Annotated in this window: 99 protein-coding genes, 1 tRNA gene, 2 rRNA genes and 3 pseudogenes (2 of these 105 running past the window's edge); 39 read left to right on the top strand and 66 right to left on the bottom strand. The window is 67.7% G+C overall.

Translation table 11 applies throughout. From position 1 onward, the window contains the following. Both ABH915_RS08825 and glnA read right to left on the bottom strand, forming a co-directional pair. On the bottom strand, positions 1-2645 hold the 5' portion of the coding sequence (locus ABH915_RS08825; protein WP_370120014.1) for a bifunctional [glutamine synthetase] adenylyltransferase/[glutamine synthetase]-adenylyl-L-tyrosine phosphorylase. It extends 367 nt beyond the left edge of the window; 2645 of the gene's 3012 nt are visible here — the first part of the coding sequence; its start codon is at positions 2643-2645; its stop codon lies beyond the left edge, outside the window. 9 nt (positions 2646-2654) lie between these two features. After that, positions 2655-3995 (bottom strand): type I glutamate--ammonia ligase, encoded by a 1341-nt coding sequence (gene glnA / locus ABH915_RS08820; RefSeq protein ID WP_018772372.1) that lies wholly within the window; start codon positions 3993-3995, stop codon positions 2655-2657. Between the two features lie 262 nt (positions 3996-4257). Here glnA and panB point away from each other — a divergent pair, with 262 nt between their 5' ends. From panB to ABH915_RS08805, 3 genes are all read left to right on the top strand, one after another. Then, entirely contained in the window at positions 4258-5211 is a 954-nt protein-coding gene (gene panB, locus ABH915_RS08815; protein WP_370120011.1) for a 3-methyl-2-oxobutanoate hydroxymethyltransferase, read from the top strand. A 205-nt stretch (positions 5212-5416) separates the two neighbouring features. Beyond that, positions 5417-5806, top strand: a complete 390-nt coding sequence (locus ABH915_RS08810) for an SHOCT domain-containing protein (RefSeq protein WP_018772370.1) — start codon at positions 5417-5419, stop codon at positions 5804-5806. A 15-nt stretch (positions 5807-5821) separates the two neighbouring features. Beyond that, positions 5822-6589 (top strand): MBL fold metallo-hydrolase, encoded by a 768-nt coding sequence (locus ABH915_RS08805; RefSeq protein WP_370120008.1) that lies wholly within the window; start codon positions 5822-5824, stop codon positions 6587-6589. A gap of 49 nt (positions 6590-6638) precedes the next feature. Here the strand turns inward: ABH915_RS08805 and ABH915_RS08800 are convergent, their stop codons facing one another. After that, positions 6639-8672: an alkaline phosphatase family protein gene (locus ABH915_RS08800; protein ID WP_370120005.1), complete on the bottom strand. Its 2034-nt coding sequence runs from the start codon at positions 8670-8672 to the stop codon at positions 6639-6641. Between the two features lie 145 nt (positions 8673-8817). Then, on the bottom strand, positions 8818-8982 hold the full coding sequence (locus ABH915_RS08795; RefSeq protein ID WP_018772367.1) for an SPOR domain-containing protein: 165 nt from the start codon (positions 8980-8982) through the stop codon (positions 8818-8820). Positions 8983-9146: 164 nt separating this feature from the next. Between ABH915_RS08795 and map the strand changes: the two genes are divergently transcribed. Continuing rightward, entirely contained in the window at positions 9147-10025 is an 879-nt protein-coding gene (gene map / locus ABH915_RS08790; protein ID WP_370120002.1) for a type I methionyl aminopeptidase, read from the top strand. Positions 10026-10122: 97 nt separating this feature from the next. Beyond that, on the top strand, positions 10123-10926 hold the full coding sequence (ppgK, locus tag ABH915_RS08785) for a polyphosphate--glucose phosphotransferase (RefSeq protein WP_026538815.1): 804 nt from the start codon (positions 10123-10125) through the stop codon (positions 10924-10926). Between the two features lie 212 nt (positions 10927-11138). Here ppgK and nrdR read toward each other — a convergent pair whose 3' ends face one another. The 3 genes from nrdR to ABH915_RS08770 all read right to left on the bottom strand — a co-directional run bounded on the left by nrdR (position 11139) and on the right by ABH915_RS08770 (position 13746). Next, positions 11139-11642: a transcriptional regulator NrdR gene (nrdR, locus tag ABH915_RS08780; protein ID WP_018772364.1), complete on the bottom strand. Its 504-nt coding sequence runs from the start codon at positions 11640-11642 to the stop codon at positions 11139-11141. A gap of 146 nt (positions 11643-11788) precedes the next feature. After that, positions 11789-13141, bottom strand: a complete 1353-nt coding sequence (hisD, locus tag ABH915_RS08775; protein WP_370124976.1) for a histidinol dehydrogenase — start codon at positions 13139-13141, stop codon at positions 11789-11791. A 29-nt stretch (positions 13142-13170) separates the two neighbouring features. Then, positions 13171-13746: a hypothetical protein gene (locus tag ABH915_RS08770; protein WP_370119997.1), complete on the bottom strand. Its 576-nt coding sequence runs from the start codon at positions 13744-13746 to the stop codon at positions 13171-13173. A 195-nt stretch (positions 13747-13941) separates the two neighbouring features. Between ABH915_RS08770 and ABH915_RS08765 the strand changes: the two genes are divergently transcribed. The 4 genes from ABH915_RS08765 (at position 13942) to ABH915_RS08750 (ending at position 16844) form a co-directional block, all read left to right on the top strand. Further along, positions 13942-14400 carry a flavin reductase family protein gene (locus ABH915_RS08765; RefSeq protein WP_018772361.1) on the top strand — a complete coding sequence of 153 codons (459 nt, stop codon included), beginning with the start codon at positions 13942-13944 and terminating at the stop codon, positions 14398-14400. A 125-nt stretch (positions 14401-14525) separates the two neighbouring features. Then, entirely contained in the window at positions 14526-15236 is a 711-nt protein-coding gene (locus tag ABH915_RS08760; RefSeq protein ID WP_370119994.1) for a DUF4397 domain-containing protein, read from the top strand. A 182-nt stretch (positions 15237-15418) separates the two neighbouring features. After that, positions 15419-15991 (top strand): RNA polymerase sigma factor, encoded by a 573-nt coding sequence (locus ABH915_RS08755; protein WP_223916643.1) that lies wholly within the window; start codon positions 15419-15421, stop codon positions 15989-15991. Further along, a complete protein-coding gene (locus ABH915_RS08750; protein ID WP_370119990.1) occupies positions 15978-16844 on the top strand; it encodes a hypothetical protein in 867 nt (288 codons plus the stop codon). The genes ABH915_RS08755 and ABH915_RS08750 overlap by 14 nt, the downstream gene beginning before the upstream one ends. Positions 16845-16939: 95 nt before the next feature. On the opposite strand, the gene dnaE is transcribed toward ABH915_RS08750, so the two are convergent. The 23 genes from dnaE to dinB form a co-directional block, all read right to left on the bottom strand. Further along, the gene (gene dnaE / locus ABH915_RS08745; RefSeq protein ID WP_018772357.1) at positions 16940-20497 is read right to left on the bottom strand and encodes a DNA polymerase III subunit alpha; all 3558 of its coding nucleotides are present in this window, start codon (positions 20495-20497) and stop codon (positions 16940-16942) included. Positions 20498-20630: 133 nt separating this feature from the next. Beyond that, complete coding sequence (locus tag ABH915_RS08740) at positions 20631-21599, bottom strand: RluA family pseudouridine synthase (protein ID WP_370124975.1); 969 nt, start codon at positions 21597-21599, stop codon at positions 20631-20633. Positions 21600-21624: 25 nt separating this feature from the next. Further along, complete coding sequence (lspA, locus tag ABH915_RS08735; RefSeq protein WP_026266244.1) at positions 21625-22203, bottom strand: signal peptidase II; 579 nt, start codon at positions 22201-22203, stop codon at positions 21625-21627. 152 nt (positions 22204-22355) lie between these two features. Continuing rightward, entirely contained in the window at positions 22356-23051 is a 696-nt protein-coding gene (locus ABH915_RS08730; RefSeq protein WP_018772354.1) for a DivIVA domain-containing protein, read from the bottom strand. A gap of 172 nt (positions 23052-23223) precedes the next feature. Then, positions 23224-23532, bottom strand: a complete 309-nt coding sequence (locus tag ABH915_RS08725; RefSeq protein WP_018772353.1) for a YggT family protein — start codon at positions 23530-23532, stop codon at positions 23224-23226. Positions 23533-23669: 137 nt separating this feature from the next. Further along, positions 23670-24200: a cell division protein SepF gene (locus ABH915_RS08720; protein WP_230008814.1), complete on the bottom strand. Its 531-nt coding sequence runs from the start codon at positions 24198-24200 to the stop codon at positions 23670-23672. An 87-nt stretch (positions 24201-24287) separates the two neighbouring features. Then, positions 24288-25094, bottom strand: a complete 807-nt coding sequence (locus tag ABH915_RS08715; protein WP_370119984.1) for a YggS family pyridoxal phosphate-dependent enzyme — start codon at positions 25092-25094, stop codon at positions 24288-24290. Then, on the bottom strand, positions 25087-25845 hold the full coding sequence (locus tag ABH915_RS08710) for a polyphenol oxidase family protein (protein WP_370119981.1): 759 nt from the start codon (positions 25843-25845) through the stop codon (positions 25087-25089). Before ABH915_RS08710 ends, ABH915_RS08715 begins: the two co-directional genes overlap by 8 nt. A 125-nt stretch (positions 25846-25970) precedes the next feature. Beyond that, the gene (gene ftsZ, locus ABH915_RS08705) at positions 25971-27188 is read right to left on the bottom strand and encodes a cell division protein FtsZ (protein WP_026266241.1); all 1218 of its coding nucleotides are present in this window, start codon (positions 27186-27188) and stop codon (positions 25971-25973) included. Between the two features lie 254 nt (positions 27189-27442). Further along, positions 27443-28369 carry a cell division protein FtsQ/DivIB gene (locus tag ABH915_RS08700; protein ID WP_370119977.1) on the bottom strand — a complete coding sequence of 309 codons (927 nt, stop codon included), beginning with the start codon at positions 28367-28369 and terminating at the stop codon, positions 27443-27445. Beyond that, positions 28362-29762: a UDP-N-acetylmuramate--L-alanine ligase gene (gene murC / locus ABH915_RS08695; RefSeq protein ID WP_370119974.1), complete on the bottom strand. Its 1401-nt coding sequence runs from the start codon at positions 29760-29762 to the stop codon at positions 28362-28364. Before murC ends, ABH915_RS08700 begins: the two co-directional genes overlap by 8 nt. A 4-nt stretch (positions 29763-29766) precedes the next feature. Next, entirely contained in the window at positions 29767-30924 is a 1158-nt protein-coding gene (gene murG / locus ABH915_RS08690; protein ID WP_370119971.1) for an undecaprenyldiphospho-muramoylpentapeptide beta-N-acetylglucosaminyltransferase, read from the bottom strand. A 10-nt stretch (positions 30925-30934) separates the two neighbouring features. After that, positions 30935-32464, bottom strand: coding sequence for a putative lipid II flippase FtsW (ftsW, locus tag ABH915_RS08685; RefSeq protein WP_370119968.1), 1530 nt, complete (start codon positions 32462-32464; stop codon positions 30935-30937). Between the two features lie 2 nt (positions 32465-32466). Next, positions 32467-34068 (bottom strand): UDP-N-acetylmuramoyl-L-alanine--D-glutamate ligase, encoded by a 1602-nt coding sequence (gene murD, locus ABH915_RS08680; protein WP_370119965.1) that lies wholly within the window; start codon positions 34066-34068, stop codon positions 32467-32469. Next, positions 34050-35159: a phospho-N-acetylmuramoyl-pentapeptide-transferase gene (gene mraY, locus ABH915_RS08675; protein ID WP_018772343.1), complete on the bottom strand. Its 1110-nt coding sequence runs from the start codon at positions 35157-35159 to the stop codon at positions 34050-34052. Before mraY ends, murD begins: the two co-directional genes overlap by 19 nt. Continuing rightward, positions 35156-36724: a UDP-N-acetylmuramoyl-tripeptide--D-alanyl-D-alanine ligase gene (gene murF / locus ABH915_RS08670; protein WP_370119961.1), complete on the bottom strand. Its 1569-nt coding sequence runs from the start codon at positions 36722-36724 to the stop codon at positions 35156-35158. Before murF ends, mraY begins: the two co-directional genes overlap by 4 nt. A gap of 6 nt (positions 36725-36730) precedes the next feature. Then, on the bottom strand, positions 36731-38404 hold the full coding sequence (locus tag ABH915_RS08665; RefSeq protein WP_370119958.1) for a UDP-N-acetylmuramoyl-L-alanyl-D-glutamate--2,6-diaminopimelate ligase: 1674 nt from the start codon (positions 38402-38404) through the stop codon (positions 36731-36733). A gap of 196 nt (positions 38405-38600) precedes the next feature. Further along, positions 38601-40406 carry a peptidoglycan D,D-transpeptidase FtsI family protein gene (locus ABH915_RS08660; RefSeq protein WP_370119955.1) on the bottom strand — a complete coding sequence of 602 codons (1806 nt, stop codon included), beginning with the start codon at positions 40404-40406 and terminating at the stop codon, positions 38601-38603. Positions 40407-40447: 41 nt separating this feature from the next. Next, positions 40448-41119 (bottom strand): hypothetical protein, encoded by a 672-nt coding sequence (locus ABH915_RS08655; RefSeq protein ID WP_370119952.1) that lies wholly within the window; start codon positions 41117-41119, stop codon positions 40448-40450. Next, positions 41116-42114, bottom strand: coding sequence for a 16S rRNA (cytosine(1402)-N(4))-methyltransferase RsmH (rsmH, locus tag ABH915_RS08650; protein ID WP_370119950.1), 999 nt, complete (start codon positions 42112-42114; stop codon positions 41116-41118). Before rsmH ends, ABH915_RS08655 begins: the two co-directional genes overlap by 4 nt. 224 nt (positions 42115-42338) lie before the next feature. Continuing rightward, positions 42339-42767 carry a division/cell wall cluster transcriptional repressor MraZ gene (gene mraZ / locus ABH915_RS08645; protein WP_026266240.1) on the bottom strand — a complete coding sequence of 143 codons (429 nt, stop codon included), beginning with the start codon at positions 42765-42767 and terminating at the stop codon, positions 42339-42341. A gap of 436 nt (positions 42768-43203) precedes the next feature. Then, complete coding sequence (locus tag ABH915_RS08640) at positions 43204-43575, bottom strand: DUF3040 domain-containing protein (RefSeq protein WP_026266239.1); 372 nt, start codon at positions 43573-43575, stop codon at positions 43204-43206. A gap of 293 nt (positions 43576-43868) precedes the next feature. Then, complete coding sequence (dinB, locus tag ABH915_RS08635) at positions 43869-45029, bottom strand: DNA polymerase IV (protein ID WP_370124974.1); 1161 nt, start codon at positions 45027-45029, stop codon at positions 43869-43871. A 211-nt stretch (positions 45030-45240) separates the two neighbouring features. On the opposite strand from dinB, the gene ABH915_RS08630 reads away from it, so the two are divergent. Further along, positions 45241-45768, top strand: a complete 528-nt coding sequence (locus ABH915_RS08630) for a hypothetical protein (protein ID WP_370119948.1) — start codon at positions 45241-45243, stop codon at positions 45766-45768. Further along, positions 45765-46859 (top strand): polyprenyl synthetase family protein, encoded by a 1095-nt coding sequence (locus ABH915_RS08625; RefSeq protein ID WP_018772333.1) that lies wholly within the window; start codon positions 45765-45767, stop codon positions 46857-46859. The genes ABH915_RS08630 and ABH915_RS08625 overlap by 4 nt, the downstream gene beginning before the upstream one ends. A gap of 123 nt (positions 46860-46982) precedes the next feature. On the opposite strand, the gene ABH915_RS08620 is transcribed toward ABH915_RS08625, so the two are convergent. Further along, the gene (locus ABH915_RS08620) at positions 46983-47336 is read right to left on the bottom strand and encodes an Rv2175c family DNA-binding protein (protein ID WP_026266238.1); all 354 of its coding nucleotides are present in this window, start codon (positions 47334-47336) and stop codon (positions 46983-46985) included. 307 nt (positions 47337-47643) lie between these two features. Between ABH915_RS08620 and ABH915_RS08615 the strand changes: the two genes are divergently transcribed. Then, positions 47644-49041: a LysM peptidoglycan-binding domain-containing protein gene (locus tag ABH915_RS08615; protein ID WP_370119944.1), complete on the top strand. Its 1398-nt coding sequence runs from the start codon at positions 47644-47646 to the stop codon at positions 49039-49041. A 116-nt stretch (positions 49042-49157) separates the two neighbouring features. Further along, entirely contained in the window at positions 49158-51320 is a 2163-nt protein-coding gene (locus ABH915_RS08610) for a PASTA domain-containing protein (protein ID WP_370119941.1), read from the top strand. A gap of 91 nt (positions 51321-51411) precedes the next feature. On the opposite strand, the gene ABH915_RS08605 is transcribed toward ABH915_RS08610, so the two are convergent. Both ABH915_RS08605 and ABH915_RS08600 read right to left on the bottom strand, forming a co-directional pair. Continuing rightward, a complete protein-coding gene (locus tag ABH915_RS08605) occupies positions 51412-52806 on the bottom strand; it encodes a class II 3-deoxy-7-phosphoheptulonate synthase (protein WP_370124973.1) in 1395 nt (464 codons plus the stop codon). Between the two features lie 84 nt (positions 52807-52890). Continuing rightward, a complete protein-coding gene (locus tag ABH915_RS08600) occupies positions 52891-53757 on the bottom strand; it encodes a lysophospholipid acyltransferase family protein (RefSeq protein WP_370119938.1) in 867 nt (288 codons plus the stop codon). A gap of 112 nt (positions 53758-53869) precedes the next feature. Between ABH915_RS08600 and ABH915_RS08595 the strand changes: the two genes are divergently transcribed. From ABH915_RS08595 to ABH915_RS08585, 3 genes are read left to right on the top strand one after another with little or no spacing between them, the layout of a single operon-like run. Further along, a complete protein-coding gene (locus ABH915_RS08595) occupies positions 53870-54670 on the top strand; it encodes an alpha/beta hydrolase (RefSeq protein WP_370119936.1) in 801 nt (266 codons plus the stop codon). Further along, complete coding sequence (locus ABH915_RS08590) at positions 54667-55470, top strand: alpha/beta hydrolase (RefSeq protein WP_370119933.1); 804 nt, start codon at positions 54667-54669, stop codon at positions 55468-55470. Before ABH915_RS08595 ends, ABH915_RS08590 begins: the two co-directional genes overlap by 4 nt. Continuing rightward, positions 55463-56179, top strand: coding sequence for a hypothetical protein (locus ABH915_RS08585; protein WP_370119930.1), 717 nt, complete (start codon positions 55463-55465; stop codon positions 56177-56179). Before ABH915_RS08590 ends, ABH915_RS08585 begins: the two co-directional genes overlap by 8 nt. 58 nt (positions 56180-56237) lie before the next feature. Here the strand turns inward: ABH915_RS08585 and ABH915_RS08580 are convergent. Then, positions 56238-57333 (bottom strand): annotated as a pseudogene (locus ABH915_RS08580) (ROK family glucokinase). 210 nt (positions 57334-57543) lie between these two features. Between ABH915_RS08580 and ABH915_RS08575 the strand changes: the two are divergent. Beyond that, complete coding sequence (locus tag ABH915_RS08575; protein WP_370119928.1) at positions 57544-59364, top strand: long-chain fatty acid--CoA ligase; 1821 nt, start codon at positions 57544-57546, stop codon at positions 59362-59364. Between the two features lie 101 nt (positions 59365-59465). Here ABH915_RS08575 and ABH915_RS08570 read toward each other — a convergent pair whose 3' ends face one another. Then, positions 59466-62861, bottom strand: a complete 3396-nt coding sequence (locus ABH915_RS08570) for a pyruvate carboxylase (protein WP_370119925.1) — start codon at positions 62859-62861, stop codon at positions 59466-59468. Positions 62862-63178: 317 nt separating this feature from the next. Between ABH915_RS08570 and ABH915_RS08565 the strand changes: the two genes are divergently transcribed. Next, entirely contained in the window at positions 63179-64048 is an 870-nt protein-coding gene (locus tag ABH915_RS08565) for a ParA family protein (protein WP_370119922.1), read from the top strand. A gap of 114 nt (positions 64049-64162) precedes the next feature. Here ABH915_RS08565 and ABH915_RS08560 read toward each other — a convergent pair whose 3' ends face one another. The 5 genes from ABH915_RS08560 to gcvH form a co-directional block, all read right to left on the bottom strand. Then, positions 64163-64759 carry a MerR family transcriptional regulator gene (locus ABH915_RS08560; protein ID WP_018772320.1) on the bottom strand — a complete coding sequence of 199 codons (597 nt, stop codon included), beginning with the start codon at positions 64757-64759 and terminating at the stop codon, positions 64163-64165. A 351-nt stretch (positions 64760-65110) separates the two neighbouring features. Continuing rightward, positions 65111-65614 (bottom strand): bifunctional nuclease family protein, encoded by a 504-nt coding sequence (locus ABH915_RS08555; protein ID WP_018772319.1) that lies wholly within the window; start codon positions 65612-65614, stop codon positions 65111-65113. Next, positions 65614-66249, bottom strand: coding sequence for a MerR family transcriptional regulator (locus tag ABH915_RS08550; RefSeq protein WP_370119917.1), 636 nt, complete (start codon positions 66247-66249; stop codon positions 65614-65616). Before ABH915_RS08550 ends, ABH915_RS08555 begins: the two co-directional genes overlap by 1 nt. Before the next feature lie 104 nt (positions 66250-66353). Next, a complete protein-coding gene (locus ABH915_RS08545; protein WP_018772317.1) occupies positions 66354-66830 on the bottom strand; it encodes an FHA domain-containing protein in 477 nt (158 codons plus the stop codon). Between the two features lie 160 nt (positions 66831-66990). Then, a complete protein-coding gene (gcvH, locus tag ABH915_RS08540) occupies positions 66991-67377 on the bottom strand; it encodes a glycine cleavage system protein GcvH (RefSeq protein WP_018772316.1) in 387 nt (128 codons plus the stop codon). 194 nt (positions 67378-67571) lie between these two features. Between gcvH and ABH915_RS08535 the strand changes: the two genes are divergently transcribed. Continuing rightward, positions 67572-68441: an Fpg/Nei family DNA glycosylase gene (locus ABH915_RS08535; protein ID WP_370119913.1), complete on the top strand. Its 870-nt coding sequence runs from the start codon at positions 67572-67574 to the stop codon at positions 68439-68441. Positions 68442-68549: 108 nt separating this feature from the next. Here ABH915_RS08535 and ABH915_RS08530 read toward each other — a convergent pair. The 9 genes from ABH915_RS08530 to ABH915_RS08490 form a co-directional block, all read right to left on the bottom strand. After that, positions 68550-68626 (bottom strand) — tRNA-Pro (locus tag ABH915_RS08530). A 148-nt stretch (positions 68627-68774) separates the two neighbouring features. After that, a complete protein-coding gene (gene der / locus ABH915_RS08525; protein ID WP_370119910.1) occupies positions 68775-70325 on the bottom strand; it encodes a ribosome biogenesis GTPase Der in 1551 nt (516 codons plus the stop codon). After that, entirely contained in the window at positions 70322-71002 is a 681-nt protein-coding gene (locus ABH915_RS08520) for a 1-acyl-sn-glycerol-3-phosphate acyltransferase (protein WP_018772313.1), read from the bottom strand. The genes der and ABH915_RS08520 overlap by 4 nt, the downstream gene beginning before the upstream one ends. A gap of 73 nt (positions 71003-71075) precedes the next feature. Further along, positions 71076-71819, bottom strand: a complete 744-nt coding sequence (gene cmk / locus ABH915_RS08515) for a (d)CMP kinase (RefSeq protein ID WP_043423204.1) — start codon at positions 71817-71819, stop codon at positions 71076-71078. Next, positions 71819-72928 carry a prephenate dehydrogenase gene (locus tag ABH915_RS08510; RefSeq protein WP_018772311.1) on the bottom strand — a complete coding sequence of 370 codons (1110 nt, stop codon included), beginning with the start codon at positions 72926-72928 and terminating at the stop codon, positions 71819-71821. Before ABH915_RS08510 ends, cmk begins: the two co-directional genes overlap by 1 nt. Positions 72929-72930: 2 nt before the next feature. Beyond that, positions 72931-74190, bottom strand: a complete 1260-nt coding sequence (locus ABH915_RS08505) for a pseudouridine synthase (RefSeq protein WP_370119906.1) — start codon at positions 74188-74190, stop codon at positions 72931-72933. Positions 74191-74319: 129 nt separating this feature from the next. Then, positions 74320-74901 (bottom strand): SMC-Scp complex subunit ScpB, encoded by a 582-nt coding sequence (locus ABH915_RS08500; RefSeq protein WP_370124972.1) that lies wholly within the window; start codon positions 74899-74901, stop codon positions 74320-74322. A 113-nt stretch (positions 74902-75014) separates the two neighbouring features. Then, positions 75015-75911 (bottom strand): ScpA family protein, encoded by an 897-nt coding sequence (locus ABH915_RS08495; protein ID WP_370119903.1) that lies wholly within the window; start codon positions 75909-75911, stop codon positions 75015-75017. A gap of 44 nt (positions 75912-75955) precedes the next feature. Further along, a complete protein-coding gene (locus ABH915_RS08490; protein ID WP_018772307.1) occupies positions 75956-76855 on the bottom strand; it encodes a ParA family protein in 900 nt (299 codons plus the stop codon). A gap of 345 nt (positions 76856-77200) precedes the next feature. Here ABH915_RS08490 and ABH915_RS08485 point away from each other — a divergent pair, with 345 nt between their 5' ends. The 10 genes from ABH915_RS08485 (at position 77201) to ABH915_RS08440 (ending at position 86343) form a co-directional block, all read left to right on the top strand. After that, positions 77201-77530: a hydrogenase maturation nickel metallochaperone HypA gene (locus ABH915_RS08485; RefSeq protein ID WP_370119900.1), complete on the top strand. Its 330-nt coding sequence runs from the start codon at positions 77201-77203 to the stop codon at positions 77528-77530. A gap of 2 nt (positions 77531-77532) precedes the next feature. Beyond that, positions 77533-78501: a hydrogenase nickel incorporation protein HypB gene (gene hypB, locus ABH915_RS08480; protein WP_370119897.1), complete on the top strand. Its 969-nt coding sequence runs from the start codon at positions 77533-77535 to the stop codon at positions 78499-78501. A gap of 56 nt (positions 78502-78557) precedes the next feature. Next, the gene (locus tag ABH915_RS08475; protein WP_026538777.1) at positions 78558-79616 is read left to right on the top strand and encodes a hydrogenase expression protein HypE; all 1059 of its coding nucleotides are present in this window, start codon (positions 78558-78560) and stop codon (positions 79614-79616) included. Positions 79617-79641: 25 nt separating this feature from the next. Continuing rightward, positions 79642-81435: a nickel-dependent hydrogenase large subunit gene (locus ABH915_RS08470; RefSeq protein WP_370119894.1), complete on the top strand. Its 1794-nt coding sequence runs from the start codon at positions 79642-79644 to the stop codon at positions 81433-81435. Positions 81436-81441: 6 nt separating this feature from the next. Then, the gene (locus tag ABH915_RS08465) at positions 81442-82416 is read left to right on the top strand and encodes a NifU family protein (RefSeq protein ID WP_370119891.1); all 975 of its coding nucleotides are present in this window, start codon (positions 81442-81444) and stop codon (positions 82414-82416) included. A gap of 43 nt (positions 82417-82459) precedes the next feature. Further along, positions 82460-83182, top strand: coding sequence for a DUF5947 family protein (locus ABH915_RS08460; RefSeq protein WP_370119889.1), 723 nt, complete (start codon positions 82460-82462; stop codon positions 83180-83182). Beyond that, complete coding sequence (locus ABH915_RS08455) at positions 83175-83816, top strand: DUF6084 family protein (protein ID WP_370119886.1); 642 nt, start codon at positions 83175-83177, stop codon at positions 83814-83816. The genes ABH915_RS08460 and ABH915_RS08455 overlap by 8 nt, the downstream gene beginning before the upstream one ends. Further along, positions 83813-85375 carry a hypothetical protein gene (locus tag ABH915_RS08450; RefSeq protein WP_370119883.1) on the top strand — a complete coding sequence of 521 codons (1563 nt, stop codon included), beginning with the start codon at positions 83813-83815 and terminating at the stop codon, positions 85373-85375. Before ABH915_RS08455 ends, ABH915_RS08450 begins: the two co-directional genes overlap by 4 nt. A 124-nt stretch (positions 85376-85499) precedes the next feature. Then, entirely contained in the window at positions 85500-86072 is a 573-nt protein-coding gene (locus ABH915_RS08445; protein WP_370119880.1) for a hydrogenase maturation protease, read from the top strand. 13 nt (positions 86073-86085) lie between these two features. After that, the gene (locus ABH915_RS08440; protein WP_370119877.1) at positions 86086-86343 is read left to right on the top strand and encodes a HypC/HybG/HupF family hydrogenase formation chaperone; all 258 of its coding nucleotides are present in this window, start codon (positions 86086-86088) and stop codon (positions 86341-86343) included. Between the two features lie 48 nt (positions 86344-86391). Here the strand turns inward: ABH915_RS08440 and ABH915_RS08435 are convergent, their stop codons facing one another. After that, complete coding sequence (locus ABH915_RS08435) at positions 86392-87162, bottom strand: DUF6390 family protein (protein WP_370119874.1); 771 nt, start codon at positions 87160-87162, stop codon at positions 86392-86394. 194 nt (positions 87163-87356) lie between these two features. Here ABH915_RS08435 and ABH915_RS08430 point away from each other — a divergent pair, with 194 nt between their 5' ends. Genes ABH915_RS08430 through ABH915_RS08420 form a run of 3 tightly spaced genes read left to right on the top strand, consistent with a single transcriptional unit; the run spans position 87357 to position 90352 of the window. Beyond that, positions 87357-88544 (top strand): ABC transporter substrate-binding protein, encoded by a 1188-nt coding sequence (locus ABH915_RS08430; protein ID WP_370119872.1) that lies wholly within the window; start codon positions 87357-87359, stop codon positions 88542-88544. After that, positions 88504-89610, top strand: coding sequence for a FecCD family ABC transporter permease (locus ABH915_RS08425; RefSeq protein ID WP_370119869.1), 1107 nt, complete (start codon positions 88504-88506; stop codon positions 89608-89610). The genes ABH915_RS08430 and ABH915_RS08425 overlap by 41 nt, the downstream gene beginning before the upstream one ends. Beyond that, the gene (locus ABH915_RS08420; RefSeq protein WP_370119867.1) at positions 89603-90352 is read left to right on the top strand and encodes an ABC transporter ATP-binding protein; all 750 of its coding nucleotides are present in this window, start codon (positions 89603-89605) and stop codon (positions 90350-90352) included. Before ABH915_RS08425 ends, ABH915_RS08420 begins: the two co-directional genes overlap by 8 nt. Before the next feature lie 122 nt (positions 90353-90474). On the opposite strand, the gene ABH915_RS08415 is transcribed toward ABH915_RS08420, so the two are convergent. Then, positions 90475-91851: a cation:dicarboxylate symporter family transporter gene (locus ABH915_RS08415; protein WP_370119865.1), complete on the bottom strand. Its 1377-nt coding sequence runs from the start codon at positions 91849-91851 to the stop codon at positions 90475-90477. Positions 91852-91988: 137 nt separating this feature from the next. Between ABH915_RS08415 and ABH915_RS08410 the strand changes: the two are divergent. From ABH915_RS08410 to ABH915_RS08400, 3 genes and pseudogenes are all read left to right on the top strand, one after another. Beyond that, positions 91989-93699 (top strand): annotated as a pseudogene (locus ABH915_RS08410) (ATP-binding protein). Continuing rightward, the gene (locus ABH915_RS08405; protein ID WP_018772289.1) at positions 93696-94415 is read left to right on the top strand and encodes a response regulator; all 720 of its coding nucleotides are present in this window, start codon (positions 93696-93698) and stop codon (positions 94413-94415) included. Before ABH915_RS08410 ends, ABH915_RS08405 begins: the two are co-directional and overlap by 4 nt. Before the next feature lie 347 nt (positions 94416-94762). Next, a complete protein-coding gene (locus tag ABH915_RS08400; protein ID WP_370119861.1) occupies positions 94763-95287 on the top strand; it encodes a hypothetical protein in 525 nt (174 codons plus the stop codon). 16 nt (positions 95288-95303) lie between these two features. Here the strand turns inward: ABH915_RS08400 and ABH915_RS08395 are convergent, their stop codons facing one another. After that, the gene (locus tag ABH915_RS08395) at positions 95304-97214 is read right to left on the bottom strand and encodes an AMP-binding protein (RefSeq protein ID WP_370124971.1); all 1911 of its coding nucleotides are present in this window, start codon (positions 97212-97214) and stop codon (positions 95304-95306) included. Positions 97215-97401: 187 nt separating this feature from the next. Here ABH915_RS08395 and ABH915_RS08390 point away from each other — a divergent pair, with 187 nt between their 5' ends. The 4 genes from ABH915_RS08390 to ABH915_RS08375 all read left to right on the top strand — a co-directional run bounded on the left by ABH915_RS08390 (position 97402) and on the right by ABH915_RS08375 (position 101679). After that, positions 97402-98061 (top strand): GntR family transcriptional regulator, encoded by a 660-nt coding sequence (locus ABH915_RS08390; protein ID WP_370124970.1) that lies wholly within the window; start codon positions 97402-97404, stop codon positions 98059-98061. Then, positions 98054-99574 (top strand): MmgE/PrpD family protein, encoded by a 1521-nt coding sequence (locus ABH915_RS08385; protein WP_370119858.1) that lies wholly within the window; start codon positions 98054-98056, stop codon positions 99572-99574. Before ABH915_RS08390 ends, ABH915_RS08385 begins: the two co-directional genes overlap by 8 nt. After that, entirely contained in the window at positions 99575-100477 is a 903-nt protein-coding gene (gene prpB, locus ABH915_RS08380; RefSeq protein ID WP_370119855.1) for a methylisocitrate lyase, read from the top strand. It begins immediately after the preceding gene. A 62-nt stretch (positions 100478-100539) separates the two neighbouring features. Further along, positions 100540-101679 (top strand): bifunctional 2-methylcitrate synthase/citrate synthase, encoded by a 1140-nt coding sequence (locus ABH915_RS08375; protein WP_370119852.1) that lies wholly within the window; start codon positions 100540-100542, stop codon positions 101677-101679. 95 nt (positions 101680-101774) lie between these two features. Here the strand turns inward: ABH915_RS08375 and ABH915_RS08370 are convergent, their stop codons facing one another. The 14 genes and pseudogenes from ABH915_RS08370 to ABH915_RS08305 all read right to left on the bottom strand — a co-directional run. Then, entirely contained in the window at positions 101775-102257 is a 483-nt protein-coding gene (locus ABH915_RS08370; RefSeq protein WP_018772283.1) for an 8-oxo-dGTP diphosphatase, read from the bottom strand. A gap of 35 nt (positions 102258-102292) precedes the next feature. Continuing rightward, positions 102293-102706 carry a hypothetical protein gene (locus ABH915_RS08365; protein ID WP_370119849.1) on the bottom strand — a complete coding sequence of 138 codons (414 nt, stop codon included), beginning with the start codon at positions 102704-102706 and terminating at the stop codon, positions 102293-102295. Positions 102707-103074: 368 nt separating this feature from the next. Next, entirely contained in the window at positions 103075-103596 is a 522-nt protein-coding gene (locus ABH915_RS08360; RefSeq protein ID WP_370119846.1) for an RNA polymerase sigma factor, read from the bottom strand. 112 nt (positions 103597-103708) lie between these two features. Continuing rightward, complete coding sequence (xerD, locus tag ABH915_RS08355) at positions 103709-104659, bottom strand: site-specific tyrosine recombinase XerD (RefSeq protein WP_370119843.1); 951 nt, start codon at positions 104657-104659, stop codon at positions 103709-103711. A gap of 89 nt (positions 104660-104748) precedes the next feature. Further along, a complete protein-coding gene (locus ABH915_RS08350; RefSeq protein WP_370119840.1) occupies positions 104749-105414 on the bottom strand; it encodes an NUDIX domain-containing protein in 666 nt (221 codons plus the stop codon). Positions 105415-105441: 27 nt separating this feature from the next. Next, a complete protein-coding gene (locus tag ABH915_RS08345; protein WP_370119837.1) occupies positions 105442-107235 on the bottom strand; it encodes a CTP synthase in 1794 nt (597 codons plus the stop codon). 99 nt (positions 107236-107334) lie between these two features. Further along, entirely contained in the window at positions 107335-109071 is a 1737-nt protein-coding gene (gene recN / locus ABH915_RS08340; protein ID WP_370119835.1) for a DNA repair protein RecN, read from the bottom strand. Between the two features lie 3 nt (positions 109072-109074). After that, entirely contained in the window at positions 109075-110100 is a 1026-nt protein-coding gene (locus ABH915_RS08335) for an NAD kinase (protein ID WP_026538753.1), read from the bottom strand. A gap of 22 nt (positions 110101-110122) precedes the next feature. Beyond that, positions 110123-110936, bottom strand: a pseudogene (locus tag ABH915_RS08330) (TlyA family RNA methyltransferase). Further along, entirely contained in the window at positions 110933-111316 is a 384-nt protein-coding gene (locus ABH915_RS08325) for a hypothetical protein (RefSeq protein ID WP_370119832.1), read from the bottom strand. Before ABH915_RS08325 ends, ABH915_RS08330 begins: the two are co-directional and overlap by 4 nt. A gap of 9 nt (positions 111317-111325) precedes the next feature. Then, positions 111326-112315, bottom strand: coding sequence for an HAD-IIA family hydrolase (locus ABH915_RS08320; RefSeq protein ID WP_370119829.1), 990 nt, complete (start codon positions 112313-112315; stop codon positions 111326-111328). 4 nt (positions 112316-112319) lie between these two features. After that, entirely contained in the window at positions 112320-114413 is a 2094-nt protein-coding gene (locus ABH915_RS08315) for a hypothetical protein (RefSeq protein ID WP_370119826.1), read from the bottom strand. Positions 114414-114776: 363 nt separating this feature from the next. After that, positions 114777-114893, bottom strand: a 5S ribosomal RNA gene (gene rrf, locus ABH915_RS08310). A gap of 228 nt (positions 114894-115121) precedes the next feature. After that, positions 115122-115343 (bottom strand): 23S ribosomal RNA (locus ABH915_RS08305) (it continues 2924 nt past the right edge of the window).

Here is a 115343-nt window from a genome sequence, read left to right as displayed (position 1 = left end):
CGGCCAAGCTTCAGGTGACGGGCGGGATCGGCGCCGCGCGGCAGGCGCTCCGCCTCGACCCTGGCCTTGACCCGCCGCACCTCCCGCACGTCCTGGTCAGACAAAGACTCCGGGTATCGGATGGTGTCGATCAGCGCCACGAAGTCCTCGGCCAGGGCATCGTCGCCGGCCATGGGGCGCGCCCGCAGCAACGCCTGGGCCTCCCAGACGAGGGACCACCGGCGGTAGTACTCGGCATAGGACTCCAGCGACCGCACCATGGGCCCGCTCTTGCCCTCGGGGCGCAGGTCCGCGTCCACCGCGAGCACCCGCTCGGCCAGGATCGCCGGTTTGAGCGGCTGGGTCAGCAGGCTGGAGAGCTTGCCCACGATCTGCAGGGCCTGAGCCTGTGCCTCCTCTTCCGGCACGCCGGGGAGTCCGCGGTGGACGTACATGACGTCGGCGTCCGAGCCGTAGCCAATCTCCCGGCCGCCCTGACGGCCCATCGCGACCACCAGCACGTGGGTCTTCAGCGGTTCCTCGGCGGTGATGATTGTCTCCGCCACGCGCAGCGCCCCCAGGACGGCGGCCCGGTCGGTGTCGGCGAGGGCTTCCCCCACCTGGTCTTGGTCCAGCAGCCCGGCGCTGTCCGCGATGGCGACCCGGAGGATTTCCCGGCGCCGGATCAGCCGGATCAGCCGCATGGCGCTCTCCGGGTCCGCGTGCCGGGACATCTTCGAGGTGATTTCGAGCCATTGGGATTCGAAGCTGAGCGGCACCAGTTCCTTGTCAGTGCCCAGCCACGCCACTGATTCGGGCGAAACCTCCAGCAGGTCCGCGATCAGCCGGGAGTTGGCGAGCACGTGGCAGAGCCGTTCGGCCGCGGCCGTCGAATCCCGGAGCATGCCCAGGTACCAGTGTGTTGTGCCGAGGGCCTCGCTGACCCGCCGGAAGGCGAGCAGCCCGGCGTCGGGGTCAACGCCGTCGGCGAGCCAGTCCAGCAGGATGGGCAGGAGCTGGCGCTGGAGTGCGGCGCGCCGGCTTACGCCGGCGGTGAGGGCCTCGATGTGCCGCATGGCGCCGGGGGGATCGAGGTAGCCGAGGGCGGCGAGGCGGCCCTGGGCGGCTTCCGGGGTCAGGCGTGCCTCTTCGCTGCTCAGGGTGGCGACGGTATTGAGCAGGGGCCGGTAGAAGATTCGTTCGTGGAGTTCCCGGACGGAGCGCTTGGTTTTTCGCCACGCCGCGACCAGGGCGTCCGGCTTGGGCCGCTCGGCGGAGAACGGTCCCAGGACGGCCTTGGCCAGGGACCGCAATGACGCTTCGTTCACCGGCATGAGGTGCGTCCGGCGCAGCTGGAACAGCTGGATCCGGTGTTCGAGCAGCCGCAGGTACCGGTAGTCGCGGTCAAACTCCGCAGCGTCGGAGCGGCCGATGTACCCGCCGGCGGACAGCGCGGCGATGGCCGAGGTGGTGTCCCGGCGGCGCAACGATTCATCGGACTTGCCGTGCACGAGCTGCAGCAGCTGGACGGTGAATTCGACGTCGCGCAGTCCGCCGCGGCCCAGCTTGATCTGCCGCTGTTCCTCATCGGCTGGAATGTGCTCGGTGACGCGGCGGCGCATGGCGCGGACGGATTCGACAAAGCCCTCCCGCCCGGCCGAGGACCAGATCAGGGGCGTCAGGGCTGCTTCGTAGCGGGCTCCCAGGGCGGTGTCGCCGGCGATGGTCCGGGCCTTCAGCAGGGCCTGGAATTCCCAGCTCTCGGCCCAGCGCGCGTAATAGCTCTCATGCGAGGCGAGGGTCCGGACCAGCGGCCCCGACTTTCCCTCGGGCCGGAGGTTCGCATCCACTTCCCACAGTCCGGGTTCGCGGCTCGTGGACATGATCGCGCGTGAGATCCCGGAGGCGAGGACGGTGCCGATGGTTGTGGCCCGGGTCTCCTCCAGCGCGCCGGAATCGATCACGTAGATGACGTCGACGTCGGAAATGTAGTTCAGTTCGCGGGCACCGCATTTGCCCATGCCGATCACGGCGAGGCCGACGTCGGCCACCTCCGCGGCGTCGAACTTCTCCGCCGCCTCGGCCCGGGACACGGCGAGGGCCGCCTCGAGGGCGGCGCCGGCGAGATCCGCCAGTTCCGCACCCGCGGCGGGCATGAAGTCCAGCGGATCGGCCGCGCACAGATCCTTGATGGCCAGCTCCACGAGCCCGCGCCGGTAGGCGGTGCGCAGGGCTGCGTAGGCTTCCTGACCGCTCAGGGCGGCCACCGGCCGGGCCGACTTGGGATCGGCCCGCACCGACTGCAGCAGCCGGGTGCGCAGGGCCACGGTGTCGGCGGGCAGCGGTTCCGGGCTAACCCGGACGTCGAAGGCGTCGAGGTGTTCGGGGTGGCGGATGAGGAATTCGCCGAGCGCCTCGGAGGCCCCCAGGACCCGGTACAGCGGTTCGCTGCTTTCCGGGTCCGCGACGGCGAGCTTGCGCAGCTCCGGGTGCTTCTCGATCAGCCGGACCAGGGACTGCAGGGCCGTGTCCGGGTTGGCCGCCAGCTGCAGCCCCGCGAAAAGGGCATCCTGGTCGAGTCCCTCCAGTTCCCGGGCCGCCAGGAAACGCTCGCCCTTGTCCAGATCGCTGAAGCCGGCGGCAATGAGGCGTCGTGCCAGGCTCATCGGGGCAACCTACAGAATGCCGAGATTGCGCTGCAATTCGTAGGGCGTCACCTGGAGGCGGTAGTCCTGCCATTCTGCACGCTTGTTGCGCAGGAAGTGCTCGAACACCTGCTCGCCAAGGATCTGCGGCATGAGCTCGGAATCCTCCATGGTCCGGATGGCGTCGTGCAGGCTGGCCGGCAGCGGGTCGTGTCCCATGGCGCGGCGTTCCGCCGAGCTCAGCGACCAGATGTCGTCCTCGGCCGCGGCGGGGAGCTGGTAGCCCTCCTCGATGCCCTTGAGGCCGGCACCGAGGAGCACGGCGTAGGCCAGGTAGGGGTTGGCGGCGGAGTCGATGCCACGGTATTCAATCCGCGCGGATTGGCCCTTGCCGGGCTTGTACAGCGGGACGCGGACCAGGGCGGAGCGGTTGTTGTGGCCCCAGCTCAGGTAGCTCGGCGCCTCTCCCCCGCCCCAGAGCCGCTTGTAGGAGTTGACGAACTGGTTGGTCACGGCAGTGAATTCGGGGGCGTGCTTGAGGATGCCGGCAATGAACTGGCGCGCCGTCTCGGACAGCTGGAACTCTGAACCGGCCTCGTAGAAGGCGTTGGTGTCCCCTTCGAAGAGGGAGAAGTGGGTGTGCATGCCGGAACCCGGGTGGGCGGTGAAGGGCTTGGGCATGAAGGTGGCATACGTGCCCTGCTGCAGCGCGACTTCCTTGATGACCGTGCGGAACGTCATGATGTTGTCCGCGGTCTGCAGGGCGTCGGCGTAGCGCAGGTCGATTTCGTTCTGGCCCGGTCCGGCCTCGTGGTGGCTGAATTCGACGGAGATGCCGACCGATTCGAGCATGGTCACGGCGGTCCGGCGGAAGTCCTGGGCCACGCCGCCCGGGACGTGGTCGAAGTAGCCGCCCTCGTCCACGGGGACGGGTGATCCGTCGGGGCCGGGTTCCTGGGACTTGAGCAGGTAGAACTCGATCTCGGGGTGGGTGTAGCAGGTGAAGCCCATGTCCGCGGCCTTGGCCAGGGTCCGCTTGAGGACGTTGCGGGGGTCCGCGGCGGAAGGTTCGCCGTCGGGTGTCAGGATGTCGCAGAACATCCGCGATGTGGCCTCCGTCTCGCCGCGCCACGGCAGGATCTGGAACGTGGCCGGATCCGGCTGGGCCAGCATGTCGGATTCGAAGACACGGGCCAGGCCTTCGATCGAGGAACCGTCGAATCCGAGTCCTTCCTCGAAGGCGCCCTCCACCTCGGCCGGGGCCAGGGCCACGGACTTGAGCGATCCCACGACGTCGGTGAACCACAGGCGCACAAACCGCACGTCGCGCTCTTCGATCGTCCGCAGGACAAACTCTTGCTGGCGGTCCATACTGGCCTCTTTCCGGTTCTTCCATCCGCCCCAGGCCCGGCATTCATGGGCCCCGCGGCTGCTCACGGTTCACTTTACTAAGCATTGCCACCGATTACCGAAGCCGGACCCCCGCGTAACACACCGTTAACATACAGGCGGTCGAATTCGCGGCGTTCGGCGGCAGGGCGCCGTCGCACGGACCGCCCGCATGACGTGATTCACGGCACACGAAGGCGTCTCCCGGTAGCTGCGGCACTTCGTCTCGCACTACGCTCGTGGCATGGCCTCAAGTAACAGCTCAGATTCCAGCACGCCCGCAGAACTTGCGGCCCCCTACGGCAGCGGCCCGGCAGCGGCTTCGACGGCCGCCTCATCGGCCACGTCGGCCGGTGGCACCGGCGGGACCGCCGGCGGGGGTGCGGAGGCGGCCCGGAAACCGGCAGCCAGGATCCGCACGCACCATCTTTACCAGGCCAAGGTCAACGGTGAACGCTTCGCCATGCTCACCGCGTACGACCAGTACAGCGCAGAAATCTTTGACCAGGCAGGCATCGAGGTGCTCCTGGTGGGCGATTCGGCCTCCAACAACGTCTTCGGCAACGAGACCAGCCTTCCCGTGACGGTGGACGAGCTCCTTCCGCTGTGCCGGGCCGTCGCCCGCTCCGCGCGACGGGCCCTGGTGGTCGCTGACCTGCCGTTCGGCAGCTACGAGGTCTCCGCCCAGCAGGCGGTCGCCACCGGCGTCCGGTTCCTGAAAGAGGGCCTGGCCCACGCCGTCAAGATCGAAGGCGGAAAGTTCTACGCCGAGACCGTCCGCGCCATGGTCCAGGCCGGCATCCCCGTCATGGCGCACATCGGTTTCACCCCGCAGAGCGAGCACTCCCTCGGCGGCTACCGCGTCCAGGGCCGCGGCGATGACGCCCAGCGCTTGATCGACGACGCCGTCGCGCTGGCCGACGCCGGCGCGTTCAGCGTGCTCATGGAAATGGTCCCGGCCGCCACGGCGGCCGCCGTGGACGCCGCCGTCGACGTCCCCACGGTGGGCATCGGCGCCGGCAGCGCCACGACCGGACAGGTCCTGGTGTGGCAGGACATGGCCGGCCTGCGCGGCGGAAAGATGGCGAAATTCGTCAAACAGTACGCCGACCTGCGCACGTCGCTCAGCGATGCCGCAAAAGCCTACGGCGACGACGTGCGCTCGGGCCAGTTCCCCGGACCGGAACACTCCTTCTAGTTCCCCGCCTGCGGGCCCCGGACCTTCTTCATCAGGGGACGCTTCGGCAACACATCATCCTTCATGGGCGAGGCGTTGGGGCTCCAGTGCGGGCACACTGACCATTAAGGTCTGCATTAGGACCTCAAGATGTTCCGCCGGTCCGGACGGTTTCATGCGCTCCGCGTAAGGTCTGGCTCCGACGGACACGATTCGAGGAGTATCGATGGACACGAATAGCTTCTGGGACGTTCTGCTGTGGAGTTTCTGGTTCTTCATCTGGATCGCTGCGCTGATGGTGTGGTTCCGCTGCCTGATGGACTTGTTCAGCGACCACGAGCTCAGTGGCTGGGCCAAGGCCGGCTGGGTTATCCTGCTGATCTTCGTTCCCTGGCTCGGCGCCCTCATCTACCTGATCGCCCGGGGCCGCAGCATGGCCGATCGTCAAATGAAGATTGTGGCCCAGCAGCAGGCTGCCCAGCAGGAATACATCAAGCAGGCCGCAGGCTCGACGGCCAGCCCGGCCGCCCAGATCGCCGATGCCAGGGCGCTGCTTGATTCCGGAGCCATCAACCAGACCGAGTTTGATTCCCTTAAGGCCAAGGCCCTGGCCTGACACGAAAACGGGGCCATGCCCGACATGAGAATCACCTGGCTTGGTCACTCCTCGGTGGTTCTGGATCTCGACGGGGTTCGGGTCCTGACCGATCCGCTGCTTCGTTCCCATGCCGGGCTGCTCCGACGCCTGGCACCGCGGCCGGACCCGGCGTCGTGGGACCGACCGGACGTGGTGCTCCTCTCCCATCTGCACCACGACCACGCCGAGTTGCGCTCCCTGCGCCTGCTGCGCGGGGCGGTGCTGATGAGCGCGCCGGCGAACGTGGCCTGGCTGCGGCGCCGAAAGCTGGCGCACACAGCCTCCTTGGGTGACGGCTGGACCCCGGTAGGCAACGGGGTTCAGATCCGCCAGGTGCCGGCCGAGCATCGCAGCCGACCGATGCCGCACCGTCCCAACGACGCCAATGGCCAGCTCGTTCGTGGCCCGTCGGGCACGGTGTGGATCGCGGGTGACACGGGGTTGTTTCCGGAGATGGCCGCGCTCCCCGCCATGGCGGCAGGCCCGATCGATGTCGCACTGGTGCCGGTCTGGGGGTGGGGACCGAGGCTCTCGGCGGGCCACCTGACTCCAGAGACCGCCGCCCGGGCTGTCGCGATGAGCGGCGCGCGGTTTGCCCTGCCGGTGCACTGGGGGACGCTGCACCCTCCGTTCGTCACCAACTTTGCCCGGAGCTGGCTCGAGCGGCCCGGGCACCGGTTTGCCGACGCCGTGGCGAAGCAGGCTCCTGGCTGCACGGCAGTCGTCCTTGCTCCCGGCCAGTCATGGGCCGCCCCCGTGTAAGCCGAGGGCCTCGGACTGGCCCGGCCGCTGGGGATCCCCAAGCAGTCGCTTAGTCGCGGGACGCCGTCGTGGCGCGCTGGCCGCAGGACTCGAGCATCGCCACGAGTACCTGGTGGAGTTCGCCGGCCCCCTCGATCCGCTCGGGTAGCCCTGCCATGAGATCGGCCGGGCCCATCAGCATGGCGCGGTCCTGCCAACCGCCCAGGCCCCCGTGGGATCCCACGAGGCCTTCGAAGGCTGCGACGTCGCCGGTCACGGGATCCACCGTGCTGTTGACGTAGAGATCCGGCGCCTCGGGGTGCATCAGCGCGAGCTTCAGCACCCGCGCCGCATGCAGCCCGAAGCCGGCCAGCGGGTCGGTGCCCTCCACTGCCCCGCTGGTGATGTTGCGGCGCCCACCGCTTCCGATCGCCCACGCCCCGCCGTCGTCATCGATGCCGGCCACGAACCCGACGCCGGGATGGCCCGCCAGGCCAGGGACCAGGGCCGGCCACTGATGTTCGAGGGTCTGGAGACTCAGGCGCCGGTCACCCCGCAGGTACACCAGGCCCAGGTTGCCCGAGCCCAACACGACCACCGGGTCCTCTGCGGCGTCGCCCGGAGCCGGCGTCTCTTGTGCCTTGGTCAGCACCTCGTCGGCACGGCCGGCGAGCTTCCCGGACAATCCGCCAGAGGCGACGTCGCCGGCGATGGAGTCCGCGCGCCCGAGGCCCTCGACGGATGCGTCCACATTCTGAACGTGTTCCTGCATCAGTTCCGCGCACAGATCGCCAAGCGTCTGGTCATACTTGTCCGCGAACGGCGTGCCCTGGGACTGGCCGTGGTCCGAGAGCACCACCAGCCGGTAGCGGCGGGGAGCGGACCCGGCGAGTTCGGCCAAGGCACCGAGCGTGCGGTCCAAACCATCTAGGGCTGCAAGCGACTCCGGGCGGAACATGCCTGCGTGGTGGGCGATCTCGTCGTAGTCAACGTAGTCGACATAGATGCACTTCGTGCCGCGACGCAGCTCCTCCGCCACCAGGGCCGTGTTCAGGTCCCGCAGCAGACCGTTGGTGACAGCCCGCAGCAGGGCGAAGGTCCAGTCCCGCCGCACCCGCGGGTTGAGGTCACGTTTGATCTGTCTCCGGGCCTGCCAACGCTCCTTGAAGATCTCGCCGACGGTCCGCGTGAAGCTGCGCATGAAGCCATTCGGGGTGGCAAAAAACCAGGCGAACGCCCGGCGGGTCTGGGTGGAGCCGCGACGGACCTCCACCCGGCTCATCGTCAAGAACGAGCGGGGCGCGTCGCCGGTGAACAGGTTCGAGATGGAGACGCCGCCGTCGCAGAGCAGGCCCTGGCCGGTGCTGTGCCTTTCCTCGATCACCCGGGCGTCTGCCGGACGGTTGGCCACCAGGACGCGTTGGAGCTCACGGTCATACCACCGGAAGGCCGGGATCCCGTCGACCGTGCCGTGCAGAATGCCCATCTGGCTCGCCGGCGTGGTGCAGGGCAGCTGGGGTGTCCATTCACGAAACTGGTAATCCCCCGAGGCCAGCCAGCGCCGGAGATGGGGCACTCCCCCGGACTGGACCGCCCACTGCAGCACCGGGAAGGGGACCCCGTCGAGCTGGACGAACAGGACACCGTCCACCTCCGGATCGGTCACCGTTTCCTGCCGGCGTGCCCGTCCGGCCAGCGAGGTGATCAGGCCGTCATCGGTTCCGGCTGTGGTGGCCCAGGAGATGAGAGTGCCCACGACGGCACTGACCCAGGTAGCGGCGAGGGCTGTCAACGGCGTCGACTCGATGCCGGGCACCAGACGGATGGCGACGTACATGATCAGGGCCTGCCCCACCAGGGCGGTAAGAAGCACTGCCACCCAGCCCACCCTGGCCGAGATCTCCACCAGCACGGGGCGCAGGACCAGGCCGACGAGGCCGGCTGCCGCCGCCACGGCGGCATATGACCACCAACTGGCCGCAGAGAACCCCGGCAGCAGGGCGCCGGTGATAATGAGGGCTACCGTCGAGGCAGCCCAGGCAAGGGCGAGCCTGGCGAGGTCTGAGATTCGGGCGCCGCGGGTGCGGGCAACGCGCGTCGGCATTTTCCCAGTATGGCGGGCGACAACCGGCCGGCACTCACCCGCACAGGGTGAGAATCACGGTCTGGGAAATATCAGTCAGCGTGTGTGATGTCCGGTCCGCCGTCGCCGCGAGATTCCGCCGCGGGCGCAGCATGCCCGGAATGGGCTAGTCGTCCTCGTCCTTGTCCCACGCCTCGTTGCGCGCCTTGACTTTTTCCAGGGCGTGTTCGGCTTCCTCACGGGTCTTGTACGGTCCGATCAGCTGGCTCCAGTCGGACATCGCGTCTTCCTCGATCTCGTGGGTGTTGACGTTGTACCAGTATTCGGGCATCGGGGCTCCTTAATGGCCCGGAGCGTGTCCGGGGTTGGGTGTCCAAGCTGCAGTCCGGCCACTATTCCGGCCGCACTGCCCTGCTGTGGGGCGTTTGTATTTTCCGGGCTGTATTTTCCGGCTGTATTTTCCGGGGCGAGCCCGGCTACTTATATGATCAATCTATGCCTTCTCTAGCCTCAACTGCACCCATCGGCACGCTGGTCCCGGGGACAGTGAGCCCGCAGCTTCCCGTACCGCCGTCCATCCCGCGTCCGGAATATGTAGGCAAGCCGGCTCCTGCAAAGTTCACAGGGTCCGAGGTCAAGTCGGCGGAGACCATCGAGAAGATCCGGATCGCCTCAAAGATCGCCGCCCAGGCCATCGTGGAGGTCGGCAAGCACATCGAACCCGGTGTCACCACCGACCAGCTGGACCGGGTGGGCCATGAGTTCCTGCTGGACCACAACGCGTACCCCTCCACCCTCGGATACCGCGGCTTTCCGAAGTCCCTGTGTTCCTCGCTCAACGAGGTCATCTGCCACGGAATCCCGGACAGCACGGTGGTCCAGGACGGCGACATCCTCAACATCGACATCACGGCCTTCATCGGCGGCGTCCATGGCGACACCAACTACACCTTCCTGGTCGGCGACGTCGACGAGGAATCCCGCCTCCTCGTCGAGCGCACCCGGGAATCGCTGAACCGCGCCATCCGGGCCGTAGCACCCGGCCGCGAAATCAACGTGATCGGCCGGACCATCGAGTCCTACGCAAAACGCTTCGGCTACGGCGTGGTCCGCGACTTTACCGGGCACGGGGTTGGCGAAGCCTTCCACACCGGGCTGATCATTCCGCACTATGACGCGGCCCCCGCATACAACACCACCATGGAAACCGGTATGGTGTTCACGATCGAGCCGATGCTGACCCTGGGCACCGTTGACTGGGACATGTGGGCCGATGACTGGACCGTCGTGACCCGCGACCGCAAGCGCACCGCCCAGTTCGAGCACACCCTGCTCGTTACGGAGTCCGGCGCCGAGGTCCTCACGCTGCCCTGACCGTTTGCTCCACACGCTAGTTCCCGGAACCACCTGCTCTTTCACCGCCGGCCCCGCCCGGCCACTACAGCCCGCCCCTGCCACGAACGGAACGACATTGGCCAAGAAGGACGAAAAGTCGAAGAAGAACGCCCCCCTGATCGGCATTGACATCGGCGGGACCGGAATCAAGGGCGGGATCGTGGACCTGAAGAAGGGGAAGCTGATCGGCGACCGCGTGCGCTTCCCGACGCCGCAGCCCTCCACCCCTGAGTCCGTGGCCGAAGTCGTCGCGCAGGTTGTCGCCGAACTCTCTGCCCGTTCCGGTGCCCCCGACCCCAGCAGCCCGGTGGGGGTCACGTTCCCCGGCATCATTCAGCACGGCGTGGTCCACTCTGCCGCGAACGTGGACAAGTCGTGGCTGGAAGCAGACATCGATGCCATGCTCACGGCGCGTCTCGGCCGCCCCGTGGAGGTCATCAACGACGCCGACGCCGCCGGCCTCGCCGAGGCCCGCTTCGGTGCCGGCGAGGGGGTCGCCGGCACCGTGCTGGTGATCACCCTTGGCACCGGCATCGGTTCGGCGTTCATCTTCGACGGGAAACTGGTTCCCAACGCCGAACTCGGGCACCTGGAAATCGACGGCTTCGACGCAGAGACCAAGGCCTCGGCCGTGGCCCGTGAGCGGGACGGCCTCAGCTGGGAACAGTATAGCGTGCTGCTGCAGCGCTACTTCTCCCACGTGGAGTTCCTGTTCTCCCCCGAACTCTTCATTGTGGGCGGCGGCATCTCCAAGCGTGCGGACGAGTACCTGCCGCACATGAAGCTGCGCACACCGATCGTCCCGGCCGAACTGAAGAACGACGCCGGGATCGTGGGCGCGGCCATCGAGATTGCCCTCAAGCACAAGTTGGCCAAATAAAGGCCCGCCAGACAAAAAGCGGGTGAGCTGTAAAAGCCAATTGAGCTATCACTCCGGGTCGTTCTGAACGCTGGGAACGACCCGGAGTGATAGCTCAATTTTTTTTGTGGAGCGGTGAGGTGGAGCCGGTGGTGGCTGCGGCTTCCCCTCCGCTGCCACCACCGGAGTCTGTGGCGGATCCTAGGACGCAGTCACCAGGACAATCAGGAAATCTACGACGGCGCCTGAAGCGGCCGTTTGTCCGGGCTCTTACCGTCCCGGCCCTTGGTCTCGGCCTCATGGCGAAGCAGGGAAATCGCCGCCTCGAAGTCCTCCAGCGATTCGAAGGCCTGGTAGACGCTGGCGAACCGCAGGTAGGCGACCTCGTCGAGGCGCTGCAGCGGCTCCAGGATCGCCAGCCCGACTTCGTGGGCCTCGATTTCGGCGGCGCCGGAGCCCCGGATCGCCTCCTCGACTTCCTGCGCCAGCAGGGCGAGGTCGTCCTCGGTGACCGGGCGGCCCTGGCAGGCCTTGCGCACGCCGTTGATGACCTTGCTGCGGCTGAACGGCTCGCCGACCCCGGAGCGCTTGATGACGGTCAGGCTCGTGGTTTCCACGGTGGTGAACCGGCGGCCGCATTCGGGGCACTGCCGGCGGCGCCGGATGGCGGAGCCGTCGTCGGCGATCCGGCTGTCCACGACGCGCGAATCAGGGTTCCGGCAGAACGGGCAATACATGTCGGTTCCTCCCCTGTCGCAATCCGGCTGTCGCAATCCGACCGTCGCACTTGACGTGTCCGTGCTGTATCAGTGCCAGTTTACGACTAGATGTAGCTGAATAACAAGCCTGTAATTACTACATGTAGTGGTTTGGGGCGGCCCGGCTACCGGGCGGCGAACCGCACCGTGACGGCCTCGCCGTGCGCCGGCAGGTCCTCAGCGCCGGAGAGGCTGACGATGTGGCCGCTGACCTGCTCCAACGCGGCGCGGCTGTAGTTGATGACCTGGATGGCGCGCAGGAACGTGGTCACGTTCAGCCCGGACGAGAAGGCCGCGGTGCCGCTGGTGGGCAGCACGTGGTTGGAGCCGGCGCAGTAGTCGCCCAGGCTCACGGGGCTGTAGTCCCCCACGAAGATGGCACCGGCGCTGCGGATCCGGCCAGCCACTCGGGCGGCGTCGGCGGTCATGATTTCCAGGTGTTCCGCGGCGTACGCGTCGCAGGCGGCAATGCCCTGATCCAGGTCCTCGACCAGCACCACCCCGGACTGCGGGCCCGAAAGTGCCTCGCGGACCCGGCTGGAGTGCTTGGTGGCAGCTGCCTGCCGCTCAAGCTCCACGCGGACAGCGGCGGCTAGGGCCTCGGAGTCGGTGAACAGGACCGATGCGGCCTTGGGGTCGTGCTCCGCCTGGCTGATGAGGTCTGCGGCCACGAGGGCCGGGCTGGCGGTGGAGTCCGCGAGGATCGCGATCTCCGTGGTGCCGGCCTCGGAATCGATCCCGACAACCCCTTTGACCAGGCGCTTGGCGGTGGCAACGAAGATATTGCCCGGACCGGTGACGACATCCACGGGGTCGATCCCGGGGAGGTGGCCGCCGTCGGACGCGTCGGCCGGGACCCCGTAGGCGAAGGCAGCGATGGCCTGCGCCCCGCCGATCGCGTAGACCTCCTCGATGCCCAGCAGGCAGGCCGCAGCCAGGATCGTGGGGTGCGGGAGGCCGCCGAAGTTCTTTTGCGGCGGCGAGGCCAGGGCAATCGATTCGACGCCGGCGGCCAGGGCCGGGACCACGTTCATGATCACCGAGGACGGGTAGACCGCCAGGCCGCCGGGGACATAGAGCCCCACACGCGCCACCGGCACCCAGTTCTGGCTGACGACGGCGCCCTCGCCGAGTTCGACGTCGATGTTCGCCGGGCGCTGGGCGTCAGCGAAGGCGCGGGCCCGCTTGATGGATTCCTCCAGGGCCGCGCGCACGGCGGGATCCAGGTTCTCGAGGGCTGCACGCAGCGCCTCGGCCGGGACGCGGGGATGCGTCTGCTCGACGCCGTCGAAAGCCAGGGCCAGCTCCCGCAGTGCGCCGAAGCCCCGCGTGCGGACGGCGGAGATGATGTCCAGGACCTTGCCTTCGGCGTCGGCCATCGTCCCGGACTGTGCCCGGGGCACGGCTGCGCGGAGTCCGGCGAGGGACAGGTGGGCACCGCGCACGTCCACCGTGCGGAAGTTAAGGGCGGCGGTCATCGGGGTCACGGGGCTGTCAGGAGTTAGGCTCACCCGATCATTTTACGTGCCCCGCCGCGGCGGGGTTTGCCGCCGTTGCCCGGGAAGAGGCTGTTCAGGAAGATGGCCAGGGCGATCGCTGCCGGCCAGATGGCGAGGACCGCATAGGAGCGCAGGGAGAAGGCGACGCTGGCGCTGGCCGAGGTATCCGCCGGCGCTCCCCACCATTGGGCGCTGAGCACGCCGGTTCCCCAGGCGATGAGCGCACCGGCAGCACCGGCGAGGACCACCAGGATGACGGCGCCGGGGCCCGGCTGTTGGTGCTTGTTGCCGGCGACGAATGACCCGGCGATGCACCCTGCGAGCAGGCACAGCCCCGCCAGCACAAGGTCCCGGGGCAGCCAGGTGGCGGTGTTGGTGCCGGCGGCGAGGTCCGGGTTTCCGGTCAGGACATTCAGGCCTGACGGCGCCAGAAGCCACCAGAGCAGCCCCACCGGGACGCCGGCGGCCGCGATGACGGCGGCCTTCCGCCATGTCCCGCCGGGTCCGGGCTGCCGCTCGGAATGCGCAGGCTGTGCGGGTTCCCCGGCGTGGTGGACGGGGCCGTCTATCGCGGACTGTGTCATGCAACAAACGGTAACAAGGATTCCCGCGGCGCATGACGCCGGCCGGCAGCACATGACGGGAGACGTAAAGAAAATGCCGCACTCGATTCCCCTGCGCAATACGCTGGCAGAGTAGAAGTACAACACGCACGTGCAGCAGGGAGTTGGATCGCAGTGGCCACAGATGAAGGTATTTTCGAGGGAACATTCAGGGAAATGTTCCGCCGGCACGCGGCCGGCGTGGCCATCATCACGGCCAATCACAACGGTGTCCCGTTCGGATTCACGGCGACGTCCGTGGCCTCGCTGTCCGCCAAGCCCCCGCGCTTTACGTTCAACATGGCCAGGACCTCCAGCTCGTGGCCGGCCGTGGCGAACACGACCTACATTGGCGTGCACATGCTCGGGCTGGAAAACCAGGAGCTCGCCGACCGTTTCGCCCGGGCCGGCAACCGGTTCGACGGCGACCACTGGGAGCTCGGCCCCCACGAGGTGCCCGTGCTCAAGGGGGTCAGCGGCTGGCTGATCGGCAAGGTCCAGATGCGGCTCTCCTTCGAGAACAACGCCGTCGTGGTGGTCGAGGTGGTGGAGGGCCAGGTCGGTGACGACGGCGTTCCCCTGCTCTACCACTCGGGGGCCTACAGCCAGCCCGTTCCGCTCGACTACGAGATCTGACAGATGCCTCATCGGACCGCGCATTAAAACTTCCCCGGTGGTGCATCCGGCGACGGCCTTTGGCCGGTAGTAAGGGTGTAAGCACAACCACCGCCCCCAAGTGGGGCCCCGATGAGGAGTTGGAAATGCGCAAGACACTCTCTGCAGCCACCGGAGCAATGACGCTGCTGGCAGCAGTGGCCCTGGCCTCCCCGGCCCAGGCCGGGACCTGGCACCACAGCGACGAGGGAACGGCAAAACTCTCCGTCCTCCACGGCGTTCCGGGCCTGACCGTGGACGTCTGGGTCGACGGCAAACTCACCCTGGATAACTTCACACCGGGCACATTGGCCGGGCCGTTGAACGTCCCCGACGGAGACCACAAGGTCGCCATCACCGGTGCCGACGCCACCAGCGCCGACCACCCCGTGATAGGTCCGGTCACGGTGGACCTCGAAGCAGGTCGGGACTACACAGCAGTCGCGCATCTGGCCGCTGACGGGAAGCCCACGGCCACCCTTTTCACCAATAGCACCTCCGCCAGCCCGGATGGAAAGGGCAGGCTGACCGTCAGGCACGTCGCTGCGGCCCCCGCCGTCGATGTCCTGGCCGGTGGGAACGCGGTCATTGAGGGACTCACCAACCGGCATCAAAAGACCCTCACCCTCAAGGCCGGCACCGTCCCGGCCTCGGTCGCAGCCGAGGGAACCACTGACCCGCTGATCGGCCCGGCCGACGTCAAGGTCACTGCGGGGAAAAACACCATCGTCTACGCCTGGGGAAGCGTCGCCGACAACAACCTAGGGGTCGCCGTACAGGTAGTGGACTCGCGCGGACACAAAGGCCACGACGAGTAAGCCTTCCGGAGCTCCAGCAGGCATCCTGTTTTCTCGCCCGGTGGGGTCGCATCAACCGCGGCCCCACCGGCACGCGCACAGTGACAGCCCGGAGGGCTGACCCGGTTCGAGCATGGCGGAGTCCCCGCGGGAGCGGCATAATGTGGTCCAACAGGGGCCATTGCCGCTCAAAGGAGCACCTGATGGAGGCTGCCGCATCGCACGATTGGGACTCCGGTCTCGATCACGCATTTGCCGGCGGCGACGAACGCGTCCTCGCGGAGGCGTACCGCCGGTTCAGTCCGCTCGTCTACACGCTGGCGCTGAGATCCCTGGGAGAGCGTGCCGCTGCCGACGACGTCACCCAGGAGGTCTTCATTCGGGCCTGGAAATCACGGACCACTTTTCGCCCGGAGGCGGCGCGGCTGCCGGCATGGCTGATCGGGATCGCCCGCAATGCAATTTCCGACGCCTTGTCCGCCCGCTCCCGCCAGCGCCATCTCGAACAAGCGGCCGCTCTCTTGGTCGTTGACCCCGCTTCCCGCCCGGATGCCGGGGACGTCGAAGAGGTCGCCGACCGCCTGACGTTGGACGAAGAACTGGAGCACTTAGGGGATCCACAGCAAGCAATAATGCGGCTGGCGTTCTATGAAGACCTGACTCACGACCAGATCTCGTCGCGCCTCAACCTGCCGCTCGGTACTGTCAAAAGCCACATCCGGCGCAGCCTCACCCGCTTACGCACCCGCCTGGAGGTGGAACATGGAACACCTTGACGCCGAACTTCTCAGTCTGCTGGCCCTTGGCGAGCCCCTGGGCACGGACGCCGACGCCGACCACCTCGCCAGCTGCCCCATGTGCAGCGAAACCCTCCGAGGCCTGCAACATGCCGTGCACGTTGCCACCCTCGACACCGCAGGCATCGAACTCGAGCAACCCGGCAGCCAGAACTGGGCCGCCATCCATCAGGCCCTCGGCCTCTCGCCGGCCCTCGCCACGGATCCCCTGAGCCAGCCCAGCTCAGGGCCCCCTGCCCCGGAGACACCGGCCGCACCGGCCGCACCGGAGAACCCTGCCGCGGGGCAGGCGCGCCCGAACCACGGCGACGGCACAAAGCCGGCCCCGATCCCACTGCGGCCCAGCGCCAAAGATGGGCATGGCCGTCCCGGTCTGTGGATTATCGCGGCTGCGGCCGGAATCGTTCTTGGCACGGCCGCCGGATGGACCGCTGCCGGAGTTCTCGGACAAGCCGGCACTCCCGCACCCACCTCCACCCAGTCGGGTCCCGCTTCGACAGTCGTCGCCCAGACGCCCCTGACTCCGCTGCCGGCACATACCGGGAGCGGAGATGCCCGGGTGGAGCAACTCCCCGATGGAACCCGGCACCTGATCATCCGGCTCTCCAACGACCACATCACCGGATTCCGGGGAGTGTGGGTCGGCTCTGCCGACCTGTCCAGAATGGTCAGCCTGGGGGTCCTCGACAATGAATCCGGCAGCTTCACCATCCCGGACGGCATTGACCTGGCCCAATACCCCATCGTGGACGTCTCCAACCAGCCATACAACGGGAACCCGGCCCACTCCGCCGACAGCATCGCCCGGGGAACGCTCAACCCGCAAAGCTGATCCTCGGATACCATGCGCGAACCCTGGCGGGGCGGGAGGGACTCGGGGCGCCCTGGATCACTCAGCCTTGCCTGGCGGCCGGCAACCCCTGCCTGTCAGTTATCGAGGCAGGTCGGGCCGAGCAGCACCTTCAGATCGCCGAACAGTGACGGGCTCGGGTTGACGCGGAGGTGCACCGGCAGGCCCATGACCTCCACCCGGGTGTCGCCTTGCAGGTGCAGCCGGACCTCCGAATTTCCGCGGTGGGTGCGCAGCACATCGCCGAGCTCGGTGACCACGGCCTCGGTGGCCTTGTGCGTGGCCATGGTGATCACCACGGGCCCGTTCTGGCTGTCGCTGAGGTCCGGCACAGAGAGCTCCATGCAGTTCAGGGTGACGGCGCCGTCGTCGCGCCGCTGCAGGCGGCCCTTGACCACCACGATCAGGTCCTCCGCGAGCACCGAGGCGATCGGGCCGTAGACCTGGCCGAAGAACATGACCTCCATGGAACCGGCGAGGTCCTCGATTTCGGCGCGGGCGTAGGCGTTGCCGCTCGCCTTGGCGATCCTCCGGCTGAGCGAGGTGATCATGCCCGCGATGGTGACGATCGAGCCGTCCGGCGGCCCGTCTTCGGCGATGATCGAGGTAATCGACCGGTCGGCGTGCTGGCTCAGGAGCCCTTCCAGCCCTTGCAGCGGGTGATCGGAGACGTAGAGGCCGAGCATGTCGCGCTCGAACGCCAGTTTGTCCTTCTTCTCCCATTCCGGCAGGTCCGGGATCTCCGTGCTGAGCGACGCCTCGGGCTCCTGGTCCTCAAAGCCGGCGAAGAGGTCGAACTGGCCGATCGCCTCGTTGCGCTTGAGGGTGATGACGGAGTCGATCGCTTCTTCATGGATCATGGCCAGGGCACGCCGGGGGTGGCCCAGCGAGTCGAAGGCGCCGGCCTTGATCAGGGATTCGATGGTGCGCTTGTTGCAGACCACCGCCGGGACCTTCAGGAGGTAGTCCTTGAAGGAGGTATAGGCGCCTTCTTTTTCGCGCGCCGCCACCATGGCCTCGACGGCGTTCACGCCGACGTTGCGGATGGCGCCCATGCCGAAACGGATGTCGGTGCCCACAGGGGTGAAGTTGAGGGCTGACTCATTGACGTCGGGCGGCAGCACCGTGATGCCCATCCGCCGGCATTCGTTGAGGTAGATCGCCGACTTGTCCTTGTCGTCGCCCACCGAGGTCAGCAGGGCGGCCATGTACTCCGGCGCATAGTGCGCCTTCAGGTACGCGGTCCAGTAGGAGATCACGCCGTAGGCGGCCGAGTGCGCCTTGTTGAAGGCGTAGTCGGAGAACGGCAGCAGGATGTCCCAGAGGGTCTTGACCGCGGCCATGGAATAGCCGTTGTCCTGCATGCCCTGGGAGAAACCGGCGAACTGCTTGTCCAGCTCGGATTTCTTTTTCTTGCCCATGGCGCGGCGCAGGATATCGGCCTGGCCCAGGGTATAGCCGGCGAGCTTCTGCGCCACGGCCATGACCTGCTCCTGGTACACGATCAGCCCGTAGGTCCCGCCGAGGATTTCGGACAGCGGTTCCTCAAGCTCCGGGTGGATCGGGATGACTTCCTGGATCTTGTTCTTGCGCAGCGCGTAGTCGGTGTGCGCGTTGGCGCCCATGGGTCCGGGCCGGTAGAGGGCCAGCACGGCGGAGATGTCTTCGAAGTTGTCAGGCTTCATCAGCTTGAGCAGGGAGCGCATGGGGCCGCCGTCGAGCTGGAAGACGCCCAGCGTGTCTCCGCGGGCCAGCAGCTCGTAGGACGCCGTGTCATCCAGCTCGAGCGTTTCGAGGTCGAGGTCGATGCCGCGGTTCATTTTAATGTTTTCGAGGGCATCGGAAATGATCGTCAGGTTTCGCAGCCCGAGGAAGTCCATCTTGATCAGGCCAAGGCCTTCGGACGTCGGGTAGTCGAACTGGGTGATGACCTGGCCGTCCTGGAAGCGGCGCATGATCGGAATCACGTCAATGATGGGGTCCGAGGACATGATCACGCCGGCGGCGTGCACGCCCCATTGCCGCTTCAGGCCCTCGATGCCCAGCGCAGTCTCGAAGACCTTGGCGGCCTCCGGGTCGGTGCTGATCAGCTGGCGGAAGTCGCCGGCTTCGCTGTAGCGCTTGGACTGGGGGTTCTGGATGTCGGCCAGCGGGATGTCCTTGGCCATCACGGCCGGGGGCAGCGCCTTGGTCAGTGTTTCGCCCATGCTGAACGGGTAGCCGAGCACGCGCGAAGAGTCCTTGAGCGCCTGCTTGGTCTTGATGGTGCCGTAGGTGACGATCATCGCCACGCGTTCGTCGCCGTATTTGCGCGTGACGTAGTCGATCACTTCGGAGCGGCGCCGGTCATCGAAGTCAACGTCGAAGTCAGGCATGGAGACGCGGTCCGGGTTGAGGAAGCGCTCGAAGATCAGGCCGTGGTGCAGCGGGTCAAGGTCGGTGATGCGCATGGCGTAGGCCACCATGGAGCCGGCACCGGAGCCACGCCCGGGACCGACCCGGATGCCGTTGTTCTTGGCCCAGTTGATGAAGTCGGCCACCACCAGGAAGTAGCCCGGGAAGCCCATGGAAGTGATGACTTCGAGCTCATAGTCGGCCTGCTTGCGGACCTTGTCCGGGATGCCCTGGGGATAGCGGTAGTGGAGTCCCTTGTCGACTTCCTTGACCAGCCAGGACGTTTCGTCCTCCCCCTCCGGGCAGGGGAACCGGGGCATGTAGTTGGCGCCGGTGTTGAATGAGACTTCGCAGCGTTCGGCGATCAGGAGCGTGTTGTCGCACGCCTCCGGGTGGTCGCGGAACAGCTCGCGCATTTCCTGCGGTGACTTCAGGTAGTAGCCGCTGCCGGAGAAGGCGAAGCGCGAGCCGCCGTTGTCGTAGGTCGGCTCCAGGAGGGTGGAGCCGGACTGGATGGCCAGCAGGGCCTCATGGGCCTTCGCGTCGTGCTCGTGCGTGTAGTGCAGGTCGTTGGTGGCCACCAGTGGCAGGTTCAGGTCCTTGGCCAGGCGCAGCAGGTCGCCGGTGACCCGCCGTTCGATGTCCAGGCCGTGGTCCATGAGTTCGCAGAAGTAGTTCTCCGCACCAAAGATGTCGCGGAACTCGGCCGCGGCTTCCAGCGCCTCGCGGTACTGGCCGAGCCGCAGCCGGGTCTGGACCTCGCCGGACGGGCAGCCGGTGGTGGCGATGAGCCCTTCCGAGTACGTGTTCAACAGCTCACGGTCCAGCCGGGGCCATTTGCCGAAGACCGAGTCCAGCGAGGCGATCGAGGAGGCCCGGAAGAGGTTCCGCATGCCCACGTTGTTGTAGCTGAGCAGGGTCATGTGCGTGTACGAGCCACCGCCGGAAATGTCATCCTTGCGCTGGTGCTCCTCGCCCCAGCGCACACGGGTCTTGTCCGTGCGGGCGGTCCCGGGAGTCACATAGGCTTCGACGCCGATGATGGGCCTGATGCCCTGGTCGGTTGCGCGCTTCCAAAAGTCGAAGGCTCCGAACAGGTAGCCGTGGTCCGTCGTGGCGAGGGCCGGCATGCCGAGCCGCTCGGTTTCGTCGAACAGCTCACCGAGCCGGGCGGCACCGTCCAGCATCGAGTACTCGGTGTGGTTGTGGAGATGGACAAACGAGTCGTTGCTGGAAGTCACCGGACCATTCTAGTGCCGCGCCGCGACGGCGGCGTGCAGCCACGGCGGTGGGGACGGATCCTGCCGGCCGGGCCGGCAGGATCCGCCGGCCCGGCAGAATCCCTGTGGATTCAGGCCGCCCGTGCCGTGCGGCTCAGGCGTTTCCGGACTCCAGGACCGTCAGCGCGTACTGCAGGTCCTGCGGGTACTCGCTGGCGACGGTAACCCGCTCCCCTGTCCGCGGGTGGTCGAAGGACAGTTCCCTGGCGTGCAGCCACTGCCGGGTCAGCCCGAGGGTGGCGGCCAGCCGCGGGTCCGCGCCGTAGGTGAGGTCGCCGGCGCAGGGGTGGCGCAGGGCCGCGAAGTGCACGCGGATCTGGTGGGTGCGGCCCGTTTCGAGGTGCACCTCAACGAGTGAGGCCTTCCCGAAGGCTTCCAGGACCTCATAGTGCGTCACCGAGTCACGGCCGTCCTCAGTCACCGCGAACCGCCAGTCATGGCCCGGGTGCCGGCCGATGGGCGCGTCGATGGTGCCCGCCAGCGGATCGGGAAGGCCCTGGACGACGGCGTGGTAGACCTTGTCCACGGTGCGTTCCTTGAAGGCGCGCTTGAGCACGGTGTAGGCATTTTCGGTCTTGGCGACCACCATGACCCCGGAGGTCCCGACGTCGAGCCGGTGGACGATGCCGGCGCGCTCCGGGGCACCCGACGTCGAAATCCGGTAGCCGAGCCCGGCGAGGCCACCCACCACTGTGGGTCCCACCCAGCCGGGCGAGGGGTGGGCGGCCACGCCGACCGGTTTGTCGATGACGACAAATTCGTCATCGTCCAGCAGGATCAACAGGTCGTCCACTACTTCCTCCACGATTTCCAGGGGATCCCTGCGGTCCGGCACCACGACCTCGAGCACGGTGCCCAGGGTGAGCTTGAGGGATTTCCCGACCTTCCCTGCGTTGCTGGTGACGTTGCCTTCGGCGATCAGGACGGCGGCCTGGGAGCGGGAGATGTCCATCAGCCTGGCCAAGCCGGCGTCCACGCGGGAACCGGCGAGGTCCTCCGTGACGGTGAAGCGGTGGTGCCCGGCGGGTGCGGTGCCGCCTTCGCCGGCCATATCGGCCGCCATGTCAGCGGCGTTTCCAGCGGCAGTATCAGACATCGTTAGCCACCGTATCCTTCGTTTGGCGCGAGCCATCCAGGGAAATCCCGCGGAGCGTGAGCAGGCAGATGATCACGACGGCGGAGACGACCGCGGAGTCGGCAATGTTGAAGATCGCGAAGTTTGGCAGCTGGATGAAGTCCACCACATGGCCCATCGCGAAAGACGGCTCGCGGAACAGCCGGTCCGTCAGGTTGCCGAGTGCGCCGCCGAGCAGCAGCCCCAGCGCCAGCGCCCACCAGAGCGAGCCGAGCTTGCGCAGCTGCAGCAGGATCGCGACAGACACAGCCGCCATGATGATCGTGAACACCCAGGTGACGTTCTCGCCGATCGAGAACGCCGCCCCCGAGTTGCGGATGTAGAACCAGTGCAGCAGCGGCGGAAAGACGGGGATCCGCTCGCCCTCGGTCATGGTGGTCGTCACCCAGAGCTTGGTCAGCTGGTCGAACACGTAGGCGAAGACCGCGAAGGCAGCGAAGAGGACAAACAGCTTTGCCCGCCGCGGACGGGCGCGGACGGGCTCTGCGGCCTCGACGGGCTGCATGGCGTCTGGTGATGGTGCGTCAGTCATAGGGCTTTCGATCGGGAGCCAGTGCGGGGACCGGGTTCAGGTACCGGCCAGCGCCGGGCACCTGGTCCGGTGCCGGCACGTTGCGGGAAAAGGGAAAAGCCGGCGGCCGAGGAATCCTCAGCCACCGGCTTTCAGAATACTTGCTTTTTGCCCTAGCTGGCTTCGCCAACCTCGGGAGCCGCAACAGAGCCGCGGGCGTCCAGGTCGCGGAGCTGGCCTTCGATGTAGGCCTTCAGGCGTGAGCGGTAGTCGCGCTCGAAACCGCGAAGCTGCTCGACCTTGCGTTCCAGAACGGAGCGCTGCTGCTCGAGGGCACCGAGGATCTTGCGGGACTTTTCCTGCGCATCGTTGACGAGGCTGCTGGCCTCGATCTGGGCTTCAGCGATGATCTTGTCCCGCTGCTGCTCGCCGTCGGCGATGTGCTTGTCGTGCATCTGCTGCGCCATGGCGAGCAGGCCGGCAGCGGACTCCGACGCCGGGGTGGCCGCGCTGCGTGCCGGTTCGACAACCTGGGCGGCCTTGGCAGCCTGCTCGGCTTCCTTCTTCTTGGCGGCTTCTGCCGCCGCCTTTGCCTTGGCCTCAGCCTCGGCCTTGGCGGTGTCTTCCTTCTCGGCCTTGACGGGCGCCGGGACCTTTTCCACCACGGGTGCGGCGGCTGCGGAGCTGGCAGGCGTGCCGGCGCCGGATTCGGCGAGCTTCTTGCGCAGCTCGTCGTTCTCCTGGTTCAGGCGCCGAAGTTCGACGACGATCTCGTCCAGGAAGTCGTCAACCTCGTCCTGGTCGTAGCCTTCGCGGAACTTGGTCGGCTGAAAGCGCTTGTTGACAACGTCTTCTGGCGTCAAAGCCATCTGGTCACCTCGTTGGTCTAGTTAGTCAGTAGGCCTTCCGGCCGTCAAAACTACGGTACCTAAATATGGTCTGGTTCCTCTAATTCAACACCGCAGTGTCAAACCGGAGTTTTCTTTCAGTTTGGGCCTGGGCCCGGGCAGGTCGCTGACCGGCTGCTGCGGCGGCGGCGGCCTATGCTGCGATCGGCTGGGCGTACACCAGGCCCTTGACGACCCACATCGCCACGCTCACGGCCACGAACAGCAGCAGGAAGCCGATGTCCAGCGACATTCCGCCCAGCCGCAGCGGCGGAATGAGCCGGCGGAGCAGTTTGAGGGGCTTGTCCGTGACCGAATACACAGCATGCGCCGTCACGAGTGCCAAACCGCGCGGCCGCCAGCTTCGGGCAAACATCTGCACCCAGTCGTAGACCAGGCGGATGATCAATGCCACGAAAAATAGCAACAGAGCGATATAGACGAGCCCCAAAACAATTCCCATGAGCTAACTCATATCTCCATGTTCATTCCGGATACCGAAGTGTCCTAAGGAAAGTGTTACTTCTATTTCAACACGGATAATTCCGCACGGATGCCAGGCAGGTGTCCCCGCCTGGCATCAGTACCGAATATTCGGGCCTAGCTCTGGTTGAAGAAACTTGCCTGCGTCTCGCTGACCTTCTTGTCGTCGCCAATGACTTCGACGTACGACGGCGAGAGCAGGAAAACCTTGTTCGTCACCCGCTCGATGCTGCCGCGGAGGCCGAAAACAAGACCGGCGGAGAAATCCACGAGGCGCTTGGCGTCAGCCTCCCCCATGTCGGTGACGTTCATGATGACGGGGATGCCGTCGCGGAAGCTTTCGCCGATGAGCTTGGCGTCGTTGTACGACCGCGGATGGATGGTCGTGATCTGCCGGAGTCCGGTGGTCTCTTCGCGGCTCGATGCCGCACGCTTGATGGGTGTCACAGGTGCGCGATATTCCTCTTCAGCGGCGTGAGGCTCTTCCCGGGGGACCTCGCGGACGGGCGCCGGCGCACGTCGTTCCTCGCGGTCCTGCTCCATGGATTCGTCCTCATCCTTGTGCGGTGTGGGGTGCTCAGACTCGTAGTGTTCGTCGCCGTCGGCGAGCCCAAGATAGATCATTGTCTTGCGCAGAGCGCCAGCCATGGTCGACTCCTAATCTTGTCCGTAAGCGGGCCGCTTAGTGACTAGACAGCCTTGGAATCCCCGCCATTACCTTCCAATACGTCGAACTTACCGCAGGGCCGGACGCGGACCGAGAATATCGGAGCCAATGCGCAGGTGTGTCGCCCCGAAGCGGATGGCCTCTTCGAGGTCTTGGCTCATGCCGGCGGATATTCCCGTGGCGTGTGGAAATTGTTCTGCCAGCCGCCCGGAAATGCCTGCCAGCTTTTCGAAGGCAGCCGCCGGGTCCGCCCCGAGCGGGGCAACGGCCATGACGCCGGCGAGCCTGAGTCCGGGGGCGGCGGCCACCTGTTCGGCCAGTGCGGGGACGTCGCCGGGGGCTGCGCCGCCGCGGTGGGCCCCTTCGTCCTCGTCCAGGCTGACCTGGATGAAACAGTCCAGCGGCGGGCGGCCGGTGCGGTCGCTTTCGACGGCCATCGCCTTGGCCAGGGCGGAGGCCACAGCTTCCCGGTCCACGGAGTGCACGGACGCGGCGTACTTCACCACGGATTTGGCCTTCTTGCTTTGGAGCTGACCGATGAAGTGCCAGCTCAGGCCCAGGTCCTGGAGCTGCGCCGCCTTTTCCGCGGCCTCCTGGTCCCGGTTCTCCCCGACGTCGGTGACCCCCAGCGATGCCAGCCGCCGGACGTCCTGCGCTGGATGGAACTTGGTGACGACGATCAGGCGCGGTGGCGTCGCCTGCCGGCCCGCGGCGGCCACGGCGGCGTCGATCCGGCGGCGGACGGCCGCGAGGTTCGCCTCCAGCTGGGCCAGGCGGGGGCCTTCCAGCGCGTCCGTCCGGCTCTCATGATGCTCCCCAGGCGCCGTGGCGGGATTGACGGCGTTGGTGTCGGGGCCCTGCACCGGCTCAGTCATGGCCCTGCGCCCTGGCCCGGCGTGTCCCGTGCGCCCCGTCCGTCCAGGCCAGCCCGGCGAAGCGGCCGGTGTGGCTGTTGCGGCGGTAGGAGAAGAGCGAGTCGTCCTCGAGGGTGCATCCTCCGGAGTATTCGATCGCGACGCCGGCAGCTTCCAGCTGGCTCCGCACCCCGGCCGGCAGGTCCAGGCCAGGGGTGCCGGTGGAGGTGGTGCACCAGGTGGCGGGCACAGCCGCGGCAACGTCCGCCCGCAGCTTGTCGGGGACCTCGTAGCAGCGCCCGCAGACCGAGGGCCCCACCCAGGCGCTGATGCGGTCCGCGCCGAGCTCCCGGAGGCGGGCGACGGCGGCGGGCACCACTTCGGCGGCGACGCCGGGCCGTCCGGCGTGGACGACGCCCAGCACCGGCGCCCCGGCCGGGTCCTCGCCGACCAGGACCACCGGCACGCAGTCCGCCACCAGGACGGCCAGCGGCTCTGTCCGGGAGACCATGGCATCGGCCGTGGGCGCGGCCGGATCTTGGCCGGCGGTGTCCGCGGCCGTGGATCCAACGATGGTGGCGACGTCACTGCCGTGGACCTGGTTCATGTATCGGAAGGACCGACCGCCGAGCCCGGCGGCCGCTTCGAGCTCTGAGCGGCGGCGGCGGACCGCCACGGGGTCATCACCGACATGCAGTGCCAGGTTCCCGGCCCCGGCGTCGGTGAAAGCCACCCATACGCCCGGCCGGACTTCAGCCCGCCAGCAAAACAATCACAACACCGCCATCAACATGTCCGGAATACCTGCGTTCATACAATCCACCGTAACCCGCCGCAAAGCAGCATGGCACCGCCGGACGGCGGTGCCATGCTGAAGCCGAGCTAGTTACGAGCTATTTACTTGAGGAAGTCCGGGACATCCAGGTCATCGGAGTGCCGGCCGGACAGGTCCGGCTCCACGACGGCCGGAAGGTCGACGTCGAAGCCCGAATCCGCCGGCACGGCAGAGGGACGCTGCTGGCCCCAGCCGCCGTAGCCGGAAGCGCCGACAGTGGCGTGCAGCGGCTGGACCGGGGCGGAGGCAGGTGCCTGCGCCGGGGCGGGGGCGGCGGACGTGGGGCGCTGCGGCGCGGCCGGCAGGGACTGGTCCATGGACGGCGACGTGGCCTTGACGTCGTCGAAGCCGGCGGCGATGACGGTGACGCGCGCCTCGTCGCCAAGGGCGTCGTCGATCACGGCGCCGAAGATGATGTTCGCCTCCGGGTGGGCGACTTCCTGGACCAGGCGGGCGGCCTCATTGATTTCGAAGAGGCCAAGGTCCGAGCCGCCCTGGATGGACAGCAGCACACCGTGCGCGCCGTCGATCGATGCTTCCAGCAGCGGGGAGGCGATGGCCAGCTCCGCAGCCTTCACGGCACGGTCTTCGCCGCGGGCGGAACCGATGCCCATCAGCGCGGAACCGGCACCCTGCATGACCGACTTGACGTCGGCGAAGTCGAGGTTGATCAGGCCGGGGGTGGTGATGAGGTCCGTGATGCCCTGGACACCGGAGAGCAGGACCTGGTCGGCGGAACGGAACGCGTCCAGGACCGAGACATTGCGGTCACTGATGGAGAGCAGGCGGTCGTTCGGGATCACGATCAGGGTATCGACTTCATCGCGCAGGGCGTCAATGCCGGCCTCGGCGGAGCCGGCCCGGCGGCGGCCTTCGAACGTGAAGGGGCGCGTCACGACGCCGATGGTCAGGGCGCCAAGGGACCGGGCGATCCGGGCAACGACGGGCGCGCCGCCGGTGCCGGTTCCGCCGCCTTCGCCGGCGGTGACGAAGACCATGTCTGCGCCACGGATGACCTCTTCGATTTCATCAGCGTGGTCCTCCGCGGCCTGCCGGCCAACTTCAGGGTTCGCGCCAGCACCGAGTCCACGGGTCAGCTCACGCCCGACGTCGAGCTTGACGTCGGCATCGCTCATCAACAATGCCTGGGCATCGGTGTTGATGGCGATGAATTCGACGCCGCGAAGACCGACCTCGATCATGCGGTTGACTGCGTTCACGCCACCGCCGCCGATGCCGACGACCTTGATGACGGCCAAGTAATTCTGCGGAGCTGCCACGTTACGTGTCCCTTGTTCGTGTACTAATGCGAAAACTGATCGAGTCCTGCTTGAAGCTTTGAACCTTAACCTTCGACTTGAAGGTTATAGTTATGTCAAGTAACTCATGTCTGTGACGGTATTTCCTATGCAGGGGACATTCAATAACCGGCGCCGCGTGTCGCGCGAATACCGGGCAAATAGCCCCTGTAAGTAGTCCCGCGGGCAGCTGGACGTCCGCTGGACATCCGGCCCGCGGCGGATCCGATTGCCGGCTACCGCGTGACAGGGTGCCGGGGCACGCTGACATCGTAGACCTTCACCGGGTTTTTGGGGTCGGCCGGGACCTTCAGGAGCGCAGACAGGACCCGTGCCTTCAGCTCCTTCTCCCCCGCGTTGCCCCAGACGATTGTCTGCCCGTCGACGAGTTTGAGTTCGACGGCGTCGGCAGACGCGGCAGAGGCGTTGGAGAGCCGCGCCAGCACATCGGCCGGCAGGGCCCCAAGCACCGCCGTGATGGCCTGGAACAGGTCCTTCGGCAGCGTTCCGCTGCCGCCGTCGATCACCGGAAGCGATACCGACGCGGCATCGACGGTGGTGCTGAGCTGGACACCGTCGACGTCCACCAGCTGGAACGTTTTGCCCTGTTTGACCAGGGCCACGGGAATGCGCTCGGTGACGTGCACCTGCAACGTGGCGGGCGGCAGCGCCTTCGCCGTGACGCCCTTGACCTGGACCAGCGGCTTGAGCAGGGCCGTGACCTCCTCCTCGCTGATCTGCGGCAGCGGCTTGCCCTGCAGGGGCGCGAGGGCGGCCTGAACCTGGTCCGGGTGCAGCATTTTTGTGCCCTCCACCGTGACCGTCCGCAGGGCCAGCACGGGCGAGTAGACGGCGGCCGCGACGATGCCGGCCATCAGCACGGCCACGATCCCGATGGTGCTGAGCAGGATCCGCCGGCGGCGCTTGCCCTTGGGCTCGGGGAAGGAGAGGACCTTGCCGGGCCCGTTGTCCGGTGTGCCCTGCAGGTTTTGTGGATTGCGGGCCGGGCCGCCGGCGGTCTCCGCGGCGGTCTTGGACGCCGAAATGACATCCGTGCCCGGTCCGCCGGACGGCGGCCGGGAGCCGGTTCCCGCATTAGTGCCGGCGCCGGTTCCGCCGGTGCCGGATCCCCCGCGGTAGCTGGGGCGCCTGGCGCTAGGCACCGGCGGCCTCGGCCGTCAGGGCCTCGACAACCAGCGGCCCGTAGGCCGTGACGTCACCGGCGCCGGCGGTCAGCACGATGTCCCCCGGTCCGGCGGCCGCCAGCAGTGCCTGCACAGCCTCCCCGTCGGGTCCGACCAGGCGGCCGCCTGAGCCCAGGTGCTCGGCGATCAGGCCGCTGGTGACGCCTGGAATGGGATCCTCGCGGGCAGGATAGATGTCCAGGACCAGGGCCGTGTCCGCCGTGTTGAGCGCTTCGGCGAACTCGCGGGCAAATTCGCGGGTCCGGGAAAACAGGTGCGGCTGAAAGAGCACGTGCACCTTGTGCTCCCCGGCGACCGCCCGTGCCGCGGACAGCGCGGCCCGGACCTCCGTGGGGTGGTGGGCATAGTCGTCGTAGACGCGGACGCCGCGGCCTTCCCCCTTGAACTCGAAACGCCGCGAGGCTCCGGAGAAGTGGGCCAGTGCCGCCGCAGCGGTGTCCGGCGCGACGCCGAGTTCGATCGCCACGGCGAAGGCTGCGGCAGCGTTGAGCGCGTTGTGCCGGCCCGGAACCTGGAGTTCGACGCCGAACGTGCCCGCCGTCGTCGAGATCCCCATCCGGCCAGGTCCCGCGTCGTGCAGCCGGATGGCGGCGTCGTCGTCCGTTCCGTACAGGACCACGCGGGTGTTGCCGCGGGCCACGGTGCGCTCGGCCAGTGCCCTGGCTCCGGGGTCGTCCGCGCACGCCACCAGGACGCCGTCGGCCGGGAGCAGGGCCGTGAAGCTGTCAAAGGAGGCATAGACGGCCTCGGCGGTGCCGTAGAAGTCCAGGTGGTCCGGCTCGACGTTGGTCACCACGGCGATCGTGGGGCGGTAGTTCAGGAAGGAGCCGTCCGACTCGTCGGCCTCGGCGACGAAGATCCCCGCCGTGCCGTGTGCCGCGTTGACCCCGAGCGCCGGGACGTTGGCGCCGATCGCGAACGAGGGGTCCAGTCCGGCGCCTTGCAGCAGGACCGTGATCATGGAGGTCGTGGTGGACTTGCCGTGTGTTCCGGCGACTGCCACCACGGTGTCATCGGCCATCGTGGCGGCCAGCGCCTCGGAGCGGTGCAGCACAGGGAGTCCGGCGGCACGGGCCGCTGCGAGCTCGGGGTTGTCGGGCCGGATCGCAGAGCCGGCGACCACCGTCTGGGCGTCTCCCAGGTTGCCGGGAGCGTAGCCCACGGCGATCCGCGCCCCCGCGGCGGCGAGGTCCGCCATGACGGGCAGCGACTTGGCGTCGGAGCCGCTCACCGGGATGCCGCGGGCCACCATGATGCGGGCAACGGCGGACATGCCGACGCCGCCGATGCCGATGAAGTGAACGCGGCCGAGGGATTCCAGGACACGCGTGCCGTGTTGGGGCTGGGTCATTGCTCTACTGCTTCCTGCCGTGCTGGTTCGTGCGGTGTCGATTCCCGCTGTGCTTGTTCGAGGACGCGACTTCGAGGATGAGATCGGCCATGCGCCGGTCCGCGTTGCGGATGCCGAGCTGTTCGGAGCTGGCGGCCATCCGGGCCAGCCTGTCCGTGTCCTGCAGCAGGGGAATGATGTTGCCGTTGATCCAGTCAGCGGAGAAGGCCTTGTCGTCGACGATCAACGCGCCTCCTGCGGCGACAAGGCCCGCGGCGTTCAGGGCCTGCTCGCCGTTGCCGATGGGCAGGGGGACGAAGACGGCGGGCACACCCACGGCGGCCACCTCGCAGACCGTGGCGGCTCCGGCGCGGGCCAGCAGCAGGTCCGCCGCGGCATAGACGGTTTCCATGCCGTCCACGTACTCCACCTGCCGGTAGCCCGGCGCGGCGAGCGGCTTGCCGTCGGCGTCGTGGACGGACTTGCCGCGGCCGGTGATGTGCAGGGTCTGCACTCCGGCGTCGGCGAGGGCTCCCACGGCCGCGGCGAGGGACCGGTTGATGCTCTGGGCGCCCGAGGAGCCGCCCGTGACGATCAGCGTCGGCCGGTCAGCGTCCAGGCCGAGCGCCTGCCGTGCGCCGGCCCGGGCAGCCGCGCGGTCGAGGCCGGAAATTTCGGGGCGCATGGGCATGCCGACGTGCCGGGCGGCGCGGCCCAGCTTGGTCGCGGCGAAGGCCACTGCCACGTGGGCGCCGAGGGCTGCGCCGACGCGGTTTGCCAGGCCGGGACGGGTGTTGGCCTCGTGGACCACGATCGGGATTCTCCGGCGCCGGGCCGCGAGGTACATCGGCGTGCACACGTAGCCGCCGACCCCCACCAGGACGTCGGCGCCTGCCTCATCCAGGATGGAGCCCGCCTGCTTCACAGCACCGGCCATCCGGCCCGGCAGCCGCAGCAGGTCCGCGGACGGCTTGCGCGGGAGCGGGACACGGCTGATGGTGGCGAGGTCCAGGCCGGCCGCCGGGACGAGCCGCGCTTCCATTCCCCCGGGGGTCCCGACAGCCAGGAGCTGCACTCCGGGGCGGGACTGCCGGAGGGCGCCGGCGATTGCCAGCAGCGGGCTGATATGGCCGGCGGTTCCGCCGCCGGCAAGGACCACGGACAAGGGTGACTCGGTGCTCATGAAGGGCTGTTTACGCTTTCGTACGGTTCTTGGCGGCAGGGTTCTTGGCTGCGGGAGGCTTGGCGGGATTCTTGCCTGCGGGGGCCTTGGCGGGGTTCTTGCCTGCGGGGGCCTTGGGACGGGCTGCGGTGCGGGCGGCGGATCGGCTGGAGGCGGTGCTGGCGGCGGACCGGCTGGCGGCAGTCTTTGCGGCCCGGGCAGCGCGGGCCCTCCGCACGGAATTGGCGAAGGCGGCCGGGCCGAACTTGAGCATCTTCTTCGGCTGCATGCCGGGTTCCATCTGGGCCCGGGCCAGGGACAGGACGACGCCGATGGCACACAGCGACATCAGCAGGGCGGAGCCGCCGTAGGAGATGAAGGGCAACGGGACACCGATCACGGGTGCGAGCCCGGTGACCACGGCCATGTTGACGCTGGCCTGGCCCAGCAGCCAGACCATGATCGTGCCGGCCAGGACGCGGTGGAAGACATCGTGCTGGGCGACGACCACCCGGTAGATGGCAGTGCCGAGGATGGCGAACAGGACCAGGACGACGAGCGTGCCGACCAGTCCGAGTTCCTCGCCGATGATCGCGAAAATGAAGTCGTTGTGCGCTTCCGGGATCCAGCTGTACTTCTGCCGGCTCTGTCCCAGTCCGACGCCGAACCAGCCGCCGGACGCGAGCCCGTACAGGCCGTTGGTGGACTGGTAGTTCAGGTCCGAGCCGTCGGCGCAGGTCTGGCCCGTCCAGGACAGGATGCGGCACATCCGGTTCGGGCTCGTAACGGCGAGGATCGTCGCGCCAAGGGCCAGGACCGCCCCGGCGAAGCCGAAAAGGTAAAGCCGCACGCCGGCGAAGAACAGCGCGGCGGCCACGATGATCATCACGATCATGGCCGTCCCGAGGTCGTTTCCGGCCAGGATGAGGCCCAGGACCGCAATGGCGCCCGGGAGCACGACCGGAATGAGCGCGTGGCGCCATTCGTGGAGGAGCTTGGCTTTGCGGTCAAGCACCGTGGCCATCCAGAGCGCAAGGGCAAGCTTGGCGGCTTCGGAGGGCTGGAAGGTGAACGGTCCGACGTCGATCCAGTTCTGGTTGCCCAGGGCGCTGCGTCCCACGAGAAGGACCAGGCCCAGCAGGGCGATGGCCAGGAATATGAGCGGCCAGGCGAAGCGCCTGAGCCAGACGACGTTCACGCGTGAGAGGACAAACATCGCGAAGACGCCAATCGCGGCGAATCCGCCCTGTTTGAGGGCGGCGGAGTACGGCGACTCCCCCGCGGCGATCGCTTCCACGCTGGAGGCTGAGAGGACCATCATGATGCCGATCGCCGTCAGGGCCAGGGTGGAGCCAAGGATCAGGTAGTACGTGGATCCGTTGCGGGACTTGCCGGTGCCTTCCAGTGCGGACCAGAACCCGCGGTTCCAGGCACGCACCCGGGCCGCGGGCGTGACGGCGGGCCTGCCGGCCGTTGACGGGGCCGCCGAAGGCGTCTTAGTGCCGCTGGTGGCCCCGGCGGTGGCTCGTGCCGCCGTCGTACGTGTGGGCGTGCTGACCATTGTTACTCCTCGCTGGTCTGAGCCTGCCCTTCCACGAGCTCGCGGACAGCTTCGATGAAGGCATCGCCACGGTGAGCATAGGAAGAGAACTGGTCCATGGAAGCAGCCGCCGGGGCCAGCAGCACGGTGTCCCCGGAGGCGGCGAGCTGCGCCGCCGAGGCAACGGCCTGGGCCATCACAGTCTCGCCGAAAATCGGCGAAGGGCCTGCGTCGGCTTTGGCCGTACCGGCAGTCTGCACGTCTTCAGTCTCGCCCTTGCCCTGCCCGATCACGGGGACATCCGGCGCGTGTCGCTCCAGGGCGGCCTGCAGATCGCTGGAGTCCGCGCCGATCAGGACCACGGCCTTGAGCCGGCTGCCCTGTTCCTGGATCAGGGAGTCGTAATTCACACCCTTGGACAAGCCTCCCGCGATCCACACCACATTCTGGAACGCGGACAACGAGGCGGCGGCGGCATGCGGGTTAGTGGCCTTGGAATCGTTGATCCAGAGCACCCCCTCATGCCGGGCCACCAGCTGGATCCGGTGGTCTCCCGGGAGGTAGTTCAGCAGGCCCTGGCGCACAGCCGATGGCTCCACCCCGTAGGCCCTGACCAGGGCGGCGGCTGCCAGCGCGTTGGCCACCATGTGGCGCGGAGCCACCGGCCCCAGGTCGGCGATCGAGGCGAGTTCGGCCGCGCTGTCCTTGCGTTCTGCGATGAACGCCCGGTCCACCAGCAGCCCCTCCACGACGCCGAGCATGCTGATGGCCGGCGTCAGCGTGGTGAAGCCCACGGCCCGGCAGCCTTCCACCACGTCCGCGTCCTCGACCATGCGTTCGGTCTCGATCTGCTCGGCGTTGTAGATGCAGGCCTTCTGCGTGTTCGCGTAGACCTTGGCCTTGTCGGCCAGGTAGGAGGCGTAGGAGCCGTGCCAGTCCACGTGGTCTTCAGCGACGTTGAGGCACACGCTGGCCACCGGCGACACCGAGTGGCTCCAGTGCAGCTGGAAACTGGACAGTTCGACCGCGAAGGCGTCGTAGTCCACGGGGTCGCGCAGGGCGTCCAGGATCGGGGTGCCGACGTTGCCCACGGCGATCGCCTTCAGTCCGGCGGCCTGGAGCATGGACTCGGTCAGGCCCACCGTGGTGGTCTTGCCGTTGGTGCCGGTAATGGCCAGCCAGTCGGCGGTCTTGCGGCCCTCGCGTTCGCGGAGCCGCCAGGCGAGCTCGACGTCGCCCCACACCGGGATGTGCGCCCGCGCCGCGGCGGCGAGCAGGGCCTGGTCCGGGCGCCAGCCCGGGGACGTGACTACGAGGTCCGGCTTCTGCCCGTCGATCTTCGGGACGGACTCCACCGCTTCCTCGCCCAGCAGGACGTCCACCGCGCCGACGATCTTGAGTGTGTCGGCCTGGGCCAGCGCCTTGGCGCTGGTGGCGGCATCCACCACCACCACGCGGGCGCCGAGTTCAATGAGGGTATCGGCGGCGGCGAAGCCGGAGACGCCGATGCCGGTGACCACGACGCGCAGGCCGGACCAGTCGGAATCCCAGGTGGTGAGTCCCTGCAGCCGGGGCGAGGTGGTGAGCGGGGCGGGGATGGGACCGGTCACAGCAGCACCACCCATTCGGCGTAGAAGATGCCCAGGCCGGCGGCGACAAACAACCCGGACAGGATCCAGAACCGGACCACCACGGTGACTTCGGCCCAGCCCTTGAGCTCGAAGTGGTGCTGCAGCGGTGCCATCTTGAAGAACCGTTTGCCCTTGGTGAGTTTGAAGTAGCCCACCTGGATGATGACCGAGAGCGTGATGAGGACGAAGAGCCCGCCGATGAAGGCCAGCAGCAGTTCGGTGCGGGACAGGATGGCGAAGGCGGCGACGGCGCCGCCGATGGCAAGGGAGCCGGTGTCGCCCATGAAGATCTTCGCGGGCGAGGTGTTCCACCACAGGAACCCGACCATCGCCGCGCTCAGGATGGCGGCCAGCAGGGCCAGGTCCAGGGGGTCGCGGACCGAGTAGCAGCCGCTGCCTGCCTGCCGCGGGGATCCGCAGGCCTGGTTGCTTTGCCAGATGCCCATGAGCGTGTAGGCCCCGAACACCATGACGGAAGCGCCGGCGGCCAGGCCGTCGAGGCCGTCGGTGAGGTTCACGCCGTTGGTCGCGGCCGTGACGATCAGGTTGGACCACAGCACAAACAAGATGGCGCCGAGCACGGTTCCGGCGAACGCGAGGTTGAGCCACGGAATATCGCGCACCAGCGAGATCTGGGTGGAAGCGGGGGTCAGGCCCGCGGCATTCGGGAAGTTCAGCGCCAGCACGGCAAAGATGATGCCAACCGCGCCCTGGAGGATCAGCTTGGCCTTGGCGTCCAGGCCCAGGCTGCGCTGCTTGGAGATCTTGATGAAGTCATCCAGGAACCCGACCAGCCCCATGCCCACCATGAGGAACAGCAGGAGCAGCCCGGAGGCGCTTGGCCCCGGTGAGTGCGGGTTCATCATCCACATGATCAGGTGCGTGAGCCCATAGCTGACCAGGACCGCCACGACCACAACGGTGCCGCCCATCGTGGGCGTGCCCCGCTTGGTGTGGTGGGAGGTGGGTCCGTCGTCCCGGATGAATTGGCCGTAGCCCTTGCGGACCAGGAAGCGTATGAACAACGGGGTGCCCACAAACGCGAGGAGCAGCGCCATTCCGGCGCCCATCAGCAGTGCAATCACAGCTGTGCACTCCCTTCGTTGGCGGTTGCGGCAGTTCCCTCAGCAGGTCGCTCGGGAGAGTCTTGGGTGGCACGTGGGGGTAATGCTATCCGATCCCCCAAGTGGCGCAGCCCGATGCCGTTCGATGACTTGAACAGGACCAGGTCGCCGGGCTGGAGCTCGGCTTGGAGAAGATCGTAGGCCTCGTCCGCCGTCTCGGCGAAAACGCATTCGTCGCCCCAGGAGCCCTCGTTGACGGCTGAGACATACAGCGACCGCGCCTCCCGGCCCACCACGACGAGCCGGGAGATGTTCAGCCGCACCACCTGGGTGCCGACTGCCATGTGCTCGCGGATGGAATCCGGGCCCAGTTCCAGCATGGCGCCCAGGACCGCCCACGTGCGGCGGCCCTGGCCCAGCTCGGCCAGTGTCCGCAATGCTGCCCGCATGGACTCCGGGTTGGCGTTGTAGGCGTCGTTGATGACGGTCACGCCGTCGGGACGCTCCGTGCGCTCCATCCGCCAGCGGCTGGCGGCGGTCTGGGCGCTGAGCGAAGCCGCGATCTGCGCGCCGGGGATGCCGGCCGCGTGCGCCGCGGCCGCAGCCGCGAGGAGGTTGGCCATGTGATGGGCGCCGATCAGCTTGGCGGCGACGTGGTGCCGGGTTGCTTCCTGCTGCGCCGTGACGTCGGCAGGGAGGTAGAGCTCAAATTCCGGGTGCCCGTCCGCGTTCAGTTCCACATCCGCGGCCCTCACCACATCGGCCTGGGCCACATCGGCCTGGACGCTGTGGTCCTCGTCTGTGCCGGCCGCGCGTGAGGTGAAGCCGAGCACACGGGCCCGGGTCCGGGTGGCCATCGCGGCGACGCGGGAGTCGTCCAGGTTCAGCACGGCGGTGCCCCCGGCCGGGAGCGCCTCCACGAGTTCGCCCTTGGCGACTGCGATGTTGTCGACGCCGCCGAACTCCCCGGCGTGGGCGGAGCCGACGCCGAGGACGACGCCGATCTCCGGCCGGACCATGTCCGCGAGGTATTGGATGTGGCCGATGCCCGTGGCGCCCATCTCGATGACGAGGTAGCGGGTGTCGAAGTCGGCTTTGAAGACCGTGAGCGGCACGCCGATCTCGCCGTTGTAGGACCCTTGCGGCGCAACTGTGGCGCCGTCGGCGCCGGCGGCCGCGAAGATCCCGGCGAGCAGGTCCTTCGTGGTGGTCTTGCCCGCGGAGCCGGTGATGCCGACCACGGTGAACGCGGCGCCGGCCGCGGCGCGGCTGGCCCGGATCCGGCGGACGGCTTCGGCGGCCAGTGCGCCCATGGCCAGGACGGCGTCCTCAACGACGACGGCGGGATAGCCCGTGCCGGCGGCGTCGGCCACTTCGCGCTCCACGAGCGCCAACACGGCGCCCCGGTCAAAGGCGGCGCCGACGAAGTCATGTCCGTCGGCGTTCTCCCCCGGTTTGGCCACATAGAGGGAACCCGCCGTGGCCTCGCGGGAGTCGGTCACCACGGAGGCGGGGGTAATTCCCGGTTCCGCGGCGAGCCGGCCGTTGGTTATGTCGGCGATTTCCGCCGCTGTAAATGCAATCATCTCGGTTTAGGACTCTATCCGGTGGTCTTCGAGAACGGTGAATCCCCGTGCTGTCAAGGCGTTCCGAAGCTCCACCCGGTCATCCAGTGCCAGGTTGACTCCCTTAACTTCCTGCCACACCTCGTGCCCGCGCCCGGCCACGAGGATGGTGTCCCCGGCTCCGGCGAGCTCTACGGCTTTCAGGATGGCGGCGTCGCGCGGGAAGACCTCCAAGACTGTGCAGTCCAGGCCTTCGTCGTCCTTGGCCGCCAGGGCCCCGGCAAGGACGTCCGCGCGGATGGCTGCCGCGTCCTCGTCGTGGGGGTCGTCGTCGCTGACAATCACGGTGTCCGCCAGCCGGGCCGCGATGGCCCCCATGGCGGGGCGTTTGCCCTGGTCCCGCTGTCCGGTGGCGCCGAAAACGATGATCACCTTGGATCCGGGTTCCGGGGACCGGACGGCTTCGAGGGCACGGGCCAGGGCGTCGGGGTTGTGCGCGAAGTCCACCACGGCGGCCGGGGCGGTGGACACGAGCTGCATCCGGCCGGGCACCGCGACGGTGAAAGGGTCGGCGGCGTCGAGGGCGGCCTGCACGGCGGCCGGCTCGTGGCCGCCGGCGAGGACCATCACTGTGGCCAGTGCGGCGTTGGCGACGTTGAAGCCGCCCGGCAGGCCGGTGTGGACGCGCAGCTCGGCGCCGTCGCGGTGCCGGAGGACGAAGTCGGAGCCGAGGCCCCGCGGAACGGTCCGGACGACAGTCCAGTCCGCGGTCCGGTCGGCGGTGCCCTCGGCGTCCGCCGGCCCGGCGCCGTCGGTCCCGGCCGTGGCCAGGGTCGTGACCGGGATTTCGGCGGCGGCCGCGAGTTTCCGGCCCCAGTCATCGTCGATGGTGACCACGGCGGCGCGGGCGCGTTCCGGCGTGAACAGCCGGGCTTTGGTCTGGAAGTACTCCTCCATGGTCCCGTGCAGGTCCAGGTGGTCCTGGGTGAGGTTCGTGAAGCCGGCGACGTCGAACACCACCGCGTCGACGCGGTGGAAGGACACGGCGTGCGAGGAAACCTCCATGGAGGCGGCATCGAGCCCGCGTTCGCGCATGAGCGCCAGCAGGGCGTGCACATCCGTGGATTCGGGAGTGGTCAGCAGGCTCGGGATCGGCTCCCCGCCGGCCAGGATCTCAATCGTCCCGATCAGCCCGGTCCGCTTGCCCAGCGCCCGCAGCAGGGCATTGATGAAATAGGTGGTGGTGGTCTTGCCGTTGGTGCCTGTCACCCCGAAGAGGGCCGGTGCCCCGGCTCCGTCGGGCCTGCTCTGGTAGATGAGTGCGGACAGCCGGCCGACCACGCTGCGCGGCTCGCCGGCCAGCAGCACCGGGACGGCGATGTCGTGGCCCAGGGCCAGCAGGCGCGCCCCGGCGTCGTCTGTCAGGACCGCCACGGCGCCGGCGTCGACGGCCTGGGACACGAAGTCGGCCCCGTGCCGTGTGGCGCCCGGCAGGGCCACGTACAGGTCTCCCGGGCGGACCGACCGGGAGTTCAGGGAGATCCCGGTGACCGGGACGGAGCCGGACACCCCGGGTACGGCGACGCCGATCGCCGCGCCGATGGCTGCCAGCGGCACTGCGGCAACCGCAGTGGGCCGGAAGCCCGGGGTGGAGTCATGGCCGGACGGCGCGGAAGCATCGGGGTCGGTGAGCTCTGACAAGTGGATCTCCGTTGTGGTGCTAGTGGATCGGGCACTGAACTAATCGGGCACTGAATGAAATCTGGCACTGAATGAATCGGGCACTGAACTGATCGGGACCCGGTGGACCGGGCCCTCGCACGCAGACGTGTTTCCGGCGCGCAGGCAGTGGGTGTGGCGCCGGCTGGTGACTTCCGGGCGCCGGGTGGAACAGGCGCTACTTGGCGTACTGCGGCAGCCTCGCGGGTTCGCCGGTGGAGGGCTGGACGTTGAAAGTGCGCAGCGTCTGGCTCATCACCGAACGGAACACCGGTCCGTTGGTGATTCCGAAGATGCTTCCCTTGGGCCGTTGCAGGACCACCTCAACAATAAACCGCGGATCGTCCATGGGCGCCATTCCGATGATGGAGGCCGTATAGCCGCAGAACCCTGATTTGCCGTCGTCGCAGGGTGATTCGGATGTGCCCGTCTTGGCGCCCACCCGGTACCCGTCGATCGCGGCTTCCTTGATCTCGCCCTCGGTTACGGCGCTCTCAAGGATGTCGCGGACCTGTTTGGCGGTCTCCTTGGAGACAACCTGCTGCGGGGCCTTGGCCGGGACTTTTTCCTCGGCACCGTCGTCCGGGTTGATGTAGCTGTCGATCAGGCGCGGCTGGAGCATCACGCCGTCGTTGGCGATGCTCTGGTAGGCCCGGACAGTCTGGAGGGTGGTTTGGGCGACGCCCTGGCCGAAGAGCACGGTGTACTGCTGGCGTCCGTCCCACTGGTCGGCCGGGGTCAGGATGCCCTTGGATTCGGCCGGCAAACCGATGTCGGGGGCCTCGCCGATGCCGAACTTCCGCAGCCAGTCATAGCGCTGGTCCTTGCTTAGGCGCTGGCCCACCATGACTGTGCCGGTGTTCATGGAGTAGCCGACAATCCCCGCCAGCGTCCGTTGCTCGGTGCCGTGTTCGAACGCGTCGCTGAAGGTCTGTCCGTCCACGGTGTAGGTCGGTGGAATGGTGAACCTGTCCAGCGGGCTGGACTTCCCTTCCTGGATCGCAGCTGCGGCCGTGATCATCTTCTCCACCGAGCCGGGCTCGTAGGCGGCGGTGACGGCCCGGACCCCGCGGTCCTCGGCGGCAACCTTGCCGGGGTCGTTCGGATCCGGGGAGTCGGTATCGGCCATGGCCACGATGTTGCCGGTCTTGGCGTCTTGGACCACAATCACGCCCCACTCGGCGCTGAGCTTGTCCTTCTGGCTTTGGATCGCCTGCTGGGAAAAGTACTGCAGGTCCGAGTTCAGCGTGAGTTTGATGTCCTTGCCGTTCACCGCCGGCGTCAATTGGTCCACGCCCACGGGGATGCGCAGTCCGTCGGCGCCGATTTCAAACAGGCGCTTACCCGGTGTCCCTTTGAGGATCTCGTCCTGGGTCTGCTCGAGGCCCGCCTGTCCGGTGCTGCCGTCCTTGAGGAATCCGACAATTCCGCCGGCCACGGCGCCGTTGGGATAGACCCGCTTGCTGGTGCCTTCGGTGACGATACCGGGAATCTGCAGCTTGGACACCTTGTCCTCGATGTCCGGCTTCAGGTCCTTGGCCACGATGTAGTAGCGCTGGGTTCCGGTCAGGGCATCGCGCAGGATGCCGCGGTCCATGCCGAGCACGGCGGCGAGTTCGGAGATGCCCTGGTCCCGGGTGACCTTGACGAGCTCGTCCTTGCCGTTGATGGTCTCGAGCCGGCGGAAGGACTCGGTTTTGGTGTTGACCGTCTGGTCCACCACGACGTTGTAGCGGATGACGCTGCTGGCCAGGACCGTGCCGGAGGAATCGAGGATGCTGCCGCGCTCCGCAGGCAGCACGGTGGGCGTGAGCCGGTTGTTGAGGGCGGCCTCAGCCATGCCTCCGATGTCCAGGCCCTGGACCATGAACAGCTTGCCGCCGACCACCAGCAGGAGCGCCAGCATGATGCCGAGCCCCACGCGGAGCCGCCGGGTGGCGTTTGGGGCTTTCGCCTTGCTTGCCCTGCCGGAGTTCTTCGCCACGGTGAGTCCTTGCTGCTTGCCTTGCTGGTGGTCAGTGAACGTTACTGCCCCGGCGTCTTCTGTGCGGGGGCGGGCACCGATCCGCCGTGGAGCTCCACGGCAGGGGCGGCAGGTTTCGGTGCGGGGGCGGGCTTCGCAGCCGCCGGCGCCTTAACTGTGTCCGCCGGTTTGGTGTCCGCCGGCTTGCGCTGGGCGAGGGGCTCGTTCTCCGTGACCGGCGGGACCACCGTGAGCTGCCCGGCGACGGCCGGTGCGGCGATGACGGCGCCCGGGGCATCACCCTTGACCGCCGGTTTGGCCTTGCCGGTGACGCTGAGGGTCGAGAGATCGATCTGGCCCTTGGCGACGGAAGCCACCATGCCCAGTTCCGTTGCCTTGGCCGCGAGGTTCTGCGGCGCGTCGAAATTCTGGACCTGCTGGGTAAGGTCCTGGTTCTGCTTGGTCAGGGTGGTCTGCTCACTGCGGAGCTGGACCAGCTGGTACTGGGCAGAGGAGACGGAGATGTTCAGGACCAGCACGGCCATGAGGGCAATCGCCAGAAGTCCGAAGCAGAGGACCACGAATGGTGCGCGGCGCTTGCGCGGCACGGAGCGGACCACCGAAAGCGGGGTGCGTGCCTTGCGGGGCTGGTCAAGGCCGGGGCGGAGGCCGGGCAGGGCACGGGCAGTGGCGCCCTGGGCAACGGGGTAGCTGTTGACGGCGGCGGTGCTCATGCGGCTCTCCTGGCTTTGATGCGTTCGACGGCGCGCAGCCGGGCGGAAGCTGCGCGGGGGTTTTCGGCGATTTCAGCGGCGGTGGGTACCTCGGTGCCCTTCGTCAGGGTCTTGAGTTCGGCTTTGTGCTCTTCGAGCTCGACCGGGAAGCCGAGCGGTGCCGAGGACTTCGATCCGGCCTGGAAGAAGCCCTTGACAATCTTGTCTTCCAGGGAGTGGTAGGACATGACCACCACACGGCCGCCGAGGGCGATGGCCTCGATCGCTGCCGGGATGGCGCGCTCGAGGACGTCCAGTTCCTCGTTGACCTCGATCCGGAGCGCCTGGAAAGTGCGTTTCGCGGGGTGGCCGCCGGATTTGGCGGCACCGGCTGGCACCACGGCCTTGATCTGATCGACCAGTTCGCCGGTGGTGGTGAAGGGCTTTTCGGCGCGCGCGGCCACGATCCTGTTCGCGATGCGGCCGGCGAACTTCTCTTCGCCCCATTTCCGGATGATCCGGACGAGGTCTTCTTCGCTGTAATTATTGACGACGTCGGCGGCCGTCTGCCCGCGGCTGGTGTCCATCCGCATGTCCAGGGGCGCGTCGAAGGAGTAGGCGAACCCACGCTCCCGCTCGTCCAGCTGGAGCGATGAGACGCCAAGGTCCATGAGCACACCGTGGACTTCGGTGAAGCCCAGGTCCTCGAGGACGTCCGGGATTTCGTCGTAGACGGCGTGCACGAGGTCGGTCCGGTTCTCGAAGGGCGCCAGCCGGGCCCCCGCCAGCGCCAGGGCTTCCTCGTCGCGGTCGATGCCGATCAGGTGAAGGTCCGGGAAGCGCTGCAGGAGTGCCTCGGAGTGACCGCCCATGCCGAGCGTCGCGTCGATCACCACGGGGGTCTCGCCGCGGCTCCGGGCGGCCTCGATGCCGGGGGCCAACAAATTGATGCACCGGTCCTTGAGGACCGGTACATGGCGTTCGGACGTCGGCTTCGCCTGGTCGGGATCCGTCATGCCTTCATCCTTTCGTTGGCCTTGTTGGTTGCGCCTTGCGGGGTTGCGCTTTGCTGGTTGCGCGTTGCTTGGTACTGCTCTTACGCAACGTTCCTTGGTCCAGATCCCCATCCGCGCCTATCCTGCGCCGGCCTGGCTCCGGGGAAGTGAGCCAGGACAACAACCGGATGGGCGGCTGGAGATCTCGATCAAGGAACGTTGTTTGCTGGTGGATCAGTGGGGGTTCAGAGAATCCCCGGGATGGCGTCGTCTGTTTCCGAGAAGGCGGTTTCCTTTTCGGCCAGGTACTCATTCCAGGCCTGGGCGTCCCAGATCTCCGCGCGGGATCCTGCGCCAATGACGGCGAGTTCCCGGCCAAGACCTGCATACTCCCGGAGCGCCGGCGGAATCGTCACGCGCCCCTGCTTGTCAGGTACCTCGTCCGAGGCTCCAGAGAGGAAAACACGGATGTAGTCACGTGCCTGCTTGGAGGAAATTGGAGCCTCCCGCATCTGCTCGTGAACCCGGCCGAATTCCGCCTCACTGAAGACGTAGATGCAACGCTCCTGGCCTCTTGTGAGAACCAGCCCGCCGGCAAGTTCCTCTCGGAACTTCGCGGGGAGGATAATTCGACCTTTTTCATCCAGACGCGGCGAATGTGTGCCGAGAAACACGGCCCACCGCCTGTCTGTTTTAGGAAGTCCAACGTCCCCTGTGCTGCCACTACCCTCTTACGCCCTCCACATTACTCCACATCGCTCCACAGTCAACGACACGCCCGGGATGTTTGGACAAATCTGCGGATGTTTATTCCATTTCTTCCCAGCATTTGCAGGGAATCGGGACTGGTGGGGGAAAGTGGAGCGAATTTGCCTGCTTGCCTCACGCCGCGCACCGATTGGGGGCGCACACCGGCGTCGGAGCGGAATAGTTCGGCGCCGTCGTCCCGTTTTGCGGACCCACCGCCGCCAAATCCCAGCAAGGCTGCAGCAAACGCGTGGCAAATTGCCGCGTTAAATGGCGAAAGACCCGCCGAAGCGGGTCTCGCGCCGCTCCCCGGCGGGCCGGTGGCGGGAAGTGGAGGACTTTAGGGGGCCGTCACAGAGCGGCTCAGGACTCGCCCCCGTGCCGTTCGTCCCAGCGCTGCTCAAGGTTGCTCATGAACGAACTCCTGGGCTTGCCCTGCTTGCGGCCGCCCGTTGCCCGGGCCTTGCCGACCGCAGAACTGCGCATAGTGGCGAAATAGACTCCGGCGCCCATCACCACAAAGCCGAGGACCCCGACAAAGATGTTTTGCATCGACACCCCGACCAACAACAGCAGCACGCCCGCGAGAGTCGCGAGCACGCCGATGACCAGGTGGCGGGTGGACCATGAGCGCCCGGGGACCGATCCCATCGAGCTTGCAAACTTTGGGTCGTCCTCATGCAGCTGCTTCTCAAGTTGCTCCAGCAACTTCTGTTCGTGTTCCGAGAGCGGCATCACGACCTCCTCAAGTCTGCCAACGTCCGGGCATGACGTGGCCATTGCCCTAATTGCCTAACGCCCGGGATTCCGAAGTGGTTCCCCCGTCACCGCCATTGGTGAAAAGGGTCAATTCAGCTCTCCCGCGCCGGTCTCAGCTGGCTAGGTCGCCCGAACGGTCGATCCAGTAGTCCTAAACCTAGGTATTAATAAGGATAGATTGTCGCGGCCTGTTCTGAAAGACAGTCTTAAGGCCCTTTCGCCGCCGGAACCCTTGGGCACGGGCGCCCCCGCCAGAGGTCCTGTCGGGCTCACTCGGGGGTGCCCCCGGAATCCAGGAGCCGGGCCGGAAGAACGGACTTGTTGCCGAATTTCCGGGCGACAGCATCGAGGGCTTGTTCGGCGGCCCGCCAGTTGTCGTCCCGGCGGTCAAGGCTGAGCTGAAGCGGGGCGTCGGCGGCCTCTTCGAGCTGTTCGGCCCGGATGCCGACCAGCCGGACTGTCATGGGCCGCTCCCCCACCGATTCCAGGAGCTGCACCGCCACCGCGTAAAGGAGTTGGGCGCTGTCGATCGGTGTGCTCACGGTGCGGCTGCGGGTAATGGTGGAAAAGTCGGCGTAGCGCAGCTTGAGCGCCACGGTGCGGGCGTGCATGCCGGCGCTGCGGAGGCGCTCCGCTGTCCGGTGCGAAAGGCGCAGCAGCTCCCGGTGAAGCAGTGCGTCATCCGCGGTGTCCGTGGCGAATGTCTCCTCGGCTCCAATACTCTTTTCCAGGCGGACCGGCGTCACGGGCCGCGGATCGATGCCCCAGGAGAGCCGGTAGACGTGCTCCCCCGATGCGCCCAGCAGCTTGCGCAGCGAGGGCAGCGGCGACGCGGCGACGTCCGCCACCGTCCTGATACCCCGGCGGGCCAGCACCTCCACGGTCTTGCCGCCGACTCCCCAGAGCGCACTGACGGGAAGGCTGTGCAGGTAGGGGACGGTTTCCTCCGGCCTGATCAGCAGCAGGCCGTCCGGCTTGCAGCGGGTGGACGCGATCTTGGCCACAAACTTGCTGGCGGCTATGCCCACCGATGCCGTAATGCCCAGTTCCCGGAACACGCGCGCCCGGATGAGTTCGCCAATCTCCCGTGGCGGACCGAGCCGCCGGATAGCTCCCCCGACATCCAGGAACGCCTCGTCCACGCTGAGTGGCTCGACGAGGTCGGTGATGGAACCAAAGATTGCCATGATCTGGCCGGACACTTCGTAGTAGAGCTTGTGGCGGGGCTCGATGATGACAGCCGAGGGGCACATGCGCGCCGCCACCACCATGGGCATCGCAGATCTGACGCCGAATGCGCGGGCCTCATAGGACGCGGAGAGCACCACGGAGCGGTCCGCCGGATAGCCCACAATCACGGGCTTTCCCTTCAGCTCGGGCCGGCTGCGCAGCTCCACGGAGACAAAGAAGGCGTCCATGTCCACATGCATGATGCTGCTGCGCCGCAGTTCCACCAGGGAATCCCCGCCCGGGCTGCCGGGGGGCGGGACCGGGGGCTGCGCATTCGGGCGCACGTGGGGGTGCATATTCGTCTGCGTTCCCTGCTGATTCTCTGCGTCCGGCCCCACGTCTTCAATCCTATGCCCGGGGACTGACTAAACTGGAGGCTGATTCCGCTTCAACCCCAGGAGGAAAGTCCCTGTGAAGGTATTTGGACAGCGCAAACGTGCCGCAGCCGCCATCGCGGCGGCGGGCGCGCTATTGGCCTTGGCCGCATGCACGCCTGCCGGCACCGGGAGCCCGGCGTCGTCGCCGGCGTCGACCCCGGACGCCTCTGCGCAGTCCTCCACCACGGCTCCCCCCAGCCCTTCCGCAGAGCCCGGAACGTCAGCCACAGTGGGTGCCCTGGTGCCCGGGTTCCCGCAGAAACTCCTGCCGCTGATGCCCGGGGCGCAGGTGGTTTCGAGCAGCTTCGACAAAACCACCGTGCCGGCGACCGCGGCGCTGGTCGGCAGCACCACCGCCCCCGCCGCCGATGTCCTGGCTTTCTACACCAAGGGGCTCCAGGCGCAGGGCTTCAAGGCCGTGCCCGGCGAAACCGTCGGCGCCCTGCCTTCCAAAGACTTCCTGCGGGGGGACAACGAAACCGTGAACATCTCCGTCATGCAGACCACAGGGGTGTCCACGTTCACGATCGGCGCGAACGTCGCTGCCGAGTCCGTCAAGTGAGTCTCGCCGAACAGCTGCGGCTCGAGCAGGCGGATTTCGTGGCCGCCGTCGCCGGCAAGCTCACCGAGTTCCTGACCAGCCGCCAGGCCGTCATGTCCTCGATCTCCCAGGACATCGATCCGCTCATGGGCTCGATCTCGAATCTGGTCACGGGCGGCAAGCGCCTGCGGGCGCTCATGTGCTACTGGGGATGGCGCGGAGCCGGCGGGGAAGCCGGCGCCGCCGAGGTGGTCACCGCCGGCTCGGCCCTCGAGCTGTTCCAAGCCGCGGCCCTGATCCACGATGACATCATTGACCGCTCGGACACCCGCCGGGGCGGCCCCAGTGTCCACCGCAGGTTCATTGAACTGCACGAGGCCCAGGGCTGGGCGCTGGACAGCGAACGGTTCGGCCACGCGGCAGCGATCCTGACCGGGGATCTCTGCCTGTCCTTCAGCGAGGAATCGTTCACGGAGATCGGACACCGGGCCGCCTCCGGCAGCCCGGCACGGCTGATCTTCAACCTCATGCGCGCGGAAGTGATGGCCGGGCAGTACCTCGACATCCTGGAAGAGGTCGCCGGGCCCAGGCGGGACCGGGCCGGGGCCGTCAGCCGGGCCCAGTCCATCATCCGGTTCAAATCGGCCAAGTACTCCACCGAGCACCCGCTCGCCCTCGGCGGCGCCCTGGCCGGCGCCGGCGACGAGCTGCTGCGCGGCTATTCCGCCTTCGCCCTGCCGCTCGGCGAGGCGTTCCAGCTGCGGGACGATGTCCTTGGCGTCTTCGGTGACCCTGTCACCACCGGCAAACCTGCCGGGGACGATCTCCGCGAGGGCAAGCGCACAGTCCTGGTCGCCTTCGCCCTGGACCAGGCCGCGCCGGCCGAATCAGAGTTCATCGACGCCAAGCTGGGCAGCCCCGATCTCAGCGACGCGGACATCGAGGAGATCCGGCGGATCATCGTGGACTGCGGTGCACTCCAGGCCACGGAAGTACTCATCGAGGAGTTCGGCAAGGCCGCCTTCGCCGCCCTGGATCTCCTGCCGCTTCAGGAGCTGCCCAAGACCGCGCTCCGCAGGCTGGCAGAGGCCACGGTCAGCCGCGCCGCCTGATAGGGCCCCAAGGCAGGAACCGCCCGCGGAAACGCGGCGGGCCGTGCACGGCGGTTGCGCTGTGCACGGCCCTAATGGCACGTCCGGGGATGCTGCCGGCGCAGTGTTGCTGCCGGCGTGCTCTTACCAGGCCAGTGACTGCGCCCTGCGGCGGATTTCGGTCTTGCGCCCTTCCCGCAGGGCGTCAATGGGCCGGCCGCGGAGGGAGTCGTCCGGTGTAAAGAGCCAGTTGATCAGTTCCTCATCCGAGTACCCGGCGTCCGAGAGGACCACAATGGTGCCCTTCAGGCTCTCCACGGCATGCCCGTCCTGGATGAAAGCCGCAGGCACGGACCGAATGCGCCGGTCACCGATTCTCACGGCCGCCAGCGCACGCTCGTCCAGCAATGCATGGACCTTAGTGATAGATACGTTCAGAAGCTGTGCGACATCGGGCAGGGGCAGCCATTCGCCCACGAGGCTTTCTACATTACTCACGCATAAAGATTGCCACGCCCGGTGCCCCGCCGCCTAGTCGGCATCCGCAGAAATGACGCCGCGTCCATGACCCGTCCCCCCGCGCCGGAATGCCGCCCGGCTTCACCCGGGACGCCGCCGGAACGACTTTCGGGCGACACTCCACCGGAAACGGGATTGCGGAATGTCAAACGGTTCTTGTGCTAATTGCCAATTCATGAGACATTCACATAGATCACATTTGTAACAGAAATAACTTTTGTCACACTGGTAACACCAGTTCTACCGGCCTGACCGCAGCGTTGCCGCTGAGAAGAGGATCTTTCCAATGACAACCTCACGTTCGCCACAGCTCCGTCCGGGGCGCAGCCTGCCGCTTATTGCGGCGACGACGGCGGCGCTTCCCGCCGTCGTGCTTTCCTCCCTGGCGATCGCCCAGCCGGCCGCAGCCGAACCGCGTGTGCGTTCGGTCCCGGCAACCCTCGCGGCCGCCATGCGCGCCCAGGCAAAGGCTGACGCGGCGACATCCCTGAAGGCGGCAGTGATCCCGGCCGCCTCCGTCCCGGTGACGCTGCCGAGCGCCCTGCGGCCCGCGCAGCCGGCGGCACCGGCCGTCTACACGATCGCCCGCGGCGACACCATCAGTGCCATTGCCGGCCGCTACGGCCTGGACACCTTCGCCGTACTCAAGCTGAACAATCTGCAGGCGAACACCATCATCTACCCGGGGCAGAAGATCAAGCTCACGGGCTCGACGGCGGCCCCGGCGGCGCCCAAACCGTCCGCACCGGCGAAAACCGCCCCTGCGACGTCTGCTGTGACTTCCGCCTCGGGCGGGGGCCGCGTGTACGTTGTCAAGCCCGGCGACACCCTGAGCGCCATCGCCGCCCGCCACGGCGTTGGGCTTTCGGAGGTCTTCAAGTGGAACGGGCTCGGCATGAGCTCGGTGATCTATCCCGGCCAGAAGGTCAAGGTCGGCGGCGGTTCCAGCACGCCTGCCCCCTCCGCTCCCGCCGCACCCAAGCCGTCGGCACCCACGCCGGCCAGCGCCGGCTCCTACACCATCAAGGCCGGCGACACCCTCTCCGGCATCGCGGCCCGCAACGGTGTCAGGCTCTCGGACGTCCTGTCGGCCAACCGGCTGACGATGTCGAGCATCATCTACCCGGGCCAGAAGCTCGTCATCCCCGGCGCGTCGACCATCGCACCGGCGTCGAGCACGCCTGCCACCACCACGCCCCTCGTGCCCAGCACGTTCCTCGGGTTCAGCTACCCGGCCGCTGTGGTGAGCTCGGCCAACCAGAACAAGGCGCTGCTCAACGCCTCTCCGGTGCCCAGCCGTCAGCAGATGAAGTCGATCGTGGCGGACACGGCCCGGCGCATGGGCGTGGACGCCAGCCTCGCACTGGCCTTTGCCTTCCAGGAATCCGGCTTCGACCAGCGTGCGGTGTCACCGGCCAATGCGATCGGCACCATGCAGGTCATCCCGTCCTCCGGCGAATGGGCCTCCGATCTGGTGGGCCGCAAACTGAACCTGCTGGACCCGTATGACAACGCCACGGCAGGCATCGCGATCATCCGCCAGTTGGTCCGCACGAGCCCGGATGTGGACACTGCGATCGCCGGCTATTACCAGGGCCAGTACTCGGTGAGCCAGAACGGCATGTACGAGGACACCAAGGGCTACGTCGCCGCCATCAAGGCCAACCGGCAGCTGTTCCGCTAAATTGTTTGGCTAACTACAGATTCCAGCACAGGCTCCCTTACGGCGGAGCGTGACGCTACGGGCCCGGATCGCATGTTGATTCGGGCCCGTTTCTGTCCAGCGACTACGATTGTAAGGTGCAGGAATACGTGTCGGATGCTCTCGTAGGGAACCTGGTGGACAACCGCTACCAGGTTCAATCCAGGCTTGCCCGCGGCGGGATGTCCACCGTGTACCTCGCCACGGACCAGCGCCTTGAGCGTGATGTCGCACTGAAGGTGCTCCATCCCCACCTGGCCGACGACCCGCAGTTCCTCGACCGGCTGGGCCGCGAGGCCAAGGCTGCCGCCCGGCTCTCCCACCCCCACGTCGTGGGCGTCCTGGACCAGGGCGAGGACGGCCGGCTCGCCTATCTGGTCATGGAGTTCATCAAGGGCCACACGTTGCGAGACGTCCTCAATGACAAGGGCGCCCTGTCACCGCGGTTGGCCCTAGCGCTAATTGATCCGGTCGTCGAAGGCCTCGGCGCCGCGCACGCCGCAGGCATGATCCACCGGGACATCAAGCCCGAAAACGTCCTGATCGCCGACGACGGGCGGATCAAGCTCGGCGACTTCGGCCTGGCACGCGCTATCTCAACGTCCACAAGCACCGGCGCCCTGATCGGGACTGTCGCCTACCTCTCCCCCGAACTTGTCCTGGGGAAGCAGGCAGATGCCCGCAGCGACATCTATTCGGTCGGGATCATGCTCTACGAAATGATCACCGGCAGGCAGCCGTTCGACGGCGATGTGCCCATCCAGGTCGCCTACCAGCACGTCAATTCCACCGTGGGAGCGCCGTCGCTGGTGGTGCCCGGGCTGGCTGCGGAGATCGACGAACTTGTCCAGTGGTGCACCGACCGGGACCCGGACAAGCGCCCCGTCGACGGCAGCGCCCTGTTGTCCGAACTCCGGCATATCAGGACCAACCTCAGCGACGCCGAACTCGACCTCCAGCCGCCTGCGGCTGTCCGCAGCGCCCTTCCGGCCGTGGCAGCACCGCCAAACCGGCCGCCCGGCGGTGCCCGCCCGGCGTCGGACGGGCAGGACACGGCCCACGTGCTGCCCCCCACCGGTATGCCCACGGAACTGCAGACTGAGGTGTACGGCAGCCTCGCCCGGCCCACCGAGATGATCTCCCGTACCAGCGGCAACCCGACCACCGTCATGTCCGGCGCCCCGCGGCGTCCGGCCTACGGACCGCTGTCCACCCCGGACGAGGCACCCTACGACGGCGCCGCCGGGTACGACGATCCAGCAGAAGGTGCGGTTGCCCCCAGCAAACGCGCCCAGCGCAAGCTGGACCGGGACGAGGAGAAGGCGCGCCAGCGCGCCGCGGCCACGCCCACCAGGACCCTGCACGAGGGCAACCCCCGGCGCCGCGGCTTGCTGTGGATCGTCCTGCTCGTCATCGCGGCGCTGCTCGCCGCCGTCGCCGGCTGGTTCTTCGGCATGGGTCCGGGCTCACCGGGAACCATTCCCCCGGTGGCGAACAAGACCGTTGCCGAGGCCCAGGACCTGCTCCGCACCGCCGGCTTCCAATCCACCGTCAAGGATGTCTTCGACGACGACATCTCACCCGGCCTCGTGGTCGGCTCGGAGCCGACCGCCGGCGAGGTCATCCGCAAGTTCCAGCCCGTGGCCCTGGCCGTGTCCAAGGGCCCGGAACTGTTCCCGCTGCCGGAACTGACCGGCAAGACCCTGGACGAGGCCAAGACCACGCTCAACGGCGCCCAGATGGCTTTGGGCCCGATTACCGAGACCTTCGACGAGAAGGCGCCGGCCGGGACAGTCCTTGCCCAGGCTCCGCGCAGCGGCAACCCGGTCCGGCACGGGACGCCCGTGGGCCTCACCGTCTCCAAGGGCCCGCAGCCCATCCCGGTCCCTGATGTCCGCGGGCAGGCGCAGGACGCAGCCGTGAGTGCCCTGGAAGCCGCCGGACTGAAGGCCGTGGTCGCACCCGAGCCGGTCAACGACCGGAACGTCCCGAAGGGCGCGGTGCTGGCGCAGGACCCGGCCTCAGGCAACCTGACCAAGGGCGGAACCGTCACCCTGACCATCTCCAAGGGCCCGAAGCTCGTCGAGGTGCCCAGCTTTATCGGGAAGCAGGCCTCGGAGGCACAGGAAGCCCTTGAAAAACTCGGCTTCAAGGTCCAGGTCGATAACATCCTGGGCGGTTTCTTCGGCACGGTCCGCGCCCAGGATCCGGTGGACACGAAGGCCCCGGAGGGCTCGACCGTAACGCTCACCGTCGTCTGACGGCTCCCCGCTCCGACCACTCGCATCCCACAAAAAAGCACCGCCCGGCTGCATCAGCCGGGCGGAGCTTTTTGTGAGTCAGCGCAGCGCCTCAGCGCTTGGAGAGCGCACCGGCTACCAGGAACGCCATTTCGAGCGACTGCATGTGGTTCAGGCGCGGATCGCAGACCGACTCGTAGCGGTCCAGGAAGGCTTCCTGGTCGATCGGGTCGGCTCCGCCCAGGCATTCGGCGACGTCGTCGCCCGTCATCTCCACGTGCAGGCCACCGGGAACGGTGCCGAGCGCGTGGTGGACTTCGAAGAATCCGCGCACCTCGTCGATGACGTCGTCGAAATTGCGGGTCTTGTAGCCGTTGGGCGAGGTGACCGTGTTCCCGTGCATGGGGTCGGTGACCCAAAGGACCTGCGCCCCGGAGGCGGTGACGCGCTCGACGATCGCCGGCAGCTTCTCGCGGATGTTGCCCGCCCCCATGCGGGTGATGAAGGTGAGCCGGCCGGGCTCCCGGTTCGGATCCAGCTTGTCGATCAGGCGCAGGGCGTCGTCGCCGCTGGTCGAGGGGCCGAGCTTCACGCCGATCGGGTTGCGCACGCGGGAGAGGAAGTCAACGTGTGCGTGGTCCAGCTCGCGGGTCCGCTCCCCGATCCACAGGAAGTGCGCCGAGGTGTCGTAGGGCAGCCCGGTGCGCGAATCGATGCGGGTCAGGGCGCGCTCGTAGTCCAGCAGCAGGGCCTCGTGGCTCGCGTAGAATTCCACCCGCTTCAGGGCCTCGAAGTCGGCCCCGCAGGAGGACATGAACTTGATGGCGCGGTCGATGTCCCGGGCCAGGGACTCGTAGCGGGCGTGCGCCGGGTTTTCGGTGAAGCCCTTGTTCCATTGGTGCACCAGGCGCAGGTCCGCGAAACCGCCCTGGGTGAAGGCGCGGATCAGGTTCAGCGTCGAGGCGGAGGTGTGGTAGGCCTTCAGCATCCGGCTGGCGTCATGGGCACGGGACTCGGGTGTGAAGTCGTAGCCGTTGACGATGTCGCCGCGGTAGGCCGGCAGGGTGACGCCCTCGCGCGTTTCATCGTTGGAAGAGCGCGGCTTGGCGAACTGGCCGGCCATGCGGCCCATCTTGATGACGGGCATGGCCGCGCCGTAGGTGAGGACGACGGCCATCTGCAGAATGGTCCGGACGCGGGCGCTGATCTTGTCCGCCGTCGCCGCTTCGAAGGTCTCGGCGCAGTCGCCGCCCTGGAGCAGGAACGCCTTGCCCTGCGCCGCGGCGGCGAGCCGTCCGCGAAGGATGTCCACTTCACCGGCGAACACGAGGGGCGGGAGGACGGAAAGTTCCTTGACGGATGCCTCGAACACAGCCGGGTCCGACCAGGTGGGCTGCTGCGAGGCCGGGAGCTCCCGCCAGTTGTCCAGTCCGGGATAGTTGGCGGCTCCGCTCTGGGCGGTGCTGGTCAGCGGGGAAACTGGTTTCTCAGATAGCTCGGTCACTATCTAAGGATAGTTGCCCCGCCGCGGTTCGGGGGCCGCGCCTGTCATTGGCAGCTCCTTTGCCGTCACATGGCACCCGTGGCCCGCTTAAGCGGTGCCGGGAATCTCCGGACCGGCTTCCCCGGCGGCAGTTTCATTCGGGCTTTCGTTCGGGGTTTTGTTCGGGCTTTTGTTTGGGGTTTCGCTCTGGGTTTTGTTTGGGGTTTCTCCGGCGGCCGCATCCTGCACTTCGTCGGGGCCCGCAGGGGCTTTGTCCGGGGCCGCGTCCTGGGCTTTGCCCGCCAGGCGGAGCTTCACGGCGGCGGCGTACTCGTCCACGTACTCCTGGCCGGAGAGCCGCATGAGTTCATACATGATCTCGTCGGTCACCGAACGCTGGATCAGCCGGTCATCCTCCATCCCGTAGTAGCGGCTGAAGTCGAGCGGTTCGCCAAAGATCATGCCGATGCGGCGGATGTTAGGCACGCGCTTGCCGATCGGCTGGACTTTGTCTGTTCCGATCATTGCCACCGGGATGACCGGGACGCGGGCCTGCAGCGCAAGGCGGGCAACGCCCACCTTGCCGCGGTAGAGGCGCCCGTCGGGGCTGCGGGTCCCCTCGGGGTAGATGCCCAGGAGGGAGCCGTTCTTGAGCACGTCCATGCCGGCGTTGAGGGACTGCGCGGACGCGGCGCCCCCGGACCTGTCCATGGGGAGCTGGTTCGTGAGCCGGAAGAAGGCTGCGGTCAGCCGGCCCTTGATCCCGGTGCCGGTGAAGTATTCGGATTTGGCCAGGAACGCGACAGGCCGCGGCACCATGACCGGCATGAAAATGGAATCCGAGAAGGAGAGGTGGTTCGAGGCAAGGATCGCGGCGCCCTCGGCAGGGACGTTGTCGAGGCCCTTGACCCAGGGCCGGAACAGCAGCCTCAGCACCGGTCCCAGGACAAACGTCTTCGTGAACCAATAAAACACTCGGTGACCTCTCCGGAAGGCGTCTGGCCGGCCGCCCGAATCGGGTCCGGCCAGGCTTCAATGGACACCTTACTCTAGTGAGTTTTGGGGCCAAGGGTGACACGATGGGCTCATGACTGAAAGCAGCACTCCCTCTGCGCCCGCCGCTTTCAGCTACCCCGGCCACGGACCCAACGCCCGGACCGGCGTGGCCATCTGCCACGGCTTCACGGGCAGCCCGCTCAGCGTCCTGCCGTGGGCCCGTCACCTCGCCGCCCAGGGCTTCGCCGTATCGGTGCCCCTCCTGCCCGGGCACGGCACCCACTGGCGCGACCTCGCCCGGCAGGGCTGGCAGGACTGGTACAGCAGCTTCGAATCGGCGTACCTGGACCTGGCCGCCCGGACCGATGACTGCTACGTCGCCGGGCTGTCCATGGGCGGCACGATCGCCCTGCGTACCGCGGCCCGCCACAGCGTGGCCGGCGTGGCCGCCGTCAACCCCGGCCTGAGCTTCTATGACCGCAGGGTCCGGATCGTGGGACTGCTCAAGTACTTCCAGCGCACCACCACGCCCATTCAGGAGGAGAACTCCACGGCTACCCCCACCGATGACGGCGACTACTCCCTGACGCCGCTGGCCGCCGTCCACCAGCTGCGCCGGCTGTTCGGCGCGACCCTCCGGGACCTGCCGGCAGTCCGCGCCCCGGCGCTGGTCTTCAAGTCGGACACTGACGCCGTGGTCCCGCCGTCGTCCCTGGCGCTGCTGCGCAGGCGGCTCGGGTCCCGGGAACTCACAGTGGTTCCCCTCCCGCACAGCGGGCACGTTGCCACCCTGGACGCCGATGCGCCGCTACTCTTTGAAGAATCAGTGCGCTTCTTCCTCCAGCACACCCACGCCAATTCGCCGCCCCGCGCCCCCTCGGAGACCCCATGAGCATCCTCCCGGACCACTCGCCGTTCAGCAGCCCGTTCACGGGAACCATCCCCCGGACCGGCGTCGTGGTGTCCCACGGCTTCACCGGCAGCCCGCACGGTGTGCGGGACTGGGCGTCGTCCCTGGCCAGTGCCGGGTTCGCCGTCCGGCTGCCCCTGCTGCCGGGGCACGGAACGAGCTGGCAGGAGCTGGTCAAGACCCGCTGGCAGGACTGGCATGCCGCCCTGGACGCGGCCTACCTGGAGCTTGCGGAGGAATGCGACGTCGTAGTCGTGGCGGGGCTGTCCATGGGCGGCGCCCTGGCGTTGCGGATTGCGGCCACCCGCCCCGTGGCGGGGGTTGTGGTGGTCAACCCCGGCCTCGTCATCGATGATCCCCGCGCCCCGCTGGCCGGCGTCTTGAAGTTTGTCCTCAAGAGCACCCCGGCGATCGCCAATGACATCCTCAAACCGGGCATGGACGAGTACGCATACCCGCGCACTCCGGTGGCCGCCGCACACGAGCTCAACAAGATGTTCAAGGACACTGTGCGGCTGCTGCCCCGCGTCACGGCTCCGGTCCGGGTATACCGTTCCACGGTGGATCATGTGGTGTCCGAATCCAGCATGGAGGCCCTGCGCCGCGGGTTGACCAACGCCCCGCTGGAGGTGATCCGGCTGGAAAACAGCTACCACGTCGCTACCATGGACAACGACGCGCCCGAGATCTTCCGTGGCACGGCCGAATTCGTCCGGTCCGTTGCAGCCGCAGCCAGTCCGGGCGCCGCCCACGCCAGCCGGAAGGACACGGCCAATGACTAAACCGGACCCCGGAGTCCCGGACCCCGAAACCCCTCACCCCGACGACGCCGGGACGGCTGCGCCTGACGCTGACGCCGGCGCATCCGGCGTCCAGCGTCCGGGCGCCACCCCGCCCCCTGAGGCAGAGGACCCGGCCGCCCCGGACCCACAGTCCGTCGATGACGACGCTGTGTGGCTGGATCTGGTCGCCAGGCTGGAAGGAGTCGGGGCAGGCGAGGACCAGGCACCTGGCGGCCCGGCCGGCGGAACAGACAGCGCCGCCGGTGGCGCCGGCGCCGGTGCCGGATCCGGCGCCGGCTCATCAACGGCGAGGTCGTTCCGCGATTTTGACCCGCTGGGTCTCGCCGGCGTCGCACCGATCGAGCTTTCCGCCAGGGAGCGGCTCGCCCCCGCCCCGGGGAGTCCGGCTGTGGGCAGCAGCGAGGCACCGGACACCGCACCCGGCCCCCGGGACTATGAGGCCGACGACGACGGCGCGTTCATCCCGGAGGAGCCGCCCAGCCTGGCCGGTGCAGATCCAATGACCGTCCTTGCCTGGCTTGGCGCGGTGGGCGGCCCGATTGCGCTCGTGTTCTCGGCGATGTTCTGGCGGTCGGCCCCGACGCTGGCGATCGTGGGCATGGTGGCCGCGTTCGCAGCCTCGGTGGTGTTCCTGATCATGAAACTGCCCGGCGAGAAGGACGAGCACGACGACGGGGCGCGCATCTAGTCCACCCGGTCATGGCGCCAGCCACTGCGCTGGTGTTTCAGGGGCTTACTAAGGCACGCTACTGCGTGTGCATGCGGCTGCTGACCCGGGAGAGGTCGGCGGCGCCGATCAGTCCGGCATTGGGGCCCAGGGCCGCCAGTTCGATCTCCGCCGCGGGGCGGAAGCCGCGCCCGGTGAGGTTCCGCGCGAAGGCCTTCCGGGCCGGCGCTACGAGCAGCTCGCCGGCGTCGCACAGTCCGCCGCCGATCACGAACTTGCCGGGGTCCAGTGCCGCTGCGAGGTTCGCCAGGCCAAGGCCCAGCCATTCCCCGACGTCCTCGAGGAGTTCGCGGGAGGTCTGGTCCCCGGCCTTGGCCAGCTCCGTCACGATCACGCCCGTAATGCGGCCCACGTCGCCGTCCACGGCTTTGAGCAGTTCCTGGGCAACCGGAGAATTCGCGGCGGCCAGTTCCCGGGCCTCGCGGCCGAGCGCATTGCCCGAGGCGTATTGTTCCCAGCAGCCGCGGTTGCCGCACTCGCAGCGGTGCCCGCCCGGCATGATGATCTGGTGGCCGAACTCCCCCGCCACACCGAAGCGGCCGCGTTCGAGCCGTCCGTCCATGACCATGGCGCCGCCGATCCCGGTGCCCAGGGTGATGCAGACCAGACGGCTCTGTCCCTGCCCGGCGCCGAAGCGCCATTCCGCCCAGGCGGCGGCGTCGGCGTCGTTGGTCAGCAGGACAGGGCGGCGCAGCAGCCGCTGCAGGTTCTCGCGCAGCGGTTCATTGCGCCAGGCCAGGTGCGGGCTGAAAAGGACAGTGCCGCCGTCGAGGTCCATCCAGCCGGCGGCACCGATTCCGACCGACCAAATCCGGTGCCCGGCGCCCAGCTCTGCAACCAGTTCGACAATGACCTGTTCCACGGCGCGCGGGTCGTTGCCCGGCGTGGAACGTTTCGCCTGGCTGAGGATCCGACCCTCGGCATCGACCACGCCGGCGGCAACCTTGGTTCCCCCCGATGTCGACGCCGATCGCCAGGCCCTTGCGGCCCAGCCGCAGGTGTGAGCGGAGGTCGTGCCCGGCCGTGGCGGCCGCGGCTCCGGCCAGGGTCCGACTCCGCCAGGCGGCGGTCCGGCGGCGCAGGCCGGGCTGCCGGCCGGGTGATGGTGTCTGCATGGTGCCCCATTCTATTCGCCGGGGCCGCCGCAGCCGCGAAGGCCCGGCAGCATGACGCCGCGGCGGCGCCCGCAGCATCCCCGACTGGCGGAACCGCGGGGCCGGCCGTAAAGTTACTGGCCAGTAGGTGTCGCAGAACACACCTTCGGGGGACCGCATACTAGGCTTAGCGGTACCCGTTGCGGGCCTATGGATACCTAAGGAGCTGTCGTGCGAGAAATCATTGTCCCGCCCCTGGTGAATGTCGATCCGGACACCAACGTCACCGATCTCGTGGTGCGCCAGGCGGCCAAGGCCTCCAACCCTGCACTGTTCTCGCGGCTCGACGCAGCCGGCCAGTGGCAGGACGTCCGCGCCACGGATTTCCTGGCCGACGTCTCCGCCCTCGCCAAGGGCCTCATGGCCAGCGGTGTGGCAGCCGGCGACCGGGTGGGCATCATGTCCCGTACCCGGTATGAATGGGCCCTGATCGACTTCGCCATCTGGTTCGCCGGCGCCGTCTCGGTCCCGATCTATGAAACCTCCTCCCCCTCCCAGGTGGCTTGGAACCTTGGCGACTCCGGCGCCGTGGCCGCGTTCGGCGAATCGGCGCACCACGAGGACATCATCCGGCAGGCGGCCACCTCCGAGGGGCTCACCGCCCTGGCGCATGTCTGGCAGCTCGAGGGCGACAGCCTGGACGAGGTCCGTGCGGCCGGAGCCGGCATCAGCGATGCCGAGCTCGAAGCACGGCGCAGCCAGGCGTCCCTGAAGGATGTCGCCACGATCATCTACACCTCGGGCACCACCGGCCGGCCCAAGGGCTGCGAGCTGACGCACGGCAACTTCGTGGAACTGTCCGAGAACGCCCTGGTCACGTCGCTTGGCACGATCGTCCACGAGCAGGCCCGGACCATCATGTTCCTGCCCATGGCCCACGTCTTTGCACGCTTCATCTCCGTGCTGGCAGTCGCCGCCGGCGTCACGGTGGCACACACACCGGATATCAAGAACCTGCTGCCGGACCTGCAGAGCTACAAACCGACCTTCATCCTCGCTGTCCCGCGCGTTTTCGAGAAGGTCTATAACTCCGCGCTGACCAAGGCCGAGGACGGCGGCAAGGGTGCCATCTTCCACCGCGCCGCGGACACCGCCATCGAATTCTCCCGGGCCCGGCAGGCCGGCAAGGTGGGGCTCGTGCTGAAGCTCAAGCACGCCGTCTTCGACAAGCTCGTGTACAGCAAGCTCCGGGCCGCCATGGGCGGGAATGTCTCGCATGCCGTTTCCGGCGGCGGACCGCTCGGTGAACGGCTGGGCCACTTCTTCCAAGGCATCGGCATGCAGATCCTGGAAGGGTACGGGCTGACCGAAACCACGGCGCCGGTCACCGTGAACACCCCGGACCTGATCAAGATCGGCACCGTCGGCGCTCCGATTCCGGGGAACTCCGTCAGGATCGCGGACGACGGCGAGATTCTCGCCAAGGGCGTCTGCGTCATGCGCGGCTACTACAAGCGTGATGACCTGTCCGCCGCGACCTTCGAGGACGGCTGGTTCCGCACCGGCGACATCGGCCAGCTGGACGAGGCGGGGTTCCTGACCATCACCGGGCGGAAGAAGGAAATCATCGTCACTGCCGGCGGCAAGAACGTCGTCCCGGCCCTGCTGGAGGACCAGATCCGGGCGGACGCGCTTGTCTCGCAGGTGCTCGTGGTCGGTGACAACCGCCCGTTCATTGGTGCCCTGGTGACCCTGGATGAAGAAGCCCTGCCCGGCTGGCTGGGCCGACACGGGCTCCCGGCCTCGACCTCGCTCGCTGAGGCTGCCGTCAACCCCACAGTCAAGGCCGCGGTCCAGGAGCTCATCAACCACGCGAACCAGTCCGTGTCGCAGGCCGAAGCCATCAAGTCCTTCCGGATCGTGCCGGCCGACTTTACCGAGGCCTCCGGCCACCTGACGCCCTCCATGAAGGTCAAGCGGGCCCAGGTGCTCAAGGACTTCGAGAACGTGATCGAGGAAATGTACAGCGCCAAGCGTCCCACCCTCGCCTAGGCTGCAACCGCAACCGCCCCGCACCAGAGCAACGCGGGGTCAGATACGGCCCATCCGGCGCCCCCGGATGGGCCGTATCTGACCCCGCGTTGCTTTCGTTGCTATTCGACGACGAGCAGCAGATCCCCGCCCTGGACCTGTTCGATCCCGGCGACGGCGAGCCGCGCGACGGTGCCGGCCACCGGCGTCGTGATGGACGCCTCCATCTTCATGGCCTCGATCGTGGCCACCGTGTCGCCGGCTTTCACGGTGTCCCCGGCCTTGACGGTCAGCGTGACGGCACCGGCGAACGGCGAGGCCACCTGGCCCGGCTGGGAGGTGTCGGCGCGCTCGGCGGCCTTGACGTTGCTCACCACTGAACGGTCGCGGACCACCACGGGCCTGGACTGGCCGTTGAGCGTGCACATCACCGTGCGCATGCCCTTCTCGTCCGGCTCGGAGACGGCCTCGAGCGAGGCGATCAGGCGGACGCCCTTCTCGAGCTCGATCTCGTGCTCCGCGCCGCGCTGCAGCCCGAAGAGGTAGTCGCGAGTATCCAGCACCGACAGGTTGCCATAGGACTCCACGCTCTTCAGGTAGTCCTTGGTGGGACCGGCGAAGAGCAGGCGGTTGAGGGTGCCCCGCCGGGCCTTGGAATCGCCGCTGAGCGCAGCGCTGTCCTCGGCGCTGATCTCGACGTCGCGGACCTTGACGGTGCGGCCCTGCAGTGCCTTGGTCCGGAAGGGCTCGGGCCAGCCGCCGGGCGGGTCACCGAGCTCGCCGGAGAGGAAACCGATCACGGAATCGGGGACGTCGTACTTTTGCGGGTTCTCGTTGAAGTCCGCGGGATCGGCGTTGAGGCCCACCAGGTGCAGGGCGAGATCGCCCACCACCTTGGACGACGGGGTCACCTTCACCAGGCGGCCGAGGATCCGGTCCGCCGCGGTGTACATGTCCTCGATCGCCTCGAACCGCTCGCCCAGGCCCAGCGCCATCGCCTGCTGGCGCAGGTTGGACAGCTGGCCGCCCGGAATTTCGTGCTGGTAAACCCGGCCTGTGGGCCCCGGCAGTCCGGACTCGAACGGCGCGTAGACCCGGCGGACGGCCTCCCAGTAGGGCTCGAGGGCACAGACGTTCGCGAGGCTGAGGCCGGTGTCGCGCGGCGTGTGGGCAAGTGCGGCGACGAGGGCCGAGGCCGAAGGCTGGCTGGTGGTTCCGGCCAGGGAGGCCGAGGCCACGTCCACGGCGTCCACGCCGGCATCCACGGCCGCGAGGAGTGTGGCCAACTGGCCGCCTGCGGTGTCGTGGGTGTGCAGGTGGACGGGGAGGTCAAACCGCTCCCGCAGCGCCAAAACCAGGCGTGCCGCGGCAGCCGGACGCAGCAGTCCGGCCATGTCCTTGATCGCGAGGATGTGCGCCCCGGCGTCGACGATTTTCTGCGCCAGCTCCAGGTAGTAATCCAGGGTGTAGAGCGTTTCTTCCGGATCCAGCATGTCCGCGGTGTAGCAGAGGGCAACCTCGGCGACGGCGGTGCCGGTCTCGCGGACGGCCCGGATGGCCGGGGCCATCTGGTTGACGTCGTTGAGGGCGTCGAAGATCCGGAAGATGTCGATGCCCGTGGCGGCGGCCTCGTTGACGAACGCCACCGTGACCTCTTCCGGGTAGGGCGTGTACCCGACGGTGTTGCGGCCGCGGAGCAGCATCTGCAGGCACAGGTTCGGCATGGCCTTGCGCAGGGCGGCGAGCCGGTCCCAGGGGTCTTCGCCGAGGAAGCGCAGTGCGACGTCGTAGGTCGCCCCGCCCCAGGCCTCGACCGAGAGCAGTTCCGGGAGCAGCTTGGACTCCGCCGGACCGGCTGCCACGAGGTCGCGGGTGCGTACCCGGGTGGCGAGCAGGGACTGGTGCGCGTCGCGGAAGGTGGTGTCCGTGACGGCCACGGCGTCCTGGGCGCGCAGGGCACGGGCAAACCCTTCCGGGCCGAGTTCCAGGAGCCGCTGGCGGGATCCCGGCTGGGCCGCGGCGTCATCCAGGGCCGGAAGCTTGTCCGCCGGGTCCGTGTGGACCTTGAGTTCGCCGTTGGGCTTGTTGACCGTGACGTCGGCGAGCCAGGTCAGCAACTTGGTGCCGCGGTCTGCCGAGACCCGTGCCTTCAGCAGCTGGGGCCGTTCGTCAATGAACGAGGTGGCCACATCCCCGGCGACAAAGTCGGGATCGTCCAGGACGGCCTGCAGGAAGGAGATGTTGGTGGACACGCCGCGGATGCGGAATTCGGCGAGGGCGCGGCGGGCCCGGGCGACGGCGGCCGGGTAGTTGCGCCCGCGGCAGGTCAGCTTGACCAGCATGGAGTCGAAGTGCGGACTGATCTCCGCACCCGAGTAGACGGTGCCGCCGTCGAGCCGCACGCCGGCACCGCCGGCCGAGCGGTAGCCGGTGATCTTGCCGACGTCGGGCCGGAAGCCGTTGGCCGGATCCTCCGTGGTGATGCGGCACTGCAGGGCGGCGCCCTTGAGCTGGACGCTCTCCTGGGACAGGCCCAGGTCCGCAAGGCTCTCACCGGCGGCGATGCGCAGCTGCGCCTGGACGAGGTCGACGTCGGTGACTTCCTCGGTCACCGTGTGCTCGACCTGGATGCGCGGGTTCATTTCGATGAACACGTGCTGACCGGCGCGCTCACCCACCGTGTCGACAAGGAATTCGACAGTACCGGCGTTGACGTAGTTCAGCGCCTTGGCGAACTTCACAGCGTCGCGGTACAGCGCCTGCCGGATGCCTTCGTCGAGGTTCGGGGCCGGGGCGATTTCCACCACTTTCTGGTGGCGGCGCTGGATGGAGCAGTCACGCTCGAAGAGGTGCATGATGTTGCCCTGGGCGTCGGCCAGGATCTGGACCTCGATGTGGCGCGGGCGCAGGACGGCCTGTTCCAGGAACATGGTGGGGTCGCCGAACGCGGCGTCGGCTTCACGCATGGCGGCCTGCAGGGCCTCCGGGAGCGCCTCGCGGGTATCCACGCGGCGCATGCCGCGCCCGCCGCCGCCGGCGACCGCCTTGGCGAAGATGGGGAAGCCGATTTCATCGGCGGCGGCGATCAGTTCGTCCAGGTCCTTCGACGGCTGGCTGGACTTGAGCACCGGGACGCCGGCCTTGCGCGCGGCCTCGAGGGCGGCAACCTTATTGCCCGCGAGTTCCAGGACCTCCGCCGGCGGGCCGACGAAAGTGATGCCGGCCTCCTTCGCGGCCCGTGCCAGGCGCGGGTTCTCGGAGAGGAAACCGTAACCGGGGTAAATGGCGTCCGCCCCGGACTCCTTGGCGACGCGCACCACCTCATCAACGTCCAGGTACGCCCGGACCGGATGTCCCTCCTCGCCGATCAGATACGCCTCGTCGGCCTTCTGGCGGTGAATGGAGTTGCGGTCCTCGTGCGGAAACACAGCGACAGTCTTGGCACCCAGCTCGTAGCTCGCGCGGAAAGCGCGAATCGCGATTTCGCCGCGGTTGGCCACCAGAATCTTAGAAAACATACTTCTCCTGCTTCATCGCGGGCGTATCGGTAAGTGCTCACAGTGTCTAAGACCTGTGCGGGCAAACACAAATCATTGTGGCGACCGTCACAGCATTATCCGTCACGGACGCCCCGATGGGCAGGGCCCCGGCGTTGGAGCTCTCCCCGCCGGCCCGATTGGCGGGGTTCCGGCGCCCCACGCCGGATGAAACAGGTTTCGCCGGAGCATCAACATATGATGAGTGGGTGGGTGGCGCATGCACGCCCCGGCTCCGAAGAACGCAGGAGCCGGCACGACCCCGTCTCGGCAACCGGCGTTAGGTATTGGTTTTTCAAGTGCAAGTAGTGAGCATCAGCAGCCTCAAAGGCGGTGTCGGCAAGACATCCGTGACCACCGGACTGGCGTCGGCGGCATTGGCCGCCGGCATCCCCACCCTCGTCGTCGACCTTGACCCGCACGCTGACGCCAGCACCGCCCTGGGCGTGAGTCCGGACGACCAGCTCGATATCGGCAGGATGCTGAAGTCGCCGCGGCGGGCACATCTGGCGGACAACGTGGTTCCCAGCGGCTGGGTGGAACATGCCCGGCTCAACGGCCGCGGCAGCGCCGACGGCAGGAAACAGCCTGGCGCGGCAACCTCTGTCCTGGACGTGGCCGTCGGCTCTGCCTACACCGGCATCTACGACCGGCCCGACCTGGGCCGGCGCGACCTCCGCCGGCTCTCTGCTGTCCTGGCCGGTGCCGGGAACTATGAACTCGTCCTGGTCGATTGCCCGCCGTCATTGAACGGCCTGACCCGGATGGCGTGGTCCGCGAGCGACAAGGTGGCCCTGGTGGCCGAGCCCGGGCTCTTCTCGGTGGCCGGCACGGAACGCACCATGCGCGCCATCCAGCTGTTCCGGCAGGAATTCGCCCCCAAGCTGTCCCCCGCCGGCATTGTGGCCAACCGGGTGCGCAGCAGTTCGGCCGAGCACACGTTCCGGCTTGCGGAGATGGAGTCCATGTTCGGCCAGCTGCTGCTGAGCCCGCACATCCCGGAGCAGGCCAACTGGCAGCAGATCCAGGGCGCGGCCCACTCCATCCACCACTGGCCGGGAGACTCGGCCAAGAATGCGGCCGGGCTCTTCGATGCCCTGCTGCAGAACCTGCTGAATCAGGGCGGTGTGGCCCCGGCCGGCACTGTCCGCGACCGCAGCCTGCGGTAGCCAGGGCCTGCCGCATACAGCCCAACAGACTGAGGCCGCCTTCCCTGTCCGGGAGGCGGCCTCAGTCGTGTCTGTACTCCGTCGTGTCTGTACTCAGTCGTGTCGGTGGAAGCCCTAGCCGATCTTGCGGGCCGCCCGGCGTTTGCTCAGTTCGTCGTCGGGAAAGGACTGGTCCGCGGCGTGTTCGCTGGGAAGGGCTGCGAGGCTTCCTTCAACTTCGCGCCATACGCGGCCGACGGCGATGCCGAACACCCCCTGGCCGCCCTGGACGAGATCGATGACTTCATCGGCCGATGTGCACTCGTAGACGCTCGCACCGTCGCTCATGAGCGTGATCTGGGCGAGGTCTTCGACGCCGCGCTCCCGCAGGTGCTCCACGGCGGTGCGGATCTGCTGCAGGGACACGCCCGTGTCCAGGAGCCGCTTGACCACCTTGAGGACCAGGATGTCGCGGAAGCCGTAGAGCCGCTGCGAGCCGGAGCCGGCCGCGCCGCGGACGGCGGGCTCAACGAGTCCGGTGCGTGCCCAGTAGTCGAGTTGGCGGTAGGTGATGCCGGCCGCTTTGCAGGCGGTGGGTCCGCGGTAGCCCGCGTCCTCGTCCAGAACGGGAAGATCCTCGGTGAACAGCAGGCCTTGGGCACCGCTGGCGGGCACAGCAACGCCGGCCGTTGCGGCCTGCTTCAGCTCGCCTGCTTCGCCTTTCGGACTCACGTGGACCCTCCTTGTCGTGGGTTCCCCTGGGTAAGTTGCATCGGCAGCAATAGATGTGGACAGCTGCATGACACAAGATGAATACTTCATCCGTGTAATTCAGCCGGGGCTGCACTTTCCAGTGTGACTTGCGCGGCTACCGTATGCAATGGGAACTTGTACCTCCGACGTTAGGCCTGCCGGGGCCCAAGGTCAAAGACGTTGGGGCTATTCCGCGGGCGTGTCGAAAGTTTCATCCTCGACTTTAACGTTTGGCGCCGCCACAGCTGTCACGCACGTTTCAGAAACCTCACCAGTCACAGGCACGCCCGCAATCCTGGCAGCTTCCCTGGCGCGGTTGCCTGGCCAGGATCAGCCGCCGAAGTCTTCGGGTTCGACGTCGTCGAGGAACTCGCGGAAACGCCGCAGTTCGCCTTCTTCGTCGACGGCGGGTCCGGGGTGCGTGTCCTCGCCCTCGTCGTGTTCGGTGATCCGGACGCCGGCCTCATCCATAACGGCGTCGGCGCACCAGATCCGACACTTGGCGCGCAGGGCAAGCGCCAGGCCATCAGAGGCCCTGGAGCTCACGGTGGTTCCGTTCTCGAACTGCAGCTGCCCGTAGAAAATGTTGTCCTCCACCGCCACGATGTTGACACTGACGATCGTGTGGCCAAGGGCCTCGACAACGTCCACCAGGAGGTCGTGGGTCATCGGCCGGGGCGGGATGACTCCCTGCTGGGCCAGGGCGATGGCACTGGCCTCCGGGGTCCCGATCCAGATGGGGACGTGGCGCTCCCCATGGATTTCCTTGAGCAGGACAAGCGGCTGGTTGGACGGCAACTCAATCCGCACGCCGACAATCTCCACCTCAATCATCAGATGTCCATCCTTGAGATGCGGTCGTGGACCAGCGCCTGGTGCAAGGACAGGCAGAGGTCGCTGATTTCCCGGGCCGCCTCGGCGGCCCGGGCGTGGGAGGCTGCGTCCTTGCGGGAGGTCAGGGTGGCCACCGCACGCTCCACGAGCCCGAATTCGCGGTCGGCAGCCGCCTGGAACGGCCGCAGGTGGCGGGGTTCCAGACCGTGGCTCTCCAGCTGGACGCAGGCCCGCGCGACCTGCAGCGCGTGTTCGTCGAACTTGCCGTTGACGTGCCCGATCAGGCCGTAGCTCAGGAGGGATTCGAGCAGCGGGACGCTCGCCCCGGATTCGGCGCGGAGCTGCTCCTCGCTGAGCCGTCGCGCCCGGCTCTGCAGCTCGGAGGCGAGCTCCTCGGAGACAATCCGCGGGGACAACGTGACGCCTGCCGGCAGGTTCTCCGGCCGTTCGCCCCGGTCGATCGCATCAAGGTAGTCCTTGATGACCTTCAGCGGCAGATACTGGTCACGCTGGAGTGAGAGGACGAAGCGCAGCCGTTCGACGTCGTTCTCGGAATACTGACGGTAGCCGGCAGGGGTCCGCTGCGGGTTGATGAGTCCCTTTTCTTCAAGGAACCGGATTTTTGACGCAGTCATGCTGGGGAAGTCGTCGCTCAGTTGAGCCAGGACTTCCCCGATGTTCAGAACCTGGGGTCCGCGCCGATCCGCATGTGCCGTGGCCACAGGCAACTACCCCGGAATCAGACGTTGCCTGCTGCGCGGGCAGGGCTGAGGTAGAAGGTGAGGCGGAATTTGCCGATCTGGACCTCGTTGCCGGACTTCAGTTCCACCGAGTCCACTCGGTCATGGTTGACGTAGGTGCCATTCAGGCTCCCGGTGTCCACGACCTCAAAGCTGCGCGCCGTGCGGCGGAATTCAACGTGCCTGCGGGAGACGGTGACGTCGTCGAGGAAGATGTCGGCGTCCGGGTGGCGGCCCGCCGTCGTGACGTCGGAGTCCAGCAGGAACCGCGCACCGGCGTTGGGGCCGCTGTGCGCCACAAGCAGGGCCGATCCGGAGGGAAGGGCCTCGACCGCTGCCCGTTCCTCGGTCGAGAGCTTCGGCGTGAAATTGGGTTCGTCGCGCACCGGAGTGAGGTTGATCGACGTGGTCTCCGAAGCCTTCACTCCACCCGTGCCGTAACCGTCACCGGTGTCGTTCCGTTCGTGCCCAAACATTGAGTCCTCCTCATTCGTTGCAGGTGTCCCCCCTGCAAACAACGCATGCCGTCCGGAAAAGCCTCGCAGTCCCGGTAATGAGGCCCTTCGGCGGGGCGCGGCTTTGTTTTGTTATCCCAACAACACTCGCCGGCGGCCCCGGCCCGAATGACCTCTGTCTTTAGCCTACCTGTTGTTCATACTCGGATGCACTGAGCAGGGACTCGATCGCGTCGGCTTCCGCGAGCTTGATTTCGATCAGCCAGCCCTCACCGTACGGATCGGAGTTAATAAGCGCAGAATCGGTGTCCAGCGACTCGTTCCGGGCCACCACCTCGCCCGTCACCGGGGCGTAAATGTCGCTGACGCTCTTGGTGGATTCGACCTCTCCGACGACGTCGTTGGCCTTGATGGTGGTTCCGACCTCGGGCATCTGGGCGTAGACCACATCCCCGAGGGCGTCCTGGGCAAAATCGGTGATGCCCACGCGCACAACCCCGTCGGCATTGGGGGCCGAAACCCATTCGTGTTCTGCGGTGTAGGACAGGTCTTCGGGAATGATGCTCATGACGGGCCTTTCATCGGGTCAATCACCTGGGCGGCGGCAGTCGTTTGTTCTAGCCGCCGCTGAAAGTATAGGCATATCGGGCAGTGGCCGGGGAGGCATCTGAGAAGATGGTGCGATGGCAGAACATGCGCCGCTGAAGGTCGGGAATGTGAACAACCGGGGCGCCGGGACCGTCCGGGCACGCCAGGTAGCCCATGCCTGAGCTTCCGGAGGTTGCGGCCCTGACGGACTTTTTGGACGAGCACCTGCGCGGAGCAGTGGTGACGAAGATCCAGCCCGTCTCCTTCGCCGTGCTCAAGACGGCGGACCCTCCGTACTCCGACCTCCAGGGCAATACGGTCACCGCGGTGCGCAGGTTCGGCAAGTTCGTCAGCATGGAAGCGGACGGGCTGCATTTTGTCTTCCACTTGGCGCGGGCCGGCTGGGTCCGCTTCACTGACTCCCCCACAGACGCACAGCTGAAAATGGGCAAGGGTCACATCGCGCTGCGGCTGACGTTCTCGGGCGGTTCCGGCCCGATGGGCATGGACCTGACCGAGGCGGGCACGAAAAAGAGCCTAGCGGTCTACGTGGTCCGCGATCCGCACGACGTACCCGGCATCGCGGCGCTCGGACCGGATCCGTTCAGTCCGGACTTCGACGTCGAGGCCTTCGCTGGGATTCTCGGTTCCAGTTCCCAGCAGATCAAGGGCGTCCTGCGGAGCCAGGGCATCATCGCCGGGATTGGGAATGCGTACAGCGACGAGATCCTGCACGCCGCCAGGACCTCGCCGTTCGCGATCGCCAAGTCCCTGGACCGGACGGACGTGGAGCGCCTCTACGACGCCATCCACACCATTCTGGGAACGGCGGTGGCGGAAGCCAAGGGCAAGCCGCCCAACGAGCTCAAGGACGCCAAGCGGGGCCACATGCGGGTCCACGGCCGGACCGGCGAACCGTGTCCGGTGTGCGGGGACACGGTCCGGGAGGTTTCCTTTGCCGATTCCGCCCTGCAGTACTGCCCGACGTGCCAGACGAAGGGAAAGATCCTGGCCGACCGCCGGACCTCCCGGTTCCTCAAATAGCGGAAAAACGGCGCGGTTTCCTGAATCGCCGAACACCGCGCAGCCGACGTGTCCGGGAAACAGAAAACCCCGCCATTCCTTCATCAGGAATGGCGGGGTTTCAGCTGTTGGTCGGGCTGACAGGATTTGAACCTGCGACCCCTTGACCCCCAGTCAAGTGCGCTACCAAGCTGCGCTACAGCCCGCTGGTTCCACCGTTCTCCGCCCGGAAGCCCTCCCGGATTCACTCCAGGTTTTCTTCCAAGCAGTCCGGCCGAACCACCTCCAAAAGCTTACACGATCCGGGAGGGTGCCTGTGACAATTTCAGGCTGTCACGGCAAGGTGTGTCGGAATTAACGTTTCTTGCCGCGCTTTTCGCGCACACGCATGTTGACCTCGATCGGCGTGCCCTCGAAGCCGAAGGTCTCCCGGAGGCGTCGGGTGATGAAGCGGCGGTATCCCGGATCCAGGAATCCGGTGGTGAAGAGCACGAACTTCGGCGGCCGGCTTGAGGCCTGGGTGCCGAACAGGATGCGCGGCTGCTTGCCGCCGCGGACCGGGTGCGGGTGCGCTGCGACGAGTTCGCCCAGGAACGCGTTGAGGCGTCCGGTGGGGATGCGCTTGTCCCAGCTTTCCAGGGCAATGTCCAGGGCCGGAACGAGCCGGTCCTTGTGCCAGCCGGTCTTGGCCGAGATGTTCACGCGCGGGGCCCAGGCCACGTGGGCCAGGTCCTGCTCGATTTCGCGTTCCAGGTAGCGGCGGCGCTCGTCGTCGAGGAGGTCCCACTTGTTGAAGGCGAGCACCAGGGCGCGGCCGGATTCAACGGCGAGCTGCAGGATGCGGACATCCTGCTCGCTGAGCACTTCGTCCACGGCCAGGAGCACGACGGCGACCTCGGCCTTTTCGAGTGCGCTCTGCGTCCGCAGGGAGGCGTAGAAGTCCGCGCCCTGGGCCATGTGCTGGCGGCGCCGGATGCCGGCGGTGTCAACGAAGCGCCACGTGCGTCCGCCGAGTTCGATGAATTCGTCGACCGGGTCGCGGGTGGTGCCGGCGGTGTTGTCCACCACCACACGCTCGGAACCGGCGAGCTTGTTCAGCAGCGAGGACTTCCCGACGTTCGGGCGGCCGATCAGGGCGATACGGCGGGGTCCGCCGGAGCGTTCGAGGCCTTCAATCAGGGAGTACTCCGGGAGGGTGTCCATGACGTGGTCCAGGAGGTCGGCCACGCCGCGGCCGTGCAGGGCCGAGACCGGGTACGGTTCGCCGAAGCCCAGGCCCCACAGGGTGGCCGAGTCGGCTTCCTGGGCGAAGTCGTCCACCTTGTTGGCCACCATGATGACCGGCTTCTTCGACTTGCGCAGCATCTTCATGACGCCTTCATCGGTCGCGGTTGCGCCCACGGCGGAGTCGACGACGAACAGGACGGCGTCGGCAAGTTCCACGGCCATCTCGGCCTGCTCCGCCACGCGGGCGTGGATGCCGCGGGCATCGTGCTCCCAGCCGCCGGTGTCCACCACGGTGAAGTTGCGGCCGTTCCAGTTTGCCGAGTACATGACACGGTCGCGGGTGACGCCGGGGGTGTCCTCGACCACTGCCTCGCGGCGGCCCAGGATCCTGTTGACCAGGGTGGACTTGCCCACGTTGGGCCGGCCGATGATGGCCAGGACCGGGTCCAGTTTGACCGGGCCGTCAAAGTCCTCGTCGTCGAAGTGGCCGCTCAGCAGGGCGGCGTCGTCTTCGTCGAGCTCGTAGTCGTCCAGGCCGGCACGCAGCGAGGCCGCGCGGAGTTCCGCTTCGTCATCGTCCAGGGCGGCAAGGTTTTCAGCCACCTGGTCGGTGCCGGTGGGCGTGTATTCGTCTTCGCCGGCGCCAAAATTGCCGGAGGTTTGAGTCGTATCGCTCATTGCACTTTCCTTAGGTGGTGATCTGCCGGCGTCCCGGCTACTGCTTCATGACGTTCATGCGGGGATTCCGCGTGGGGCAGGGGCTGCCCGGTTCTTAGTACTGAGTCCTGGACATGGCGCGCTAATGCGGCCCGGATTTCGGTTCCCGCCCTGTCCATTGAAACACGCCCGGTCTCGCCGGGCCTGCGGCTGACGTTGATGGCCCCGCCGAAGCTGACATGCAGCCGCCGGCGCGGTGCGGGCACCGTGTCCAGGTGTTCGCCGCCGATTCGTGTGCCCAGGATGGCCACGGGCACCACTGTGGCGCGGGTGTTTAGCGCCAGCCAGGCGACGCCGTTGTTGATCGCGGCGGCCTCACCGCTCCCCCGTGTGCCTTCGGGAAGAATCCCGACACACCGTCCGGCGTCGAGCAGGCTCCGGGCCGTGGCCAGCGCCGCACGGCCGCCGCGGCGGTCGACGGGCAGCTGGCCCGACGCCGCCAGGACGCGGCCGAGAAGCCCGGTGAACATCTCCTGCTTGACGAGGATGTGCATGGGCCGGGGCGAGGCGCCGAACATGACGGGCCCGTCCAGGAAGCTGATGTGGTTTCCCGCGAAGATGACGGGACCGGCCGCCGGGACGTTGGAACGTCCGGTGACCGAGGTGCGGTAGACGAGGTGGTCCAGGATCCAGCCCACGGGCCGGCTCCACGCCGTCGTCCAGTGGCCGGGCAGGGAGTCGGGCGCTGTCTCCGGCAGTCCGGCACGCCCCTCAGTCACCGTGGACGGCCCGGAGCGGAACAGGAGAGTGGTTGACCACGGTGTCCACGATGTCGAGGGCGGCCTGGACCGTCCCGTCAAAGTCCAGTTCGGAGGAGTCCAGGGTCACGACGCCGTCGGCGGCCGTGGTGAAGTTCACTACGGTGGAGTCCTTGGCATCGCGGTGCGTGACCTGGGCTGCCAGCTGCTCGGCGTTCTGGCTGCCGCCCAACTGGATGCCGCGGCGGCGCAGCCGGGCTTCCTCGCTGGCGGTCAGCAGCATCCGCACCTCGGCATGGGGCGCGACGACGGTGGTGATGTCCCGGCCCTCCACCACCATGCGGCGGTGGTGCTTTTCGATCAGCTCGCGCTGCCGGCGGATCAGTTCCGTCCGCGCGCCCAGGGTGGTGGCGACGGCGCTGACTGCCGCGGAAATAGCGGGTTCACGGATGGCCAGGGTGACATCGTGGCCGCCGACGCGGACGTACTCTTCCTGCGGGCTCGTGCTGATTTCCAGCGGCAGCGTCTCGGCGGCTGTCTCGACGGCGGCCCCGTCGTCCAGATCCGTGCCGCTCTGCAGGCAGAACCACGTCAGGGCGCGGTACATCGCGCCGGTGTCGAGGTAGGCCAGTTTCAGCCGCCGGGCCACCTCCTTGCTCACGCTGGATTTGCCGGAGCCGGAAGGGCCATCGATGGCAACCACAAGGCTTTTTCCGGGACGGAGCACGTCCACTGTCTCGATGAGTTCCTGGGTCATTACTGGAGTACCCGCCATCCACGGTCGTTGAGGGCTTCTATCAAAAGGTCGTGCTTGTTGGGCAGGACGGAAATTTCCACCATGCCCACATTCTGCCCCGAAGAGTGGTCGAGGCGGAGGTCTTCGACGTTGACGCCGATCTCGCCGATTTCGGTCAGCAGCTTGGCGATCTGTCCGGGGGTGTCATCCACCAGCACCGTCAGCCACGAGTATGCCTGCGGGGGTCCGCCGTGCTTGCCTGGGATCCGGGACTGGCCGGCGTTGCCTTCGCTGATCAGTTGGGCAAGGTCCAGCCTGGCGCCGGGAGCGGTCGGTGCCTCCAGGGTGCCGATCAGCCGGTTGAGGTCCTCGCGGACTCCGTGCAGGATCTCCACCACCTTTTCCGCGTTCGCGCCCAGGATCTGGACCCAGAGCGTGGGATCGCTCGCGGCGATCCGGGTGACATCCCGCAGCCCGTTGCCGGCCAGGGACAGGGCGTGCAGGGGCGTGCCCTGCAGGCGGCTGGCCACGAGCGAGGACATCACCTGCGGCAGGTGTGAGACCAGCGCCACGGCTGCGTCGTGCTCGTCGGCGGCGAATTCGGACACGACTGCGCCGAGATCGCCGGCCAGCGCACGCGCCACCCGCAGCGACTCCGGCAGAGTCTCCTCCGCCGGGCACACGACCCACGGCATGGACGTGAACAGCTCGCCGCGGGCCGCGACCGGGCCGGATTTCTCGCGCCCGGCCATGGGGTGGGTGCCCACGTAGCGGCCCAGGTCCGCTCCGCGGCTGCGGAGATCGGCCAGGATCCCTGCCTTCACGCTCGCGATGTCCACCACGACGGCGTGCGGGTAGTCCTGGAGCGCCTTGGCAACGACGTCCGCCGTGACATCCGGCGGTGCGGCCACGACGACGAGCTCGGGCGCCTCCCCCTCGAGACGCGCCAGCGGCAGGCCGGCGCCGATATCGACGGCGACGGCCTGGTTGGTCGGCGAGGGGTCTGAGAGGAATACAGCCACACCCCGCCCCCGCAGCCCCAGCCCGATGCTGGTGCCCAGAAGCCCGGAGCCCAGGACGAGCACCGGGCCGTTCAGGTGGCCGCGGCCGTGCGTGCGGAAGGCGGACATGCTTACAGCCCCACGGAGGCCAGCAGGTGGCCGACTTCCTGCTTGCCGAGGTTGCGGATGCTGCCCTGGCGCTGGTCGCCGAGCCCGATGGGGCCGACCTTGACGCGCACCAGGCGCAGCACGGGGAAGCCGACGGCGTCGAACATGCGCCGGACGATCCGGTTCTTGCCCGAGTGCAGCACGACCTCGATCAGCACGTGGCCGGGAGTCGAGTCGACGAGCTTGAAGGAGTCCACCGAGGCGATGCCGTCCTCGAGTTCGACGCCGCCTTTGAGTTCGGCCCCCACGCCCTGCGGGAACGGCCCGCGGACCTGCACGAGGTAGGTCTTGGGCACTTCGTAGGACGGGTGCGTCAGGCGGTTGGCGAGCTCGCCGTCGTTGGTCAGGAGCAGCAGCCCTTCCGTGGCGACGTCGAGCCGGCCCACGTGGAAGAGGCGTTCGCCGTGGTGGTTGCGGACAAAGTCGCTGATGCACGGGCGGCCGTCCGGGTCCTCCATGGTGGAGACAACGCCCTTGGGCTTGTTGAAGACCATGTAGACCATGTTCTCGTCCAGCTGGATGCGCAGTCCGTCGACGTGGATCACTGCCGTCTTCGGGTCGACACGCACGCCGAGTTCGGTGACTACCTGGCCGTCGACCTCGACGCGGCCCTCGGCGATCATTTCCTCGCAGACGCGCCGTGAGGCGACGCCGGCGGAGGCCATGACCTTCTGGAGGCGGGTGCCGTCGGCGTCGTGCAGCTCAGACTGCGGCACCTCGCGGCGCGGTCCGCGGTTGCGGGCGGGTTTGCGCACCGGTCCGAGGTTCTGGCCGAAGCGTTCGCTGCCGAAGGCGCGGGGACCGGCGAACTTGGCGGCGCCGGTGCGCGGCTTGGGCTTGAGGGCCCCGGGGGTGCCGGGGGCCTTGCCGAAGCCGGGCTTGCGGGCGGCTGCCTTGCGGGCCGCTTCCTTGCCGGAAGGCGCTTTCGACTTCCAGTCAGCGGAAGCCGGACGGGCAGCCGACGGCGCGCCGTCCGGGCCCTGCAGGTCCGGATCGATGAAGGCCTCTTCGCGAGGCTTGGGGTGCTTGAAGGGGCGGTCTCCGCCGCCCTTGTAGCCGGCTCCGCCGCTACGGCCGGCGCCGCCCTGGGAGCTGCGGCCCGCGCCGCCCTGTGCGCCGCGGCCTGAACCGCCTTGCGCCGGCTTTTGGCCGGAATAGCTTTGTCCGGCACTGTTGCGTCCCGAACTGTTACGTGGTGAACCCTGGCGTCCCGCCTGTGTCATGACCCGTCCTTACGTTGGTGGCCTGCGGCCGCTGTCTCCCGACAACACCCGCCGGCCGGGCAATTTGTTCTGCCCGGTGGATACTCTCGTGCAGACGTTGTGCCTGCACAGATTCTGCTGAGGTACTGCTTACATTCTTCCTGCATCGTAAAACTCCTCGATGCCTTCCAGTCCAGGAAGGTGGGGGGAAAGCTGTGGCAATTCAGCCACGGAGCCGATTCCCATCCGCTCAAGGAAATACGATGTCGTGCGGTACAGGATTGCTCCGGACTCGGGATCGGTTCCCGAATCCTCAATCAGCCCCCGCTGCGTCAGCGTCCGCACGACAGAGTCAACGTTGACTCCTCGAATTGCAGACACCCGCGCCCTTGATACGGGCTGGCGGTATGCGATGACGGCGAGCGTTTCGAGCGCCGCCTGCGTCAGCCTGGCTGTTTGGCCTTCCAGCACGAATCCGCCAACGATCTCGGCGAACTCCGCGCGGGAATAGATCCGCCAGCCTCCGGCGATATTCCGCAATTCAAAACCCCGGGGGGCGGCATTGTCGCCGACACTAATACTGCTATGGCTGGCGACATCCGCATCCGGGGCATTAACAGTATAGCCGTTATACTCCCGCTGCAGTTCAGCCAGCAGGGTCTCGACGACGTCGACCGTCAAGTTCAGTCCGGCTGCCAGGGCCGGGGCGGTGGCGGGTTCGTCGATCACCATCAGGACGGCCTCGAGGGCCGCGCGGGCGCCCCCTGGCAGGCTCGCGACGTCCGGACCGGCGTCTGTCCCGGCTTCCGTCCCGGCCTCGCGGGCAGCGTCAGGGAGTCGTTCGTTCACGGTTGGTCCTCGTATTCTTCGCTCAGGTTTTCGCTGCTCCACCCCTGGGTATCGGCGGTCCAGTGCACCGTCAGTTCCCCCAGCGGCAGCAGCTGGTCAAAGCCCACCGCGCGGTCGCGGAACAGCTCCAGCAGCGCCAGGAACCGCGCCACCACCACCAGCGTGGATTCGGCGTCGGCGATCAGCGCCCGGAAGCTCAGCGGCGTGCCCAGCCGTAACCGGTTCCCCAGCAGCTCGGCCTGTTCCTTGACGCTGACGGGCGCGCCGTGCAGGTGCGCGAGGCCCACTTCGGTGGGGGCTGCCTCCTTGGGTTTGAGGGCCGCCTCGGCCAGGGAAGCGAACTGCGCCGGGGTGTGCCGCCACAGAAGTTCCGGAAGCAGGGCAGCGAAGTGTCCCTCCAGGGCGACCTGCCGGGGATACCGCCGGGCCTCGAGCTCGAGCGTGGAGCCGATCATGCCGGCCACCTGTTTGAAGGCCTTGTACTGCAGCAGCCGGGCGAACAGGAGGTCCCGGGCCTCCAGCAGGGCGATGTCCTCATCGTCCTCGACCTCGCCCGCGGGCAGCAGCCGGGCGGCTTTGAGGTCCAGGAGGGTGGCAGCAATCACCAGGAATTCGCTGGCCTCATCCAGGGCCCATTCCTCCCCCAGCTGCTGCAGGCCCCTGATGTACTTGATGAATTCGTCAGTGACCGTGGACAGCGCCACCTCGGTGATGTCCAGCTGATGCTTGGAGATCAGGCCGAGCAGGAGGTCGAACGGGCCGGTGAAGTTGGCCAGCCTCACTTCGAATCCGGGCTTTTTCCCGGGCTGTTCTGCACTGACGGGCGGTGCTGCACTGACACCCGGTGCTGCGGGTGGCGCGGAGTCCGCGCGCGTGTCGAGCTCCGCCGGCATATCGAGATTCGCTGGCGGAGAAAAGGCGCCTGCCACGATCCTGGCTAGGGCGCGCCGCCGCGCGAGATCAGCTCTTTGGCCAGGCGGCGGTAGGCGTCGGCACCGACGTGGTTGCCCGCGTAGGTTGTGATGGGCTCGGCCGCGACCGTGGCGTCGGCAAATTTGATTGAGCGCTTGATGACCGTTTCGAAGACCTTGTCGCCGAAGGCCTCCACCAGGCGGGCGATCACCTCGCGGCCGTGCAGGGTCCGGGCGTCGTACATCGTGGCGAGCACGCCGTCGACCTGCAGGCGCGGATTGAGGCGGTCCTGGACCTTGTCGATGGTTTCCACGAGCAGCGCCACGGCGCGCAGGGCGAAGAACTCACAGATCAGCGGGATGATGACGCCGTGGGCGGCGGTGAGCGCGTTGACGGTGAGCAGGCCGAGTGAGGGCTGGCAATCGATCAGGACGACGTCGTAGTCGTCCTCGACCTTTTTCAATGCCCGGTCCAGGACCTGTTCGCGGGCCACTTCGTTGACCAGCTGCACCTCGGCGGCAGAGAGGTCGATGTTGGCCGGGAGCAGGTCCACGTTTTCCACGCCGGTCTTCTGAATGGCGTCGCGGATGTCCACCTTGCGGTCCATCAGCACGTTGTACACGGTGAGGTCGAGCTCGTGCGGGTTGGTGCCCAGGCCGGCGGACAGGGCGCCCTGCGGATCGAAGTCGACCAGGAGCACGCGGCGGCCGTATTCGGCCAGGGCGGCGGCGAGGTTGATGGTGGACGTGGTTTTGCCCACCCCGCCCTTCTGGTTCACCATGGCGATGACCCGCGCAGGACCGTGGGAGGACAGCGGCGCGGGCTCCGGAAAGTCGCGTTGGGGCCGCCCGGTGGGGCCCATGACGGCGTCTTCCAGATCGAGTTCGGTGCCTTCCAGAGTTGCTGAACCCTGTTCGCTGCTCACGTATCTATCCACACTTTCGATGACGGTGATTGTCGTGCTTCATTGTGCTGCCTCCAGACTCCCAGAGCCCAGCGCGTTCCTCCCAAGGTTACAGCGCCCGACACGGTATTCGCCGGACCTTGACACTGGGCCGGACGCTGTGCCTTGACGTTCGGGTTGAAGTCGAAGGTTGTCTCGGGGCGGGCCTGGCGGCCTGAGCGTGCCGGCAGGCACGCCTGGAGACACGCCGGGAGACACCCAGCGAGCGGCCGAGGCAGGCAGGCGGGCGTGCGCTTCGGCGGCCCCGAACATATTGAAGTTTGTACCCCGCAGGCCTACATTGAAACGACGAGGTGGCAGCGGCTCATGCACGAACTTTCGATCACGCAAAGTCTTGTGGAGGCGGTCCTGGACCGGACCGGCGGCCGCTCCGTGACGGGCGTCAACCTGCGGATCGGACCCTTGAGCGGCGTCCTCCCGGACGCCGTGCGCTTTTGCTTCGACGTCGTTTCAGCTGACACGCCGCTGGCCGGGGCAACCCTGACGATCGATGAATCCGAGGGCCGGGCCAGGTGCCGCAGCTGCCACGACGAGTTCGTCCTTGAGGACATGTTTCTGCTCTGCCCCTGCGGCAGTGCCGATGTCGAAGTCGTCAGTGGCCGGGAGCTCCTGGTCACCTCGGTGGAGGTTGCGTAGACATGTGTGCGACGTGCGGATGCGGCGACGACGCCGGCACCAGAATTTCGGACCTCGACGGAACTGTGCACGAAATTGTGCACGACACCAGGCCCGCTGCTGCAGTCCCGCACGAACATCCGCATCCCCACGATCACGAGCACGATCACGGCCATCCCGACGATCACGAGCACGATCACGGCCATCCCGACGATCACGAGCACGATCACGGCCATCAGCATCCGCAGTCCCCCGGGACTGCCGACGCCGGGCACAGCCCCGCGGCGGAAGGACGGACCCTCATCTCCCTTGAGGAGAACCTTCTCGCCAAGAACGACCTCCTGGCCGCACGGAACCGGGGCTGGCTGGAAGGACGCGGCGTCCAGGCCTTCAATGTCATGAGTTCCCCCGGGGCCGGCAAGACCACGCTCCTGGTCCGGACTATCAGGGAATTGGCCGGCGAACTGGAGATCGGGGTCATTGAAGGTGACCAGGAGACCTCGCTGGACGCCGACCGGATCCGGTCCACCGGGCGGCCGGTGGTCCAAATCAACACCGGAGCAGGCTGCCACCTGGACGCCGGGATGCTGCAACGGGCACTGGGTGCACTGGACCCGGTGCCCGGATCGACACTCTTCATCGAAAACGTGGGCAACCTGGTGTGCCCGGCATTGTTCGACCTCGGCGAATCGGCCCGGGTCGTCGTGATCTCAGTTACGGAGGGCGATGACAAACCGCAGAAATACCCCCACATGTTCCTGGCTGCCGACCTGGTGATCATCAACAAAGCAGACCTGCTCCCCTATGTGGAGTTCGACGTCGAGCGTTGCGTGCGCCAGGCGCGCCTGCTGAATCCCGGCGTCGACGTCCTGACCCTGTCAGCTGCCACCGGCGACGGCATGGACGGCTGGCTGGAGTGGATCCGGAAGAATCCCCACCTGGCGGCGGCTGCCGCCGGGAGTGCGCCGCGCTCCGGCGGACTACGCGTTTGACCTGCTGACGCAACATTCGAGCCGCGGCCAATGGGCGGGCTCCGAAGGAGGCAACGATGCCTACAGCTACTGCATTGAAAGCGGAAGAAACCTTGATCCACGTGCTGTGGATCAATGCCGGACTCAGTTGCGACGGTGACTCCGTGGCCCTGACGGCGGCAACCCAGCCAAGCGTCGAGGAGATAGCCCTTGGGGCGCTCCCCGGACTTCCCAAGATTGCCATGCACTGGCCGCTGATCGACTTCGAATGCGGCCCGCAGCAAGGCGCCGACGACTTCCTCGAGTGGTTCCGCAAGGCGGACCGCGGCGAGCTGGAGCCGTTCGTGCTGGTGGTGGAGGGGTCCATCCCGAATGAGAAGCTGCACGCCGCGGGCGGCTACTGGGCGGCCTTCGGCAACAACCTCGACACCGGGCAGCCGATCACCACCAGCGAGTGGCTGGACCGGCTGGCGCCCAAGGCGACGGCGATCATCGCCGCCGGGACCTGTGCGACCTACGGCGGTATCCATGCCATGGCCGGGAACCCCACCGGGGCCATGGGGGTGCCCGACTATCTCGGGTATGACTGGCGGTCCAAGGCCGGGATCCCGATCGTGTGCGTCCCGGGCTGCCCCATCCAGCCGGACAACCTGTCCGAAACCATGACGTATCTGCTGTACCAGGCCACCGGGCAGGCCCCCATGATCCCCCTCGATGAGGCGCTCCGGCCGACCTGGCTGTTTGGCCAGACGGTGCACGAAGGATGCGACCGCGCGGGCTACTACGAACAGGGTGACTTCGCCACCGAATACGGGTCCCCGAAGTGCATCGTCAAGCTCGGCTGCTGGGGACCGGTTGTCAAGTGCAACGTGCCCAAGCGCGGCTGGATGAACGGAATCGGCGGGTGCCCCAACGTGGGCGGCATCTGCATCGGCTGCACGATGCCGGGCTTCCCGGACAAATTCATGCCGTTCATGGACGAACCTCCCGGCGGCAAGCTGTCGACCGCGTCAGTCATGCCGTACGGCAAGACCATCAGGACACTGCGGAACATCACGAAGCACACGCTGGACCAGGAACCCCGCTGGCGCAAACCCGGTAATGATCTGCTGACCGGCGCCAAGCGGACCTGGTAGGGACGCTAGGCAGAGAGGCAATGCAATGACTTCGACGATTCCGATGCCCCCGGCGGACGGTACCGCGGGCGAGAACCTGGTGGAGATGGCCTGGGACCCGATCACAAGGATCGTCGGCAGCCTCGGCATCTACACCAAGGTCGATTTCAAGAACAACCAAGTGGTGGAATGCCACAGCACGTCCTCGATTTTCCGCGGCTATTCCATCTTCATGCGCGGCAAGGACCCCCGGGACGCCCATTTCATCACGAGCCGGATCTGCGGAATCTGTGGCGACAACCACGCCACCTGTTCCTGTTACGCGCAGAACATGGCCTACGGGGTGAAGCCGCCCCACCTCGGTGAATGGATCGTCAACCTGGGCGAGGCTGCCGAGTACATGTTCGACCACAACATCTTCCAGGAGAACCTGGTCGGCGTGGACTACTGCGAGAAGATGGTCGCCGAAACCAACCCGTCGGTGCTGGCCAAAGCAGAGAACACGCCGGCCCCGCACGCCGCCGAGCACGGCTACCGCACCATCGCGGACATCATGCGCTCGCTGAACCCGTTTACCGGGGAGTTCTACCGCGAGGCGCTGCAAGTGAGCCGGATGACCCGGGAAATGTTCTGCCTGATGGAGGGCCGGCATGTCCATCCCTCCACGCTTTACCCCGGCGGCGTGGGCACCGTGGCGACGATCCAGCTGATGACGGACTACATCACCAGGCTCATGCGGTACGTGGAGTTCATGAAGAAGGTCGTGCCGATGCACGATGACCTCTTCGACTTCTTCTATGCTGCGCTGCCCGGGTACGAGCAGGTGGGGCTGCGTCGGACCCTGCTGGGCTGTTGGGGGTCCTTCCAGGATCCGGAGTTCTGCAATTTCGCCTACAAGGACATGACGGAGTGGGGCCGGAAGATGTTTGTCACCCCCGGGGTCGTGGTGGACGGCAAACTCGTGACCACGGACCTGGTGCGGATCAACCTGGGGATCCGGATCATGCTGGGCTCGTCCTACTACGAGGACTGGGGCGACCAGGAAATGTTCGTCACCCGCGATCCGCTGGGCAACCCGGTGGACCGCAGGCATCCCTGGAACCAGCACACCAACCCGCGGCCGCAGAAGCGCGACCTCGAGGACAAGTACAGCTGGGTGATGTCGCCGCGGTGGAATGACGGCGAAAGCAACCTGGCGCTGGATACCGGCGGCGGCCCGCTCGCCCGGCTCTGGTCGACCGCCCTTGCCGGGTTCGTCGACACCGGCTACCTCAAGTCAACGGGCAGCAGCGTCCAGATCGAGCTCCCCAAGACCGCGCTGAAGGGCCCGGTGACCCTGGAATGGAAGATCCCGCAGTGGAGCAACACGCTGGAGCGGAACCGCGCCCGGACCTATTTCCAGGCCTACGCGGCCGCCGCCGCACTGCACTTCGCCGAAAAGGCCCTCGAGGAGATCCGGGCCGGCCGCACCAAGACGTGGGAGTCCTTTGAGGTGCCGGAGGAAGCCATCAGCTGCGGGTTCACCGAAGCTGTCCGCGGCGTGCTCTCGCACCACATGGTGATCCGCGACGGCAAGATCGCCAACTACCATCCCTATCCGCCGACGCCCTGGAACGCCAGCCCGCGCGACTCCGAGGGAACACCGGGCCCGTATGAGGACGCGGTGCAGGGCCAGCCCATCTTCGAGGAGAACGACCGCGATCATTTCAAGGGCATCGACATCATGCGCACCGTCCGCAGCTTCGACCCCTGCCTGCCGTGCGGCGTCCACATGTACCTCGGCGACGGGCAGACGCTGGACTTGCTGCACTCCCCCACGCAGTCACTCACCGGTGAGTAGCCGGCCATGGACCGGGAGAATCTGTTGGGCTCGGCAGGTGAACGGATCAGTTCTCTCCTGGACGCGCTGGGTGCCGGCGGTCCGGTGGCCCGGGAGCGGGCGGAGGAACTGGTCCGGCAGGTGACGGAGCTGTACGGCGCCGGGCTGGAGCGGATCCTGCACGTGCTCGATTCGCAGGGTGTGCTCGGGCCCGGAACGGTCTCCGCCCTCACGTCCGACCCGCTGGTGTCCGGCCTGCTCCTGATCCACGGGCTGCATCCCGTAGACCTGCCCGGCAGGGTCGCCGGGGCCCTCGACTCCGTCCGGCCCTACCTCGGCTCGCACGGCGGGGATGTGGAACTGCTCGGCATCAGCGAAGAAGGCGTCGTCCGGCTGAGGCTGCTGGGCAGCTGCCAGGGCTGTCCGTCGTCGTCAGTGACGCTCAAGCTCGCCGTCGAGGACGCGATCGAATCCGCGGCGCCCGAGGTGACCGGCATCGAAGTGGAGGAGGCGGCTCCCGCCGCCGTTCCCGCCCTCATCCCGGTCGGCGCCCTGCGCTCGCGGCTGGACGGGCTGGGCGGCCCACCCGACGCCGGCACTCGCGGTGCCGCGCCGGACTGGACGGTCCCCGACGCCGGCACGCCGGCCTCAGGCACGTGGCAGGCGGTCCCGGCCCTCGCTGAGCTGGAGTCCGGAGCCGTGGCGGGATTCCTGGTGGCGGGCGTGGAGGTGCTCACGTGCCGGATCGGCCCGGACGTCTACGCGTTTGTGGACCGCTGCCCGCGGTGCACCCACTCCATGCCGGGCGCCTCGCTGCAGCGGGCGCTGGCGGCCCCGGTGGGCGGGGGGCTGTTGCGCTGCCCGCACTGCCGCAGCCACTTCGACGTCCGGAAGGCCGGGGCCTGCCTGGAGGACAAGGGGCTGCATCTGGATCCCCTCCCGCTGCTGCTCCGCAACGGGGTTCCCTCGGTGGCCGTCCCCACCACCGCGGACCCGCTGTGAAAGGCCGGTACATGAACGCCGCAGCACGGGAACGGAGCCGGGCATGACGGCGCCAACGGGAACCGGGAGCCAGCCGGCCGGCAGCGCCGGAATCAACAGCGCCGGAAACAGCGCATCGGCGCTCGCCGTGCTCCGCCGGATAGCTTCCACCCGCCCGGCCCAGGCTGCCGGCGAGCGCTGCGAGATGTGCGCGGAGCCCATCCCGGACGCCCACCAGCACGTGGTGGATCTGGAGAGCCGCTCCCTGCTGTGCACGTGCCGGCCCTGCTATCTGCTGTTCACGGACTCGTCGGCCCATCTGCGCTACCGTTCCGTCCCCGACCGCTACCTCTCGTTCGAACCCTTCGAGCTCGGCCAGGCCCAGTGGGACGAGCTGGAAATCCCGGTGGGGCTGGCCTTCTTCTTCTTCAACTCGGCCCTTGGCCGGACTGCCGCCTTCTATCCGAGCCCTGCCGGCGCCACGGAGTCGGAACTTCCCCTGGCCGCCTGGGCCTCGGTCCAGGCGGCCAACCCGGCCATCAGCGTGCTCGCCCCTGACACGGAGGCCCTGCTGATCCGCTCCCCCGGCCCCGGCCGGGAACGGGCGGACTGCCACCTGGTTCCCATCGATGCGTGCTACGAGCTGGTGGGCCGCCTGCGGCGGGTGTGGAAGGGCTTCGACGGCGGCCAGGAGTCCCGCCAGGAGCTCGCGGGATTCTTCGACCGGATCAGCAGCCGCAGCAGGCCCGCCCCCGCCGCGGCAGAGCCGGAGGGACGCCATGGTTGAGCTCGAATTCAGCGTGCTGGACATCGCCCCGGAGCCCTATGCGGCCGCGCCCCAGCTGACCGCACGCCTGCGGATCCAGGAGAAAAGCGGCGCCGCCGTCCATGCCATGGCCCTGCGGTGCCAGGTGCGGATCCTGGCCCAGCGCCGCGGCTACGACGCCGACGAGGAAGCCGGGCTGCTGGAACTCTTTGGCAGCCGCGGACGGTGGCCCACCACGCTCAAGCCCTTCATTTGGATGCACAGCGGCGTCCTGGTCCAGGGATTTGCGGACAGCGTCGACGTTGACCTGCCGCTGCCCTGCACGTTCGACTTCGAGGTCGCCGCAGCAAAATACCTGAACTCCCTGCGGGACGGGACGGTTCCGCTCGAGTTCCTTTTCTCCGGGACGGTTTTCACGCGCGGCGCGGCGGGCTTCGGCGTCGAGCAGGTTCCCTGGGACCGGGAATCGAGGTACCACCTGCCCGTGGCGGCCTGGCGCTCGCTGATGGACGCGTTCTTCCCGAACCAGGGATGGATCCGTCTGGACCGCGACGTCCTCGCGGCCCTGGCCAGGTACAAGGCGGTCCACGGCCTGATTTCCTGGGAAGCCGCAATCGAGGGGCTGCTGGCCGGGGCGGGTGACCCGGTACCGTGAACACCGGGCTCAGCCTGGCACGCGCCGTCGCCGACGCCGTCCTTTACGAGGGGTACCTCCTGTACCCCTACCGCGCCTCCTCCGCCAAGAACCAGGCCCGCTGGCAGTTCGGGGTGCTCGGGCCGCCGGGCGCGGCAGAATCCGGTGCCGGCGAGGAACCGGACATGGCAGCGGACTGCCTCCTCCAGCCGGGACCCGCCGCCCGGGTCGAGGTGCATCTGCGCTTCCTGCACCTCCAGAGACGGTCCGCCGAACGCGCGGATGAAGGCAGCTTCACGCCCGTCGACGAACTCACCGTCGGCGCTTCCCGGTGGCTCAGCTGGGACGAGGCAACGGATCAGGAGATCACGCTCGGGCCGTACAGCCTCGGCCAGCTGGCCGCGGGCGTGTGCGCCCAGGTCAACGTGCCGGCGAACGAGGACATCGAGCCCGTGCTGGACTCCGCCGGCACCACCGCCGGCAGGCTCGTGCGCCGGCGCCGGCAGCTTCGTGGCGAGGTGCGCCTGATGGCGACGCAAGTGGCGGCGCCGGGGCCGGGGCCGGCCGCCGAAGCCGATGCCGCGGCCGAGCCGGACCACGGTCCGCTGTGGCGGCTCAGGGTCACGGTGGAGAACGCGGCGGCAGCGACCGCCGACAAGCGTTCCGCGATCGAGTACTCGTTCATCGGAGCCCATGTCCTGCTCGCCGTCCACGATGCCGATTTCCTGTCGGTGATCGATCCGCCGGGATGGGCAGCGGAGGCGGCGGCTTCGTGCAGCCAGCACCGCTGCTGGCCCGTGCTCGCCGGTCCCGAGGGGCAGCGCGATGTCCTGCTCCTGTCCCCGATCATCCTTTATGACCATCCGGCGGTGGCACCGGAAAGCACCGTGGAACTGTTCGATGCGACGGAGATCGATGAAATCCTGACCTTGCGGGTGCTCACCCTGACCGATGAGGAAAAGGCGGAGGCCCGGTCAACCGATGCCCGGGCCGCGGCAATCATCGAACGCTGCGAAAACATGACCGCAGAGGAACTCCAGCAGCTGCACGGCATCCTGCGGAATCCGCACGGTGCCGTGCAACTGGCGGAGCCGCGCGGACCCGGGAGGACCGGAGGCGGCGGCTTGCCCGGCCCCGCAGTCCCGGGCTATCCGGAATTTTCCGTTCCCGAGTTCTCCGTTCCCGGGATTTCAGTTCCCGAGTTTTCAGTTCCCGGCGGCGCCGACGCGGGCACCGACGCCGGCACGCCGTGGTGGGATCCCGCCCGGGACACCGCCGTGGATCCGGAATCGGACACCGTCTTCATCGACGGCGTCCCGATCTCACGCGGCAGCCGGGTGCGGGTTGTTCCGCTGCGCCGCGCCGACGCCCAGGACCTCTTCTTCGCCGGTAAGTCGGGGCGTGTCACCGGAGTCCACTTCGACGTCGACGGCGGAACGCACGTCGCGGTGGTCCTCGAGGCCGACCCCGCCGCCGAACTGCAGGAGTGGTACGGCCGGTATCTGTATTTCGCCCCCGAGGAACTCGTGCCGCTCGCCGCGGCGCCGGCCCCGGACAACGGAAAGGAACCATCACCATGAAAGCCCTGGGCATCATGACAGTCGTGCTCCTGCTGGCCGCGGGCCTGGCGGCAGCCGTCGTCGGCCTGCGTTCAATTCCGGATATCAAACGCTACGTGCGCATGCGGAGCATGTGAGGCCCGGTGTGAGCGGGGTTCTCGTCGCGGGCGTGGGGAACGTGTTCCTTCGCGACGACGGATTTGGACCGGCCGTCGCCCGCCGACTGGCCGAGGAGGTCTCCGGCCTGCCCGGCTGGGCGCCGGAGGAGGTCCAGGTGCGGGACTACGGGATCCGCGGACTGCACCTCGCCTACGATCTCCTGGACGGGGTGGATGCGCTGGTGCTCGTGGATGTGCTCCCGGCCCCGGCGGACGGGAGCACAAGCGCCGGAACGCTCCGGATCCTGAAGATCCGGACGGAGGACCTGGAAAGCGGCGGACCGCTGACGCCGTCCGGCCTTCGGGTCAATCCAGCCTTCGATCCGCATGGCATGGATCCGCTGGCTGTCCTCCGCCGTCTCCGTGTTTTGGGCGGATCGCTGCCGGAGACCTATCTGGTCGGCTGCATCGCGGCGCGAACGGACGAGGGCATGGGCCTGTCCGAGGACGTGTCCCGTGCCGTCCCGGCGGCCGTGGAAGCAGTCCGCACCCTGGTCACAGCCCGCATCACGAATGCAGGCGCAACGCCCGCGAGCGCGGCTCCGGATGAAGCTGGCTGAGGAGGAACCACGGATGTGTTTGGGAATACCGGGCCGGATCATCGAAGTGATCGAAGGCTACAACGGGCAGCTCGCCCTGGTGGATGTGGCCGGAGTGGAGCGCAAAATCAACATTGGCCTCCTCGACGACGGCCCCTTGGCGTGCGGCACGTGGGTCCTGATCCACATGGGCTTCGCCCTGGAGCGCGTGGATCAGGATGGTGCCGACCGTGCGATGACGGGACTTGAGCTCATGGGACGGGGCCCGGACCCCACCGACACGGTCCCGTAGCCTTCGCTGCCCACTAACTGCCCCCACTGGCGGAACTGCAGGCGCCCGCTATTCGAGGGCGATCGCGGCGCCGCGGTGCTCCACGCCGGAGTTGGCGATCTTGAGGTGGCGCGCAAAGTAGTGCCGGAGCCGGTGGAGCTGGGCGGGCGAGAGCCGGTCGCACACCCAGTCCCAGTGGAGGGACACCATGTCCCCGGGCGTGAGGTCAGCGATGAAGCCGGACCCGGCCACGGCATACTTGGCCGTCTCGATCACCGGTTCCCCCAGCGACAGCTCCATCCCGTCCCACGCAAGGGGCCGCGAGCGCACGAGGGCGCTGTCCCCTTCGACGGCCACCACCTCGCCCCACCGGATGCGGCATTGGTCAAGGACATTCAGGGCCGTGGATGAGCGCCGGTCATCGCGCAAGAGTCCGGTCCACGGATAGATTTCCAGGACGTGGAAGCTGTGGTGCGGGACGCCGCCGGCGAGGACCCCTTCCATCAGGTGCGGGAACTGATGCCCGGTCCGTGCGCGGAAGCGGTCCTCCATGGAGTTCCCGATGCTGCGCACACCCACGGTGTCCAGCAGCGTGTTTCCCACCCAGTAGGCCTCCACCACCGCGTAGTCCAGCGGGTCCGGGTTGCCGGTGGCACCGGCGATGAGCTCCAGATACGGCCAGGCGCCGGCGAACCCCTTGGCAAGTTCGCGCAGGCCCGCGTCGGTCACCCCGGACTGGCCGTAGTGCAGCAGCGCGTCGCTGTCAGGCGGCCCGCAACTGCCCCGCGAATTCGGCGGATACGCGTAGCGGACAAACAGTTGGGCGCCGTTGATTTCCATCCCGCGGCCTCGTTTCACAGGGGATATCAGCGAGGCTAGCACCGGCGCCCATCGGCGAACAATGCCCGCGTTTGCGGCATTGACACCCCTGCGCATTCGGCGGATGCTGTGAGGAAATGCCGCACCGGGATCCTTGCTGTGGCCGGCGCGGAGCGAATGGCCGTTGCGCGCGGTCCTTCCCGGGAGGTAGGCCGATGAGCATCCCCGAAGCCAACCGACGATCTGTACTGGCAGCGGCCCTCTACGGCGGAGGGGCGCTGTTCCTCGCTTCCTGTGCCCCGGCCGGCACATCGCCACAGTCCACGCCACAGTCAACGCCGCAAGCAGGCACAGCAGGTACTGCGCCATCGGGTTCCGCCTCCGGCACTGCCGGGATCCAGGTCACGGACCAGCGCGGGACGGTCCTGAGTTTCGACCGCCCGGTCACCCGGGTGGTGACCATCCCCATGCCGGCCGCCTCCTTGCTGGCCGCCGTCGACCAGGGCGCCGGCCATCTCGCCGGGATGCACAACGCCTCCTGGGTGGCGATGCGCGACGGCGCCATGGGCGCCATGTACCCGGAGGCCCTGAACATCCCGCACGACATCGCCACGACCGACTTCACGCCCAATGTCGAAAGCATCCGGGCGCTGAACCCCGACGTCGTGGTCCAGTGGAGCGATGCGCAACTGACGGCACCGCTGGAACAGGCCGGGATGAAGGTCCTGGGCATCACGAACACCGGCACGCAGCAGGACGTGGACACGTGGACTGCGCTCTTCGCAACGATGCTGGGGCGCCCGGACCGGGCTGTGCAGATGAAGGCGCGCAGCGACGGGCAACAGAAGGCCATCCAGGCCGAGGCCGCCGCCCGCGGCACCGGCGGCCCGGGCATCATCTACTTCAACCGGTTCAGCGGCGGACTCAAGGTCGCCGGGAACGGCAGCTACAACGACTTCTACATCAAGCTCATCGGGGCACACAACCCCGCCACCGGCCCGCAGGGCCTCCAGGGCAAGGGCATGGTGGGCGTGGACGTCGAACAGGTCCTTGCCTGGGATCCGGAGATCATCCTGCTCGGGAACTTCGACGACGCGATGCCCGCCGACGTCTACGGCAACCCGGTGTGGCAAAGCGTCTCCGCCGTGCGCTCCCGCCGCGTCTACAAGGTCCCGCTGGGCGGCTACCGCTGGGATCCCCCCGGCCAGGAGTCACCACTGATGTGGCGCTGGCTCACCGATGTCAGTTTCCCCTCCGGCAACCGCTCCGCGCTGAGGGACGAGACAAGCGGCTACTTCGATTTCCTGTACCGCTACCGGCCATCGGCGTCGGAGCTGGACAAGATCCTGTGGACCGAAGCCAATGGCACCTCGGCCAACTACCGGCAGTTCGATGCTTCGTGAGGCCCAGCCTCTGACCACGGGACCCCCTGGCGGCCGCCGGGGATCGAAGCTGCGCCAGGTCATCGGTCCCTGCCTGCTCGCAGGCGCCGTCCTGGCAGCCGTGTCCGCCCTGGCCCTCGCCAGCGGCCGCTACAACGTTCCCCTCGACCACGTCGTACAGATCCTGGCCTCCCGAATAGTTCCCTTCGGCCCGGACCTTCCCGCGGCCGAGGAAAACGTGGTGCTGCTGGTCAGGTTGCCCAGGGTCCTGCTCGCCCTGCTGGTCGGCGGCGCCCTCGCAATCGGCGGTGCAGCCCTGCAGGCCGTGTTCCGCAATCCCCTGGTCAGCCCGGAGGTCATCGGCGTCTCCTCGGGAGCCTCCTTCGGCGGTGCCCTGGCCCTGCTGCTGGGCCTGGGCCCGGTCGCCCTCGTGGGCGGGTCGTTCGGCTTCGGGTTGCTGGCACTGGGAATCGTCTTCCTCATCACGTCCGGGCGGGGCGGCGCCCACATCCTCATGGTGGTCCTCGGAGGAATCGTCACAGCCTCGTTCTTCTCCGCCCTGGTGGCCCTGGTGACGTATCTGGCGGACCCGTTCACCACCCTGCCCGCCATCGTCTTCTGGTTGCTCGGCAGTGTCTCCACCGCTACGTGGGCGAAAGTGCTGGTGGCCCTCATTCCGATCGCTGCCGGCGGCGTCGTCCTGCTGGCACTGCGATGGCGGATCAATGTGCTCTCGCTCGGGGACGATGACGCCACCGCCCTGGGGCTCCGGCCGCGCCCCCTGCGCTGGGTGGTCCTCGCCGCCGTGGCCCTCATGGTTGCCGGCGCCGTCGCCGTCAGCGGCGTCATCAGCTGGGTGGGGCTGGTCATCCCGCACCTCGCACGCATGTGGGTGGGCCCGGACCACCGCGTGCTGCTGCCGGTCTCATTCCTGCTGGGCGGGGCCTACCTGATCGCCGTCGACACCATTGCGCGCACCGCCACGGCCGGGGAAATCCCGTTGGGCGTCCTGACCGCCCTGATCGGGGCACCGGTCTTCTTCGTACTGCTGCGCCGGAACCGGGAAAGGATCTGGGACGGTGCTTGAGCTGCGCGGGGCAGGGTTTGGCTATTCACCCGAGAAGTGGGTGTTCAAGGATCTCAGCTTCTCGGTGCCCCCGGGCACCGTGACCGCGGTCCTGGGGCCCAACGGCAGCGGCAAGACAACCCTGGTGCGCTGCGCGGCCGGCATGCTGGCCGTGCGGGAGGGTGCGGTGCGCAGGTCCGAGACGGCCGGCTATGTCCCCCAGGCGCGCGGCAGCACGTTCGGCTACCCCGCCCTGGAGATGGTGGTCATGGGCCGTGCCCGCCACATCGGCGTCTTCCGCACCCCCGGCAGCCGGGACAGGGCCGCCGCGCTCCACGCCATGGACCGGGTGGGGATCGCCGCCCTGGCCGACCGGCTGTTTCCGACCCTGAGCGGGGGCGAGCAGCAGCTGGTCCTCATTGCACGGGCCATCGCGGGCGGTTCGCGGCTCCTCGTCCTGGATGAGCCTTCCACCGGGCTGGACCTGAAAAACCAGGTCCGGGTTCTCCAGCTCCTGAGGGAACTCGTGCGGACCGGGATGTCGTTGCTCGTGAGCACCCATCACCCGGACCACGCCCTGTTCCTCGCAGACTCGGTGGTCCTCATGGGCGCCGAGGGGGTGGTGACCGGGCCCGCCGGGCCGCTCCTCGCCGATGCGCAGCTTTCGGCGCTGTACGGCGTCCGCGTCAGCACCCTGAACTACGACGACGCCGGCACGCCCCGCCGCACCGTGGTCACCCCGTTCGGCGCCGACGAGGGCTGATCCGAACGCCCAGGCGCCCGGCAGCTGGGCTGCCGGGCGCCTGGGCGTCATCGAGCGGTAGTGCGTCCGGTCCGGCCGCGGCCGGGGATCGCGGCCGGGACCAGGAAGGTGCAGGCGTGCGGTCAGGCGTGCGCCAGGACCGGTTGTCCCGGCTGTGCCGGCTGTGCCGGCTGTTCGGCGGCGTCCTCTGCACCGGAGTGGCCGGCCAGCATCGTCTCTTCGTCGAACGGCTCGGCACCGGCGAGGACACGGTCCACGCGTCCGCCGTCGATCTCCTTGACCCAGGTGCCGATCAGCACTGTGGCGACGGCGTTGCCGGTGAAGTTGGTCAGGGCGCGCGCCTCGGACATGAACCGGTCGATGCCGACGATCATGCCCACACCGCCCAGCAGTTGGGGTGCGTGCGCCTGGAGCCCGGCTGCCAGCGTGGCCAGCCCGGCGCCGGTGACGCCGGCGGCACCCTTGGAGGCGATGATCATGAAGACCAGCAGGGAGACCTGGGCGCCCAGGTCCAGCGGCGTGCCCATGGCGTTGGCGACGAACAGCGCGGCCATGGTCAGGTAGATGGCGGTCCCGTCCAGGTTGAAGGAGTAGCCGGTGGGGACCGTGACACCCACGACCGGCTTGGACACGCCGAGGTGTTCCATCTTCGCGATCAGGCGGGGCAGCGCGGCTTCGGAGGAGGACGTGGAGAAGATCAGCAGGTATTCGCGGCCGAGGTACTTCATGAGCTTGAAGATGCTGACGCCCGCGACCGCCTTGAGCAAACCGCCGAGGATCACGACGATGAACAGGGCGCACGTGATGTAGAAGGCGCCCATCAGGGTTGCCATGCTGATGATGGCCTGGAAGCCGGTGGCACCGACCACCGCGGCGATCGCGCCGAAGGCTCCGACCGGGGCCAGCCACATGATCATGATGAGGATGCGGAAGACGAGGGCCTGTCCGTAACCGACGGCCTTGAGGATCGGGGCTCCCTGCGGGCCCATCTTCTGCAGCGCGAAGCCGACCAGGATCGCGGCGAGGAGCGTCGGCAACACGGGAATGTCGCCCGGGATGATGCCCAGCAGGAAGTCAACGGTGCTGTCGGCTGCCGCCTTCTTGTTCGGATCATAGGGGGCGAGCTTGAGGCCCTCGCCCGGGTGGATCAGGTTGCCGACCACGAGGCCGATCGCCAGGGCGAACGTGGACATGACCACAAAGTAGGCGAGCGCCAGGCCGCCGACCTTGCCGACCGTGGCCGCCTTGGCGATGGAGCCGATGCCCAGCACGATCGTGCAGAAGATCACGGGCGCGATCATCATCTTGATGAGTTTGATGAAGCCGTCGCCGAGCGGCTTGAGGGATTTGCCGACCTCGGGGAACAGCAGACCGATAACGGCACCCGCAATCACCGCGACGATGACAGCGATGTAGAGGTAGTGGGACTTGTCCAGTCCCTTGCGCTTCTTGGCCGGAGCGGCGGCCGGTGCTGCTGACTCTCCTCGTTGAGAGGCCATGGTGTTCTCCTTGGATAGGCTGGACTTGGTGCGGTCCTGGCTGTGGTCCGCTCTTGTCCTTCTTGCGTGTAACCCCATCATTGATGAGAAGGTGACGCGCATCACCCTTGCGTTCATATTGGTCATGGAAGGTGTTGATGATCCGGCGCTGGAGCATCGCCCGCAGGCTGTTTGCGGCCAATCTGCTGTTCGGTGGCCCTGACGGCCATCGTAGGCACGGCGGTGTTCCTCGACGCGCGCGATCACGCCTATGAGGAAGCCGGACGTCGGATGGCCGGCATCGCCACCACCGTCGCCGATGCCCCCTTCGTCCTGGCGGCGGCGGACACGGCCAATCCCACGGCCCTGCTGCAGCCGTATGCCCTGAAGATCATGAACGACGCCGACGCGGATTTCGTCACGATCATGGCCCCGGACCGTACCCGCTGGACCCACCCGCGCGATGAGGAACTGGGCAAACCGTATATCGGTTCCATCGACGCGGCCCTCCATGGCCAGGTGTTCACGGAAGTCATGGCCGGTACCCTCGGCCCGTCGGTGCGCACCATCGCCCCGGTCAAGGATGCCGACGGCAAGGTCCGGGCGCTCGTGGCCGCGGGCGTGACGGTCCGGACGGTGGACGTTGCACTCTCCGGCCGGCTGCCGGCGCTGCTGGCCATCAGCCTGGCGCTGCTGGCCGGCGGTTCGGCGGCGGCCTGGCTCCTGGGCCGGTACCTGCGCCGGGTAACCCGCGGCTGGGGCCCGGAAGAGCTGGGCCAGCTCTTCGCGTACTACGAATCGGTGCTGCATTCGGTGCGTGAGGGCGTGATCCTCATCGACCCCAAGGGCAAAGTGGTGATGTACAACGACCAGGCCGCCGAACTGCTCGGGCTGAGGAAACAGTCCGCCGACGGCGGTCCCCCTCCCGGCGCGGACGGCGGCGGCGCTGCGGGGGGCGGGCGCCGGGCGGCGCCCTCCCTCGCGGAGTTGCCCTTGGCCCCCAGCCTCAAGGAGCTCTTCGAATCGGGGCGGACCGCCCTGGATGAGATCCACCTGACCGGCTCGCGGATCCTCGTGGTCAACCAGGGCCCCGCGGTGGGACCCGAGTCTGCCGGCGCCCGCCAGCGTGGAGCGGTGTCCGGCGCCGCCGTCTCTGGCGCCCCTGTCTACGGAACCGTTGCCACCATCCGGGACCGTACCGAAATCGAATCCCTGGGCAGTGAACTCGAGACCATGCGCACGCTCTCGGACGCGCTCCGCGCCCAGACCCATGAGCACGCCAACCGGCTCCACACCATCGTCTCGCTCATGGAACTGGGCCGGGGCCCCGAGGCGCTGGACTTCGCCACCAAGGACCTGGAACTCAGCCAGCGCCTGAGCGATGACCTAGTGAGTTCCATCGAGGAACCGGTGCTTGGGGCCCTGATCATGGGCAAGGCAGCCGAAGCACACGAACGCGGCGTCGAGCTGACCCTTAATGCCGGCGGTTCGACGGCGGTGACGGGGCTGGCCGTGCAGGACCTCGTGGCCATCCTGGGGAACCTGCTGGACAATGCCATCGACGCCGCGGCCGAGGCGCCGGCTCCCAGGCTCGTGGAACTGACCGTCGAGACCACCGGCTCCGCCCTGGAGATCACGGTGGAGGACAGCGGCCCCGGAATCGACCCGGCGGCCGTGGAAGACGTCTTCCGGCACGGCTTCAGCACCAAGGCCCCGGGACCGTTCGGACGCGGCCTCGGCCTGGCCTTGGTCCGCCAGTCCGTCCAGCGCCTGGGCGGTACCATGACAATCACCAGCCCGGCCGGAGCACTCTTCCGCGTCACGCTGCCGGTCACAACACCGCCGGTCACAACAGAGGGACAGCCATGAGCGAGATCCGGGTGCTCGTCGTCGAAGATGAGCCCATTGCTGCCGCGGCGCACGCCGCCTACATCGAGAGGCTGGACGGTTTCACCCTGGCCGGTTCCGCGCCCGACGGGCAGTCCGCCCTGCGCCTGCTCACCGAATTCTCTGCGGCCGGCAATCCGGTGGAGCTCGTCCTGCTGGACATGAACCTCCCGGACCTGCACGGGCTGGACATCGCACGCCGGATGCGGGCGGCGGGACTGTTCGCGGACATTATCGCCATCACCGCCGTGCGGGAGCTGAACATCGTCCGCAGCGCGGTGGCCACGGGCGTGGTCCAGTACCTGATCAAGCCGTTCACCTACGCCACGTTCGCGGACAAGCTCGCCAGCTACCGGCAGTTCCGCGAGCAACTGGCCTCGCCCCGGACGGGAAAGCCCGGGACCGGAGCCTCCCAAAGTGATGTGGACCAGGCCTTCGCGAGCCTGCGGGCCCCCTCCGAAGTGTCGCTGCCCAAGGGATTGTCCGTCTCCACCCTGGAATCAGTAAAGGACTTCATCAAGCACCAGGCCGGGGCGGTGTCGGCCAGCGAGGTCATGGAGTCGCTCGGCATGTCCCGGGTCACCGCCCGGCGCTACCTCGAGTACCTCGCCGACGCCGGCACAGTCTCCCGCGCCGCCCGCTACGGCACCCCCGGCAGGCCGGAGAACGAATACCGCTGGAACCGGCCGCAGACGTAAGTGGCTGACCATCGGGGCCGCGGGTAGCTGGCCAGCGTGCTCGCTGTGGAGCGTCACCGGCGGCGGGATCTTCAGCACGCTGTCATCCCCGCTGACCGTCTCGCAGCCCCGACTGGCAACTTGCGGGAGAAGCCATCAAGCTAGTCAGGGGGTATTGGGGGAAGCGCACTCACGCCGCACAGGAAGGCCCCGCAATTCCGCGAGCAAACCGGCAACTCAGTCCACTGATCCGCAAGTACCTCAAGGCCAGCGATCCCGCCCGCGCAGATGCCAGACGGCCCGGCCGGCTCCAGCCGGCCACCGGGCGGGAGGGGGCGCCCCTTCTCGGCGATGGCCATGTTTACGTGATGAAGTACGGGAAGGAATACCACACGGCGTGGTGCCAGGTTGTGGCCGACAAATGGGACCACGCCCCCAGAGGACTGCGCGTCACCCTGTTGGCCGACGTCACGGCACGGACCCGGTGCCAGAAATGCGACAGGATCGTCAAAGCAGCCGGGGCCACGTCTGCGCAGGCAGACCACGTGCAACCCCAGCCCACCGCGGCACCCCTGCCGCCTGACGCGGTCATCCCGCTTACAGTCGTCGGCGCCGCCCACGGGATCCTCTTTCTGGCTGCCGGTCCTGAACATCAGGAACGTCTTCAGCAGACCGCGGTGGAGCCGGCGACCCCACTGCTTGTGGACGGGCGGCGGGACGGCTTGGTGGTGCGGGTGGACTCCGCCCGCGACGAACCACTCCTGGTCATCCAGTTGGACCCCAGGGCCACGTTCCGGGACGTCCCTTACCAGACGCGCCTGCGTTATCCACTGCAGCGGTCTGCGACTAAACCCTATGCCGTGGAATCCGTAGAAACGGCGCCGCGGCCATAGCGTTCGGGTCCCCCCGCTACTCGGTAGCGGCAGGGCGCAGGGTCTCGAGCAGCGCCTCGATCACGCCGGCGTCCTCGATCGTGGAGGGCACCACGTAGTTCTCGCCGTCGGCGATCTGGCGCATGGTCTTGCGCAGGATCTTGCCCGAGCGGGTCTTGGGCAGGGCGTCCACCACGGTGACGTGCTTGAAGTCCGCCACGGCCCCGATGTCGCGCCGGACCAGGGCGATCAGGTCCTTGGCCAGGATGTCCTCCTCAACGTCCACTCCGGATTTGAGGACCACGTAGCCGCTGGGCCGCTGGCCCTTGAGCGGGTCGGCGAGGCCGATCACCGCGCATTCGGCGACCGCCGGGTGCTGGCCGATCACCTGTTCCATGGCGCCGGTGGAGAGCCGGTGCCCGGCGACGTTGATGATGTCGTCGGTGCGGCCCATGACAAAGACATAGCCGTCCTCGTCCCGGTAACCGGAGTCGCCGGTGGCGTAGTAGCCATCGAACGCCTGCAGGTAGGAGGAAATGTAGCGGTCGTCGTTGCGCCAGAGCGTGGTGAGGGTGCCGGGCGGCAGCGGCAGTCCCAGGACGATGTTGCCTTCCGTGCCGGCCTCGACGTCGCCGCCCGCGCCGTCGACGATGTTGAGCCGGAAGCCGGGCATCGGGACGCTCGGCGAGCCGGCCTTGATCGGCAGTCCGCCGAGGCCGCGGGGGTTGGCGCAGATGGCCCAGCCCGTCTCCGTCTGCCACCAGTGATCGACCACCGGAACACCGAGCACCCGGGAGGCCCAGTGGAAGGTGTCGGTGTCCAGCCGCTCGCCGGCCGCGAACAGGGTGCGCAGGCTGGAAATATCGTACTTGTCCAGGAGCCGGCCCTCCGGGTCGGCCTTGCGGATGGCCCGCAGCGCGGTCGGCGCCGTGAACAGCACGTTGACCTTGTGGTCCTGGATGACCCGCCAGAAGGCGCCGGCGTCGGGCGTGCCCACCGGCTTGCCTTCGTACAGCACGGTGGTGGCGCCGGCCAGCAGCGGCCCGTAGACGATGTAGGAGTGGCCCACCACCCAGCCGACATCCGAGGCGGTCCACATGACGTCGCCTGGGCCGATGTCATAGAGGTTTTCCATGGTCCATTTCAGGGCCACGGCGTGGCCGCCGTTGTCCCGCACCACGCCCTTGGGCGAGCCGGTGGTGCCCGAGGTATAGAGAATGTACAGCGGGTCCGTCGCCGCGACGTCCACCGGCGCGGCCGCCTCGGCGGAAGCCATCTCGGCGTCCCAGTCGAGCCACCCGGGGTGCCCGGCCGCCATGGAGGAAACAGACGAACTGAAGCCCTCTCTGGCCTTGACCAGGACGGGCGTGTCCGGTGCGCCTGCGATGCCGAGGGCCTCGGCGACGGCGGGCAGGTATTCAATCCGGCGCGACGGCTCGATGCCGCCGGACGCCGTCACCACCGCCGCCGGGGCCGCGTCGCGGATGCGGGCGGCGAGTTCCTTGGGGGCGAACCCGCCGAAGACGACCGAGTGCACGGCGCCGAGCCGTGCGGTGGCCAGCATCGCAATCGCGGCCTCGGGGATCATCGGCATGTAAATCACCACACGGTCGCCCTTGCCGACGCCGCTGCGGCGCAGGACACCGGCGAACCGGGCCACGAGGTCCGTCAGTTCCGCATAGGTATAGCTCTGCCGGATGCCCAACATCGCGGAGTCGTAGACCAGGGCGTCCTGCTCACCCCTGCCCTGGGCGACGTGCCGGTCGAGGGCGTTGTACGAGGTGTTCAGGACCCCGTCCGGAAACCAGTCATAGAGGGGCGCCCGGCCCGCATCGAGGGCCTGCCGCGGTGGCGTCTGCCAGGAGATCCCTTCCGCGGCCTCCAGCCAGAACTCTGCGGGATGTTCCAGGCTCCGTTCATAGGCGGCCTGGTAGTTCTTGGTGACCATGACGTACATCCTGTCCACGACGTTGTGATGCTGCCATGGTAAGCGGGGGCGGACCGGCGAGACAAGGGTCATGTATACACAACTCGGCTATTTATCCCCCGCAGGCGGCAATTGCTGGGCAAAGGACCGCTGCGTGTATACACTGATGATGTTCGATCCCGACCAAGCCATCGCCGAAGGAGGCAGGATGCGTGCCAGCGACAAGGCCTACGCGGCCCTGCGCGACGACATCATCGAATGGCGCCTCCTGCCCGGAACCGTGCTTGCGGAGGTGGAACAGTCGGCGCGCCTCGGCATCTCCCGCACCCCGCTGCGGGAGGCCCTGAGCCGGCTCACGGCCGAAGGGCTGACGACGACGGCGGGCGGGCGCGGCGTCGTCGTCACCGACATTTCCCTGGACGACATCGACGAACTGTTCGAACTGCGCGAAACACTCGAAGGCAGGGCCGCGGCCCTGGCCGCCGAGCGCGGCGACCCCGCAACGTTCGAACAGCTGCGACGCGAACTGCTCCAGGCCCCGGAACTGATCGGCGGCCAGGATCCGGCCCTGCACGACTACTACGGACTGGTCGGACGGCTGGACGCGGCAATCGACGCCGCCATCTCCAACGCCTATCTCGTCCAGGCCATGCGCAGCCTCCGCGTCCACCTCGTGCGTGTCCGGCGCCTGGCCGCCGACGACGCCGCCCGGCTTACGGCCGCGGCCGCCGAGCACGCGGCCATCGCCGAGGCGATCGCAGCCGGGAACCCGCGCCTGGCCGAGGCCGCCACCACGCTTCACCTGCACCGCAGTCTTTCGCACGTCAAAGCCACCCATACACCTCAGCAAAGGGAGCACCATGGTTAAGGAACACCACGTCCGCGTTTACAAGAGCGAGGAAAACCTGGGCCGCGAGGACCAGCTCGCCTACAAGATCGCCAAGGTCGCCGCGGATCCCGTGGAGGTCACCGATGAGGTCACCGACATGGTGATCAACCGGATCATCGACAACGCGTCGGTGGCGATCGCGTCGCTGAACCGCGCCCCGATCGTCGCGGCCCGCGCCCAGGCCCTCACCCACGGCCCCAGCACCGGCGGCAAGGGCTCCAAGGTCTTTGGCATCGAGGAACGCGTCTCCCCCGAATGGGCCGCCTGGGCCAACGGCGTCGCGGTCCGTGAACTCGATTACCACGACACCTTCCTGGCCGCGGATTACTCGCACCCGGGTGACAACATCCCTCCGATCCTGGCCGTCGCCCAGCACGTCGGCTCCAGCGGCCGGGACTTGGTCCGCGGGATCGCCACCGGCTACGAGATCCAGGTCAACCTGGTCAAGGCCATCTGCCTGCACAAGCACAAGATCGACCACGTGGCCCACCTCGGCCCGTCCGCCGCCGCCGGCATCGGCACACTGCTGGGCCTCGACGTCGAGACCATTTTCCAGTCCGTCGGCCAGGCGCTGCACACCACCACCGCCACCCGGCAGTCCCGCAAGGGCGAAATCTCCACCTGGAAGGCGCACGCCCCCGCGTTCGCCGGCAAGATGGCCGTCGAATCCGCGGACCGGGCGATGCGCGGCCAGACCTCCCCCGTGCCGATCTACGAGGGCGAAGACGGCGTGATCGCCTGGATGCTGGACGGCCCGGACGCCTCCTACACCGTGCCGCTGCCCGAGGCCGGCGAGGCCAAGCGGGCCATCATGGACACCTACACCAAGGAACACTCGGCCGAATACCAGGCCCAGGCGTGGATCGACCTCGCCCGCAAGCTCAACGGCGAACACCCCGAGGTCACCGACCCGGCCAACGTCGAGTCCGTGCTGATCAAGACCAGCCACCACACGCACTACGTGATCGGCTCCGGCGCCAACGACCCGCAGAAGTACGATCCCACGGCCAGCCGCGAGACGCTGGACCACTCGATCCCGTACATTTTCACCGTCGCCCTGCAGGACGGCACCTGGCACCACGTGGACTCCTACGCCCCGGAACGCGCCGCCCGCCCCGACACCGTGGAACTCTGGCACAAGGTCACCACGGTCGAGGATCCGGAATGGACCCGGCGCTACCACTCCCTGGACATCGCCGAGAAGGCCTTCGGCGGCACCGTGGAGATCACGCTGAAGGACGGCACGGTCATCACCGAGTCGATCGCCGTCGCCGATGCCCACCCGCTGGGCGCCCGGCCGTTCGCCCGGGAGCAGTACGTCAACAAGTTCCGCACCCTCGCCGCCGGCCTGGTGGCCGATGAGGAGATCGAGCGCTTCCTTGCCGCCGCCGCGCGGCTCCCCGAGCTCGCCGCCGGCGAGCTGGACCAGCTGAACATCCAGGCCGCCGACGGCGTGATCGACCTCGCCGGCGCCCCGAAGGGACTCTTCTAAATGTTGTATTCGAAGGTCACGCCGGAGCAGAAGCGGATCCGGTTCCGCGGACTCCTCGCGTCCGGCACCATCGCCCAGTTCCCCGGCGCGTTCAACCCGCTCTCGGCGCGGCTGATCGAGGAGAAGGGCTTCGCCGGGGTGTACATTTCCGGCGCCGTCCTCGCCAATGACCTGGGCCTGCCGGACATCGGGCTGACCACACTCACGGAGGTGGCCACCCGCGCCGGGCAAATCGCCCGGATGACGGACCTGCCGGCAATCGTCGACGCCGACACCGGCTTCGGCGAGCCCATGAACGTGGCCCGGTCGGTGCAGGAACTCGAGAACGCCGGCCTGGCCGGCTGCCACATCGAGGACCAGTTCAACCCCAAGCGCTGCGGCCACCTCGACGGGAAGAACGTCGTGGACCTGGAGACCGCCACCAAGAGGATCCGGGCCGCGGCCGACGCCCGCCGCGACCCGAACTTCCTGATCATGGCCCGGACCGACATCCGCGCCACGGACGGGCTCGAGGCCGCCCAGGAGCGCGCCAAAGCGCTCGTGGAAGCCGGCGCGGACGCGATCTTCCCCGAGGCGATGAAGGACCTGGCCGAATTCCAGGCCATCCGCGACGCCGTCGACGTCCCGATCCTGGCCAACATGACCGAATTCGGCCAGAGTGCCCTGTTCACCGTGGAGGAGCTGGCCGGCGTCGGCGTCAATATGGTCATTTATCCGGTGACGCTGCTCCGTAGTGCCATGGGCGCTGCGGAGCGTACTCTGGAATCGATTAAGGCCGACGGAACCCAGGAGGCACAGGTTGGAAGCATGCTGACCCGTGCGCGTTTGTACGATCTCGTTGATTACGAGGCTTACAACCGTTTCGATACCGGAGTCTTTAATTTCCAGATCCCCGGCAAGTAAGCCCCGCACAGAACCTCCGGCACGTGCCGGTATACAGGCGTTAGGAACAAAGGAGTTTCAGCATGGCTGAACAGGACATTAAAAAGGGCCTCGCCGGCGTCGTGGTGGACTACACCGCGGTCTCCAAGGTCAACCCGGACACGAACTCGCTGCTGTACCGCGGCTACCCTGTCCAGGAACTGGCTGCCAAGTGCAGCTTCGAGGAAGTCGCGTACCTGCTCTGGAACGGCGAGCTGCCCAACGCGGAGCAGCTCGCGGAGTTCACCGCCGCCGAACGCGCCGGGCGTGCCCTGGATCCGGTCGTCAAACAGGTGATTGACGCGCTGCCCACCACCGCGCACCCCATGGATGTCTGCCGGACTGCCACCTCGGTGTTGGGGGCCCGGCACCCCCTCGCCGAGGACGCCTCGCGCGAAGCCAACCTGGCCAAGGCCATCGATCTGTTCGCGGCAATGCCGGCCGTGGTGGCCTACGACCAGCGGCGCCGGCGCGGCCAGGACGTGGTGGAACCCCGCGAGGACCTGGGATACGACGCCAACTTCCTCTGGATGACGTTTGGTGAGGAAGCCGTCCCCGAAGTAGTCGACGCATTCAATGTCTCCATGATCTTGTACGCCGAGCACTCCTTCAATGCCTCCACTTTCACGGCCCGCGTGATCACGTCCACGCTCTCGGACCTGCACTCGGCCGTGACCGGCGCCATCGGCGCCCTGAAAGGCTCGCTGCACGGCGGGGCCAACGAGGCCGTCATGCACACTTTTGACGAGATCGGCATCCGGCCGGAGGAGTCACTGGAGGACGCCCACGTCCGGGCCAAGGCTTGGATGGAGGACGCCCTGGCCCACAAGAAGAAGGTCATGGGCTTCGGCCACCGCGTCTATAAGCACGGCGACTCCCGGGTGCCCACCATGAAGGCCGCCCTGGACAAGATGATCGCGCACTACGGCCGGCCGGAGCTGCTGGGCCTGTACAACGGGCTCGAAACGGCGATGGATGAGGCGAAGGGGATCAAACCGAACCTCGACTACCCGACCGGACCCACGTACCACCTCATGGGCTTCGACACCGCCACCTTCACTCCGCTGTTCGTCGCCAGCCGCATCACGGGCTGGACGGCGCACATCATGGAGCAGCTGGATTCGAACTCCCTGATCCGTCCGCTGAGCGAGTACAACGGCGTCGAGGAACGGCACCTGGCGTAGCAGGGCTTCCTGCAAAACGCACGCGAGACCGGACAGTCAGCACGGGCCGGCCACCCATTGATGGGTGGCCGGCCCGTGCTGCTTCGTCCCGGACCTCAGCGTGGCGGGATCCGGACCGACGCCACGGTCTCGTTGTCCTCATTGAGGACCACGACGACGTCGATCGTTTCACCTGCCAGCGCCGGGGGCAGCCAGTGCCCCGCATCCTGCCACATCCGCTCCAGCGGCAAGAACGCTGCATCGAACCACTCGGGCGTGATTTCCGGGCTCTCGGCGGGTTCGCCTTCCCACCGCCGGGTGGTGAAGAGCCGGCACGACATGTTCCAGTCGGGCCTAGCGGGAAAGATGAACTCGACGATGCCGGCGTGGGCCAGGTCCTCTTGGAGCACCACGATGCCGGCCTCTTCCCAGACCTCACGGACCACTGCCTCGGCGTCGCTCTCCCCCGGTTCCACGTGGCCGCCGATGCCCACGATTTTGCCGATGCCGAAGCCGGTCCTTTTCAGGCCCAGCAGCACCTCGGTGCCGGTCCCCGCATCACGGAGCGGGAAGCAGAGAGTGACTGGCGTGAGCTTCATGTGCTCAACCCTATAGCTGCCGCAGGCTGCCGGCGCTATCCGGCGGCCGGACCGTCGCCGACAAGCTGCGGCCTCAGTTCGACGGGTATCCCCTTGTCCGCGAATTCCTTGTCCATGGCCTGCTGCGGCGTGAGTTGCTGCCCGTTTTGCGAGACATCATTGTTCAAAGCCTGGAACTTCCAGGTGAAAACGCTGGACCATTCCTGCCGGAAGTCGCAGAGGAAACGCCCGTTCTGCAATTTGGCAATCTGATACCACGCGTTGCCGCCGTCGAGCCCGAGCGCCCGGACCCCGTCATCGGAGATGGAATACGCGAGCCAGCCATCGGCACAGCCCAGCACCGTGTAGTAAGCCTGCTCGGCGGCGGGAATCGGTTGGATGGCCCGTTGCCGGTCATTGCGCTGCTGGTCGACGTTCGCCATGGTGCAGGCGACGCCGCCGGTGCTCAAGGCTCCGGCTGCGGCACTCGCTGTGGGGGACGATGCGGCTGGTGAGGCAGCGGACGGGGTTGGGGACGACGGCGACGGGCTGGCGGAGACCGTCGGCGCCGGGATGCCCGTCCGGGCCGGCCCGGGTGCTGGTTGCGGCATCAGATTGCCGCCGACAACCACCGCGCCAACGACGGCCGCAGCGGCCAGTACAGTTGCGGCCGCAGCCCGCACGGCATTGCGTCGTGCCGGAGTGCGCCCTGCCAAACGGACGATATTCGGATCCGTGGAAAATACGATCGAGCGGGCAGGGTCGCTTCCGGGCTCTGCTCCCGGCGCTCCCACCCGAGGTTTCGCATCCTTCATGAGCTGTTCGATGCGGTCCATGGCTAGTCCTTCCGTTCGGTCATCAGATGTGAGGGGGCAGCTTTCGCGAACGCCCGGCGTGCACGGTGCAGGCGAACCGCGGCAGCGGAAGAAGAACATCCCAGCGTCTGCGCCAGTTCAGCGATGGTCAGCTCGTCCCAGTAGCTGAGCATGAGGACCTCGCGGTCCCGCTCCTTGAGCTGAACCAGCACCTCTGCCACGGCGGCCCGTTCTTCATCGTTCGGCTCGGGGAATCGGTGGCGGACGTCATCTTTGAGCCGTTCGACGAGTTCCTGGCGGCGACGGCGGCCCTTGTACTCATTGCCGATTACATTCCGGGCCGTCGCCAACAGCCAGCCAATGCCGGGCGGTTCGGCGAGCTCCTTTTCCCAGGCGATTCTGAAGACGTCCGCAGCCAGTTCCTCGGCGCGGTGCCGGTCGCTGATACGGCAGGCAATGTAGCGGTATACCCGCGCGGAGTGCTGAGTGTGCAGATCAATGAATGCTTGCTCTTTGGCAGCCAACATGGTGGTTCCCCCGGACATCGGATGACTTCTTCCTGATGTGTAAGTGTCCTGTGAATGGTGTTTTCTTACACGGACCGGCAAAAAAGTTTGCAGGAGCCGGCGCACCGTGCCGGAACCGGCGGACTTTGCCTTAGCCCAGCGCGCGCGGGTGCGCGGCGGCGTAGATCTCCCGCAGCGTATCGGCCGTCACCTGGGTGTAGACCTGCGTGGTGGTCACCGAGGCGTGCCCCAGCAGTTCCTGGACCACCCGGACATCGGCGCCGCCTTCCAGCAGGTGGGTGGCGAAGGAGTGCCGCAGCGTGTGCGGCGAAACGTCTTTGGTGATGTGGGCCTTGTCCGCCGCCGCCTTCAAAATGGTCCAGGCGCTTTGCCGGCTGATCCTGCCGCCGCGGGCGTTGAGGAACAGGGCAGGGGTGCCCTTGCCTTTGGTGGCCAGCAGGGGCCGGCCGCGGACGAGGTAGGCGTCCAGGGCGCGTGCCCCGTAGGACCCAAGCGGGACGAGGCGTTCCTTGGAGCCCTTGCCGAAGAGCCTGACGATCGCGGGCCCGTCGCCTCCATCTGACTCGCCGGCGGTGTGCAGGGAGATGTCGTCAACATCCAGGCCCACGGCTTCGCTGATGCGGGCACCGGTGGAATAAAGGAACTCAAGCAGCGCGCGGTCGCGCAGGCCGGTTGCCGTATCCGTACCTGCCGCCTCCAGGATCCGGGTGACCTCGTCGACGCTGATGGCCTTGGGCAGCCGCTTGCCGGGCATGGGCGGGTGGACGTCGCTGGCCGGGTCGGTGGACGTGACGCCTTCGAGGGCCCAGAACTTGTGGAGTCCGCGCACGGCCACGACCGTCCGGGCCGCCGAACGGATGCCCAGGGCGGAGCCGCCGTCGGACCCGTCGGAGAGCGCCTGAACGAAGCCGGTGACGTCGTGCCGGGTGATCTCGGCCGGTCGTTCCCGGCCGGCGTTGGCCAGATGCCTGGCGTAGCGGGCCAGGTCCCGCCGGTAGGCGGAGAGGGTGTTGGCCGCGAGGCCCCGCTCCACGCCCATGTGCTGCAGGTAATCAGTGATTGCGCGGTCGATTGCCGTCAACGGCCGGGCGGGCGGGCGCCCGGGAGCAGCTGCCTGCGCCGGGGCCGGATGTTGAACAGGAGCCGGCGGCTCGGCAATCAGCGGTTCCACTAGCGGCGCTGGCTGGGATGGGCGGGCCAGGGCGCGTCGGCCGGGCGGAGGCTTTCAAAGTTGCCCGCACGGGCGGCGGCAGCGGCCAGGACGCCGACGACGGCGGACGGGTTGTGCAGGCGGCCGTCAAGGACCGCCTGCACGGCCTCGTCCAGCGGGGTCCAGTGCAGTTCGATTTCGGCTTCCTCGTCGGTGCGGACGTGCCGCTCATGTCCGGGCACCTCGCTCAGGCCGCGGGCCAGGTAGATGCGGATGGCCTCGCTGGAGGAGCCCGGGGAGTTGAAGAAGTCGGCCAGCACGTTCCAGCGGTCCGCCACGAGGTCCGCTTCCTCGGCCAGTTCGCGGGCGGCCCCGACGACGAAGTCCTCCCCTTCGACGTCAAGCAGCCCGGCGGGGATCTCCCAGAGGTCCATGCCGACGGGGTGCCGGTACTGCCGGAGCAGCAGCACCTCGCCGTCGTCGTTCATCGGGAGAACCGCCACCGCGCCGGGATGGTCGATGTAGTCCCGGACCAGGGTGTCGCCGTCGTCGTTGAGCTGGAAACTGTCGCTGACGACATCCCAGATCCTGCCTTCGTACACCTTCCGGGATGACAAAAGACGGCGCGGGCTCGGCTCATCCGAAACCTGCCGTGCAGCATTGGGGGTCTCAGACATACCGGGCATCGCGCCGTCCTTTGATTCAGTTGGAAATTACTTGGACACTGCTGCCGACGAGGGCTTGGGCGCGGGTGCCGGGGCATCGGCCTTGGCGCTGGCGCTGCTGCTTGCAGCGGGCGCGCCGTTGGCGGCCCGCTGGTGGCCAAGGGCAGCCTCGATCAAGCCCGCGAACAGCGGGTGCGGGCGCGTGGGCCGCGAGCTGAGCTCGGGGTGCGCCTGCGTGGCCACGTAGTACGGGTGGACGTCGCGGGGAAGTTCCACGAACTCGACCAGTTTGCCATCGGGCGACGTTCCGGAGAACGACAGGCCCTTGGCGGCGATCTGGTCGCGGTACTTGTTGTTGACCTCGTAGCGGTGGCGGTGCCGTTCGCTGACCTTCGTGGCGCCGTACGTCTCGGCGACGACGGAGCCTTCGTCGAGCTTGGCTTCGTACAAGCCCAGGCGCATAGTGCCGCCGAGGTCGCCCTTGCCGTCAACGATGTCCAACTGCTCTTCCATCGTGGCGATGACGGGGTACTTGGAGTCCGGCTCGAACTCGGACGAGGATGCTCCCTCGAGGCCGACTACGTTGCGGGCGTACTCGATCACCATGCACTGCAGGCCCAGGCACAGGCCCAGGACGGGGAGCTTGGTTTCGCGGGCGTACTTCAGGGCGCCGAGTTTGCCTTCCAGGCCGCGGATGCCGAAGCCTCCCGGAACGCAGATGGCGTCGACGCCGGCCAGGGACTGCACGGCGCCTTCGCGGGTTTCGCATTCGTCCGAGGGGACCCAGCGGATCTTGACCTTGGTGTCATTGGCGAAGCCGCCGGCGCGCAGGGCCTCCGTGACGGACAGGTAGGCGTCCGGCAGGTCGATGTACTTGCCCACGAGCGCGATCTCAACTTCGTGCTTCGGGTTGTGGACGGCGTCGAGCAGCTTGTCCCAGCTGGTCCAGTCCACATCCTTGAACGGCAGGTCCAGGGCGCGGACGATGTACGAATCCAGGCCCTGGGAGTGCAGGGTCTTCGGGATGTCGTAGATGCTCGGCGCGTCCGGGCAGCCGATCACGGCGTCGATGTCGACGTCGCACATGCGGCCGATCTTGTCGCGCATCGGCTGCGGGACTTCGCGGTCCGACCGGATCACGATTGCCTCGGGCTGGATGCCGATGGAGCGCAGCGCGGCAACGGAGTGCTGCGTCGGCTTGGTCTTCAGCTCCTGCGACGGGCCGATATACGGCACGAGGGACACGTGGAGGAAGAACACATTTCCGCGGCCGATGTCCTGGCGGACCTGGCGGGCGGATTCGAGGAACGGCTGGGACTCGATGTCGCCCACCGTGCCGCCGATTTCGGTGATGATGACGTCGGGGGCGTTCTTGCCCTCGGCGGGAAGCCGCATGCGCCGCTTGATCTCATCGGTGATGTGCGGGATGACTTGAACGGTGTCGCCGAGGTATTCGCCGCGGCGTTCCTTCGCGATGACGGTCGAGTAGACCTGGCCGGTTGTGACGTTGGCCGATCCTTCGAGGTTTTCATCGAGGAAGCGCTCGTAGTGGCCGATGTCCAGGTCCGTTTCGGCGCCGTCGTCAGTGACGAAGACTTCGCCGTGCTGGAAGGGGTTCATCGTGCCCGGATCCACATTCAAATAGGGATCGAGCTTTTGCATTGTTACAGACAGACCGCGTGCCCGCAGGAGGTGGCCGAGGCTCGAAGCCGTCAGTCCCTTACCGAGCGAGGACGCTACACCACCGGTGACGAAGATGTGTTTGGTCGTCTTGGACGAGCCCGGAAACCGGGAATTTACACGAGAGTTTGATCGCTGCACCACGGGGTTTGAGCTTATCATCAATTCGGCCTTCCACGGGTTCCTTGGCGGGATCCCGATGTGATTGTTGTCCTAGCAGCGGTCCTTGCGGGATTCCTTGCGGAGGTCCCTCCGGGCCGCCTAGCTCTGCGGGAGGAGTTTGGCGTCGTCCAGCAACTCCTTGGCGTGGGCCTGTGCCGATTCGGAGTCCTCCTGGCCGGCCAGCATGCGGGCCAACTCGCGGACGCGGTCGGCCTCGTCCAGCAGCTGCACGTCGCTGGAGGTGAAGCCGGTGGCGGTAGCGCCGTCAGCGCCCCGCACGGACGTCTTGGTGACCCTAATGTGCTGGTTCGCGAACGCGGCCACCTGCGGCAGGTGGGTCACCACGAGGACCTGGACGTGCTGGGCCAGCATCGCCAGCCGGCGCCCGATCTCGACGGCGGCACGGCCGCCGACGCCGGCGTCGACCTCGTCGAAGACAAACGTCGGGACGGGGTCGACGGCGGCCAGCACCACCTCGATGGCGAGCATGACGCGGGAGAGTTCACCGCCCGAGGCGCCTTTGCCCAACGGCCGGGCCGGAGCGCCGGAGTGCGGCTGCAGCAGGAAGGAGATCTCATCGGCCCCGAACGGTCCCAGCTGGCCTGTGGGCTCCACGTTGATGACCAGGGTGGCATCTGCCATGGCCAGCGCCGTGAGCTCGGCGCTGACCCGCGCGGAGAGGTCCTTGGCTGCCTTCGTCCGGGCCTTGCTGATCGCGGCGGCCTTCTTCCGGAGCTCGGTTTCGGCCCGGGCGACCTCGGCGTCCAGCGATTCGATCCGGGTGGAGTCGTCCTGAAGTTCCTCGTGCCGGGCCCGGGCCTCCGCGGCCCAGACCAGCACCTCGTCGATGCTCGGCGCGTACTTGCGGACCAGCTTGGCCAGCGCGGCCCGGCGGTCTTCGATTTCGGCGAGCCGTTCCGGGCCCTCCGTGTCAAGGGCGGCCTGGTAGCTGGCGAGTTCCGCGGCAATGTCGTTGAGCAGGAAACCGACCTCGGCCAGCCGTGCCGCGGCAGAGCCCAGCTCCTCGTCGTGTTCGGCTACGTGCTCGAGGGTGCGTTTGGCGGCGTCCACGAGGGTGGTGGCGTCGGCTTCTTCACCGAAGTCCTCGGCGATGAGCGCCTGGTGGGCGGTGCTGGCCGCGATCCGCAGTTCCTCGACGTTGGCCAGTTTCACGGCCTCGGCCTTGAGGGCATCGTCCTCCCCCGGCTGCGGGTCCACGGCGTCGATCTCGGCCAGGGCAACCTGCAGCGACTCGGCCTCGCGGAGGCGTTCACGCGCGGCACTGCGCAGGGAGTCCAGCTCGCCCTGGCTGGCATGCCAGTGGGCGTGGAGGTCCTGATAGGCGGCAAGTGCGGCCGCAAGGCTCTCGCCCGCGAACTTGTCCAAGGCGCCGCGTTGCGCCACTGGGCTTTTGAGCCGGATCTGGTCTGACTGTCCGTGCACCACCACGAGGGTTTCGCCAATTTCGGCCAGCACCCCGACCGGCGCGGCGCGTCCGCCCAGATAGGCGCGGCTGCGGCCGTCGGCTCCTACGCTGCGGGCAAGCAGCAGTTCCACACCGCCGTCGAACTCCTCCACCTCGGCCCCGGCTTCCCGGGACCGCGCGACGGCAGCGTGGCCCGCGTCGAGCTTCAGCACGGCCTCGGCCGAGGCGCTCTTCGCGCCGCTGCGGACGGCGCCGGCGTCGGACCTGGCGCCGAGGAGCAGCCCGACGGCGGTGACCACCATGGTCTTGCCGGCGCCGGTTTCACCGGTCACCACGCTGAGGCCCGGGCCCAGCGGCAGGGTGGCGTCGGTGATGACGCCGAGGTCGCGGATACGCAGTTCTTCAAGCATGGTTCACTTCGCAGTCGAGGGGTCGGGCCCGTCAGCAGTTCCCTCGTGGCGCGGCGAGGGCAGCGGCGGCATGGGACGGGGCGTGCGGATGATCGGGAGGGGGCCGGTGTGGATGGCCCGGGTTTGGGGCACGGGGCCGCGCCAGCCCTGGATGGGGAGCTGGAATTTGCGCACGAGCCTGCCCGAGAAGGGGGTCTGGTGTGTCCTGGCCAGCCGGACGGGCGTCGCGGAGCGGGTCACTTCGACGCGCGCGCCGGGCGGCAGATCCACCGAGCGGCGGCCGTCGCACCAGAGGACGCCCTGGGCATCGGTGCGGTTCAGGATCTCGACCGCGAGCCGGGACCGGGGCGAGACCACGAGCGGCTTCGCGAAGAGGGCATGGGCGCTGATCGGCACGATCAGGAGGGCCTCGACCTCGGGCCACACCACGGGACCGCCGGCGGAAAACGCGTAGGCCGTGGAGCCTGTGGGCGTGGCCAGGACCACGCCGTCGCAGCCGAATGAGGTCAGGGGGCGTTCGTCGACTTCGGTGACCACCTCAAGCATCCGTTCCCGGTTGCCTTTTTCGATCGCGGCCTCGTTCAGGGCCCAGGTGTGCCAGATCTTTTGTCCGCGGACCCAGACCTGGACGTCGATCGTCATGCGCTCCTCCACCGTGTAGTCACGGCTGGCGATCCACTCAACGGTCTGGGCGAGGTCGGCCCGTTCGCTCTCGGCCAGGAACCCCACGTGGCCGAGGTTCACTCCGAGCAGCGGCACGTCGACTTCGCGGACCAGTTCGGCGGCCCGGAGGATGGTGCCGTCCCCGCCGAGCACCATGACCAGTTCCACCTCGGGCAGCTTCACGTGGTCGTGAAGGACCTCGACCGGGTGGTCGAGCCGGCCGAAGAAGCGGACCATGTCGCCGAGCTCGTTCTCCTGCAGCACGGGGACCAGACCGGATTCGTGCAGCAGGGCACACGCTTCCCAGGCAGCCTTGAGGGACTCCTCGCGCCCTGTGTGGGCCAGGATCAGGACACGCCTGCTCATCAGGTTCCGCCTTCTGGTGGTACTAGTGGTTCGGCCAGATTGTTCCGAGCAACGCAGCAACGGCTGCGTCCCGCTCCTCGATCTTAGGCGGGACTTCCGACATCGCGCGTTTTATCCACAGGAAGTATTCGACATTGCCGTCCTGGCCCGGCAGCGGGCTTTGGGCGAGGCCTGACAGGGCCAGGCCCGCGTCCACGGCGGCGGCAGCCACTTTGCCCACGGCGAGCCGGCGTTCGCGTTCCGAGGTGACCACGCCGGTCCGGCCCAGCCGGTCCTTGCCGATCTCGAACTGTGGTTTGACCATGAGGACGAGGTCGCCGCCGGGTGCGGTGCAGGCCGCGAGTGGCGCCACGACGAGCGTCAGCGAGATGAAGGACAGATCAGCCACCGTCAGCGCAGCCGGCCCGCCGATTTCCGCGGGCGCCATGTAACGGACGTTGAGTCCTTCGTGCACGGAAACCCGGGGGTCATTCCGGATTTCCGGCACCAGCTGGCCGTGCCCCACGTCGACGGCCACCACGTGGGCGGCACCGCGCCGAAGCAGCACATCGGTGAACCCGCCGGGTGGAGGCACCGGCGTCGAGGCACCGTTTGCCTGCAACGTCGATGGCGGGAAAGGCATCCAGCGCGCCGGCCAGCTTGTGCCCGGCGCGGCTGACGTAGCCGTCCTCGGCCGAGGCCGTGACGTCCAGCGCGGCGTCATCCGCCACCTGCAGGGACGCCTTGGCGAGGACCTCGCCGCCGGAGCTCACCTTGCCCTCGGAAATCAGCCGGGCGGCATGGGTCCGGGACCTGGCGAGCCCCCGGCTGACGAGCGTCTGGTCCAGCCGGCTCACGATCCCCCGTCCCCCGCGGCGTGGATACGGCGCGCCATGCCGGCGTGGCCGGCCACGTCTTCGTTCAGGGCCTCCAGCAGGGCATCGTGCATGCCGGCATAGACTTCGCCGTGTCCGGACACAGGCGTCTGCCGCACGGCCCCGAGGAGGTCCAGCACGGCGTTGACGGCCGGGTCCAGGACTGCTGCCTGCGGCTCTCCGGTTTGCTGTCCAGGTGCCGCGCGTTCTGGTGCCGCATGTTCTGGTGCCGCATGCCCACGCAGGTCCGCCGGGAACTGTTCCGACGGCAGCTCCGGCCACGCGACGTCGGCCGCAGGGGTCGGCGCCCCAGCCGGCTGTTGGTGTGGGGCTTGGTTTAGTCCCGGGTGTAGCTCGCTCATTTGTCCAGCCTAGTGATCGGACCACTCGAGGACCGGAGCCAGTGCGCTGGTCGTGTCGGGGTTCGCGGCCCACCAGGCCGAGCAGGCGGCACGCCACGAATCGAGGTCGGCGGGGTCGCCGCTGACGTGGACGGACTGCCCCCGCACGATCGCCGAGGCCGTGCCGCTGCGGAACCGCCCGGCGTCGTGCTCTACGGCAGGGTATGGCGCGTACAGGCCGGTCAGGTCATGGATGAGGAAATCGGGGCGTTCCACAGACCGTGCGGCGAGGATCGATTCCCTTGTGTCCACTCCGGTCAGCACAGCGACGGTGGCGAAACCGGCGTTGTTGCCGCCCAGGATGTCGGTGTCCAGGCGGTCACCGACGACCAGCGGCCGGTCCGCCGCCAGCCGCTTGGCGGCCGTGTGGAACAGCGGGGCTTCGGGTTTGCCTGCCACGACCGGGGTCTTGCCGGTCGCGGCCGCCACGGCCGCGACGAGCGTCCCGTTGCCGGGGGCGATTCCGCGCGCCTGGGGAATGGACCAGTCCGTGTTGGTGGCCACCCAGAGGGCGCCGCCGGCGACGACGTACGACGCCTCGGCGAGGTCTTTCCACCCAAGTTCCGGGCTAAAGCCCTGCACGACGGCGACGGGGTCATCCTCCGCGCCGCGGACAGGGACCAGGCCAACCAGTTCAATTTCCTGGGCCAGTGCGGCACTGCCCGTGATCAGCACGTGTGCTCCGGCCGGCAGCAGCGACGCCAGCAGCGCTGCTGCCGCCTGCGAGGAACTCACCACCTGGTGGTCTTCGGCGGGGGCGCCGAGATCGCGCAGGTGTTGGGCCACCTGCGCGGGAGAACGGGAGGCGTTGTTGGTGACGTAGCCCAGCCCGACGCCGACCCCTGCCAGCCGGCGCAGCGACTCGACGGCCCCGGGGATGGCGTTGGGGCCGGCATAGACAACGCCGTCGAGGTCGGAGAGCAGGGCATCAAAGGTGGAGATCAAGGCGGTACCCGTCATGCGATTAGTCCTCCACACGTTCGTGCCGGGCAGGCTCTGAGTCGTCCAGGAGTTCCTGGTCCGCGTCAGCGTTCGATTCCAAGGTGGCTTCGTCATCGGCTTCGTCGTCGGTTTCGTCGTCAGCTTCGTCGAGCACGTCGGCTTCCACTGAGTCCAGGTCGGATTCGGTGTCGTCGGACTCGAAGTAGTCGGATTCGGCGTCGTCGGCACTGTCGTCGCTGGCGGGCTGATCGCCCGCGTTCAAGCGGGCCACTCCGGCTGCGGCGCCGGTGGCTTCTGCCGCGGCAGCGGCAGCGGCGGCACGCGGGGCGCGCTCTTCGGTTCCGGCGTGCGTGTCGGCATGCTCCTGCGCCCGGAGGCGGCGCTGCCGTTCCTCCTCGCGGGCTTCTTCTTCCTCGTCCCAGCCGAGATCGATGATGTCGGGTTCCTCGTCAGCCCCAAGGCCCAGCGCGTTTTCTGCCACAGTGGCCTGGCGCTGCCATTTGGCGGCTTCGGCTGCGCGGCCGGCTGCCGTGAGTGCGTCAGCGTAGGCACGGAACAGCCGGGGGCTGTAGGAAAAGGCGCGGTTGATGTCCAGCTGCGGGATTTCCAGTTCGGAAACCGCGGCGTCGAGCTGCCCGAGGTCGGTGCGGGCCCCGGCTGCGACGATGGCCAGTTCCACCTTGCCGGGGGCGTCGAGATCCTTGGCTTCGTCGGACCGGGCCATGTCCAGGGCACGGTCCGGGCGGCCAAGGCCCCGTTCGCAGTCGGCCATCACCGGCAGGTGCATGTTGGAGCCGCTGATCCGGCGGTAGGTCCGGAATTCCCGGAGCGCTTCACCGTAGTGGCCGGCTGCGTAGGCGGTCAGGCCGACAGCTTCGCGGACGGACGCAAGGCGCCCGCCGCGGCGGCTGGCTGCCAGGGCATGCTGGAAGGCAAGCTCAGGTTCCTCGTCCAGGAGCCGACCCGCCATGACGAGGTGGCGGGCCACCCATTCGGCGCTGGTGCCTTCGAGGGTCTTGATCTGGTGCTGGGTAGCGCGGTCAAGTTCCTTGCCCGTGACGTCCTCGTCGATCTGGGGTGAACGTTCCCGGTCCGGGCGGTTGGCGCTGCGGAGATCGCGGGCATTGGGCACGCGAACCGGACGGTCCTCGGGGCGGTCGCGCCCATACTGGCGCGGGCCTGAGTCACCACGGTCGAAGCCCCGTGCGGGACGATCCTCGCGGGTGCCGAAGGGCTTGCGGTTCTCGCCGCTGCCGTAAGGCTTGCGGTCACGGTCGCCGCCTCCACCGAAGCTGCGCTGGCCGCCACCTTCACGGGGAGCACGGTCGCCGAAGGACTTACGATCCCGGTCGCCGCCGCCGCTGTACGGCTTACGGTCACCATAGGACGGACGGCTATCGCCACCGAAGCTGCGCTGGCCACCGCCCTCACGCGGAGCACGATCACCATAGGGCTTCCGGTCACCGCCGCCGCTGTACGGCTTACGGTCACCATAGGACGGGCGGCTGTCGCCGCCGAAGCTGCGCTGGCCACCGCCTTCACGCGGGGCACGGTCACCATAGGGCTTACGGTCACCACCGCCGCTGTAGGGCTTACGGTCACCATAGGACGGGCGGCTGTCGCCACCGAAGCTGCGCTGGCCACCGCCCTCACGCGGAGCACGATCACCATACGGCTTGCGCTCACCGGCGGCATAAGGCTTACGCTCGCCGCCGCCGAAGCCGCGCTGCTCTCCGCCTTCACGCGGGGCACGGTCACCATAGGGCTTACGGTCGCCACCGCCGCTGTAGGGCTTACGGTCGCCATAGGTCGGGCGGCTGTCGCCACCGAAGCTGCGCTGGCCACCGCCCTCACGGGGAGCACGGTCACCATAGGGCTTACGCTCACCGCCACCGCTGTAGGGCTTACGCTCGCTGTTTCCGAAACCGCGCTGATCCCCGCCTTCGCGCGGAGCACGATCACCGTACGGCTTACGGTCACGGTCTTCCCTGGAACGGAATCCGCGGGGATCGCCGCCGGAGTTGCTGGTGCCGCGGAAAGGGGCTCCACCGGAACTGCGTCCGCCAGAGTTGCCGTGGGCCTTGCCGCCGCGGTTGCCATCATTGTGCTCAGCCATGCTGGAATCCTCCTGTTGCGAGCTGACCACTGGCGCAATCGCAGCCGCTCTGTTCCGTGTTTCGTTTCCTACGCAACCCGAAATCAAGCGCTTCGAAGTCCGTACATCTCCCCCAATTCTAGGCGAGCAACCCGCCACCGGCTAACGGCATCGCGCCAACGGGGCCCGCGGTGGGAAGTCTCACAACCTCCTGCGGCACTTGTGTCCGCGGCCTCCGGCCGGCGGGCAGTTGGGTGACGGGCAGTTGGTGTTCGACGGCGGTTGTGGCCTCTTCCCCACTTCAGATCCGGGCCAAGCCCGGAAAGGGCCGTTAAATGCGGGAGGACCCCAACCTGGTGGTTGGGGTCCTCGACCTGAATGGTGTTCCGGCGGTGACCTACTCTCCCACACCCTCCCGGGTGCAGTACCATCGGCGCTGTGGGTCTTAGCTTCCGGGTTCGGGATGGGACCGGGCGTTTCCCCCACGCTATGACCGCCGTAACCCTTGCTCCGCCACGCACCCGTGTGTTGGGGGTGGGGAAAACTGTGGTTACAACATGTTCGCTGCGGCGTGTGGCCGCAGGTGTGGTGTTGTTATTTGGTTGTGGTTTTGTTCCTCAAGCAACGGGTTTGTTGGTTGGGAACCACATAGTGGACGCAAGCAGTCTTGTTTCTTTGTACCACCCCTGGGTGCAAACCCCTTTTGAAGGTGGGTTTGCGGGGTGGTGTGTGGTGTAAGTTATCGGCCTATTAGTACCGGTCAGCTTCACGAGTCGTTAGTCCTCGCTTCCACATCCGGCCTATCAACCCAGTGGTCTGGCTGGGGGCCTCTCACACGCAAGGTGTATGGAAATCTCATCTCGAAGCGAGCTTCCCGCTTAGATGCTTTCAGCGGTTATCCCATCCGAACGTAGCTAATCAGCGGTGCACTTGGCAGTACAACTGACACAC

Origin of the sequence: Arthrobacter sp. MW3 TE3886, assembly GCF_041262145.1 — a bacterium.
Lineage (GTDB): Bacteria > Actinomycetota > Actinomycetes > Actinomycetales > Micrococcaceae > Arthrobacter.
The sequence above is the reverse complement of the archived record's forward strand: the minus strand, read 5'-3'. Positions and strand labels throughout refer to the sequence as shown.

What these genes read in the sequence shown, in the direction of transcription:
- glnA (WP_018772372.1), bottom strand. Translation starts at nt 3,995, where the DNA reads ATGGACCGCCAGCAAGAGTTTGTCCTGCGGACGATCGAAGAGCGCGAC.
- panB (WP_370120011.1), top strand. Translation starts at nt 4,258, where the DNA reads ATGGCCTCAAGTAACAGCTCAGATTCCAGCACGCCCGCAGAACTTGCG.
- ABH915_RS08810 (WP_018772370.1), top strand. Translation starts at nt 5,417, where the DNA reads ATGGACACGAATAGCTTCTGGGACGTTCTGCTGTGGAGTTTCTGGTTC.
- ABH915_RS08805 (WP_370120008.1), top strand. Translation starts at nt 5,822, where the DNA reads ATGCCCGACATGAGAATCACCTGGCTTGGTCACTCCTCGGTGGTTCTG.
- ABH915_RS08800 (WP_370120005.1), bottom strand. Translation starts at nt 8,672, where the DNA reads ATGCCGACGCGCGTTGCCCGCACCCGCGGCGCCCGAATCTCAGACCTC.
- ABH915_RS08795 (WP_018772367.1), bottom strand. Translation starts at nt 8,982, where the DNA reads ATGCCCGAATACTGGTACAACGTCAACACCCACGAGATCGAGGAAGAC.
- map (WP_370120002.1), top strand. Translation starts at nt 9,147, where the DNA reads ATGCCTTCTCTAGCCTCAACTGCACCCATCGGCACGCTGGTCCCGGGG.
- nrdR (WP_018772364.1), bottom strand. Translation starts at nt 11,642, where the DNA reads ATGTATTGCCCGTTCTGCCGGAACCCTGATTCGCGCGTCGTGGACAGC.
- hisD (WP_370124976.1), bottom strand. Translation starts at nt 13,141, where the DNA reads ATGACCGCCGCCCTTAACTTCCGCACGGTGGACGTGCGCGGTGCCCAC.
- ABH915_RS08770 (WP_370119997.1), bottom strand. Translation starts at nt 13,746, where the DNA reads ATGACACAGTCCGCGATAGACGGCCCCGTCCACCACGCCGGGGAACCC.
- ABH915_RS08765 (WP_018772361.1), top strand. Translation starts at nt 13,942, where the DNA reads ATGTTCCGCCGGCACGCGGCCGGCGTGGCCATCATCACGGCCAATCAC.
- ABH915_RS08760 (WP_370119994.1), top strand. Translation starts at nt 14,526, where the DNA reads ATGCGCAAGACACTCTCTGCAGCCACCGGAGCAATGACGCTGCTGGCA.
- ABH915_RS08755 (WP_223916643.1), top strand. Translation starts at nt 15,419, where the DNA reads ATGGAGGCTGCCGCATCGCACGATTGGGACTCCGGTCTCGATCACGCA.
- ABH915_RS08750 (WP_370119990.1), top strand. Translation starts at nt 15,978, where the DNA reads ATGGAACACCTTGACGCCGAACTTCTCAGTCTGCTGGCCCTTGGCGAG.
- ABH915_RS08740 (WP_370124975.1), bottom strand. Translation starts at nt 21,599, where the DNA reads ATGGCGGCCGATATGGCCGGCGAAGGCGGCACCGCACCCGCCGGGCAC.
- lspA (WP_026266244.1), bottom strand. Translation starts at nt 22,203, where the DNA reads ATGACTGACGCACCATCACCAGACGCCATGCAGCCCGTCGAGGCCGCA.
- ABH915_RS08730 (WP_018772354.1), bottom strand. Translation starts at nt 23,051, where the DNA reads ATGGCTTTGACGCCAGAAGACGTTGTCAACAAGCGCTTTCAGCCGACC.
- ABH915_RS08725 (WP_018772353.1), bottom strand. Translation starts at nt 23,532, where the DNA reads ATGGGAATTGTTTTGGGGCTCGTCTATATCGCTCTGTTGCTATTTTTC.
- ABH915_RS08720 (WP_230008814.1), bottom strand. Translation starts at nt 24,200, where the DNA reads ATGGCTGGCGCTCTGCGCAAGACAATGATCTATCTTGGGCTCGCCGAC.
- ABH915_RS08715 (WP_370119984.1), bottom strand. Translation starts at nt 25,094, where the DNA reads ATGACTGAGCCGGTGCAGGGCCCCGACACCAACGCCGTCAATCCCGCC.
- murC (WP_370119974.1), bottom strand. Translation starts at nt 29,762, where the DNA reads ATGACCCAGCCCCAACACGGCACGCGTGTCCTGGAATCCCTCGGCCGC.
- murG (WP_370119971.1), bottom strand. Translation starts at nt 30,924, where the DNA reads ATGAGCACCGAGTCACCCTTGTCCGTGGTCCTTGCCGGCGGCGGAACC.
- ftsW (WP_370119968.1), bottom strand. Translation starts at nt 32,464, where the DNA reads ATGGTCAGCACGCCCACACGTACGACGGCGGCACGAGCCACCGCCGGG.
- murD (WP_370119965.1), bottom strand. Translation starts at nt 34,068, where the DNA reads ATGGGTGGTGCTGCTGTGACCGGTCCCATCCCCGCCCCGCTCACCACC.
- murF (WP_370119961.1), bottom strand. Translation starts at nt 36,724, where the DNA reads ATGATTGCATTTACAGCGGCGGAAATCGCCGACATAACCAACGGCCGG.
- ABH915_RS08655 (WP_370119952.1), bottom strand. Translation starts at nt 41,119, where the DNA reads ATGAGCACCGCCGCCGTCAACAGCTACCCCGTTGCCCAGGGCGCCACT.
- rsmH (WP_370119950.1), bottom strand. Translation starts at nt 42,114, where the DNA reads ATGACGGATCCCGACCAGGCGAAGCCGACGTCCGAACGCCATGTACCG.
- ABH915_RS08640 (WP_026266239.1), bottom strand. Translation starts at nt 43,575, where the DNA reads ATGCCGCTCTCGGAACACGAACAGAAGTTGCTGGAGCAACTTGAGAAG.
- dinB (WP_370124974.1), bottom strand. Translation starts at nt 45,029, where the DNA reads ATGCATGTGGACATGGACGCCTTCTTTGTCTCCGTGGAGCTGCGCAGC.
- ABH915_RS08615 (WP_370119944.1), top strand. Translation starts at nt 47,644, where the DNA reads ATGACAACCTCACGTTCGCCACAGCTCCGTCCGGGGCGCAGCCTGCCG.
- ABH915_RS08595 (WP_370119936.1), top strand. Translation starts at nt 53,870, where the DNA reads ATGACTGAAAGCAGCACTCCCTCTGCGCCCGCCGCTTTCAGCTACCCC.
- ABH915_RS08590 (WP_370119933.1), top strand. Translation starts at nt 54,667, where the DNA reads ATGAGCATCCTCCCGGACCACTCGCCGTTCAGCAGCCCGTTCACGGGA.
- ABH915_RS08585 (WP_370119930.1), top strand. Translation starts at nt 55,463, where the DNA reads ATGACTAAACCGGACCCCGGAGTCCCGGACCCCGAAACCCCTCACCCC.
- ABH915_RS08570 (WP_370119925.1), bottom strand. Translation starts at nt 62,861, where the DNA reads ATGTTTTCTAAGATTCTGGTGGCCAACCGCGGCGAAATCGCGATTCGC.
- ABH915_RS08555 (WP_018772319.1), bottom strand. Translation starts at nt 65,614, where the DNA reads ATGATTGAGGTGGAGATTGTCGGCGTGCGGATTGAGTTGCCGTCCAAC.
- ABH915_RS08550 (WP_370119917.1), bottom strand. Translation starts at nt 66,249, where the DNA reads ATGACTGCGTCAAAAATCCGGTTCCTTGAAGAAAAGGGACTCATCAAC.
- ABH915_RS08545 (WP_018772317.1), bottom strand. Translation starts at nt 66,830, where the DNA reads ATGTTTGGGCACGAACGGAACGACACCGGTGACGGTTACGGCACGGGT.
- gcvH (WP_018772316.1), bottom strand. Translation starts at nt 67,377, where the DNA reads ATGAGCATCATTCCCGAAGACCTGTCCTACACCGCAGAACACGAATGG.
- ABH915_RS08535 (WP_370119913.1), top strand. Translation starts at nt 67,572, where the DNA reads ATGCCTGAGCTTCCGGAGGTTGCGGCCCTGACGGACTTTTTGGACGAG.
- der (WP_370119910.1), bottom strand. Translation starts at nt 70,325, where the DNA reads ATGAGCGATACGACTCAAACCTCCGGCAATTTTGGCGCCGGCGAAGAC.
- cmk (WP_043423204.1), bottom strand. Translation starts at nt 71,819, where the DNA reads ATGACCCAGGAACTCATCGAGACAGTGGACGTGCTCCGTCCCGGAAAA.
- ABH915_RS08510 (WP_018772311.1), bottom strand. Translation starts at nt 72,928, where the DNA reads ATGTCCGCCTTCCGCACGCACGGCCGCGGCCACCTGAACGGCCCGGTG.
- ABH915_RS08505 (WP_370119906.1), bottom strand. Translation starts at nt 74,190, where the DNA reads ATGACACAGGCGGGACGCCAGGGTTCACCACGTAACAGTTCGGGACGC.
- ABH915_RS08500 (WP_370124972.1), bottom strand. Translation starts at nt 74,901, where the DNA reads ATGGTGATCGACGAACCCGCCACCGCCCCGGCCCTGGCAGCCGGACTG.
- ABH915_RS08495 (WP_370119903.1), bottom strand. Translation starts at nt 75,911, where the DNA reads ATGCCGGCGGAGCTCGACACGCGCGCGGACTCCGCGCCACCCGCAGCA.
- ABH915_RS08485 (WP_370119900.1), top strand. Translation starts at nt 77,201, where the DNA reads ATGCACGAACTTTCGATCACGCAAAGTCTTGTGGAGGCGGTCCTGGAC.
- hypB (WP_370119897.1), top strand. Translation starts at nt 77,533, where the DNA reads ATGTGTGCGACGTGCGGATGCGGCGACGACGCCGGCACCAGAATTTCG.
- ABH915_RS08475 (WP_026538777.1), top strand. Translation starts at nt 78,558, where the DNA reads ATGCCTACAGCTACTGCATTGAAAGCGGAAGAAACCTTGATCCACGTG.
- ABH915_RS08470 (WP_370119894.1), top strand. Translation starts at nt 79,642, where the DNA reads ATGACTTCGACGATTCCGATGCCCCCGGCGGACGGTACCGCGGGCGAG.
- ABH915_RS08465 (WP_370119891.1), top strand. Translation starts at nt 81,442, where the DNA reads ATGGACCGGGAGAATCTGTTGGGCTCGGCAGGTGAACGGATCAGTTCT.
- ABH915_RS08460 (WP_370119889.1), top strand. Translation starts at nt 82,460, where the DNA reads ATGACGGCGCCAACGGGAACCGGGAGCCAGCCGGCCGGCAGCGCCGGA.
- ABH915_RS08455 (WP_370119886.1), top strand. Translation starts at nt 83,175, where the DNA reads ATGGTTGAGCTCGAATTCAGCGTGCTGGACATCGCCCCGGAGCCCTAT.
- ABH915_RS08440 (WP_370119877.1), top strand. Translation starts at nt 86,086, where the DNA reads ATGTGTTTGGGAATACCGGGCCGGATCATCGAAGTGATCGAAGGCTAC.
- ABH915_RS08435 (WP_370119874.1), bottom strand. Translation starts at nt 87,162, where the DNA reads ATGGAAATCAACGGCGCCCAACTGTTTGTCCGCTACGCGTATCCGCCG.
- ABH915_RS08430 (WP_370119872.1), top strand. Translation starts at nt 87,357, where the DNA reads ATGAGCATCCCCGAAGCCAACCGACGATCTGTACTGGCAGCGGCCCTC.
- ABH915_RS08425 (WP_370119869.1), top strand. Translation starts at nt 88,504, where the DNA reads ATGGCACCTCGGCCAACTACCGGCAGTTCGATGCTTCGTGAGGCCCAG.
- ABH915_RS08415 (WP_370119865.1), bottom strand. Translation starts at nt 91,851, where the DNA reads ATGGCCTCTCAACGAGGAGAGTCAGCAGCACCGGCCGCCGCTCCGGCC.
- ABH915_RS08405 (WP_018772289.1), top strand. Translation starts at nt 93,696, where the DNA reads ATGAGCGAGATCCGGGTGCTCGTCGTCGAAGATGAGCCCATTGCTGCC.
- ABH915_RS08400 (WP_370119861.1), top strand. Translation starts at nt 94,763, where the DNA reads ATGAAGTACGGGAAGGAATACCACACGGCGTGGTGCCAGGTTGTGGCC.
- ABH915_RS08395 (WP_370124971.1), bottom strand. Translation starts at nt 97,214, where the DNA reads ATGGTCACCAAGAACTACCAGGCCGCCTATGAACGGAGCCTGGAACAT.
- ABH915_RS08390 (WP_370124970.1), top strand. Translation starts at nt 97,402, where the DNA reads ATGCGTGCCAGCGACAAGGCCTACGCGGCCCTGCGCGACGACATCATC.
- ABH915_RS08385 (WP_370119858.1), top strand. Translation starts at nt 98,054, where the DNA reads ATGGTTAAGGAACACCACGTCCGCGTTTACAAGAGCGAGGAAAACCTG.
- prpB (WP_370119855.1), top strand. Translation starts at nt 99,575, where the DNA reads ATGTTGTATTCGAAGGTCACGCCGGAGCAGAAGCGGATCCGGTTCCGC.
- ABH915_RS08375 (WP_370119852.1), top strand. Translation starts at nt 100,540, where the DNA reads ATGGCTGAACAGGACATTAAAAAGGGCCTCGCCGGCGTCGTGGTGGAC.
- ABH915_RS08370 (WP_018772283.1), bottom strand. Translation starts at nt 102,257, where the DNA reads ATGAAGCTCACGCCAGTCACTCTCTGCTTCCCGCTCCGTGATGCGGGG.
- ABH915_RS08360 (WP_370119846.1), bottom strand. Translation starts at nt 103,596, where the DNA reads ATGTCCGGGGGAACCACCATGTTGGCTGCCAAAGAGCAAGCATTCATT.
- ABH915_RS08350 (WP_370119840.1), bottom strand. Translation starts at nt 105,414, where the DNA reads ATGCCCGGTATGTCTGAGACCCCCAATGCTGCACGGCAGGTTTCGGAT.
- ABH915_RS08345 (WP_370119837.1), bottom strand. Translation starts at nt 107,235, where the DNA reads ATGATAAGCTCAAACCCCGTGGTGCAGCGATCAAACTCTCGTGTAAAT.
- recN (WP_370119835.1), bottom strand. Translation starts at nt 109,071, where the DNA reads ATGCTTGAAGAACTGCGTATCCGCGACCTCGGCGTCATCACCGACGCC.
- ABH915_RS08335 (WP_026538753.1), bottom strand. Translation starts at nt 110,100, where the DNA reads ATGAGCAGGCGTGTCCTGATCCTGGCCCACACAGGGCGCGAGGAGTCC.
- ABH915_RS08325 (WP_370119832.1), bottom strand. Translation starts at nt 111,316, where the DNA reads ATGAGCGAGCTACACCCGGGACTAAACCAAGCCCCACACCAACAGCCG.
- ABH915_RS08320 (WP_370119829.1), bottom strand. Translation starts at nt 112,315, where the DNA reads ATGACGGGTACCGCCTTGATCTCCACCTTTGATGCCCTGCTCTCCGAC.
- ABH915_RS08315 (WP_370119826.1), bottom strand. Translation starts at nt 114,413, where the DNA reads ATGGCTGAGCACAATGATGGCAACCGCGGCGGCAAGGCCCACGGCAAC.